Annotated in this window: 87 protein-coding genes and 1 tRNA gene (1 of these 88 cut by a window edge); 32 read left to right on the forward strand and 56 right to left on the reverse strand. The window is 32.1% G+C overall.

The window, feature by feature from the left end; all coding sequences use genetic code 11:
* Positions 1-521: 521 nt before the first annotated feature.
* The 3 genes from OS191_RS11735 to metG all read right to left on the reverse strand — a co-directional run bounded on the left by OS191_RS11735 (position 522) and on the right by metG (position 3,832).
* Positions 522-1,037 carry a ferritin gene (locus tag OS191_RS11735; protein ID WP_267155902.1) on the reverse strand — a complete coding sequence of 172 codons (516 nt, stop codon included), beginning with the start codon at positions 1,035-1,037 and terminating at the stop codon, positions 522-524.
* A gap of 98 nt (positions 1,038-1,135) precedes the next feature.
* On the reverse strand, positions 1,136-1,768 hold the full coding sequence (locus OS191_RS11740) for a methyltransferase domain-containing protein (RefSeq protein WP_267155903.1): 633 nt from the start codon (positions 1,766-1,768) through the stop codon (positions 1,136-1,138).
* Positions 1,769-1,771: 3 nt separating this feature from the next.
* A complete protein-coding gene (gene metG / locus OS191_RS11745; protein WP_267155904.1) occupies positions 1,772-3,832 on the reverse strand; it encodes a methionine--tRNA ligase in 2,061 nt (686 codons plus the stop codon).
* A gap of 72 nt (positions 3,833-3,904) precedes the next feature.
* Between metG and OS191_RS11750 the strand changes: the two genes are divergently transcribed.
* Positions 3,905-4,921, forward strand: a complete 1,017-nt coding sequence (locus OS191_RS11750) for a S66 peptidase family protein (protein ID WP_267155905.1) — start codon at positions 3,905-3,907, stop codon at positions 4,919-4,921.
* Between the two features lie 10 nt (positions 4,922-4,931).
* On the opposite strand, the gene OS191_RS11755 is transcribed toward OS191_RS11750, so the two are convergent.
* Complete coding sequence (locus tag OS191_RS11755; protein ID WP_267155906.1) at positions 4,932-5,285, reverse strand: hypothetical protein; 354 nt, start codon at positions 5,283-5,285, stop codon at positions 4,932-4,934.
* Positions 5,282-5,578: a TFIIB-type zinc ribbon-containing protein gene (locus tag OS191_RS11760; protein WP_267155907.1), complete on the reverse strand. Its 297-nt coding sequence runs from the start codon at positions 5,576-5,578 to the stop codon at positions 5,282-5,284. Before OS191_RS11760 ends, OS191_RS11755 begins: the two co-directional genes overlap by 4 nt.
* Before the next feature lie 226 nt (positions 5,579-5,804).
* Between OS191_RS11760 and OS191_RS11765 the strand changes: the two genes are divergently transcribed.
* Positions 5,805-6,170 (forward strand): YraN family protein, encoded by a 366-nt coding sequence (locus OS191_RS11765; protein ID WP_267155908.1) that lies wholly within the window; start codon positions 5,805-5,807, stop codon positions 6,168-6,170.
* On the opposite strand, the gene mfd is transcribed toward OS191_RS11765, so the two are convergent.
* Complete coding sequence (gene mfd / locus OS191_RS11770; protein ID WP_267155909.1) at positions 6,167-9,505, reverse strand: transcription-repair coupling factor; 3,339 nt, start codon at positions 9,503-9,505, stop codon at positions 6,167-6,169. The genes OS191_RS11765 and mfd overlap by 4 nt on opposite strands.
* A 179-nt stretch (positions 9,506-9,684) precedes the next feature.
* Between mfd and OS191_RS11775 the strand changes: the two genes are divergently transcribed.
* Positions 9,685-10,116: a TerB family tellurite resistance protein gene (locus OS191_RS11775; RefSeq protein ID WP_267155910.1), complete on the forward strand. Its 432-nt coding sequence runs from the start codon at positions 9,685-9,687 to the stop codon at positions 10,114-10,116.
* 75 nt (positions 10,117-10,191) lie between these two features.
* Here the strand turns inward: OS191_RS11775 and fbp are convergent, their stop codons facing one another.
* A complete protein-coding gene (fbp, locus tag OS191_RS11780; RefSeq protein WP_267155911.1) occupies positions 10,192-11,199 on the reverse strand; it encodes a class 1 fructose-bisphosphatase in 1,008 nt (335 codons plus the stop codon).
* A 122-nt stretch (positions 11,200-11,321) separates the two neighbouring features.
* Between fbp and OS191_RS11785 the strand changes: the two genes are divergently transcribed.
* Genes OS191_RS11785 through OS191_RS11800 form a run of 4 tightly spaced genes read left to right on the forward strand, consistent with a single transcriptional unit; the run spans position 11,322 to position 16,029 of the window.
* On the forward strand, positions 11,322-11,801 hold the full coding sequence (locus OS191_RS11785; protein ID WP_267155912.1) for a GNAT family N-acetyltransferase: 480 nt from the start codon (positions 11,322-11,324) through the stop codon (positions 11,799-11,801).
* Complete coding sequence (locus OS191_RS11790; RefSeq protein WP_267155913.1) at positions 11,801-13,051, forward strand: aspartate kinase; 1,251 nt, start codon at positions 11,801-11,803, stop codon at positions 13,049-13,051. The genes OS191_RS11785 and OS191_RS11790 overlap by 1 nt, the downstream gene beginning before the upstream one ends.
* 23 nt (positions 13,052-13,074) lie before the next feature.
* The gene (locus tag OS191_RS11795; protein WP_267155914.1) at positions 13,075-14,904 is read left to right on the forward strand and encodes a lysophospholipid acyltransferase family protein; all 1,830 of its coding nucleotides are present in this window, start codon (positions 13,075-13,077) and stop codon (positions 14,902-14,904) included.
* A 24-nt stretch (positions 14,905-14,928) separates the two neighbouring features.
* A complete protein-coding gene (locus tag OS191_RS11800) occupies positions 14,929-16,029 on the forward strand; it encodes a carboxypeptidase-like regulatory domain-containing protein (RefSeq protein ID WP_267155915.1) in 1,101 nt (366 codons plus the stop codon).
* A gap of 4 nt (positions 16,030-16,033) precedes the next feature.
* Here OS191_RS11800 and OS191_RS11805 read toward each other — a convergent pair whose 3' ends face one another.
* The 15 genes from OS191_RS11805 to OS191_RS11875 form a co-directional block, all read right to left on the reverse strand.
* Entirely contained in the window at positions 16,034-16,396 is a 363-nt protein-coding gene (locus OS191_RS11805) for a hypothetical protein (protein ID WP_267155916.1), read from the reverse strand.
* Between the two features lie 100 nt (positions 16,397-16,496).
* The gene (locus OS191_RS11810) at positions 16,497-16,883 is read right to left on the reverse strand and encodes a VOC family protein (protein WP_267155917.1); all 387 of its coding nucleotides are present in this window, start codon (positions 16,881-16,883) and stop codon (positions 16,497-16,499) included.
* 37 nt (positions 16,884-16,920) lie between these two features.
* Positions 16,921-17,379, reverse strand: coding sequence for a DUF1801 domain-containing protein (locus tag OS191_RS11815; protein WP_267155918.1), 459 nt, complete (start codon positions 17,377-17,379; stop codon positions 16,921-16,923).
* A 26-nt stretch (positions 17,380-17,405) separates the two neighbouring features.
* Entirely contained in the window at positions 17,406-18,341 is a 936-nt protein-coding gene (locus OS191_RS11820; RefSeq protein ID WP_267155919.1) for a 2-hydroxyacid dehydrogenase, read from the reverse strand.
* A 2-nt stretch (positions 18,342-18,343) separates the two neighbouring features.
* Positions 18,344-19,717 carry a magnesium transporter gene (gene mgtE, locus OS191_RS11825; RefSeq protein WP_267155920.1) on the reverse strand — a complete coding sequence of 458 codons (1,374 nt, stop codon included), beginning with the start codon at positions 19,715-19,717 and terminating at the stop codon, positions 18,344-18,346.
* Positions 19,718-19,758: 41 nt separating this feature from the next.
* The gene (gene rsmA, locus OS191_RS11830; protein ID WP_267155921.1) at positions 19,759-20,550 is read right to left on the reverse strand and encodes a 16S rRNA (adenine(1518)-N(6)/adenine(1519)-N(6))-dimethyltransferase RsmA; all 792 of its coding nucleotides are present in this window, start codon (positions 20,548-20,550) and stop codon (positions 19,759-19,761) included.
* A gap of 17 nt (positions 20,551-20,567) precedes the next feature.
* Positions 20,568-20,891 (reverse strand): DUF4286 family protein, encoded by a 324-nt coding sequence (locus OS191_RS11835; RefSeq protein ID WP_267155922.1) that lies wholly within the window; start codon positions 20,889-20,891, stop codon positions 20,568-20,570.
* A 17-nt stretch (positions 20,892-20,908) separates the two neighbouring features.
* Positions 20,909-21,421, reverse strand: a complete 513-nt coding sequence (locus OS191_RS11840) for a GNAT family N-acetyltransferase (RefSeq protein WP_267155923.1) — start codon at positions 21,419-21,421, stop codon at positions 20,909-20,911.
* 53 nt (positions 21,422-21,474) lie between these two features.
* Entirely contained in the window at positions 21,475-23,250 is a 1,776-nt protein-coding gene (locus OS191_RS11845; RefSeq protein WP_267155924.1) for a tetratricopeptide repeat protein, read from the reverse strand.
* A gap of 237 nt (positions 23,251-23,487) precedes the next feature.
* Positions 23,488-23,613 (reverse strand): hypothetical protein, encoded by a 126-nt coding sequence (locus OS191_RS11850; protein WP_267155925.1) that lies wholly within the window; start codon positions 23,611-23,613, stop codon positions 23,488-23,490.
* Between the two features lie 134 nt (positions 23,614-23,747).
* On the reverse strand, positions 23,748-25,019 hold the full coding sequence (gene serS / locus OS191_RS11855) for a serine--tRNA ligase (protein WP_267155926.1): 1,272 nt from the start codon (positions 25,017-25,019) through the stop codon (positions 23,748-23,750).
* A gap of 123 nt (positions 25,020-25,142) precedes the next feature.
* A complete protein-coding gene (locus tag OS191_RS11860) occupies positions 25,143-26,456 on the reverse strand; it encodes an HTTM domain-containing protein (protein ID WP_267155927.1) in 1,314 nt (437 codons plus the stop codon).
* Positions 26,446-27,384, reverse strand: coding sequence for a bifunctional riboflavin kinase/FAD synthetase (locus OS191_RS11865; RefSeq protein ID WP_267155928.1), 939 nt, complete (start codon positions 27,382-27,384; stop codon positions 26,446-26,448). Before OS191_RS11865 ends, OS191_RS11860 begins: the two co-directional genes overlap by 11 nt.
* A 79-nt stretch (positions 27,385-27,463) precedes the next feature.
* Complete coding sequence (locus OS191_RS11870; RefSeq protein WP_267155929.1) at positions 27,464-29,377, reverse strand: M43 family zinc metalloprotease; 1,914 nt, start codon at positions 29,375-29,377, stop codon at positions 27,464-27,466.
* Positions 29,378-29,669: 292 nt separating this feature from the next.
* The gene (locus OS191_RS11875) at positions 29,670-32,519 is read right to left on the reverse strand and encodes a T9SS-dependent choice-of-anchor J family protein (RefSeq protein WP_267155930.1); all 2,850 of its coding nucleotides are present in this window, start codon (positions 32,517-32,519) and stop codon (positions 29,670-29,672) included.
* 216 nt (positions 32,520-32,735) lie between these two features.
* Here OS191_RS11875 and OS191_RS11880 point away from each other — a divergent pair, with 216 nt between their 5' ends.
* Entirely contained in the window at positions 32,736-35,486 is a 2,751-nt protein-coding gene (locus tag OS191_RS11880) for a T9SS type A sorting domain-containing protein (RefSeq protein ID WP_267155931.1), read from the forward strand.
* A 48-nt stretch (positions 35,487-35,534) separates the two neighbouring features.
* Here OS191_RS11880 and pth read toward each other — a convergent pair whose 3' ends face one another.
* The 3 genes from pth to OS191_RS11895 all read right to left on the reverse strand — a co-directional run bounded on the left by pth (position 35,535) and on the right by OS191_RS11895 (position 37,933).
* Positions 35,535-36,170, reverse strand: a complete 636-nt coding sequence (pth, locus tag OS191_RS11885; RefSeq protein ID WP_267155932.1) for an aminoacyl-tRNA hydrolase — start codon at positions 36,168-36,170, stop codon at positions 35,535-35,537.
* 91 nt (positions 36,171-36,261) lie between these two features.
* Positions 36,262-36,909, reverse strand: a complete 648-nt coding sequence (locus OS191_RS11890; RefSeq protein ID WP_267155933.1) for a 50S ribosomal protein L25/general stress protein Ctc — start codon at positions 36,907-36,909, stop codon at positions 36,262-36,264.
* 82 nt (positions 36,910-36,991) lie between these two features.
* Entirely contained in the window at positions 36,992-37,933 is a 942-nt protein-coding gene (locus tag OS191_RS11895; RefSeq protein WP_267155934.1) for a ribose-phosphate pyrophosphokinase, read from the reverse strand.
* Between the two features lie 144 nt (positions 37,934-38,077).
* Here OS191_RS11895 and OS191_RS11900 point away from each other — a divergent pair.
* The 3 genes from OS191_RS11900 (at position 38,078) to OS191_RS11910 (ending at position 42,120) form a co-directional block, all read left to right on the forward strand.
* A tRNA-Leu gene (locus OS191_RS11900) sits at positions 38,078-38,157 on the forward strand.
* Positions 38,158-38,359: 202 nt separating this feature from the next.
* Complete coding sequence (locus OS191_RS11905; RefSeq protein ID WP_267155935.1) at positions 38,360-41,482, forward strand: Eco57I restriction-modification methylase domain-containing protein; 3,123 nt, start codon at positions 38,360-38,362, stop codon at positions 41,480-41,482.
* Between the two features lie 35 nt (positions 41,483-41,517).
* A complete protein-coding gene (locus tag OS191_RS11910; RefSeq protein ID WP_267155936.1) occupies positions 41,518-42,120 on the forward strand; it encodes a hypothetical protein in 603 nt (200 codons plus the stop codon).
* Between the two features lie 219 nt (positions 42,121-42,339).
* Here OS191_RS11910 and OS191_RS11915 read toward each other — a convergent pair whose 3' ends face one another.
* The 7 genes from OS191_RS11915 to OS191_RS11945 form a co-directional block, all read right to left on the reverse strand.
* Positions 42,340-46,146 (reverse strand): NACHT domain-containing protein, encoded by a 3,807-nt coding sequence (locus OS191_RS11915; protein ID WP_267155937.1) that lies wholly within the window; start codon positions 46,144-46,146, stop codon positions 42,340-42,342.
* Positions 46,147-46,428, reverse strand: a complete 282-nt coding sequence (locus OS191_RS11920) for a hypothetical protein (RefSeq protein WP_267155938.1) — start codon at positions 46,426-46,428, stop codon at positions 46,147-46,149.
* Between the two features lie 355 nt (positions 46,429-46,783).
* Complete coding sequence (locus tag OS191_RS11925; protein WP_267155939.1) at positions 46,784-47,698, reverse strand: DUF6371 domain-containing protein; 915 nt, start codon at positions 47,696-47,698, stop codon at positions 46,784-46,786.
* A 60-nt stretch (positions 47,699-47,758) separates the two neighbouring features.
* Positions 47,759-48,811, reverse strand: a complete 1,053-nt coding sequence (locus tag OS191_RS11930) for an AAA family ATPase (RefSeq protein ID WP_267155940.1) — start codon at positions 48,809-48,811, stop codon at positions 47,759-47,761.
* Positions 48,812-48,919: 108 nt separating this feature from the next.
* Positions 48,920-49,207: a helix-turn-helix domain-containing protein gene (locus tag OS191_RS11935; RefSeq protein ID WP_267155941.1), complete on the reverse strand. Its 288-nt coding sequence runs from the start codon at positions 49,205-49,207 to the stop codon at positions 48,920-48,922.
* A gap of 88 nt (positions 49,208-49,295) precedes the next feature.
* On the reverse strand, positions 49,296-50,420 hold the full coding sequence (locus OS191_RS11940; RefSeq protein WP_267155942.1) for a hypothetical protein: 1,125 nt from the start codon (positions 50,418-50,420) through the stop codon (positions 49,296-49,298).
* Between the two features lie 5 nt (positions 50,421-50,425).
* Complete coding sequence (locus OS191_RS11945) at positions 50,426-51,577, reverse strand: tyrosine-type recombinase/integrase (RefSeq protein WP_267155943.1); 1,152 nt, start codon at positions 51,575-51,577, stop codon at positions 50,426-50,428.
* Between the two features lie 474 nt (positions 51,578-52,051).
* On the opposite strand from OS191_RS11945, the gene OS191_RS11950 reads away from it, so the two are divergent.
* The 4 genes from OS191_RS11950 (at position 52,052) to OS191_RS11965 (ending at position 55,867) form a co-directional block, all read left to right on the forward strand.
* A complete protein-coding gene (locus OS191_RS11950) occupies positions 52,052-52,954 on the forward strand; it encodes a mechanosensitive ion channel family protein (protein WP_267155944.1) in 903 nt (300 codons plus the stop codon).
* Positions 52,955-53,041: 87 nt separating this feature from the next.
* Positions 53,042-53,632: a HupE/UreJ family protein gene (locus OS191_RS11955; protein WP_267155945.1), complete on the forward strand. Its 591-nt coding sequence runs from the start codon at positions 53,042-53,044 to the stop codon at positions 53,630-53,632.
* A 121-nt stretch (positions 53,633-53,753) separates the two neighbouring features.
* Positions 53,754-54,185 (forward strand): deoxycytidylate deaminase, encoded by a 432-nt coding sequence (locus OS191_RS11960; protein WP_267155946.1) that lies wholly within the window; start codon positions 53,754-53,756, stop codon positions 54,183-54,185.
* Positions 54,186-54,274: 89 nt separating this feature from the next.
* Positions 54,275-55,867 carry a S41 family peptidase gene (locus tag OS191_RS11965; protein WP_267155947.1) on the forward strand — a complete coding sequence of 531 codons (1,593 nt, stop codon included), beginning with the start codon at positions 54,275-54,277 and terminating at the stop codon, positions 55,865-55,867.
* On the opposite strand, the gene OS191_RS11970 is transcribed toward OS191_RS11965, so the two are convergent.
* On the reverse strand, positions 55,868-56,470 hold the full coding sequence (locus OS191_RS11970) for an FAD-dependent oxidoreductase (protein ID WP_267155948.1): 603 nt from the start codon (positions 56,468-56,470) through the stop codon (positions 55,868-55,870).
* Positions 56,470-56,673: a hypothetical protein gene (locus OS191_RS11975; protein WP_267155949.1), complete on the reverse strand. Its 204-nt coding sequence runs from the start codon at positions 56,671-56,673 to the stop codon at positions 56,470-56,472. The genes OS191_RS11970 and OS191_RS11975 overlap by 1 nt, the downstream gene beginning before the upstream one ends.
* A 122-nt stretch (positions 56,674-56,795) precedes the next feature.
* On the opposite strand from OS191_RS11975, the gene OS191_RS11980 reads away from it, so the two are divergent.
* Positions 56,796-57,365, forward strand: a complete 570-nt coding sequence (locus OS191_RS11980; RefSeq protein WP_267155950.1) for a DUF3109 family protein — start codon at positions 56,796-56,798, stop codon at positions 57,363-57,365.
* 10 nt (positions 57,366-57,375) lie between these two features.
* The gene (locus OS191_RS11985; protein WP_267155951.1) at positions 57,376-60,498 is read left to right on the forward strand and encodes a CHAT domain-containing protein; all 3,123 of its coding nucleotides are present in this window, start codon (positions 57,376-57,378) and stop codon (positions 60,496-60,498) included.
* On the opposite strand, the gene OS191_RS11990 is transcribed toward OS191_RS11985, so the two are convergent.
* Positions 60,478-61,191 carry a tetratricopeptide repeat protein gene (locus OS191_RS11990; protein WP_267155952.1) on the reverse strand — a complete coding sequence of 238 codons (714 nt, stop codon included), beginning with the start codon at positions 61,189-61,191 and terminating at the stop codon, positions 60,478-60,480. The two genes, OS191_RS11985 and OS191_RS11990, sit on opposite strands and share 21 nt — an antisense overlap.
* On the reverse strand, positions 61,191-61,739 hold the full coding sequence (locus tag OS191_RS11995; protein ID WP_267155953.1) for an RNA polymerase sigma factor: 549 nt from the start codon (positions 61,737-61,739) through the stop codon (positions 61,191-61,193). The genes OS191_RS11990 and OS191_RS11995 overlap by 1 nt, the downstream gene beginning before the upstream one ends.
* A gap of 119 nt (positions 61,740-61,858) precedes the next feature.
* On the opposite strand from OS191_RS11995, the gene OS191_RS12000 reads away from it, so the two are divergent.
* From OS191_RS12000 to OS191_RS12015, 4 genes are all read left to right on the forward strand, one after another.
* A complete protein-coding gene (locus OS191_RS12000) occupies positions 61,859-62,809 on the forward strand; it encodes a PPC domain-containing protein (protein WP_267155954.1) in 951 nt (316 codons plus the stop codon).
* 222 nt (positions 62,810-63,031) lie between these two features.
* On the forward strand, positions 63,032-66,064 hold the full coding sequence (locus OS191_RS12005; RefSeq protein ID WP_267155955.1) for a CHAT domain-containing protein: 3,033 nt from the start codon (positions 63,032-63,034) through the stop codon (positions 66,062-66,064).
* 476 nt (positions 66,065-66,540) lie between these two features.
* The gene (locus tag OS191_RS12010; protein WP_267155956.1) at positions 66,541-67,023 is read left to right on the forward strand and encodes a T9SS type A sorting domain-containing protein; all 483 of its coding nucleotides are present in this window, start codon (positions 66,541-66,543) and stop codon (positions 67,021-67,023) included.
* A gap of 4 nt (positions 67,024-67,027) precedes the next feature.
* Positions 67,028-68,116: a DUF8740 domain-containing protein gene (locus tag OS191_RS12015; RefSeq protein ID WP_267155957.1), complete on the forward strand. Its 1,089-nt coding sequence runs from the start codon at positions 67,028-67,030 to the stop codon at positions 68,114-68,116.
* Between the two features lie 212 nt (positions 68,117-68,328).
* Here the strand turns inward: OS191_RS12015 and OS191_RS12020 are convergent, their stop codons facing one another.
* From OS191_RS12020 to OS191_RS12035, 4 genes are all read right to left on the reverse strand, one after another.
* On the reverse strand, positions 68,329-70,317 hold the full coding sequence (locus tag OS191_RS12020) for a tetratricopeptide repeat protein (RefSeq protein ID WP_267155958.1): 1,989 nt from the start codon (positions 70,315-70,317) through the stop codon (positions 68,329-68,331).
* 3 nt (positions 70,318-70,320) lie between these two features.
* Positions 70,321-71,055 carry a LytR/AlgR family response regulator transcription factor gene (locus OS191_RS12025; RefSeq protein ID WP_267155959.1) on the reverse strand — a complete coding sequence of 245 codons (735 nt, stop codon included), beginning with the start codon at positions 71,053-71,055 and terminating at the stop codon, positions 70,321-70,323.
* A 517-nt stretch (positions 71,056-71,572) separates the two neighbouring features.
* Positions 71,573-73,879, reverse strand: coding sequence for an inorganic phosphate transporter (locus OS191_RS12030; protein WP_267155960.1), 2,307 nt, complete (start codon positions 73,877-73,879; stop codon positions 71,573-71,575).
* Between the two features lie 72 nt (positions 73,880-73,951).
* Positions 73,952-75,151 carry a porin gene (locus OS191_RS12035; protein ID WP_267155961.1) on the reverse strand — a complete coding sequence of 400 codons (1,200 nt, stop codon included), beginning with the start codon at positions 75,149-75,151 and terminating at the stop codon, positions 73,952-73,954.
* 383 nt (positions 75,152-75,534) lie between these two features.
* Between OS191_RS12035 and OS191_RS12040 the strand changes: the two genes are divergently transcribed.
* A complete protein-coding gene (locus OS191_RS12040; protein WP_267155962.1) occupies positions 75,535-75,888 on the forward strand; it encodes a toxin-antitoxin system YwqK family antitoxin in 354 nt (117 codons plus the stop codon).
* Between the two features lie 75 nt (positions 75,889-75,963).
* On the opposite strand, the gene OS191_RS12045 is transcribed toward OS191_RS12040, so the two are convergent.
* Positions 75,964-77,130 carry a beta-helix domain-containing protein gene (locus tag OS191_RS12045; protein WP_267148870.1) on the reverse strand — a complete coding sequence of 389 codons (1,167 nt, stop codon included), beginning with the start codon at positions 77,128-77,130 and terminating at the stop codon, positions 75,964-75,966.
* Between the two features lie 39 nt (positions 77,131-77,169).
* Positions 77,170-79,983, reverse strand: coding sequence for a TonB-dependent receptor (locus OS191_RS12050; RefSeq protein ID WP_267155963.1), 2,814 nt, complete (start codon positions 79,981-79,983; stop codon positions 77,170-77,172).
* Positions 79,984-80,218: 235 nt separating this feature from the next.
* Here OS191_RS12050 and dgt point away from each other — a divergent pair, with 235 nt between their 5' ends.
* The 3 genes from dgt to OS191_RS12065 all read left to right on the forward strand — a co-directional run bounded on the left by dgt (position 80,219) and on the right by OS191_RS12065 (position 85,159).
* The gene (gene dgt, locus OS191_RS12055) at positions 80,219-81,562 is read left to right on the forward strand and encodes a dGTP triphosphohydrolase (protein WP_267155964.1); all 1,344 of its coding nucleotides are present in this window, start codon (positions 80,219-80,221) and stop codon (positions 81,560-81,562) included.
* 90 nt (positions 81,563-81,652) lie between these two features.
* Entirely contained in the window at positions 81,653-81,784 is a 132-nt protein-coding gene (locus OS191_RS12060) for a hypothetical protein (RefSeq protein ID WP_267155965.1), read from the forward strand.
* A 162-nt stretch (positions 81,785-81,946) separates the two neighbouring features.
* Positions 81,947-85,159 (forward strand): PA domain-containing protein, encoded by a 3,213-nt coding sequence (locus tag OS191_RS12065; RefSeq protein WP_267155966.1) that lies wholly within the window; start codon positions 81,947-81,949, stop codon positions 85,157-85,159.
* A gap of 75 nt (positions 85,160-85,234) precedes the next feature.
* Here the strand turns inward: OS191_RS12065 and dxs are convergent, their stop codons facing one another.
* On the reverse strand, positions 85,235-87,001 hold the full coding sequence (dxs, locus tag OS191_RS12070; protein WP_267155967.1) for a 1-deoxy-D-xylulose-5-phosphate synthase: 1,767 nt from the start codon (positions 86,999-87,001) through the stop codon (positions 85,235-85,237).
* Between the two features lie 142 nt (positions 87,002-87,143).
* On the opposite strand from dxs, the gene OS191_RS12075 reads away from it, so the two are divergent.
* Positions 87,144-89,801: a T9SS-dependent M36 family metallopeptidase gene (locus tag OS191_RS12075; RefSeq protein ID WP_267155968.1), complete on the forward strand. Its 2,658-nt coding sequence runs from the start codon at positions 87,144-87,146 to the stop codon at positions 89,799-89,801.
* A 68-nt stretch (positions 89,802-89,869) separates the two neighbouring features.
* A complete protein-coding gene (locus OS191_RS12080) occupies positions 89,870-90,319 on the forward strand; it encodes a nucleoside deaminase (protein ID WP_267155969.1) in 450 nt (149 codons plus the stop codon).
* Here the strand turns inward: OS191_RS12080 and OS191_RS12085 are convergent.
* From OS191_RS12085 to OS191_RS12115, 7 genes are all read right to left on the reverse strand, one after another.
* A complete protein-coding gene (locus OS191_RS12085; RefSeq protein ID WP_267155970.1) occupies positions 90,316-90,567 on the reverse strand; it encodes a hypothetical protein in 252 nt (83 codons plus the stop codon). The genes OS191_RS12080 and OS191_RS12085 overlap by 4 nt on opposite strands.
* Entirely contained in the window at positions 90,567-92,366 is a 1,800-nt protein-coding gene (locus OS191_RS12090) for a chloride channel protein (RefSeq protein ID WP_267155971.1), read from the reverse strand. Before OS191_RS12090 ends, OS191_RS12085 begins: the two co-directional genes overlap by 1 nt.
* A 177-nt stretch (positions 92,367-92,543) precedes the next feature.
* On the reverse strand, positions 92,544-94,298 hold the full coding sequence (gene aspS / locus OS191_RS12095; protein WP_267155972.1) for an aspartate--tRNA ligase: 1,755 nt from the start codon (positions 94,296-94,298) through the stop codon (positions 92,544-92,546).
* Between the two features lie 166 nt (positions 94,299-94,464).
* A complete protein-coding gene (locus OS191_RS12100; RefSeq protein WP_267155973.1) occupies positions 94,465-97,968 on the reverse strand; it encodes an efflux RND transporter permease subunit in 3,504 nt (1,167 codons plus the stop codon).
* A gap of 6 nt (positions 97,969-97,974) precedes the next feature.
* Positions 97,975-99,192, reverse strand: a complete 1,218-nt coding sequence (locus tag OS191_RS12105) for an efflux RND transporter periplasmic adaptor subunit (RefSeq protein WP_267155974.1) — start codon at positions 99,190-99,192, stop codon at positions 97,975-97,977.
* A gap of 22 nt (positions 99,193-99,214) precedes the next feature.
* Complete coding sequence (locus OS191_RS12110) at positions 99,215-100,558, reverse strand: TolC family protein (protein WP_267155975.1); 1,344 nt, start codon at positions 100,556-100,558, stop codon at positions 99,215-99,217.
* Positions 100,559-100,586: 28 nt separating this feature from the next.
* Positions 100,587-101,186: a TetR/AcrR family transcriptional regulator gene (locus OS191_RS12115; RefSeq protein WP_267155976.1), complete on the reverse strand. Its 600-nt coding sequence runs from the start codon at positions 101,184-101,186 to the stop codon at positions 100,587-100,589.
* A 122-nt stretch (positions 101,187-101,308) separates the two neighbouring features.
* Here OS191_RS12115 and OS191_RS12120 point away from each other — a divergent pair, with 122 nt between their 5' ends.
* Together OS191_RS12120 and OS191_RS12125 are read left to right on the forward strand one after the other, a co-directional pair.
* Complete coding sequence (locus OS191_RS12120) at positions 101,309-102,283, forward strand: polyprenyl synthetase family protein (RefSeq protein ID WP_267155977.1); 975 nt, start codon at positions 101,309-101,311, stop codon at positions 102,281-102,283.
* Between the two features lie 31 nt (positions 102,284-102,314).
* Positions 102,315-102,665: a hypothetical protein gene (locus tag OS191_RS12125; RefSeq protein ID WP_267155978.1), complete on the forward strand. Its 351-nt coding sequence runs from the start codon at positions 102,315-102,317 to the stop codon at positions 102,663-102,665.
* Here the strand turns inward: OS191_RS12125 and OS191_RS12130 are convergent.
* Positions 102,662-103,207, reverse strand: a complete 546-nt coding sequence (locus tag OS191_RS12130) for an alpha-ketoglutarate decarboxylase (protein ID WP_267155979.1) — start codon at positions 103,205-103,207, stop codon at positions 102,662-102,664. The genes OS191_RS12125 and OS191_RS12130 overlap by 4 nt on opposite strands.
* Before the next feature lie 114 nt (positions 103,208-103,321).
* Between OS191_RS12130 and OS191_RS12135 the strand changes: the two genes are divergently transcribed.
* The 3 genes from OS191_RS12135 to odhB all read left to right on the forward strand — a co-directional run bounded on the left by OS191_RS12135 (position 103,322) and on the right by odhB (position 108,389).
* Entirely contained in the window at positions 103,322-106,081 is a 2,760-nt protein-coding gene (locus tag OS191_RS12135; RefSeq protein WP_267155980.1) for a 2-oxoglutarate dehydrogenase E1 component, read from the forward strand.
* Entirely contained in the window at positions 106,082-107,044 is a 963-nt protein-coding gene (locus OS191_RS12140) for a M23 family metallopeptidase (protein WP_267155981.1), read from the forward strand.
* 130 nt (positions 107,045-107,174) lie between these two features.
* Positions 107,175-108,389: a 2-oxoglutarate dehydrogenase complex dihydrolipoyllysine-residue succinyltransferase gene (gene odhB / locus OS191_RS12145; RefSeq protein ID WP_267155982.1), complete on the forward strand. Its 1,215-nt coding sequence runs from the start codon at positions 107,175-107,177 to the stop codon at positions 108,387-108,389.
* A gap of 688 nt (positions 108,390-109,077) precedes the next feature.
* Here the strand turns inward: odhB and OS191_RS12150 are convergent.
* The 5 genes from OS191_RS12150 to OS191_RS12170 form a co-directional block, all read right to left on the reverse strand.
* Positions 109,078-109,704 carry a response regulator transcription factor gene (locus OS191_RS12150; protein WP_267155983.1) on the reverse strand — a complete coding sequence of 209 codons (627 nt, stop codon included), beginning with the start codon at positions 109,702-109,704 and terminating at the stop codon, positions 109,078-109,080.
* A gap of 64 nt (positions 109,705-109,768) precedes the next feature.
* Positions 109,769-110,224 carry a retropepsin-like aspartic protease gene (locus OS191_RS12155; protein WP_267155984.1) on the reverse strand — a complete coding sequence of 152 codons (456 nt, stop codon included), beginning with the start codon at positions 110,222-110,224 and terminating at the stop codon, positions 109,769-109,771.
* Positions 110,217-112,790 (reverse strand): CHAT domain-containing protein, encoded by a 2,574-nt coding sequence (locus tag OS191_RS12160; protein WP_267155985.1) that lies wholly within the window; start codon positions 112,788-112,790, stop codon positions 110,217-110,219. The genes OS191_RS12155 and OS191_RS12160 overlap by 8 nt, the downstream gene beginning before the upstream one ends.
* A 31-nt stretch (positions 112,791-112,821) precedes the next feature.
* On the reverse strand, positions 112,822-114,777 hold the full coding sequence (locus OS191_RS12165) for a PKD domain-containing protein (protein ID WP_267155986.1): 1,956 nt from the start codon (positions 114,775-114,777) through the stop codon (positions 112,822-112,824).
* 78 nt (positions 114,778-114,855) lie between these two features.
* On the reverse strand, positions 114,856-115,343 hold the 3' end of the coding sequence (locus OS191_RS12170) for a hypothetical protein (protein WP_267155987.1). 556 nt of this gene lie beyond the right edge of the window; the window shows 488 of its 1,044 coding nt (coding positions 557-1,044); the start codon falls outside the window, past its right edge; its stop codon occupies positions 114,856-114,858.

The raw sequence follows: 115,343 nt of genomic DNA on the forward strand, positions 1-115,343 counted from the left end.
TTGATGCAAAAGCATAAAAAACTAATCTGTTTGCATTTATTTACGGAAAGGAATTAAATTTAGATGTTTGAAATTTCTAGCAAAGGTAGCCAAAACACATATTTTTATGTCTAAAATGTACAAAGATAAATATGATGTTTAAGATTGAAATAAGAGTGAAAAAATTTAAGTTTTATATGATTGAAAGAATTTTCTATTTTTTAAATATAAATTAAAAAATAAAGGTGTCTTTATTTAAAGACACCTTTATTAAGAATATATTTTTATGAATTAAGCCACGTCTTTTAAAAGGTCGAAGCAAGGACATTTTTTACAACGTTTGCTTTCCTTTTTCTTGTATTTTTCGCAGCAACTACTTTTAACTTTATCGGCAATAATAATGCCTGATGCTTGCAGTTTTTTTAGAGCTTTTTTCTTCTCTTTTTTTTGTTTCTTTTTTCCCAAAACAAATACTAGGTGTTAAGTAATGAGGCAAAAGTAATTATTTTTAATGAATCTAAATAAACTAAAATGTTAAAAATTTAAACGCTATCGTTTGAAGCAGAGCTTATAGTAAGTTGTTGAATGTCTCTGTCAAATAAATAAAGACCTCCTTTATCATCTCCAATTAGGTTTATTTTATCCAGAATAGTTCTTGCCATTGCTTCTTCTTCAATCTGCTCGGCCACGTACCACTGTAAGAAATTATGAGTGGCATAATCCTTTTCTTGTAAACTAATATCTACTAAATTGTTAATGGATTCTGAAACGAAAATTTCATGTTCAAGGAGTTTTTCAAACATTTCTTTAAAAGACTTAAACTTAACATTTGGCTCGTTTAATTCCGAAATATGCGCATGACCACCACGTTCGTTTACAAATTTTACAAATTTAAGCATATGATCTCTTTCTTCATCAGACTGTGCGTACATAAATCCAGCAATTCCTTCCAAACCTTTAACCTCTGCCCAACAAGCCATTGCTAAATATATTTGAGAAGATTCTGATTCAATCCTTATTTGATCGTTTAATACTTTTTCTATTGTTTTTGATAGCATAATTTTAATGTTTAATCAAAGCTAAGAAATCTTCCCAACATTTGAGTAGTAAAGGGTGCTTATCCCTTAGTGGAATTGTAATTTAGAATGTTTTAAGATTATATCTTTTGGAATAAAGTATAAACATAAGGACGCTCGCCACCAAAAGGATTTATAAACGTATGATTAAAAGAATCTATTAATTTAAAATCTGTGCCTAAGGCGTCTTTTAGCGTATCAAGATTATAGCGTTTTAAGTCTAGGCCACAACATTTTTCTGCACCATCCAGAGAAAAAACAGCAATCAAGACAAAACCATCTTTATTTACTATTTTTTTAATCAAATTAAAATATGCAGTTTGTTCTTCTTCTTTTAAAAAGAAATGTAGTACGGCTCTATCAATCCATAGATTGACGTTTTTAAGGTCTTGTAATTCAGATGGGTTTGTTAAATCGTCAGTAATTATTTTTAAGTCGTAATTATGCGATTGTTTTATGCGGTTTTTTAGCTTTTGTAAGGCAAAATCGCTTAAATCGTTTGCAATAAGGTTTGTATAACCTTCGTCTAAAAGAGTATCGATGAGGTTGGTAGTTCCAACTCCAACATTTAAAATTATAGCATCTTTTTCAAGCTGACATGTTTCTATAAGTTGCATGGTTGGCGCTGGGTTTTCTTCAAACCAACCCAACTGATTATCTTCTTTATCGTAAGCTTTGTTCCAATGAGATTTTAAGTCTTGAGTGTGTTCCATTTATTAGCTTATTTGCAAGCCATTAGTAATATTCTCATTATCAGGATTTACAAAAACTAATTTTCCTTCAGGAGTTTCTGTCATTAAAATCATGCCTTGGCTTTCTACACTGCGAAGCTTTCTTGGAGCTAAATTTACTAAAACAGTTACTTTTTTTCCAATAACTTCTTCTGGAGTAAAGCTTTCAGCAATTCCAGAAACAATGGTCCTTATATCGATTCCTGTATCTACTTTTAAGACTAAAAGCTTTTTAGTTTTTGGCATTTTTTCAGCTTCTAAAATAGTTCCAACTCTTAAATCTAATTTTGTGAAATCCTCAAAACTAATGGTATCCTTTTCAGGATCAACTTTTTTATTAGCAGCTTCGTTTGCTTTCTTGGTAGCTAATAATTTATCAACTTGAGCTTGAACGGTTTCGTCTTCAATTTTTGAGAATAATAATTCAGCTTTTCCAATTTGGTGCCCTATAGGAAGTAAAATATCTTTTGTAGAAACATCGTTCCAAGAAGTTTCAATAGTGTTTGATGTTGTTTTTAGAATAGCTTTTAATTTATTTGAAGTAAAAGGTAAAAACGGTTCGCTTAAAGTGGCTAAAGCCGACGCAATTTGAAGTGCCACAAACATAATGGTTTGGGTTCTGGCTTCGTCTTCTTTAACTACCTTCCAAGGTTCTTCGTCTGCTAAATACTTATTTCCCAGTCTAGCTAAATTCATTAATTCTTGCCCAGCTTCTCTAAATCTATAACGCTCAATAGAACTAGAAATAACAGCTGGATAGGCTTTAACTGCAGCTAGGGTTTCATTATCCACTTGAGAAAAGTTGGATGGTTCCGGAACTATTCCGTTGTAATACTTATTCGTTAAGACTACCACACGGTTAATGAAATTTCCGAAAATAGCAACCAATTCGTTGTTGTTTCTTGCCTGAAAATCTTTCCATGTAAAGTCGTTATCTTTTGTTTCTGGAGCATTTGCTGTTAAGGCATAGCGCAAAACATCTTGCTGATTCGGAAAATCTTCTAAATATTCTGGTAACCAAACCGCCCAGTTTTTAGAGGTTGAAAGTTTATTGCCTTCTAAGTTTAAAAACTCGTTTGCAGGAACGTTATCTGGTAAAATATAAGAGCCTTCGGCTTTTAACATAGCTGGAAAAATAATACAATGGAATACAATATTATCTTTTCCTATAAAGTGAACTAGTTTGGTGTTTTTATCCTTCCAGTATGGTTCCCAATCTTTTCCTTCGCGTTCTGCCCATTCTTTGGTAGCAGAAATATAACCAATTGGCGCATCGAACCATACATAAAGCACTTTGCCTTCGGCATCAGGAAGAGGAACGGGAATTCCCCAATCTAAATCTCTTGTTACGGCTCTTGGTCGTAAACCATCGTCAATCCAAGATTTTACTTGTCCGTAAACATTAGGTTTCCAGTCTTTTTTATGACCTTTTAAAATCCATTCTTTTAAAAAGTCTTCGTGTTTATCTAAAGGTAAAAACCAGTGTTTTGTTTGTTTTAAGGTTGGAGTATTTCCGGTAATGGCCGATTTCGGGTTGATTAAATCCGTGGCATTATGACTTGTGCCACAAGCCTCACATTGGTCGCCATAACTTTCCTCGTTGCCACATTTAGGACAAGTACCAACTACAAAACGATCTGCTAAAAACTGATTGGCTTCTTCGTCGAATAATTGTTCGGTAACTTCTTCAATAAATTCTCCTTTATCGTATAAAGTTGTAAAAAATTCTGAGGCAGTATCATGATGAATTTTCGCAGTAGTTCTTGAATAATTATCTAAAGAAATACCAAAATCTTCAAAAGATTTTTTTATTATAGCATGATATTTATCCACGACATCTTGAGGAGAAACCCCTTCTTTTTTCGCTTTAATGGTAATAGGAACGCCATGTTCATCACTTCCACAAATAAAAGCAACATCGTTACCAGTTAAACGTAAATAGCGGGCATAAATATCTGCTGGCACATAAACACCTGCTAGATGACCAATGTGAATGGGTCCATTTGTGTATGGTAAAGCAGCTGTTATGGTATATCTTTTTGACATTATTTAATTTTTAAAAGTGTACAAAAGTACGCATTTTAGAGGCAATTTAGAAAAAAAATGTACATTTACATTATGACAAAAATCACCTTTATATTACCCTTGTTATGCTTGGTTTTTTTCTTCGGAAAACATAGGCTTTCGGCACAAGAACTTCAAACGCAAAAAATACACACATTGATACAACCTCCATTTTTACAAGCTGGCGATACAGTTGCCATTGTAGCACCTTCAGGAATTTTAAAAGGTAGAACTGACGAGATACAACAAGCTAAAAGCCTACTTAAAAGTTGGGGCTTGAACGTGGTGCTTGGAAAGCATGTTTTTAATCAAAACAATCATTTTGCAGGAACAGATGCTGAACGTTGTGAAGATTTTCAAAATGCGATGGACGACCCTACAATTAGTGCTATTTGGTGTGCTAGAGGAGGTTATGGAACCGTTAGGATTTTAGATAAATTGGATTATACAAAAATAAAGGAGGACCCAAAGTGGCTGATAGGTTACAGCGATATTACAGCTTTACATAATCAGTTTCACAACGAAGGATTTGAGACTATTCATGCACTCATGTGCACAAGTTTATCGGATAATCCGAAAGATACAATTGAAAGCATTGGTACTTTTAAAAAGGCCATTTTTGGAGATTCTTTAAGTTATACATTAAAGGGATCTAATTATAATAAAGTTGGAATTGTTTCGGCTCCTTTAGTGGGTGGAAATCTTACAATATTACATACCATGTTAGGCTCTAAAACAAGTATAGATACTAGTGGAAAAATTTTATTTATTGAAGAAATTGGAGAATATAAATATCATATAGATCGTATGCTGCAAAGTCTAAAACGTGCTGGGTATTTTGATAATTGTGCTGGACTTCTAGTTGGAGATATGAGTAAAATTAGAAAAAACACAACGGTCTGGGGAACTTCTATCGAGCAACTTATTCTAGATGCACTTTCTGAATATGATTTTCCAATTGCCTTTAATATGCCAGCTGGACATGAAAAAGATAATCGTGCAATGATTCTGGGAGATACAGTTAAAATGAGTGTAGGAAAGGATCAATCAACTGTTGTTTTTGAAGATTAAAAACTCTTGCTTAAAACAACCTCTTTTGAAATAAATAAAACAAAACAGCTCCCATAAAATAGAGAAATACGTCTATTACATCTCCAGTATATCTCATGTTGAGTTGCGGCATAAGCCATTCAAAGTAAAAGGCGTAATAGGTTGTCATAATTAGTATAATACTTAAAGGCACGTAAATATTATCAGTTTTTTTAAAAAAACGAAGGACAGCCAAACTGATACTTAAAACAATGGGCATGCATAGAAAATCGTTAACATAAAAGTAAATCCAATTAGGAAGGGGTAAGGCTAATCTATTTGCTCCATAAATAAACAAAGCGATTAAGCAGAAAGTGATAAGAATTGGGTTTTTAAGAATTTTCATGCAACTACAGCTGAAATTAACCAAGCAATAAACATCCCAATAGCCATAAATACAAGCCAAATAGAACGGATTATTTTTACTAAAATACGTACTAAAAGAAATCGGTGATTACTATATTTTTCAAAGAAAGATTCTTTTTTTTCTTTGGAGGCCATCTCTCTTTGACGTTGTTCTTCCTCTTTCTTTAAAGCAATTTCACGTCTAATTTTATAGGAAAGAACAGTGTTGCATTTTTCGCAATAATCTCTATCTGTATTATAAACACCACAATTGGGACATTTAATAGTAGCCATTTTATACCTGCTTTATTTAAAATGTAAAAGTACTACTTATTGTAGGATTTACTTTTTCAATTTGAAATAATCATTTGGCTGTTGTAAAATGGAGGGGAGTTGGTTATCTTTAGCCTGAAAATGAGATATTTAAAATGAATTTTTATTTCATAAATAGGTTAATTAGAAAGTAAGGATGAGATTCTCGCTTTCTTAAAAAAAACTCACACTTTCGTGGGAAGTAAACATGGCATATCATAACGAACTTGGAGAATGGGGCGAAGAATTTGCAACCAATTATCTTTTAACAAAAGGATATGAGATTTTAGAGCGTAACTATTTTTACGATCGTGCCGAAGTGGATATCATTGCCAAAACTAAAACAGGGGATTTTATTGTTTGTGTAGAGGTGAAAACCAGAAATTCTGATATATTTGGTGATCCTCAGAGCTTTGTTAGTCAAGGAAAAATCAAGCTTCTTGTTAAAGCCATGGACGCCTATTTAGTAGAAAACGACATTACATTAGAAACTCGTTTTGATATTATTGCCATTATAAAAAACAAGTCCACCGAAGAGCTTACGCATTATGAAAATGCATTTTATCATTTTTAATTTACAATAGGTTTCAAAACAGACAAAGCCTGTTTTACGGTTTTAATGTTTTCGAAAGTTAGTAATAAACGCAACCCATTTCTAGTTTGTTTTTCTTTCATTTTACAAGCACCAGGATGAGATTGCACATATTGTAAAACTCTTGTAAAACTACCACTTTGATAATATGGACTTTTTTGATCGGTTATAAAGTACCCAATAAGTTTGCCTTGTTTCATTATAACTTTTTCAACTCCCATTTTAGTGGCAATCCATTTAATTCTAACACTATTAAATAGATCAACTACCTGGGTTGGTAACTCTCCAAAACGGTCCACAATCTCTGATTCGAATTTTTGAAGTTCTTCTTCGGTTTTAATATTATTAAGCTGTGTGTAAAGATTTAAACGTTCAGAAATATTATTGACATAATCGTCTGGGAAAAGCATTTCTAAATCGGAATCTATGGTTACATCTTTTACGTATTCTTTTTCTTTGCCATCATCTTCATATAAATCTTTAAACTCATTTTCTTTAAGTTCTTCTATAGCTTCATTTAGTATTTTCTGATAGGTATCAAATCCAATATCATTAATAAATCCACTTTGCTCTCCACCTAATAAATCTCCGGCACCACGAATTTCTAAATCCTTCATGGCAATGTTTAAGCCACTTCCAAGCTCTGAAAATTGCTCTAAAGCTGTAATTCGTTTTCTAGCATCTTCGGTCATAGCAGAATACTCTGGAGTTATAAAATAACAAAAGGCTTTTTTGTTACTTCGTCCTACACGACCTCGCATTTGGTGTAAATCGCTTAAACCAAAATTATTGGCATTATTGATAAAAATGGTGTTCGCATTTGGAACATCTAAGCCACTCTCTACAATAGTTGTACTGATTAAAACATCAAATTCCCCATTAATAAAAGCCAACATAAGTTGTTCTAATTTTTTCCCATCCATTTGCCCATGACCTATTCCAATTTTGGCATCTGGTACCAAGCGCTGAATCATTCCAGCCACTTCCTTAATATTCTCTATGCGATTATGAATAAAGAAAATTTGTCCGCCACGTTGAATTTCATAAGTAATAGCATCTCTAATAGTTTCTTCGCTAAAGCGAACCACATGACTTTCTATAGGATACCGGTTTGGTGGAGGTGTGGTAATAACCGACAAATCTCTGGCCGCCATTAAGCTAAACTGAAGGGTTCTTGGAATTGGTGTAGCGGTTAAAGTTAAAACATCTACATGTTCCTTGAGAGTTCTTAGTTTTTCTTTTACAGCCACTCCAAATTTTTGCTCTTCGTCAACAATTAATAAGCCTAAATCCTTGAACTTGACATTTTTATTTACTAACTGATGGGTTCCAATGATAATATCTACAGTTCCCTTTTCTAACCCTTCGAGAGTGGCCTTTTTTTCCTTAGCAGTTCTAAAACGATTGACGTATTCTACCGTCACCGGAAAATCTTTTAATCGCTCTTTAAACGTTCTAGAATGTTGGTAAGCTAATATGGTTGTTGGCACTAAAACAGCTACTTGCTTGCCGTTATCTACAGCTTTAAAAGCAGCTCGAATGGCAACTTCCGTTTTACCAAAACCAACATCGCCACAGACCAGTCTGTCCATAGGTCTTTCACTCTCCATGTCGGTTTTAATATCTGCTGTAGCAGTGGATTGATCAGGTGTGTCTTCATAAATAAATGAAGATTCTAGTTCTAGTTGCATGGTGCTATCTGGATGATATTGATAGCCTTTTTCTAACTTGCGTTTGGCATATATTTGAATCAGGTTAAAGGCAATTTCCTTAACTCTGGTTTTGGTCTTTTGCTTCAAGTTTTTCCAAGCTGCAGATCCTAATTTATAAACTTTTGGAGGTTTGCCATCTTTTCCGTTAAACTTGGTAATTTTATGAAGTGAGTGAATGCTTAAATATAAAATATCACGCTCGCCATAAACCAATTTTATAGCCTCTTGCTTTTTACCTTCAACATCAATTTTCTGCAACCCTCCAAAACGACCAATTCCATGATCTATATGAGTTACATAATCGCCAATTTCAAGATTTGTAAGCTCTTTTAAGGTAATAGCTTGCTTTTTGGCATAGCCATTTTTTAAATGAAATTTATGGTAGCGTTCAAAAATCTGATGATCTGTATAACAGCATATTTTATTATCCTTATCTACAAAGCCCTGGTAAAGAGATAGAACTATAGTTTTATAATGAACTTCCTCTTCAGCATCTTCAAAAATATCATGAAAACGTTTGGCTTGTTGCTCACTCACACAAGCAATATAATTGGTATAACCTTTCTCGTGATTGTTGTTTAGGTTTTCAATTAATAGATTGAACTGTTTATTAAAAGCTGGTTGAGGTGTAGTGTTAAAAGTAATTGTACTGTCGTTATTAAAAATGTTTTGAGTTCCAAATTCGACTAAAGTAAAATCTAGTAATTGCTTTTTTAATAAAGTTGCATTACAGAACAATTCTTCTGGTTCGGCATGTTTTATCTCGGAAGTTAGGTTTTTAAAGGCTTCTTCAGCTTTTTCGAAAAAATCGTCGATTCTGGAAAACATCAAATCGCTATTTTTAGTAAAAACAACTGTTTTTGAAGCTATATAATCTAAAAAACTCTGTCTGCGTTCTTCAATAAGCTTATTAGCAACATTAGGAATAATACTTATTTTCTTTATTTGCTCTGTTGAAAGTTGCGTTTCTACATCGAAGGTTCTGATACTATCTACTTCATCTCCAAAAAACTCGATTCTATAAGGCTCGTCGTGACTGAAAGAGAACACATCTACAATACCACCTCTAACTGAAAATTCGCCAGGCTCTGTAACAAAATCCACACGTTTAAATTTGTATTCAAACAAGACTTCGTTAACAAAATCGATGGATAAATTATCGCTAACCGAAACTTTAAGAGTGTTGCGTTCTAGCTCTTTTCTTGTAACTACTTTTTCAAATAAAGCATCTGGATAAGTAACTATGATAGCTGGTTTTTTTCGAGAGTTTATTCGGTTTAAAACTTCAGCTCTTAAAAGTACATTGGCATTGTCTGTTTCTTCTATTTGATAAGGCCTTCTATAGCTTCCAGGATAAAAAAGTACGTCTTTGTCATTCAGCATAACTTCTAAATCGTTTAGATAGAAAGCAGCTTCTTCTTTATCGTTAAAAACAAGCAAAAAAGGTTTGTCTGTTTGTTTAAATGTTTCAGTTAAAACAAAAGATAAGGAAGAGCCTACAAGACCTTTTAAATGTGTTTTATTTTGGTTTTTGGCAATAGCAGTTTGCAGATTTTGCGTTTGCAGAGCCTGTGCATATGTTTGCGAGAGAAGAGTTTTACTCAAGACAATGTATTTTTATGAATCAAAGATTCTAAGAATTGCAAATATAAAGGTTAGTATTTAATAATAGTTTAATTTATTTCCTGAATTGAGCAATGTTTTGTCCATTAAAAAAACGAAGTTTATATTTTAATAGGTAGTATCTTTGATTATATTTGTAGCACTTTAAAAAACAAGATTATATGTCATTTTCAGATTTATTTGATAGCGGATTTAAACAACGCAACGCAGACCATTTTGCATCCATAGTTAGAGTAGCCATGGATGATGGAATTATAACAGCTGATGAGAAAGCGTTTTTAGATCGTTTGGCTCGAAGTTTAGATATTAGTGATGATGAATATAAAATTATCTTAAAAGATTATCAGTCTCACCCAATTAACCCACCAACATCTTATGATAGACGTTTAGAACGTTTATACGATTTATCTAGAATGGTTTATGTAGATCATATTAAAGGAGATAGTGAAGAGGTTGTTCTTAAAAAGATAGCTGTGGGCTTAGGTTTTAGACCAGACAATGTTAAGTATGTTGTGGATAAAGCGTTAACGCTGGTAAGTAATGGTGTTGATTTAGATACCTTTTCCGAAGAAATTAAAAACATGAATAGATAATTAATTTATCTGAAATAAAAAAAGCGAATTATTTTTAAAATAATTCGCTTTTTTTTTATGTTTTATAGTTGGCTGTTATTTGGCATTTCGCATAAATTCTTCAGCTTTATCTACCATGTTTTTACTGCCACAAATAAAAGGAACACGTTGATGTAATTCGGTAGGTTTAATATCCATAATTCTATTAAAACCATCGCTTGCTTTTCCATTTGCTTGCTCAGCTAAAAATGCCATTGGGTTACATTCGTACAATAAACGTAATTTTCCATTTGAAATCTTAGAGCTTTTCGGGTACAAATAAATACCACCCTTTATCATGTTTCTATGAAAATCTGAAACCAAAGAACCAATATATCTACTGGTATAAGGTCTGTCCTCTTCTTCCATCTGGCAATATTTAATATAATCTTTTATACCTTGTGGAAAATGAATATAGTTTCCTTCATTTACAGAATAAATATGACCATTTTCTGGGAATTCCATTTTAGGGTGTGAAAGGTAGAATGTTCCAATAGCTGGGTTTAGAGTAAACCCGTTAACACCATCTCCAGTAGTATAAACTAACATGGTAGACGTACCATACACGACGTAACCTGCAGCAACTTGTTTGCTACCTTCTTGAAGAAAATCTTCGATAGTTACAGGAGTCCCAACAGGGGTTACACGTCTGTAAATAGAAAAAATAGTTCCAACAGATACATTCACATCAATATTAGATGAACCATCTAAAGGATCAATTAAAACAATATATTTATTTTGATTGTTTTCATCTTGGCTATTAATAGTTATAAAGCTGTCTTCCTCTTCACTAGCAATCCCACAGACAATGTTTCTGTTTTTTAAAGTTTGAATAAACTTCTCGTTGGCATATACATCCAGTTTTTGCTGGTCTTCACCTTGAATGTTCGTGTCTCCTGCTGCTCCAATAATATCAACTAAACCTGCTTTGTTTACTTCGTGGTTTACTACTTTTGCTGCCAGACGTATGGAGTTGATTAGTCGAGATAATTCTCCAGAAGTATATTTAAAAGACGATTGATTTTCAATGATAAACTCTCCTAAAGTTTGATTTTTTCTTGACATGAAGTTTCAATGTGTTGATTGTCCTGCAAATATCGTATTTTTTAACAAACTACAAGGCTTTCAAAAGATATTAATAACAGATAATAAGCAACTTTAAACTATCTTTAACCCAAATTTTTTATATGAAAATCGCTATTCGGAAAGCTAAAAAGGATGATATGACTGCTGTTCTTAATTTAATAAAAGAATTAGCAGTATTCGAAAATGAGCCAGATGCCGTAGAAATTTCTGTTACAGATTTAGAACATGATGGGTTTAAAGAGTCTCCTAGTTTTGAGTGTTTTGTTGCCGAAGTAGAAAATAAGATTGTAGGAATTGCATTGGTTTATATGCGTTATTCTACATGGAAAGGACCCGTTTTACATTTAGAAGATTTAATTGTAAGCCAAAACATGAGAGGCAAGAATATAGGAACATTATTATTGGATGAAGTTGTAAAACATGGCAATCAATTAGGGGTTAAAAGAATTGGATGGGACGTATTAGACTGGAACGAAGAAGCCATAGCTTTTTATGAAAAGAAAGGAGCACATGTTATGAGAGATTGGGATATTGTTCAACTAGATGAAAAAGGAATTAAAGCATATTTATCAAAACTATAATGCAAGTATTTAAATTTGGAGGTGCATCGGTTAAAGATGCTAAAGGCGTAAAAAACTTAATAAACGTTTTAAATAAGACAGGTTATAAAAATACCTTGGTAGTAGTTTCGGCTATGGGGAAAACCACCAATGCCTTAGAAGTTGTTATTACTGATTATTTTAATAATAAAAGCGCATTACAAAGTTCTGTTCAAGCAGTTATAAAATTCCATAATGCCATTTTATTAGACTTATTTGATGATGAAAAACACAAGGCATATAAAAAAGTAACAGTTTTATTCAATGAGTTAAAATCGTTTTTAGATACAAATAAATCGCCAGATTATAATTTTGTTTACGACCAGGTTATTGGTTTTGGAGAATTAGTTTCTTCAGTTATTATTAGCGAATATTTAAATGATGTGGGCTTAAAAAACCATTGGATAGATGTTAGAGAGTTTATAAAAACAGATAATTATTATAGAAGTGCTAAAGTTCATTGGGAAGAAACTCAAGAGCGCATTACAAACAATTTTAACAGAACCCAATTAAACATTACTCAAGGGTTTATAGGAAGCGATTCTAATAATTTCACAACCACTTTAGGTCGTGAAGGAAGTGATTATACAGCAGCTATTTTTGCTTATTGCTTAAATGCTCAAAGTGTAACCATTTGGAAAGATGTTCCAGGCGTTTTAAATGCCGATCCACGTTACTTTGAAAACTCACAGCTCCTACATAGAATTTCTTATCGCGAAGCTATTGAGTTGGCTTTTTATGGCGCATCTGTAATTCATCCAAAAACGTTACAACCATTACAAAGAAAGGAAATCCCATTGTTTGTAAAATCGTTTTTAAAGCCAGAGAATGCAGGTACAAAAGTGTGTAAAGAAGCTGGACTTGACCCTCAAATCCCTTGTTTTATAGTAAAGAAAAACCAAGTGTTAATTTCCTTGTCATCTTTAGATTTTTCATATATCGTTGAAGATAATCTTAGTGAGATATTTAAACTTCTTCATCTCTATAAGATGAAAGTTGATGTGATTCAAAACTCAGCCATTAGTTTTTCGGTATGTGTAGATAATATGTATCAGAATTTAGATAAGTTATTACAACATCTAAAAGCTAAATTTAAAGTAACTTGTAACGAAAACGTCTCATTATATACCATTAGACATTATAATAATGAAGCCATAGGCCAGTTAGAGAAGGATAAAGAGGTGCTACTTAAACAATTAACGCACGAAACTATGCAAATAGTTACTAAATAAACATTTTCATTACATTTGTATTCATGACCAAGCAACAAGATACAGGGTTAGTGTCGGCCAAAGAAGTGGCTAAAGCCATAAAATTAGATTCCTACGGTTTTGTTGGGACTTTTGCTGGATGGATACTTATGAAAGTATTAAAAATATCCACACTTAATAATATTTATAATCGAAATAAACATTTAGAAAAAGTTGATTTTTTAAATGGTATTTTACACGATTTTCAAATAAAATTTGAAATTCCCGAAGAGGATTTAAAGCGTTTGCCTAAGGAAGGTGCTTATATAACTGTTTCAAATCATCCTCTTGGAGGAATTGATGGCATTTTACTTTTAAAATTAATGCTCGAACAGCGAGATGACTTTAAAATAATAGCCAACTTTCTATTAAATAGAATAGAACCTCTAAAACCATATATCATGCCGGTGAATCCTTTTGAAGACAGAAAGGATTTAAAATCAAGTATTACAGGTTTTAAGAATGCTATTAAACATTTGCAAGATGGTCATCCCTTAGGAGTGTTTCCGGCAGGTGAAGTGTCTACTTATAAAGATGGGAAACTACTGGTTGATAAACCCTGGGAGGCATCTGCCATGAAACTTATTCAAAAAGCTGATGTGCCAGTAGTTCCAATATATTTTCATGCAAAAAACAGTCCGCTTTTTTATAAGTTATCTAAAATTAGTGACACCTTTAGAACGGCAAAGCTACCTTCGGAATTATTAACTCAAAAACGAAGAATAATTAAAGTTCGAATAGGTAGGCCTATTTCGGTAGCAGACCAAAATGAACATAAGGGCCTTAAAGAATTTTCCGAGTTTTTAAGGAAGAAAACTTATATGCTTTCTAATTCCTTTGACGAGAAAGGTAATTTATTAAGTAATATTTCCACCTCGTTAAAAGTGCCAAAACCACCAAAACGAATTGTAACTCCAATTTCTAAAGAGATAATGAATCAAGAGGTTGAGGCTCTAAGAAAAGGAGATTGCAGATTGTTACAAAGTAAGAATTACGAAGTCTTTTTAGCTACTTCAAAAGAAATTCCAAACATCTTAAGAGAAATTGGAAGACTGCGTGAAATAACCTTTAGAGAAGTAGGAGAAGGAACAAACGAAGCCATAGATTTAGATACTTTCGATACCTATTACCACCACATGTTTCTTTGGGATAGTGAGAAGGAGCTTGTAGCTGGAGCTTATAGAATGGGCTTAGGTTCTAAGATATATGCACAATATGGAATTGATGGGTTTTATCTTCAAGATTTATTTAGATTCGAGCCAGAACTATTTAAAATGATGAGCGAATCCATAGAAATGGGTCGTGCTTTTATTATTAAAGAATATCAGCAAAAACCTATGCCATTATTTTTGCTTTGGAAAGGAATTGTGCATACTACCTTACGTTATCCGGAACATAAATTTTTAATTGGTGGAGTAAGTATTAGCAACCAGTTTTCAAATTTCTCAAAATCGTTAATGATTGAGTTTATGAAATCTCATTATTACGATCCATACATTGCGCAATATGTACATCCTAAAAAAGAGTTTAAAGTAAAATTAAAAGATGCTGATAAGGATTTTGTATTTGACGAAACAGAAGCCGATTTAAACAAATTTGATAAAATTATTGATGAGGTAGAACCAGGTGCTTTGCGGTTACCTGTTTTACTTAAAAAGTATATTAAGCAAAATGCCAAATTGGTAGCTTTTAATGTGGATCCCTTGTTTAATAACTCGGTTGATGGTTTGATGTATATTAAAATTGCCGATTTACCAGAAAGTACTGTAAAACCTGTAATGGAAGAGTTTCAAGCGGAATTAGAGCAGAAACTTTCTGAACAAAACGAGTCATAAAACGTCCTTAATTTATTCATCTCTATGGAAAACAATAACTTTAAAATAGTTATCTCTCTTTTTCTGTTTTTAGGAATTTTTAGTTTAAAAGCTCAGCAAGTTTCTGGTATTGTTTATAATAAAGCAACCCAAGAACCTATGGAAGGGGTTACAGTTTATTTTAATAATACAACTAGAGGAACGATTACAAATAGTCAAGGTCTTTTTAAAATTGATCTAAACGAAGATATTCGCACATCTTTAGTGGTTTCATTTTTAGGGTTTAAAAAAATAGTACAGAATAATTATGTTGAAGATATAGTTTATAAATTTTATTTAGAGGAAGAACTAAGTGTTTTAAACGAAGTGTTTTTAAGCTCCAAAGACAAAAAGTCAAGAAAAAAAGAACGTTCTGAAGACGACAAAGAAGCTTGGTCTCAAAAGCGAAAATTGAATGAATTTAAAAAGCACTTCTTAGGAGAGTCTAAACAAGCCAAGTCGTGTGAGATTTTGAACGAAGACGATATTATATTAGAGTATGATATAAAAGTAAAAAAATTATCAGCATCTTCAAAAACCCCAATTCGTATTTTAAACAAGTATTTAGATTATGAAATTACATACGATTTACAGGAATTTGAAATTGATTATATTAAAGATACTTTGGTAAATACCATAAGAAATACCACAAGTGTTGTTTATAAACCTGGTACAGTATATTATAAAGGCACGTCATTTTATAAAGACCTCAATGAAAATTCTATCGAGAAAAACAAAAAAAGACGTAGTATGGCTTATCAAGGTTCTGTACTACATTTTATGAGAGCTATTTATTCAGATAATTTACTTGAACAAGGATTTAAATTTTTTTACAAAAACGAAGAAGTGGCTCCAAGATATTCTTTAAATGTTAATGATACCGAAGATTCAAATTCAAAAGAAGTCTGCTTACATAGACCAATTCTTATATCGGATGTATTTGGAAGTTTTTCAAAACTTACCCCAAATGAAGATATTGAATGCTTTTATATTGATGGTTTTGGTAACCATTCTCCTGTAAAAGCGATAACATTTTTTGGGAATATGGGAAATCAACGAATAGGAGATGCACTTCCATTGGATTATCAACCTACAATAGAAAATTAAATGTTTAAAAGGAATGAAACCACTCCTGGAATCTGTTACCAATAAAAGGGATATGTTTTAATTCGCCACTTAAAGAGCCAATTAGGCTAATAATCCATAATATAAAGAACCCAACATTTATAAGCCAACCAATTACAGGAACAAAGCTAAAGATTAAGATACCTAGCATGATTCCCAGAGATTGTCTAATATAAAATGAAGCATAGGCATTTTTGGCATTATTGTTCATAACAAACGCAATAATCCATCCAATAATGGTCATGTGTGCAATAATAGCTATGGTTTTACCATCTTTTAAAACCTCATTCGAATATTTGGGACCATTTTGATAGGTGCCATCTTCAAAGTTTTTATTTTCTTCAGACATGATTTCTAAATTTAGAATTCGCCTATTAAAGATAGTGAAAATCAGGGAGTTTTTTTGTTTGTTTTTAATGAAGATTCAAAGAAAACACGAAAAGCATTATTTACAAGAAAGCTTTGTCTATAGGCTCCCAAAGTTCTATTTTGTTTCCGTCGTTATCCAGTATCCAACCAAACTTGCCATAATCGTATTCTTCTATATCTCCAACTATAGTAACTCCTTCTTCTTTTAAAGCAGCCATTAACTCGTGTAAATTTTCTACACGATAATTAAACATGAAGTCTTTTTTAGAGGGTTCGTAGTACTTAGTGTCTTCAGCAAAAGGACTCCATTGCGTGGAACACTCATTGCCATCTTTATCTTTCCACCAAAACGTACAGCCATAATCGTCTGTATTAAATCCCAGGTGTTTTTTGTACCAGTCTTTTGAGGCTTTCGGATCTTTAGTTTTAAAAAATAATCCTCCTATTCCTGTAACGCGTTTTTTCATATTTATTTCCTGTGATGACAGGAGTCTTATTTAGTTATTATTTCTTTTTAATATTAGTCTCGTAGATATCAATCCATTCGTCAACGGTTAATTTTTCACATAATTCGGCAATTAAGTTAAATGGAATTTCGTTTATTTTTTTAAATCGGATACAACTTTTCCCCATATCCAACTTGCGTTTGCTGTGTTTAGGATATTCATTTACAAACCAATCGTGTATTTCTGGATTGGCATAAATTCCAGAATGGTATAGGTTGATGGAGTTTTTTTGAGATGCAAAACTCATAAAAGGCAAAGGTGTTTTTGGGTCGCAATGATACCCATCTGGATACATACTATGAGGTACATAATATCCTATCATTCCATATTGAATACCTTCTTCAAAGCCTTTTGGAAGCTTGTCTTTAATGGTTTTTCTAAGTGTTTTTAACGCTTCCTTTCGTTCTTCAGGAACCTGTTTGATATACTCATCAGGAGATGATGCTTTGTATTGCATGGTTTTGTTTTCTTTAAGTTATAAAGTTAACAAAATTTCGCTTTAATTTTATCTACAATGGTTTCCGCTAATTTTTCTTTGCTTTCAATAGTCCAACCAGCAACATGAGGTGTTAAAATCACGTTTTCAGCTTGAATTAAATATTGGAAAGGCTCTGGCATCGTAGAGGTAAACATATCTTCAAAGGAGGCTTTTTCATATTCCAAAACATCTAATCCAGCACCTAAAATTTTTCCAGTTTTTAATGCGGTGACTAAGTCCTCTGTTACAATACTTTTTCCACGAGCCGTGTTAATAACCCAAAATGATTTTTTAAAAGCATGAATAAAACCATTATTAACCATATTGAGTGTTAATGAGGTTTGTGGTGTGTGTAAGCTAAGCACATCTGCTTTGTTTTGTAATTCCGCTAAAGATACTTGTATGGCATGTTTATCTCCCACATTATCTTTAATATCATAACACAAAACCGTTACATCAAAGCCTGAGAGTTTTTTGGCAAAAGCTTTTCCCATATTTCCGTAACCAATCAAGCCAATGGTTTTTCCATCTAATTCAATGCCTCTGTTGTCTTCGCGTAACCATTTGCCTTCTCGAACCTCTTGGTTGGCTTTATTAAGTTTATTGAATAACGATAGAAGCATGGCTAAGCTATGTTCGCCAACGGCATTTCTATTACCTTCAGGAGCAGAGATTAAATAGATGTTTTTACTTTCGGCATAGGAACAATCTATATTTTCTAAACCAGCTCCAACTCGTCCAATAAACTTCAAGTTTTTTGCAGCATCTAAAAACGATTTGTCTATAGAAAACCGACTTCTAATTATGAGACCGTCATATTGAGCGATTTTAGCTTCAATTTCAGGTTTTGATGAGGTGTAATCTTCATCGTTTTGAAACCCTAAATTGGTTAATTGCTTTATTAATAATGGATGATTTGTGTCTAGATGGAGGACTTTCATAATTAAAACCCTAAGATCAGTTTTGCTATTAAAAAGTATGTTAGTATGCCAAAAACATCGTTGCTTGTGGTGATAAACGGGCCAGTAGCAACGGCAGGATCAATACCTCTTTTATCTAAGAAGATTGGAATAAATGTTCCAATTAAAGCAGCCATAATAATAACAGCTATCAATGCAATTGCTATGGTTATTGAGATAGTATAAGGGGTGCCAAATACAAAATGAGTAATAATTATCCCAATTAAAGCAATGGCAAAACCATTAACTAATCCCAATAAAAATTCTTTAAAAAGGCGTTTTATTATATTCCCATCTACATTGTCGTTAGCTAAACCTTGAACTACAATGGCTGAAGATTGTACACCTACATTTCCGGCAGTGGCCTGTATTAAAGGCACAAAACTTAAAAGCACGATAAAACTTCCCATACTTTCATTAAAATACTCAATAATACTTGCAGCACCTAAACCTCCAAACATTCCAATTAACAGCCAAGGCAATCTTGCCATAGTTAATTTCCAGATGCTATCATCTGCTTCTACACCTTTGGAAATACCTGCTGCCATTTGATAATCTTTGTCGGCTTCTTCTCTAATAACATCTACAATATCATCGATAGTAATTCTACCTAGAAGTACCATGTTTTCATCAACCACTGGAATGGCTTCCAAATCATATTTTTGCATAATTCTAGCGACTTCCTCGGAGTCTTCATCTACTTTTACATAGTCGACGCTAGTAATATAAATATCTGAAATTTTTTGATCGCTTTTAGCAACAATTAAATCTTTTAAAGATAAGCGACCAATTAGTTTGTTTTGTTTGTTTACCACATAAATGGAGTGGACTCTTCTAACATCTTTAGCCTGACCTCTAATTCTACGTAAACAACCAGCAACGGTCCATGTTTCATAAACCTTTACGAGTTCTTTAGCCATAAGTCCACCTGCAGTGTCTTCGTCGTAGGCTAAAAGTTCTGTGATTTCTGCTTTGTGTTCTTGATCTTCAATTTGAGAGATAACTTCTGCTTGACGTTCTTCAGGAAGTTCGGCAATAATGTCTGCAGCATCATCAGTGTCCAGTTCTTCAATTTCTTCTGCAATTTCTTTAGCCGATAGGTTTCTAAGAACTTTTTCTCGATTGTCTTCATCGAGTTCCATTAATACGTACGAAGTAGTTTCAGAATCTAAAAGTTTGATAACATACATGGCCTCTTCTAGGTTGACTTCATCTAAAATTTCGGCAATATCAGCGTAATGAAACTCATTTAATAACAGGTGGAGCTCCTTATCGTTTTTTGTTTCGATAAGTTGTTCTACTTGTTCTATAAGTTCATCCGTTAATTCAAATTGTATGTTTTCTTTTTCTTCAGACATGAGATTTATCGTCTTTTGACTCTGTCGAAACGACAAAGGTTTTATTCGTTAATATCATTCTCAATCAATTGTGTAAGTTCTATAAACTCTTGTACAGCTAATTGTTCTGGACGTTTGTCAAAGATACTGTTTGCTTTTAGAATATCGGATAAATTGAAAGATTTTAAGCTGTTACGCAGTGTTTTTCTGCGTTGTTGAAATCCAGTTTTTACCACTTTAAAAAGTAAGGCTTCATTGCATGCAAGCGTATAGTTTTCTTTTCGTTTTAACAATAGTACTCCAGAATCTACTTTTGGTGGCGGGTTAAAAACGTTAGGTGGAACTGTAAATAAATATTCAGCATCGTAAAAAGCTTGTGTTAATACAGATAGAATTCCATATACTTTACTGCCTTCTTTCGAACAAATACGTTGTGCAACTTCTTTTTGAAACATCCCTGAAAATTCTGGGATTTGATCTCGCATCTCTAAAGTTTTAAATAGAATTTGTGTAGAGATGTTATAAGGGAAGTTACCAATTATAGCAAAGGGTTGGTTGTTGAAAACCAGATTTAAATCGTATTTTAAAAAGTCTTGCTCTATAACCCGATCGGCTAAATTTAAATAGTTGTTTTTAAGATAGGCTACAGACTCTGAGTCTATCTCTATAACATGTGTTATTGTGTCTTTTTTAAGGAGGTATTTTGTTAAAACGCCCATTCCTGGTCCAATTTCTAGCACGTGTTTATAACCTTTAAACGATAAAGTGTTTGCTATTTTTTCGGCAATGGATTCATCATTTAAAAAATGCTGTCCTAAATATTTTTTTGCTTTTACTTGATGGTCTTTAGACACAATAATTTTTTTTATAATTAGTTAAAAGTAACTGAATATTCGTCAACAATCTCCAATTCAGTTCTAAAAGCCAGCATTTTATCAGAAAAACGCTTTAAACCATCTTGTCTTAAAATATCTGCATGATGCATATAATAAGCTTCTAAATGGTCTCTAGATTTAGCTCTGTATTGAATGGAATAGGTAAATCCTTCAATTTTATCTTCTACTAAAACACGGGTTAATTTTGCTTCAGTAAATTTTCCAGTGGCTAATACTTGCGGTATGTGTTCTTTAATCCAAGTAAGCCATTCGTCATGAATGCTTTCTTCTAAGTTAACTGTAACGTTGTATATAATCATGTCTTAAGTTATAAATATCATAAATCCTTTGCAAATAACAGAAGTTCTTCTTCATCTTCAAAAGGTTTTACCGTTTTTTCAAAAGATAAACCTAACTTCTCCAATAGTTTTATTGAATTTGTATTGGATGGTAAGGTTATAGCTAAAACTTTATCTAAATTAAATATCTCTTTGGCTAGTTTTAAAATCGCTTCAGAGGCTTCAAAGCCGAAGCCTTTGCCTTCGTATTCTGGCAACATGGCAAACCCAATATCTACGTTGTCCAGTCGCTCTCTTTTTACTAAACCACAGGTTCCAATTGGTTTACCTTTTTCTTCTTTAAGCTGAAGTTTATAAAAGCCAAAACCAAACTCTTCGTAGCTTTTAATTGTACCTTCTTTTAAATATGTTTTGGCGTCATCAACTGTTTTTAAATTCCTATCACCTATGTATTTAATCCAATTTGGAGAATTTGACAATTCTAAGAAAAACGGAGCATCATATAATGTCAATTTTGAAATAATTAATCTGTTGGTTTCAGCTACCATCATATGATGTTTTTAGATGAATGTTAAGAATAACTAACTTATAGTCCTAAATGAAATTAATTAATAGCATCGCCACGAAGCGACCTAAATCTATTTCTGGCTTCTACAAAATAGATGCTATCTTGGTAATTAAAGATGATTTTCTCGTAAAGTTCTTTGGCTTTTTCAGGCTGATTTAATTGGTATTTATATAATTCAGCCAAATGGAAATAGGCATCGTCTGCCAGAATTTCATCACTAAAATGAGTGATAATGGATTGATAATTTGCTTCAGCTTTATGGTATTCCTGTTTTTTTTCGAATAATTGCGCTTGTTTGAATAATGCTTGATCTTCGATAGTTTTACCTTTGTGCTCTTTTAGAATTTTATCTAAAAGAGAAATGGCAGCATCTGGCTTATTTTGAAAATCCATTAAATCTGCTTTGGCATATAATTTTAAAGCTGATTGTGTAGAGTCTTCATATTTATTGTCTGTAATAAGCAACATGAGATCTAACGCATCATTAGCAATTAATTGCGAGGTAGAAGATTTTAAGATTTTAAGCTGCGATTCTGCCCATTTAAAATCGCCTTTGTAATAACTGGTTTTTGCAACTTTAAAACGTGCTTCTTGAGCCAAAGTGCTATTTTTTAAATTGCGTTGTATTTGTGTATAATAAATTAGGGCTTCATTAAATTTCTCTTGTAAAACTAGTATGTCGCCTAATTCCATTTTTACTCCTGCTTCTTGAAAGGAATTGAGAGGCAATTCTAAACTTTGTTTTAAAAAAGTGACTGCATCTGTTGGGTTGTGCTTATAAAAAGCTAAAAAATGTGCATAAGAAATTTGTATAGACAGGGTTTGCGTGTGTTTACCATAGGTGTTAAAAATGATGTCATATTCATTTAAAATATCTTTGTATTCGGCTTTGGTAGCTATTCGCGTTTTTATGTTTATTAAGTGGTAATAGGCTTTAAGTTTGGTGTCTAAATCCTGAGCTGTTTCTGTGAGATATGCAAAAATATTTAAAGCTGTTTGATATTCCTTGTCTGCAGAAGCAATAAGTGCCAACTCTTCAATTCTGTCTAAGGATTCTGGTTGTCTAAAGAAAATAGCCTTTTCTTGAGTAAAAGCTCTGTTGTAATCTTTTTGCTGAACAAAAAGCCAACTTAACATTTCGTTCCAAAGTAAATTTTGATCTGTTTGAATTTTCTTAAGAAGAATGCGTTTTAGTAATATATTGTTTTCGTTATCGCTATTTTCGCTTATAAATTCGCTAAAAGCACGTTTAATCGTGTTGATATATGTATCGTTAAGCTCTACAAAATTTAAATAACTTTCAAACATTTTTTCCACATTGCCCTGTTCTCCATAAATACGTGCTAATTGCACATTGAAATTTAAATCTGGTTTTAAAAGCATGGCCTTCTCGTATGCCGTAATAGCTTGATCCAACAGAGATCTGTCTTCAAATGTTTTTCCTATTATAAAAACAAAATTCGGATTTTGATCTATGGTTGCTAAAGCATTTTCGTATTGTTTTTCAGCTTCAATAATATTGTTTTGTAACTGATAGTTGTAACCCAATTCAATAAGTAATGGAGGATAATTTAGTTTTGAAATCTGATTTAATAATAAGGATTCAGCATCTTGGTATTTTTCTAATTGCTGAAGAGATTTTACTAACTGAAGAAGATAAGAGTTGTTATTTGGAGATTTATCATACAATCTCTGATAAGACAATGAAGCTTTCTCGAAATCACCATTTTTATAGTACTCGGCTGCAACAATATCTTCTTGCGAAAACATGTTAATACAGCATAAAAAACTTAAAATGAATAGAAACCTCATGGCATTACTTTGTGTAAATATAACAAATGTGATTTTTAGATTTTGTATGAATCTTGATTTTTAAGAATGATTTAGGATAGATTGAAGAAAGTTTCCGGTTTTCACTAAATATATAACATAAAAAAATGCCTGAAGAATCTCCAGGCATTTAACCAACCAAAATAAATGTGCTATTAATCTTGTATACTTTACATGATTCAATTACTCGATTGGGGCAATTATTAATTACCAAATCAATTATTTAGTGGCAGCAGCAGTTAATGTGTTATTTTCGGATTTTGGAATATGAAAATCTGAAAACAAAACTTTACTTGCTAAAACAACTAAGGCAATGAGTAGAAAAATACGAACAACATTTTTCATTATAAGTAGGTTTTTTTATTTGGGACTACTAACATGAAAAAAAATAATTAATAAACAAAGAAAAACGCTAAAAAATCGTTGAATAACGTTATTTTTTAGCGTTTTATCGATAAAAAAAGAATAATCCTACAATATTAATCAATTATTTTAAAGCCAGTATAGGGTACTAAAACGTCAGGAATTTCAATACCATCTTTGGTTTGGTAATTTTCTAAAATACCTGCAAGAACTCTTGGCAAGGCTAGAGAACTTCCATTTAAAGTATGAGCCAATTCGTTTTTACCTTCATTATTTTTAAATCGAAGCTTGAGTCTGTTAGCTTGAAAAGTTTCAAAATTAGAAACAGATGAAATTTCCAACCATCTGTCTTGTGCTGTTGAAAACACTTCGAAATCGAAGGTTAGGGCAGAAGTAAAACCTACATCTCCACCACAAAGTCTTAAAATTCTGTATGGTAATTTTAATTCTTTTAATATGGTTTTTACATGTTCTACCATGTCATCTAAAGCTTCATAAGAACGGTCTGGATGTTCCACACGTAAAATTTCAACCTTATCAAATTGGTGCAATCTGTTTAAACCTCTTACATGAGCGCCATAACTTCCAGCTTCACGTCTAAAACAAGGGGTGTAACCAGTAATTCCTATTGGTAAATCGGATTCATTTAAAATAACATCTCTAAAAATATTCGTTCCTGGAACTTCAGCCGTTGGAATCAAGTATAAGTTATCTTCAGTAACATGATACATTTGGCCTTCCTTGTCAGGAAGTTGCCCAGTACCAAAGCCAGAAGCTTCGTTTACTAAAAGAGGTAATTGATACTCTGTATAACCTGCAGCTGTATTTTTATCAAGAAAATATGCAATTAAAGCTCGTTGTAACTTGGCTCCTTTACCTTTGTAAACAGGAAATCCTGCTCCAGTTATTTTGTTACCAAGTTCAAAATCTATGATGTCGTATTTTTTAGCCAATTCCCAATGTGGAAGTGCCTCTTTGTGTAGTGTAGGGATAGTCCCTTCACTAAAAACAATTTCATTGTCGTCTTCTGTACTTCCTTTTGGAACAGAAGCATGTGGCACATTTGGAATCTTATATAGCAACTGGTTTAAAGCTTCAACTTTTTCGTTAAGTGTTTCAGTTAAGGTTTTAGTTGCTTCTTTAAGTTCAATAGTTTTTTCTTTTAAAACATTGGCTTCAGCAGCTTTTCCGGATTTAAACAAGTTGCCAATCTCTTTAGATAAGGTATTGGATTCTGCCAATGTGTTGTCTAAAAGTGTTTGTGTTTGACGTCTGTCTTCATCTAAAGAAATAACCTCATCAATCATTTTTGTAGCATCTAGATTTCTAACAGCTAATCTTTTGATAACGTCTTCCTTGTTTTCTCTAATAAAAGGTACTTGTAACATGTTTTATGAAATTTAAGCAACAAATTTAAGGAATTGCCAAGAGATTTAATCCTACTTAGTAAGTTTAATTGCTAGATGTTTTTGTGGGAAGAATTATAAACACTTTTGTAATATTTTGTGTGTTTATTTAGAGGGTAAAATCCAATCGCAGTGTTTAAAAGTATTCCATTTTACTTTAGTTAAATCTATATCTGGATCTATAAGTTGTTTATAAGGAGAACCATTGATACTAATTTTACAATCCACATAAACAGAAATATCGTCTTCTCCTTTTTTTGCATAGATATCTTTTAAGCGTTGCGAAAACTGCCAAATAACATCTGGCTTAGTGGAAACTAAATGAATCTGCTTATTGCTTAAATAATCGGTTAATTTAATATTGGTAGGTTTTTGAGTTCTGTTATTAACAACTCTAAAGACAGAAAAACCTTGTTTGGAGCGCAGCATCATTCGCCAGGACAGCCTATGGCCTTCTTCGGTCCAAAGTACATGGTCTTTTATAAAATGTTGTCTTAAAGGAAGTGCAATTTGGATAGTAAAATAAATGGCACCTACGGTTATTAATAGATTTCTATATGAAGGAATTATAATTTTATTTTCACTGTAAAAAGGTTTCTTTTTTAAAAAGAGCTGATGAATAGTTTTTGGTTCGAAAAAGAAAAGTGCAAATGCCAAGGATAGATATGGAAAGATGCCCACCTGAAACACAAAAGAATTAAATAAATGAAAAAATATAGATGCAAAAAACGCCCATTTTCTAGTAGGTTTATAAAGTAACAATGGAATAATTAATCCATCGAATAAAATACCACCATAGGCCAAAAAGTAATGCATCCATTTTTGTTGAAGTAAGTCGCCTACAAGAAAGTAATGTTGTTTGCTTTTCATTAAAATTTCAATGAAGGTGGTGTCTAACCAATCTGGGTATATCTTGGCAATGGCTCCATAGGAGTAGACAATAAGCATTTGAAAAATAAAAACGAGACGACACCAATTTGGCATGGATATGTTTTTGATGTCTGGGTTGTTTCTAGCGTCTAAAGAATAATACCTATTTGCTGGTTGAAAAACCATAATGGCACTAAGCAAAATCAATAAATAATAATGATTATTATAAGATGCTTTTTGCATAAAGTAGGTGCCAGCCCACAGAATGGTAAACATGATGGTACTAAAGCGATATTTATACCCAACCATGATGAACAAACCAAAAATCCCCATGACCAAGTAATAAAGGTACATCAGGTTACCTGGTAGAGGCTGCAACCACTCAAAACCTATAAACGAAAACGTAAATTCTGGATCGATAAGGGTTCTTTTAATCCAACCCGTAAAAATAGCTCCAACAGATTCTAAAAAACATAAGAGACCAAAAATAATTCTGAAAACTATTAAAGAACTATTGTCTATATGTTTAAAGAGAAAGTTATTTAGCATGGAGCTTAGCGATGTGTTTTAAAGAGGTTTCCTTGTCTTTTAGGAGTTGTTCTTTTAGTTCGGAAACCGAATTAAATTTTTGTTCGTCTCTAATTCTATCCAGTAATTCAATAACCAAGGATTCACTATAAATAGACTGATTAAAATTGAAAAAATGTATTTCTATGGATTGCTCGTTATTGGAATCAATGGTTGGATTGAAGCCAATATTCATCATCCCAAAAACGGTTTGGTCTTGTATGCTTGCTTTAACAATATACACACCTTGTTTTGGAATGAGCTTGTAGGTTTCTGTAATGTTTAAATTGGCTGTTGGAAACCCGATGGTATTTCCTAAACCTTTTCCTTTTACAACATGTCCACTAAGCATAAAATTGGAGCCTAAATACTTATTGGCAATTTTTATATTGCCTTCACTTAAAGCTTTTCTAATTTTTGTGGAACTTACTGAAACATCATTAATATCTTGAGCTGAAATTTCTTCAACTTCAAAATTGTATTGTTTTCCAAAGACTTTTAAGTCGTCTATATTGGCTGCTCTATTTCTTCCAAATTGGTGGTCGTAACCAATAATAATTTTTTTAACCCGAAGTTGCTTTACTAAAACTTCAATAACAAATTCTTCAGCCGTTAAACGCGAGAATTCTTTAGTAAATTCTTTCACAACCAAGACATCCAATCCAAGTTGTTCAAGAATATAGCTTCTTTCGTCAATGGTATTAATGAGTTTGATGTTGGCATCTTTTTGTAATACCATTCTGGGATGAGGAAAAAATGTTAAGACAACAGATTTTAAATGACTCTTTTTGGCAGCCTGTACTAAGCGTTCAATAATTTTTTGATGTCCAATATGGACCCCATCAAAAGTGCCAATGGTTACAACGGTGTTGAAATCAAAATCGAGCTTAAGTGACTTGTAAATTTTCAAGATTGAATTATTTCTCCAAAAATAAATAAAGAGGACTGATAAACATCAATCCTCTTTCAAATTTATTTGGTATTAAGATTTATTTCTTAATGAAAGGTAAAGAAACTTGATTAGATTCTTTAGCTATTTTAATAAAATACATCCCATTGCTTAAGCTAGACGTATTGATTGACAAATCAGCTTTGTTAGCAATGTGCTTGCTAAGAACAACTTGCCCTAGCATGTTGTAAACTGCATAGCTGTCTGGCACATTGGAATTAGTCGTTTTAATGTGCAATATATTTTTAGTTGGGTTAGGGTAAATACTTATGGTACTGCTTAATTCAAATTCAGAAGTACTTAAAGACGATACAATAATAGATGTGTCTTCTGAACTTCCATATTGTCCACCACTAAAAATTAAAGTATCATCAGCAGTTCTTAATTCGTAAGAGCCATTACCATAATTACAACACATGCCATCTCCATAGGAGTCATTTATGGTAAAGGTATAACATCCAGTTGCAGTTAAAGTGAAAATTTCATCAATTGGAGTTGTGTTGCCATTTGTGTATGGTCCACCAGAATATAGAACACTGCCTGATGCATCACTAAAAGTCCAGCTAGTTTCAGAACCATAATTATCAGGAACAAGATGTAGTTTCACCTCATTTGTTGTGAAAGACCCTGAGCTTGAAAAAACTTGGGAATCTACATTGTTACAGGCTCGTGCATCTGTAGTGCTATTAACATTTATAATGCTTGCATTTAGGGTTTGAGTACCACCACTTGCAGAAATTGTTGGAAGAGTTGCTGTTGCATATTCCCCATAAGCTAAAGAACCCGTCCAATTGTAGTTAGTAGCATCAGCTCCATCTACATCATAGCTAATGGTTGCAGCCGTTAAGGTGGAAGTTCCCCAATTTATAATCTTTATATTAGCGTTAACATCTGTTGTACAAGGTACGGTACTTAAACATTCAATAGCTATCTCAGCATCATTTGGTACTGCAGTAATTGGGTCTGCACCATTTGATGAAACTAAACCTAATCTTGAAGACGCTAATACGGCTTGTACTCTAACTTTCTGTCCTGCAGTATAGGTATTCATACAGGTGTCGTCTGTGTAATCCATATAATTCTCAATCATATCTAAAGTCCCACATGAAACATGACCAACTGGGCACCCATAATTAGGTGAATCTACAGCAGGAGTATCGGCAACTTCATCTCCAGTTCCCCCACAACCTCCTTGGAAGGTGTGATATAATCCTAAATAATGACCAACTTCGTGAGTCATCGTACGTCCTTTATCATATGGAGCACTTAATTGGAATGTGCCATCATCGTAATCAGAACTTCCAAAATAGGTATGACCAGCACTAACGCCATCTGTATTTGCTGGACCACCAGGAAATTGGGCAAATCCTAAATAACCATCCATGCCACCTACATATTTAGAAGACCACATATTCATATATAAATCACGATTCCAAATGGTTTGTGTTTTCCAATAATCAATGTCTTCAAAACTCGGTGTTCCGTCTTGACAAATGTTTACACGATTAATTCCATTGGTTGGACATCCATCTGGCGTTCTTTGAGCCATGACAAATTCCACTTCTACATCTACACCTCCAGCAGTACTTTCACCAGGAGTTCCTACTATCATTCTAAAATCTTGATTCATAACTGTAACCTGCGATAGTACTTGTGCGTCCGAAATGTTTGCTCCAGTACCAATAGGCTCGCCATTATGTAAGACATGAACAACAAGAGGAATAGAAACCACAGCTCTACGTTGTGGAGATTGACATATTTCTTGAATTTTTGCTTCTAATTGCTGTTTAAATGTCTCGCTACCCATCATGCTTGGGTTATTTGCAATCAATCCAGCATTGTAAAGGTCTGTTAAACACTTGGTGTTTTCTTGTGTATTTTTTTCTTGTGCCATTAAAAAACCAGGCATACATAATAGTATAAAAACTAGTTTGGCTAAAGTAATTTTTTTCATAAAGCAGTGATTTATTGGTTATAGTGTTTTTAAAGTTTCTCTCTTTGTTATACGTTGTAAAAGACCATATTCAAAACATATTGAAAATTGAGCATGAAGAATTTTTTAATATGCTATTTTATAAAAAAATGGAATATTCAATAAAAGTATAAAAAAATGTTAAAAAAACACCTCAATAGTTTATTTAGTGTGAATTAGATATGAAAATTTAACATAAGGCAAAAAAATAGCTATAAAAAAAAAGAGGATTGATAAACATCAATCCTCTTTTAGATTTATTTAATATTAAGATTTATTTCTTAATAAAAGGTAAAGAAACTTGATTAGATTCTTTAGCTATTTTAATAAAATACATGCCGTTACTTAAGCTAGACGTATTGATAGATAAATCAGCCTCGTTAGCGATACGCTTACTAAGTACAACTTGTCCTAACATGTTGTAAATAGAATAGCTATCAGGCAATTCGTTTACATTAGCTACAGAAATGTTTAGAGTATTAGTAGTTGGATTAGGATATAATCCAATGTTGTTATCTAGAGCATAGTTTTCTACACTTAAATAAGCATTTAGAGGGCCAAAATAGAAATCTCCATCAGCACCAGTAAAGCTTCCTTCAAGAGTTACACCTGTTGATCCATAACTACCAAGAGTTGCAGGAACAATATCTTCAACACTTCCACTTACTTCTCTAATAATATATAAGTCTGCTCTTACTTGTCCTGTAGCACTTTCCCAACCTGAGATTTCAGCTTCAGTAAAATAAAAGGAAGTCATAACATCACCAGTTGTGTTAGCAGCATCAGTATCAATATTAAATGCTTTGTCCATTACAAATTCACCTGAATCTGGATTCTCATACATTTGAGCTCCATTACCAGCACGCGTTACAGCAATATTAGCACAACCGTAATCAAAACTATCATTGTTTTGTATGTTAGCCATAATGTTGCCAGAAGCACTATCATAAGCATAAGCAGAACCCATGCCTATTAAATCTATTTGAGCAGCTGTACCTCCTGTGTTAATAGCCGTTTGAACAGAGTTTTGTGAATAAGATGTAACACTAAAATCATCTACCATAAACATATATCTATCTGCAGAAATACAGTGTATTCCAATTCTAATTTCTTGGTTGTTATAAGCTGATAAGTCGTATGTGTCTTCAGTCCATGTTCCATAAGGAGCTGTTAATGATGCAGGAGATATTAAAGTGAAATCTGCTCCAGAAGTAGGTGAACCGGAGCCAACATATACGCCTACATTATAATTTTCTGGACCATAAGAATTAGACATGGCTTTTACCCAAAAAGATACAGAGTTCCCAGAAGCTCCCAAAGAAAGGACTGGAGATACTAACCAATCGTCATTTGCTGGGTTTGCACCTGGAACTGCTGCCCAAGCTGCTGCATATTTTGCACCACTTCGTGGATCAAAATCTCTTGTTTCTGTACCAGAGGCTGCATTGGTAACTCCTGCTGCTGCTGGATTAAAAATTTGATAAGCCATGGCAGCATTAGCGTTTGGCCAAGTAGGAGTAGCTGTTCCACCTGTATAGGTGTCTAAGCCATCATCATCAATAGTAATCCAATCTCCTATACCATCAATTATAAAATCAGTATAGCTTTCAAAATCATCACTAAATAAAGTAGTAACAGCACCTGGATTTGGAGCAATATCATCATCTAAAATGGTAAGTGTTAATGTCTCATTACCGTTAGTTGCTAATTCTGCATCACCACCACCAGCATTTAATGACATGTTTATAATAACTGTTTCATCAGTTTCAATATAAGCATCTTCATAAATTCTGATTATTAGGTTTTGAGCTGCATTAGATCCAGCTGGAAAAATAACACTAGGTGTTAAAATTTCATAATCAGACATATTTGTAGCAGTTCCACTGGCAGAAAAAGTAACAGTAGCATTTGCTGATGCACCTAAACCAATAACTACAGGAACGCTTATGTCTCGAGAAGTACAGCTTGTCCCTTCAACTTCATTCATATTAGGAGTGCTAAAAGAAATTATTGGTGAAGAACTACCAGTTGTTGAATTCGGTAAGTTTGAAATACCATCAGCATTATCAAGAACCGTTAACATTCTATTTACTTGATCGAAAGTAAAGATGTTCATACAAGCATCGTTGGTATAATCCATATAGTTTTCAACCATATCAGGACCTAAACCATCACTTGGACATCTGTCTATAGTTGGACATCCTCCATTAGATGTTGTAGAGTCAGGAGTATCTGCACAATAATCATCGTTTGTACAAGAGGAAGTATCTCCCCAAATATGTCTTAAACCTATCCAGTGTCCCACTTCATGTGTTAATGTACGTCCTAAGTTGTAAGGAGCAGCTGTTCCTGGATTAGAAACAGAACCAACACTTCCTGCTAATACTACAACACCGTCGGTTAAAGCAGAGCCACCATCAGCAGGCATCCCTGGTAAGGTAGAATTAGAAGGAAACTGTGCATACCCTAATAAACCACCACTAAGATTTGCAGTCCAAATATTTGCATATAAAGAACGATCCCAAACTGTCGCTTGTTTAATACCGCCATTCATGGTTGCTTGTGATTGTGCACCTGCGTACCCATAAACTCTATCGATACCTGGTTCTGGTAAAGGGTTTCCGGATGGATCTACCATAGCAGGAATAAAATTAATTTCTGCATCTGCGGCAGAAGGATGTGTACTCCCTGCTAAGTTTCTAAAATCAATATTTAATTGATTTATTTGAGCTTGAATTATTGAAGCAGGCAAATCGTTAGCATCTCCTGCAGTATTTGTAATTACGTGGAAAATAATAGGAATATTAACAACAGCTCTTCTGTAAGTGCCATCAGCTATTTCTTGTGCTACACGTTGTTTACGAGCTTCTACTAAAGGTGCTAACCAATTTTCGAATTCTTCTGTCGATTGAATGTTAGGATTGTTTTGCTTACGTAGTGCTTCCACTTCTACGGTAGCACATCTTATAAATCCTGTTTCGTTAAAATGTCTTTGATTATCCTCTGTTAATTGTAGAGGCTCATGCGAAATGGCTTTTGTAGATGATTTTTGTTGTGCATGCAAACTAAAAACCATTAAAAACACAAATAAACCAATAGCATTTTTTAAGTTGTTTTGTTTCATAATTTAATAATTAAAAAAGTTGTTTTAAGAGTAAGTTGTAAATTTAAATAAAAATAACAAGATATTTATAGATAGCCAGTCCTAATTATACAATTAGTATGGATTTATGCAACATTTTAACATATTTAGATGTTGCATATTGATTTTCAATACTTAAAAAACAAATTAACCAGTATTTTTTTTACTTTTAAAATCTAAACAAATAAATAACAAACTATGCAATTTAAAATTACTAAAGTCTTATTGAACAAAATGAACTTGCTATTACTTATAGCTTTATTGTTCAGTATGAATCTAATGGCCCAAAAGCCAATGCCTGTAAGAGATTTTGAAATTAGTCTTGAAGCAGATGAAAAAGTGACCTCTGAGATTAAAAGCAATATGCGTCTTAATCTAGAAACTGGACTACCCATAGCGCTTTATGGATTAAATTACGAAGTACCTCAGGGAACGCCAGAAACAATGGCTATGTACTATATTACTAATGAATCTGAAAGATTTGGAATTAAGAAAAATGAAATTGTAAATCTACATCATCATGCTACTAGAACTACAAATGCAGGTTCGGTAGTGCGTTATCGTCAGTATTCAGGAGTTTATCCTGTTAATAAGGCAGAATTAACGATTACCATTTCACCACAAAATAAAGTGGTTTATGTTATGAATAGCTATGAACCAAATGTAAATATGGCAAACGTAGAACCATCTGTGACCGAAGAAGGAGCTTACCAAATGGCATTAGATTATTTAGATGTTAAGAATGCTGTAACTTACAATGATAGCCGTTTAATGGTTTATAAAAACACCAAAATAGCGCGCCTAGCATATGAGATAACTATTTTAACAAGTAATCCTCTAGGTGAATGGCATGTGTTTGTGGATGCTCGTACCGGAGAAATATTTAAAGTGGCAGATATGGCACATTATAATTGCGACCATAAAAAAGGAAATCATAATACAGATTGCAATCAAAAAGAAGATCATGGCACAACTGAAGTATATAGAAGAGCAGTTGGAACAGGAATGGTTTTTAATCCAGATCCATTATCCTCTAACACCGTTGTTTATGGAACAAGTGGTTATGTAGATGGTAATGATGCGAATACCCCAGAACTTGAAGCTGCAAGAGTTAGTGTTGTTTTAAATGATATTACTCAAACTGGAAGCACCTATTCTTTAGTTGGTCCTCGTGCAGAAATAATTGATTTTGATGCTCCTAATACAGGCTTGTTTACTCAAAATTCTTCAGATTTCAATTTTACAAGAGATCAGCAAGGTTTTGAAGCTGTTAATGTTTATTATCATATTGATTATCTAATGGATTATATTAACAATACCTTAGGCAGCAATATTATGCCTTACCAATATGCAGGTGGTGTTCAATTTGATCCACATGGCGCAAATGGTGCAGATAATTCTTATTATACTAGTGGTGCTGGACGTTTGGCTTTTGGTGAAGGTTGTGTAGATGATGCTGAAGATTCTGATGTTATTCATCATGAGCTAGGTCATGGACTTCATGATTGGGTTACTTCTGGTGGTTTATCACAGGTGAATGGTTTGAGCGAAGGCTCAGGAGATTATGTCGCTCAATCTTATAATAGAGGTGTAAGTATTGCAAATGGTTATTGGACTTCAGCCGATGCTGCATGGAATTATGTCTTTAATTGGGATGGCCATAACACGTGTTGGAATGGAAGAATTACCAATTATTCAGCTGTTTATCCTGGAGGCTTAACGGGTTCTATCCATACAGATGGACAAATTTGGGCAAGTTGCTTAATGACCGTTTGGGATGAAATTGGGCAACAACGAATGGATAAGATTTTCTACGAAGGATTAGGGATGACAAATAGTTCTTCAAATCAGAATGATGCTGCAGTAGCAGTTTACCAAGCTGCTATAAACTTAAATTATACGACTACTGAAATAAATGACATTCATGCAGGCTTATCAGCCTGTGGTTATACCTTGCCGGCATTAGATGGGCCACCTGTTGCTGCTTTTAGTGCAGATAATGAAAGTATTTGTTTGGATTTGAACAACACTGTAAATTTTATGGATGAAACATCTCCCAATGGAACTTCATGGGCATGGACATTTGAAGGAGGTACACCAGCAACTTCAACAGCTCAAAATCCAACGGTTACTTACGCGGCAGATGGATCCTACGATGTAACTTTAGTTGTTACTAACGCTTTTGGATCAGACACGCTTACTTTAACAGATTATATTTCTGTGGTTTCTGGAGCAGCTTGCCCTTCTTGTAATACAGCAACAGTTAACCCAAATACCACTATTTCTACTACTGGAGGCATTTCATACACCTCTACTATTGTTATTGCTGAAGATGCTCCTATTACAGATGTAAATGTTACAATTAATATAACACATACATGGGATGCAGATTTGGATATTTTTATAACAAGTCCTTTAGGAACAATTGTGGAGCTTACATCAGATAATGGAGGTAGTGGAGATAATTATATTAATACTGTTTTTGACATGGATGGAGTAAATGGATTAATAACTGCAGGAACACCACCCTTTACAGGAAGTTATATACCTGAAGGAAACTTAAATGATTTAAATGGCGAGTTATCTGCCGGAAACTGGGTTTTAACTGTTGTTGATGATGCAGGTGGTGATGGAGGAACTTGGAATTCATGGTCTTTGGAGCTCTGCACAAGCCCAACGGTTTCTATTGCTGAAAATACGTTTGAAGTGTTTTCTATCTTTCCAAACCCTAATAATGGAGAGTTTACGATACACTTAAACTCGACTTCCAATAAGGATATTCATGTTCAAGTTTATGATTTAAGAGGGCGTACTGTATTTAATAAGACGTATTTAAATTCTACCGATTTTAATCAAGTTATCAATATGAACAAGGTTCAGTCCGGATTGTATTTAGTAAAAGTTAATGATGGCGAAAGACAAACTATCCAAAAAATAATTGTTGAATAATAAGCTTTAAATTAATACCAAAAAGGGAAGCTAAGTAGCTTCCCTTTTTTATTTTCCATTAAAGGTATTCATGGTATTGTTTATGCCTGCAGTTCCAAAAGATTTAATGAGCTCAAAAGATTTGTCTAGACGTTCTGGAAGATTTTTGTTTTCTTCTTCGTTCCATTCTCCTAGTACATAATCCACTTGAGATCCTTTGTGAAATTCGTCGCTAATTCCAAACCTAAATCGGTTGTAGTTGGTGGTATTTAATTTTTCTTGTATATCTTTTAATCCGTTGTGTCCACCATCGCTGCCTTTTGTTTTTAAACGAATACTGCCAAAGGGTAAGTTTAGGTCGTCTGTAATTATTAGTAGATTTTCTAAAGCTATTTTTTCTTTTGTAAGCCAATAAAGCACGGCTTTCCCACTTAAATTCATATAGGTGCTTGGCTTTAGTAAGATAAAGGTTCTTCCTTTAAATTTATAGCTTGCTATGTCTCCTAGTTTTTGAGTCTCGAATGTTAAGGCTTCTTTATGTGCAAGATGGTCTAATATTTTAAAGCCGATATTATGTCTGGTGTTTGCGTATTTTTCACCGATATTTCCAAGACCAACAATTAAAAATTTTTTCATGGAGTCTGTATCTTCAGTAGGTACCAAAGAATTTTGTTTATTGAATATTTTTTTAAAGAAGTGAAACATTTTATTGTTTAAACAAAAATAAAAAAAGCATTCTGAATCCCGATGACTATCGAGGCAGAATGCTTTTATATAATTTAAAACTTGTTAAAGTCTATTCTTGAGTTTCAGTAGCAGCTTCTGGAGTTTCTCCTCCTTCTGCTCCTTCTGTACCTTCAGTATCTTCGTCATCATCTTCAGTAGCAATTGCCATAGCAGCTCTTGCACGTTTAATTTGACAAACCACTGTGTTTTCAGGATGCATAATGTTGTAAGCTTCGTTTTCTAAAGCAGTTACATATAATTTGTTTCCAATTTTTAAAGGAGTAATATCTACTTCAATAAAATCTGGTAAGTTTTTTGGTAATGCTTTTACTCTTAATCTACGAGAGTTTTTACGTAATACACCACCAGCTTTTACACCTACAGAATTTCCAACAAAGTGAACTGGAATTTCCATCATGATTGGTTTGTCTTCGAATAACTGATAGAAATCGATATGTAAGATTTTATCTGTTACCGGGTGAAATTGAATGTCTTGCATAATGGCACTGAATGTATCGCCATTTTCTAGCTTAATCACAACTGTATGCGCATTAGGCGTATATACCAGTTTTGAGAATGCTAATTCTTCAGCAGTAAAATGCACTGGTTTATCTCCTCCGTATAATACGCAAGGAACCTGGCCAGCATTACGTAAGGCTTTTGTTGCTTTTTTGCCTACGCTTTCTCTTGGAGATCCGTTAATTGTAATTGATTTCATTGTTTAAAATATATAGTTATTATTAATATTCTTTTTTAATTGTCAAAAAACCTAATTTATAGTAGTTGAACTTAACTGAAAACTACATGATAAATTTAGAGCTAATCGACTTATTATAATGCACATTTTGCATTACTCCAGCAAAAAGTTCTGCGCAGCTTAATACGCGAATTTTGTTGCTTTTTTGTTTAAGAGGAATAGAATCTGTAACGATTAATTCTTCTAGTTTTGAATTTTCTATTCTTTCGTAAGCATTTCCAGACAAAATAGGATGTGTACAAATGGCTCTAACACTTAAAGCGCCTCGTTCCATCATTAAGTCGGCTGCTTTTGTCAAGGTTCCTGCTGTATCTACCATATCGTCCACTAAAACAACGTTTTTACCAGTAACATCTCCAATAAGTTCCATATGAGAAATAATATTGGCTTTAGCTCTTTGCTTGTAGCAAATTACCACATCACTTTCTAAAGCTTTAGAGTACGCATAAGCTCTTTTCGATCCTCCCATATCTGGAGAGGCAATGGTTATGTCGTTTAAATTTAAGCTTTGTAAATAAGGTAAAAATATGGTGGATGCAAATAAATGATCTACAGGTTTTTCAAAAAAACCTTGTATTTGATCGGCATGTAAATCCATGGTAATAATTCGTGTAGCTCCAGCAACTTCCAGCATTTTTGCTACTAATTTAGCAGCAATAGGGACCCTTGGCTTATCTTTACGGTCTTGTCTTGCCCATCCAAAATAAGGCAAAACAGCTGTAATATGTCTAGCCGATGCACGCTTAGCAGCATCGAGCATTAATAACATTTCCATTAAGTTTTCTGGACCAGGATGTGTCGAACCTATTATAAATACACGGGTACCTCTAATAGATTCTTCATAAGATGGTTGAAATTCACCATCACTGTAGGTTGAAGTGATTACATTACCTAAATCCACACCATAAGCTTTAGCAATATGTATTGCTAGATCTTTACTCTGTGTACACGAAAAAATTTTAGCTTCTGTGTTTGTGTTTGGCATTGGTAATCTGTTGTATAATAACGAATTAATCCGTTTTTGTTTAACGAGGTGCAAATTTAGGAATTTATTTCAACTCCAAATGCATAAAAGAGAGTATTTTTAATTGTTTGTCGTAATTTATTTTCTAATTTTGTAACCTACTTAGCTCAAGTGGTGGAATTGGTAGACACGTCGGATTCAAAATCCGATTCTTCGGAGTGTGGGTTCGATTCCCACCTTGAGTACTTGAATTAGCTGTAAAGCGTTGTAAAACAATGATTTACAGCTTTTTTATTTAATTTTCTGCCGAAATTTTGCCGAAATATTATTTGTTTTACCAAATGAATTTGCTTTAATTTTATTTAATTTGGATTAATCTAAATTACTAGTTTTCTTAATACATTTATGTTTTTATTGCTATTTTTAGTCAATAATTTAAACTAGCCAATGCCAATATTCCAAAATACAGTAGTTACAAAATATCTACAAACACAAAACATTAAATCTATTACCACTAAATGGGAACTGTTCCAAGCCTATTTTCATAACCTAGAGATACAAGACAATATTAGAAATAGTAAAGAAGAGCAGTTTCAAGAAGGCTTTTTAAGAGAACTATTTGTAAAGGTTTTAGGCTACACATTAAACCCAGAACCTAACTTTAATCTAACTACAGAACTCAAGAATGTAAAGGACAGTAAAAAAGCTGATGGAGCTATTATTATCAATGATGATGTTAAAGCTGTAATAGAGCTTAAAGGAATGAACACAACTGACTTAGGCAAAATAGAAACACAAGCCTTTGGGTACAAGAATAACCAATCTAAATGTACTTATGTTATTACTTCAAATTTTGAGAAAATAAGGTTTTACATTGATAATGCTATTGAACATATAGAATTCAACTTATTTACACTTACTGAAAAGGATTTTGAATTACTGTACTTATGTTTAGCCTTTGAAAACATAAGTAAAGACATACCCTCTAAAGTCAAGAAGGACTCATTAAGTGAGGAAGATGTGATTACTAAAAGCCTGTATAAAGACTACTCGGTATTTAAAAGAGAATTATACCAGAATCTAGTTAGCTTAAATCCACAATTTGATAGCCTAACATTATTTAAACAATCTCAAACTTTACTAGATAGGTTTTTGTTTTTATTCTTTGCTGAGGACAGACATCTATTACCCCCAAACTCTGTTAGATTGGTATTAAGCCAATGGAAAAAACTACAGGATTTAGATGCTTACACACCACTTTTTGATAGGTTTAAAAAATACTTTGGCTATTTAAACACAGGTTTTAAAGGTAAGAATTATGATGTCTATGCCTATAATGGTGGCTTATTTAAGCCTAATGAAGTATTAGATAACATCGTTATAGATGATGACTTATTATACAAGCATACTTTAAAGTTGTCTGATTATGATTTTGATAGTGAAGTTGATGTCAACATTCTAGGACACATTTTTGAAAACTCACTCAATGAAATAGATGAAGTTAAAGCTGAATTAGAAGGACAAGCAGTAGATAAATCTAAATCTAAAAGAAAAAAAGATGGTGTGTTTTACACACCTAAATACATCACCAAATACATTGTTGAAAATACTGTAGGCAAGTTATGTGAAGACAAGAAGGCTGAACTTGAAATAGTAGAAGCAGACTATATCACTGACAAGAAAAGACAAAAGAAAACCATTAAAGGTTTAATGGATAAATTGACCACTTATAGAGATTGGCTTTTACAATTAACCATTTGTGACCCAGCTTGTGGCTCTGGGGCATTTTTAAACCAAGCACTAGATTTCTTAATTGCAGAACATGGTTATATAGATGAGCTACAAGCCAAGCTCTTTGGTGATGCTATGGTGTTAAGTGATGTGGAGAAAAGCATACTAGAAAACAACTTGTTTGGTGTTGATTTAAATGAAGAAAGTGTTGAAATTGCTAAACTTTCTTTATGGTTAAGAACAGCTCAACCTAACAGGAAATTAAATGATTTAAGCAACAATATAAAATGTGGTAATAGTCTAATTGATGACCATGAAATAGCTGGAGACAAAGCATTTAATTGGAAAAAAGAATTTCCTAATATTTTTGCTAAAGGTGGTTTTGATGTGATTATTGGGAATCCTCCTTATGTGCAAATACAAAGTATGGGAGAAATAGCTAATGACCTAAAAAAGCAAAACTTTAAAACTTTTGAAAGAACAGGAGATTTATATTGTTTGTTTTATGAATTAGGCAATATTATACTAAGAAATAATGGATTACTAGGCTTTATAACATCTAACAAATGGATGAAAGCAAATTATGGGAAATCTTTAAGGAATTATTTTATTGATAATACCCAACCAATAGAAATTATAGATTTAGGCTCTGGCATTTTTGAAAGTGCAACTGTAGATTCTAACCTTTTTATATTTAAAAAAGATTTAAATACACTCAGAAACTCCTTTAAAGCTATGGATTTAACTAAAGAAAAAAGCTTTTTAGATTTTACTATTTATGAAGATAAAAAAGTAATTATTTCCTTTAAACATGATGATGTTTGGACAGTTTCAAGCCCACTAGAGCTACAAATAAAACAAAAAATTGAATCCTTTGGCAAGCCATTAAAAGATTGGGATATTAAAATAAATTATGGTATAAAGACTGGTTTAAATGAAGCATTTATAATTAGTGAAGAGGTAAAAAATAAATTGATTAAAGAAGATGCAAAAAACTCAGAAATTATTAAACCTATTTTAAGAGGTAGAGATGTACATAGATATTGTATTGATTATGCCAATTTATATTTAATAAATAGTCATAATGGTTATAAAAATGTGCCAAGAATTAAAATAGAAGATTATCCTTCAATTAAAAGTCATTTAGAGCAATTTGAACCTCAATTATCTAATAGAGGTGATAAAGGTGATACTCCTTATAATCTTAGAAGCTGTGCATATTTAGATGAATTTAATAATGAAAAGGTATATTATAATGAAATTGGTAATTCTATTGAATTCTTTAGTACAAATGATATTATATATTGTAACAATAAACTTTTCTTTTTAACTAGTATTAATACAAGCCTAAAATTTTTAACTAGTTTTTTTAATTCAAGATTATATCAGTTTTATTTTTCTTTAATATTTAATTTTGGAGGAGGAAAAGGTAGAGAACTATTTAGTAAAATTCCTATTCCAAAAATCTCACTTTCAAACCAAAAGCCATTCATAGAAAAAGCAGACCAAATGCTAACTTTAAACAAAGATTTGCAAGAAGTATCTAGTAAATTTCAAAGAACACTACAAAGAAAATTTGAAGGTTTAGAAAAGCTACCTAAAAAACTAGAAAACTGGTATGAGCTTACCTATGCAGATTTTATAAAAGAACTTAAAAAGAAGAAAATAGTTTTGTCTTTAGGTGAAGAAGCAGAATGGGAAGATTACTTTATAGCAGAACAACAAAAAGCAGTTGCTTTAAAAACCCAAATTAACCAAACTGATAAAGAAATAGACCAAATGGTTTATGAGTTATATGGTTTAACAGAAGATGAAATTAAGATTGTAGAGAATAGTTAAAGCACAAATACAATAATTAATTATAATTAAATAATATGAAAAGAATTACAATAATTATTCTAATGTTTACTACAACATTATCTTTTTCTCAGATTACAAAAGATGGTTTTGTACTTGTAAAAGGATGGAATCAAAAAGGTGATTTTGCAATTACAAATGAATGGAAACAAGAAAATTCATTAACTAGAGCTAAAAGTTTTCTATTAAAAAATGTTTTAGGGACAAATAATAATGTTCTAAAATTTAGCTTATCACCTTTAGAAGATTCAAAATCAGGAGAATTAACAACTTTAATTTATAAATGTGAAGAGTTAAATAAATCTGGGATGATATTGAGTTTTTGGGGTGACTACTGGAATGAATATGGAGTTATTTATAAAGGGTATGATTTTAAAAATCTTGAAAAAGAACAGGCTATTTTATTTTTAAATAAAATACAGAGTATAATTGATGAAAATTTAGAATATTTAAGGGAAGATTCTAATAATAACAATATTTCTTTTGAATTTGATGATATGCAAATTGTAATTACGAGCTATGTAGGTTATAAAATTAGAGTTTTTTGGAATGGATTTGATTCAACTTGGGATTGGAAAGCTTTTGAAAATACTAAAGAAAAGTTTGATGAAAAAATTTAATATAGATACTACTATTGATAAATGGTTTATGAGCTTTATGGTTTAACTGATGAGGAAATTGAAATTGTAGAAAATAGTTGAATATAAATGAAAGACTATATTAAAAATTTAGTTATTAGGTTGTCTGAATTTAGCAAGAAGAGGACAATTTAGGTTTGTTTGTTGGAACACTCTTTTAACAAAACGACAATAGAAGAATAGTGGAATATGTGTAATGAATTATAAAGCAAGTAACTTATCTGCTTCTAATAAGGCTTCTTCAAATAAATAAGGTTTTGAATTTGAATTTATATAACTATTTTCAGATTTATCAATTAATAAATTGATATAAAATAAATCTTCACCTTTATTTGCTAATTTTTCTTTTCTTTTATTTAGGATTAAATTTACATTATCAAACCCATCTTTTGACCTAGAAATATTTGATATGTAATTCATTATAAATTCTCTATAACGACTAGATTCAAAATCATCTAAAATCTTATCATCATAAATTAATTTAAAAAGAGTTTCTAAAATACTGAAATCACTAATAGAACTGTAATTTAAGAGCTTAACATTCATTAAAGATACAATGGTATTATCTTCTAGGAAACTAATTAAGTATTTAATCGCAATGGGATCATTTAATTCAAATAAAACATTCAATGCGTCTAAGCGATGAGTATCATCTCCTGTTTCTAAATAATCTAATGAGGTTTTTTTACAATATTCTGGGAATAATTCCATATCAATCATAATTCTAATTATAGACCAAAATTTATGACCTTCAAAAGCTTTACAGCTATCAAGCAATAAATCCTTGTCTCCAGTTATTTCAATATATTTTTCTATTTTTCTACTATCATTATAAATCGATTCATGATTCATGAATAAATTTCGTATTTGAGGAAAAGCATCTTCTAGATTATTATTTAATGCGTATTCCATATGTTTCGATATTGCTAAACCTACTAACGTTTCATTATTGATATTATGAATTATTCTTTCATTAAATAAAGTTTCATTGTTTATTAAATCTTTTAGTCTCAAGAAACTTTCATCAACTTCAGAACTTCTATCAAATTCATAGTATTGAATACAATTGACAAGGAAATTTTGAGGTAAACTAAACTCAAACTCCTTTTGAAAGAAAAAGATTAATTCAAATATTTTATAATTTTGATTATATCTAAATGTATTTGGTTGAGGAATTGTTACAATATTATCAAAATCAATTTGTGAACATTTTAATAAACACCATTCTTCTATAGTTTTTATTTGTTTTTTTGAAACTTTGAAAGGTCTATTACTCTTTTTATATTCCTCTAGAATGGTTTTAATTTTATTATAAATTAAGTAATCATTCTCAAGGTATTTCTTTACAATGTCATATGAAATTGGTCCATTTGTATATTGATATAAAAGAGTTTGAATAAGGCTTAAAGATGTTTCCATTACATTACCATGTCCGTTTTCTTTGTACCAATCCATTGTAATATCATGCAACTCATTTTGTTTAATTTCAGCTTTGTTTTTTCTAAAAAACTTCTTTATTCTTTTTAGTAATCTTCTTTTACTAAAAAGTATGTTTAAATTATCTTGAAGTCCTTTTTCATATTTTCTTTTGTTTCTTTTTGCTTTTGTTTCTGTAAGTAAAGGTTCTTTAAATTTAATCCCTTTTCGTTTCATCAATCTCTCAAATTTCATACCTAATCTTCTTATGTTCAAATTCGCAATGAAATTTCTAAAACGTTCAATTCTTTCAACTGAGATTTCTTTTTCAATTAATATATTTACAACAGCATTTAATTCTGATTCAGAAATAATACCAGCTATAAAATAATCTACTTTCTCAAAGTCTTGATTTTTTAATAAGTGAATTATAGCCCTATCTCTAGAGTTACTCTTAACTATTAATTCAGATAATAGTTTATCGTGGATATGATAGCTGACATCATCAATTACACTATCTAATATTTTATCTATAAATTCAGGGTCTTGTTTGATGAAATCTAACAATTTTGAAGTCAATTTATTCAGATAATCATCATATTTATAAAGAGAAGAATTATCATTAAAAAAATATTTAGCTAATTCTAAAAAATTGTCCGCTGATGTTAGGTTTAAAATTAAACTATTGATAAGAATTTCATTCCCTCTTATTGTCTCATCAGGAATAAGTCTCTCCTTTAGTTTATGTGCTCTTAAAAATTCTTCTTTTATATAAGCGAAGAAGGAATCAATATCGTCTTTCTCACTTAATAATAGTAATAGATTATTGTTTAATGCTTTATGAGTTTCATTTTTAAAAACTTCAAAAATAGATTTTAAATATGCCTCGTCGTCATTAGTTAAATTCTGATTTTTAATTAAATATAATAGCTCGGATTTTATAGAAATATGTAAATCCTCGTCATTTAACTTTTCGAATAATAACTCTTTTAAATTTGATAAAGAATCTTCAGGAATATCAAAAAATGAAAGTATACTTATTGCAGAATTTGTTGTTCTTATGTGGTAATCAGAACTCTTCGAAAGTATATTTAGTAAGTACTCATAATTCTCGGAACAATTAGCGAATTGTGCAATTTCTTTTATTTCAAATGTTCTATTTGTATTTATCCATAAGGTTTTTTCGACGCACTCATTGTTAAAATGAGTTTGAAAAACTTTAATTTTTGTTTCTAAATCAATTCTATTATAGTCTGCTTTAAATAATAATTCAGGTTCATTATCAATTAACCAATTTACTAACCCTTTGTAAGTGTCTGAATTATTATCTAGTAAATTGATTAGAAAAGTAATAGTGTTAAAGAGTGAAGGATGTGTTTTACCCAATTCATTAATTTGAATAAACTCTAATATCTCATGAATATCTCTTCCAGAAATAGCTGTTGCTGCAAAATACTCTTGAATGTTTCTATGTTCAAAAAACCATTCATTTGATTCCTTGTTTTTATCAATTAAAGGATTGTTTTTAAAGTCTTTAAAGTCAGAAGAATTCGAACTTGCAACCTCATATAATTCATCATTTGAAATTGTATTTCTTTGCATTAATTCATTTACTAAAGAGGTTTTTATCGAAAGCCTTTTAATAAGTGGTACATTTAAATCTTTCTTTACTAGTTTATGATTATCGTCATGCGTTAATCTTATACTTATATAACTCTCCCATAATTCAGAAGAATTTGAAGGTAATTTTTTGTTTTCTTTTATATAATCAGCTAATATATTTACCTGAAAAGGATTTTTTAAAAATTCTGTAATTGTACTATCAAATGTAAGGCTGTCAATAATGGCAGTTCCACATTTTAATTTTAATAGATTAATACTTTCATTGTAATACAAGTCTCGTAGATAATAAACCTTGAAATCTGAAATGTTTTTAATTAAGCTTTCATAAACATTTGTTCTACAACTCAAAATGAATTTAAACTCAACTTCGTTTGTGTTTAAATAATAAATAAAAGTTTCAAGTTTTGAATTGAAATATTGAATATTTTGAATTTCATCAATTCCGTCAAAAATAAATAATAGATTTTTATAAGATTTCCAATTTTGGAATAATAAAGATTCGATATTATCACTTGAAGTAAAGTTTTTTAAATTTCTATAAATTGGAATTAGTTTATTATCTGAATCATTTAAAATATTTATAGCTAATCTCTTTAATTCAGTTGTTTTTCCAAGACCAGGGTTACCTAATAAAATTATTTTATTTTCAATTTTTACACATTTTTCCAATGTGTCATCAAGTACTGTATTTCCAAGAAATGCACTAATTAGGTTGTTTTGACTTTTATCGGAACTGAAAATTTCTCTCTGAATTATTCCTTTTTCATTTTTAATATCTCCAATAAGTTTTTGAAAATCCTTTGCAGTTAAATCTATTTTTTCAATTTCACTTTGAGAATGGAGAATCTGAAGATCTTCTTTAGACTTTAGATTAACATTTTCAAAATTAAAAACCGTTACATTAGAGTTTTTTACATTTTGAACATTAATTTTCTTAGTCGAAAATAAATTAGTAATAAAATTAGGCATTTATTTTCTTTTTACTTTAATATTTGACCTATCCTTAATGTCAGAAATGATAATACTACTATCGTCATTAGCCTTAACTTCTACATCAACTTTTGATTTTGCTACTTTTGAAATTCCAATATTTGATATTTTTGATTCAAAAATTAATGTTATTAGTACTAAAAATTGGCTAATTATGACAATTAATGGTTCTGGACTTTGATCGGCGTTAAACCAATATATTGCGATTCCTAGTGCTATTATATTAAAAACGTATAATATGATTTTTACTAGTTTGTTCATTTTTTAGTTGATTTTTGTAATACTTATAAATGTAAGTTAAAATGTTGATATATGTAAGTAATTATATGAAGAGCTCATAAATTATTGGTAAAACAAAAGGAAAGTGGAACGACCATATTTTGTGTTTAGATTTTATGATGAGTTCCCAAAATGAACGAATTTTACTCTTTCAGTTACCTAAAGGCTGATTTAGTTGCAATAATGATTCTGTTGAATAGCAACAACAATGATTTATTCTTTGTTGTTGCTGTTTATTTTATTCTTTTAGTTGTTTAAAAGGTTGATTCTAGTTGCAATAATGATTCTGTAGAACAACAACAATAATTTTGTTGTTGTTGTTGCAGTATTGTTGCATTTATATTTTTAAGTTTATTAAATAGTCTGCAATATCTAAACCTAGTTCTTTTTCTTTTTCTGTTGCTTTTTCTTGCAATAAAGTAGATGTTCTAAAAGTTGCTAATTTTGTGAGAACTGTAATTTTTTTGTTCCAAATATCATAGCAATTTAGATCTGGAAACAAAACAACATTTCTACCCTTTAAAACTTTTGTTTTTGATTCATTTAGATTATTGACACTTCCACACGCTAACCAAATAAACTCAGGCAAATACACACTTGAAATAATAGCTGTTTTTTCTGATTCAACAATTGCAACGGGTTTGTTTTTATCTTCATTTAATAAATGTTCTCCAAAGTAACATTGTTCTAAATGGAAGTTCTCTATTTTTAAAATATTATGCACCCAATTAATATGATTGTAAGGCTTTTTTATTCTCTTACCACTTGAAGCATTGTAAAGCATTATTTTACCACTTCGAATATTGTTATTTATATCAACTTGCCAAAATACATTTGCACCTTGCCAATTGTTTGAAGTACCAATATTATATTTTTCTGCTAACTCAAAAGCAACTTCTTTATTCCAATGATTAGTTAAAAAATCAATAAAGTAATTAGGATTTTTACTGTTCTTGCTTTTAGTCATATAATCAGAATCAATAAAACTAGGATTTGGTTTTTGTTTAATCTCGGTTTTTATGAAATAATTGCTTTTAATCAATGAAATATTATTGTTTTCGAAATATTGTTTAGGTGTGTAATGATAACCACACTTTATTTTTCTGTTGCAACAACCAACATAATCATGTAAATATTCGTTTGTATGTAAATCAACATATTTAGTAAACTTGTTTTTTTTGTGGCATTTCGGGCAAACAAAACGTGTTTTTATTCCATTATATGGTTCTAATATGAATCTGTAATTTTTCATAGGACTATATTGATGTAACAGTAGTAACATATGTAACTTATGTTACGATTGTTACACATGTTACAGCTTATTATGTTTATCTAATGTTCTTTTTACTTTCATTTGATTAGTTCCTAACTGATTTGCAATTTCCCTCAAACTCAAATTTGGCTTAGAACTTTTCAACTCAATAATGTTATTTTCTAATTGTTCCCTATCTTCTTTTGAGATCTGTTTTAAGTGTTCAATTTCACTACTATAATCAATAAATTCAAACTGTAAAAAATTGTGAGGTTTATCTATTTGACAAACAACAACATTTTCAGTGTCATAAATTATTTCTGTGTTACGAGCTTTTATCTGCTTTATATATCTTAATTGTTTGTCATTGTGGCTTTCTCCAATAGAAAAACAACTATCAACAAAATTTATTAGCATTTTACTGCCAGCTAAGTCATTTCGAGTGATAGGTTTTGACAAATCTCGTTTTGGTGTGTGAGCTAGTGCTAATATTGAAAGTCCATATTTGCTTTTTAAAGTCTTTAAATGTTTCATTAAAGGCAATGCATCTTTTGATTTTTCTGTTTCGTTTTTTAAATAGGTAAGATTATCAATAATTAGTATTTTAGAATTGGTTTCTATTATACTTTGTTCCAAAGAAGAATTTAAAAAACTTTCAAATGTTTCTTTTGTAGGGATATTTGCATCAGGATTAATTTCTACTCGAATAAAATCGTTTCCAAATCTATAGTGCTGATCAAAGTCTTTAGAATAACGGTTTTCAAACTGTTTGTCTGAAAGTTCAAAATCGAAATATAAAATAGATTGTTTTTTTGCTTCTAACTTAAATCCTCTTATATATTCCCCTTTGCTTATACTATTACCTATTTGAACGGCTAATATTGACTTACCTAAATTAGTGTCTGCAAATAATATACATAATTCATTTTCAAACCATAATTCACCAAACAACATCTTTGGTATTGGTCTTGTCTTTGCTTTTTCAATCCATTTGTTTGCAGATCTTACTTTAAAAAGTCCTTTATTTTCATTTTCATCTTCAATAGAGATTAAAAGATTATTTGTTTCATTTAGAATTTCATCAATTCCAATATTCGTTTCGCTTTTTATCATATTATTATGGTGTTATCGATGATAATATGTATTTTTACATTGTCTGTATAATTTGGCGATAATACTAAAGACATTAAAAACACACAATTCATCTTAGGATTGTGTGTTTTATTTTTCAAATTGGTTCATTTGTTGAAGAGCTTGTAATACGTCAGATTTTTTATAACGTACTTTAGTCCCTATTCTAAAGGCTGGAAGAATATCTTCTTTGGTGTATTTCCAAAGAGTAACTAAAGAAATAGATAACATTTTAGCTGTTTCCTCTCTAGTTAGAAGTTTGTCATGTTTGTTTTCCTGTTTAGAAAAATCTAAAAGGATGTTTTTTACACCACCTAAAATTTCATTTTTGAAATCTTCATTATTGGTGTTTTCAATTTGTAGAACTTGTTTAACCATCGCTTGTATTTTTATTATTTATACAAGCAAACTTAATGGCGATTAATCTTCTTTAAAAATTGGGTATGCGCAGAGTATACGCAATACATTAAAAAAAATATTGCTCTATTTTGGTGGTGGCTATACTTATCTTTTTTTGAGCTGTGTTGTATTTATCTAAATCCTTTTTATAAATATCTGGATCTAGTTTGTTCACAGAAGGCTTAGGCAGGAGAAAGAGACTGATTTTCTTTCTTATATTTGATAGTGAGCTATTGGCGATTTTTTTCAATCTGCGAGCATATTCGGAATGATTCTCTAATAAACAATCATTAAAGACACTTGGATCCATATCGACCAACTCTATCAAAGTTTCTAATTGCAATTTTTCATCATAAATTCTTCCACCCGTTATATTATTTAAATGTTTCAATTGGTACTTATAATCCAAAGAAGAAAATCGATTCCTTAAACACCTTGATCTTAACTTATCAACATAGCATAATTGTTGTAAAGGGGGTAATCTTTTTTTGCTGAAATTATTTTTTTCTCTTTTCCTGGATACTTCCTTTAATCTTGAAATTTCATTTTCACAAAAACTTTGTAATTCCACAATAAAAAACCATTCCTCCCAATAAGTAACAAAATCAAAATAAGCATATTCCTCAAAAAGTTTCTTTAAAACTTCAACTGAAGTGTCATTATACTCTCCATTAGAAATATAGTGACAAATAATAATGTGGTTTTCCTGGATGCAATCAAACACATATTCTTTCCATTTTTCTGTCCCTGTTTTTTCTTTACATAGACCAAAAAAAACATCTCCATGATCATCTAAATCACAATCCTGTGATATTATGTTTTTGAAAATTTCGAATTGATTTTTATAGGTTTTATTTATAAAATTTATTTTATCTTTTTTTAACAAAAAATTGCTCAATTCTATACTTAAAGAATTAAAATAATCTTCTATAAATTCTTTCCTTTCTGTGTAAGCCTTTAATGCTTCGTAAATTTCAAAAACAACTTTTTTATTTAATGAATAAGTCACACAATCAAAAACCAAACGAGCACCACACCATCCATCATCTGAAAATGCCGATACTATATCATTATTAAGATTCATTTTTCCTGTAGCTGAAATAATATTTTTTTTCAGTAGTTGTTTTACAACATCAGAAGTTAAATTATCCCAATCAAAGGGGGTAATAATACCTTTAAAATCAGTTTTCATAATTACTACTTGTTTTTACTCTCCCAATATTTACTAAGTTTTTTGATATGCTCATCCTGTGATGCTTTTATGTATTGCAAAAATTGTTTAATACTTTTATGGCCAGTTGCCATCATTATTACCGAAGCCTCAAAACCTTCCAAAAACAAGTTTGTTGCAAAACTCCTGCGACATGTATGACTGCTTATTAATTTATATTTTGGGTATATATCCAGCTCCTTTTTATTTGAACCTTCTTTAATTGCGGCTCCATAGGTAGGGGTGTTTATTTCTGCTACTTGGCAAACCTCTTTTATATACTTGTTGAATTTTTGATCTGATATTTTCTTTGGGAATTCACCATTTCTTTTTTCCAAAATCTTTTGAAATTGTGGGTGAATTGGAATTGTAAGGTTCTGTTCCGTTTTTAAGGTTGTAATATTAATTACATTTCCAATTATGTTTCCCTTATCAATTCTCAAAAAATCTGATATTCTAAGTCCAGTTCTTAAACCAATAACAAATAAATCTCTTGCATTATCTAACCTAATATTATCACTAAAGTCATGGTTAAAGATTTTGTTTATCTCTTCCTCGTTTAGATAAGTATCAAACGTTTCGTTTTTAGGAGCATTAAAATTGCTGCTTTTATACTGAGGGTTTACATTATATCCCTCAAATTCAATTTCCCTACAAAACGTCTTTATTCTTGAAATTAAATTGCCTATTGAGTTGTTATTAAGATTCTCTACATCCCTACAAAAGTGAATAAACTCCTGGTGAAAGGTAAGGTCTATATCTTCAAAACGATAACGCTTTTTAGTATGCTCTTCAAAAGCTTTTAGTTTGTTTAAAGCTCCATTGTAGTTTTTAACAGACCTAGGCTTTATCAGCTTCCCTCTATATAAACGATTTGGTGCATCTTTAACAAATTTTTCGACCCAAGAAACTAAGTATGCTTTATATTCATCGTTTTTGTCAACTCTTCCAAAAAAATCAAAAACACTGTTCTTTAGCCATGCTTTTGATATATGCTTTTTGTTGTTATAATCGTTATTGTATTTATCAAAAAGAAATAACTCCAGGTTATTTAGTTTGTCATTAATAAAATCAACATTTGTTGTTGTTGCTTTTATTTTTAACCGTTGTTTTTTTTCAGACCAATCATTAAATAACACACTGAAGCCAGTTCTTGTTTTTTGGTCAATTCTATTACTGTCCCAAAAACGAACATAGATACTTAAATACTTTTTCTTACCTTTAACAATAAAGTATTTTACATTCACTTCAATTTATTTTGCCGAATTTTTGCCGAAAGTTAATTAATTTTGATTAATTTAGCTTAATCTTTTTTAATTATGTTTTAACACAAAAACTAAACAAACCCTTAATTATAAAAGATATACAACGGTTTTATTGAGTTAGAGTAAAAATAAAATTAAGACAGGTGATTTCCACCTTGAGTACTATATAAATCGTAAAACGCTTAATTATAGCGCTTTGCGATTTTTTTATTCCATTAACTGCAAACATCTTGCTTTGGTTTTTATTGTTTTTTTATAACTTCGAGTCAACAATATTTTTAAATGGAATAAGAGAATTCTCTTTTATCTTGTATTTTAAGCCTCTACTAACTTTTAATACAAATAATCATGATAGACTCCATCCAAGTTTTCGAGCAATCCTTAGAAGCCTATTGGAATGCTTTTGTTGCCAGCATTCCAAAAATCATCTTAGCTATTCTACTTATTATTGTTGGGTTTTTATTGGCAAATGTTATTTCCAGACTTTTTAAAAAAACCATTCTGCTAAGAACCCAAGACCCATTAATGATTAACTTTTTATCCAAAACGGTAAAATTGGGTGTTGTTATATCCATCTTGATGTTGGCCTTAAATGTTGCAGGACTTGGAGGAGTTGCTGCTGGGATGTTAACAGCTGCAGGGGCAGGGGCAGTTATTATTGGATTTGCCTTTAAAGATGTGGGAGAAAATTTTATTTCAGGAATTATTCTGTCTTTTAGTAGACCTTTTGATGTAAATGATACGGTAATGGTGGATACTATTTTTGGAAAAATTACAGCCCTAGAATTTAGGTATACCAAACTAAAAACCTTCGATGGTCGCGACGTGTATATCCCCAATAGCGATATTATTAAAAAAGCGGTTTACAATTATACCGAAGATGGTTATTTTAGGCTAGATTTTATGGTAGGAATAGATTACGAAGACAATATTGAACTTGCTAAAAAAGTTATTTTGGAAGCTGTTAGAAATTCCGAAGGCGTTATTGAAAATCAAGATCACGAATGTTTTGTTGTGGTAGATTCTTTAGGTGTGAGTACGGTGAATTTAAAAATTCTATTTTGGACTAAAACCAAGGAATACCGAAAAAGAGCCATGGAAGTAAAAAGTGGGGTTGTAAAAAATGTTAAACAAGTTATCATGGAAAATGGTCTTAACATGCCTGCGGATATTACAGAAATAAAACTTTACGGCTCTCAAACAAGCATTCCGGTTACGGTTGATTATCCTGAAAAAAATCATAAAAATTAGAAATTATGCAACCGATTACACGCTAAGGGTATTGCCATTTCATTATAAATTGTATCTTTGAAACCACCCTAAAAACTACGATAAATAATGTTCGATAATTTCTGGTTTCACGTAGAGTATGGTATGAATCATGTGTTGGATATCAATGGCTACGATCATGTTCTTTTTTTAATAGTTTTAGCAGTTCCTTATTTGTTTAAAGATTGGAAACGAGTGTTACTGCTGGTTACTGTCTTTACTTTAGGCCATACCTTATCTCTAATTTTAGCAGCCTATAATGTGGTGAGCGTTAATGGCGAGTTGGTTGAGTTTTTAATTCCAATTACCATTTTAATTGTGGCACTCTTTAATGTCTTTACAGCTGGTAAAGGCGCACAAAAAGAAAAGGTTGGCGTGCTCTTTTTTTCAACTCTATTTTTTGGACTAGTTCATGGGTTAGGTTTTGCTAGAGAGTTTAGAATGTTGGTAGGACAGTCTGATAATAAATTTATAACGCTGTTAGAATTTGCTTTAGGAATAGAACTAGCTCAAATAATTATTGTGTTTGTGGTGCTGTTTTTAGGCTATATTATTCAAACTGTGTTTAGATTTTCAAAACGCGATTGGGTAATGGTCCTTTCGGCAATTGTGGTAGGATTGGTAATTCCTATGATTATTGGGAGCGACTTTTTAGCTTAAACCAAACGGTCATATTTACCTAAAGTTTTCATAAATCTTTAATTCTCTGGTTGTAATTAAAATACGAACAGCCTATCTTCGTTGTATATTATTAAATGAAATTTTCACTTTGTGAAAAAATATGAAAGAACACAAACAACTTAAATACGATAAAGCATATTTAAGAATAGCCAAAGAATGGGGAAAATTATCCTATTGCGAACGCAGACAAGTGGGCGCCATTATTGTAAAAGATAGAATGATTATTTCCGACGGATTTAATGGCACCCCAACAGGTTTTGAAAATTTTTGTGAAGACGACGACGGCTATACCAAATGGTATGTGTTGCATGCCGAAGCCAATGCCATTTTAAAAGTAGCTTCTTCTACCCAATCTTGTAAAGGTGCTACCTTGTATATAACCATGTCTCCGTGCAAAGAATGTAGTAAATTAATACACCAAGCTGGCATTGTAAGAGTGGTTTATAAGGAAGCGTATAAAGACGATTCTGGTTTGCAATTTCTAAAAAAAGCAGGGATTGAACTTGTTTTAATTGAAGATTTAAAAGCTTAAAGAAACAAACTTATTTGGTTTTTAAATACTTAGAAAAAAAGTAATTGTTTTCATGATATGTCTTTCATAAAACAATAATAAATATCAACATGAAACTCAAAAAAAAATACTTACCACTTATAATTGGAGTTGCTATTGCAGCTGGTATTTTTATTGGTGGGAAATTAAATTTTTCTGATACCTCAGATAGATTATTCACTAAAAACAGTAAAAAAGATAAACTTAATAGACTTATTGACTATATAGATTACGAGTATATAGAAGATGTAAATACAGATAGCATTGTAGACGTTACTGTAAACGGAATTCTTAATACGCTCGATCCACATTCTGTGTATATTCCTAAAGAAGACATGGAGCGTGTGGCAGATAATATGAAAGGCGATTTTGTGGGGATTGGTATTAATTTCTATACCTATAAAGACACCATTACGGTTATTAGAACCATTGACGATGGCCCAAGCCAAAAAGCAGGTATTATTGGAGGTGACCGAATTATTATGGCCAATGGCGACTCTATTTTTGGAAAAGACCTAAGCAATAACGAAATTATAAAAAAACTTAAAGGGCCAATAAATACGCTTGTAGATTTAAAGGTGTATAGAAGAGGTGAAAAAAGCCTTTTAGATTTTACTGTAAAGAGAAATCACATTCCCATTAAATCTGTCGATGCTGCTTATAAATTAACAGATAAATTGGGTTATATAAAAATTAACCGATTTGCCGAATCCACTTATAAAGAATTTAAAAAAGAACTTACCAAACTGCAAAAAGCTGGAATTACAGAACTAGCAGTCGATTTACGAAATAATCCTGGAGGTTTTTTAGGAGTTGCAGAACAGATTATAGATGAATTTTTAGAAGACGATAAACTCATTTTGTTTACTAAAAATAAACGTGGGGATATAGACAAGAGTTTTGCTACCAAAAAAGGGGATTTTGAAAACGGAAAAGTCTATGTTTTAATTGACGAAAACTCAGCTTCGGCTAGCGAAATAGTGGCAGGTGCTTTGCAAGATAATGACAAAGGAACTATTATAGGACGTAGGTCTTATGGGAAAGGCCTGGTGCAACGCGAAATGGAATTAGGAGATGGATCTGCTGTTAGATTAACGGTTTCCAGATATTACACCCCAACGGGTCGCTCCATACAACGGTCTTACCAAAATGGAAATAAGGATTATTATGATGATTACTTCGCTCGCTTACAAAGTGGCGAACTCTTAGATCCTGAAAAAATAGAAGTAGCAGATTCTTTAAAATTTACCACTCCAAAAGGGAAAGTGGTTTATGGAGGTGGAGGTATTATCCCAGATGTGTTTGTGCCCTTAGATTTAAGCATGCATAACGAAACTTTAACGTTTTTAGATAGACGTGGGTTCATCAACAATTTTGTGTTTGAAGAATTAGAAAAAGACCGCCATGCTTACGATAGTATTTCTAGAGCAGAATTTATAGAATACTTCCAGTTTGACGACGATATGGTTTTGAATTTTCAAGATTACTTAAACGAAAAAACAAAGGCTAACATCACTTTTGTAGCCTATAACCAAGAGGTGAAGCAATATATTAAAGCCACTTTGGCCGACCAACTTTTTGGTAATGGCGCTTTTGAGGAAGTAATCAATCAAACAGACATTATGATTGAAGAGGTTATTGAATTGAGTAATAGAGAGAATTAACTAAATCTTATCATGAATCTTCGTGTGTTCTCCATCATTCCACAGCGTTAAAATATCGGTTGCTACTTGAGCTCCACTGCCACTTGCTATAGCAAACTGACTTCGCCAACCAGCTAAGGTGCCAGCAACATAAAGCCCTTCTGCTATTTTATGATCTGTGTTTTTTAACCAAATTCTATTTTTATCGGCTTTTGCTCTTGGATGAGGTTCTATAAAATCATCCAGACCACTAATGGTCATTAAATCCGTATAGCCAACGGCTACTACAACTAGTTTGGATCTATACTCGGCTTTATTAGTTTTTACTATAAACCCGGTTTCTGTTTTAATAATGTTTGTTGCTTTTTCGAGAGTTATCTGTTGTACATGTGGATATAAAGCAGTCAGTTGTTGTGTACCACTTTCAAGAATGGATGCTCCAGTAGTTCCAGGGTTTAATCCTAATACATTATTAAACAAGGCTGTTTGTAGATGAGAGGTTTTTTGATGAGCAATAATACCAATCTCTTTACCCTTAGCAAATTCTTTGTCTTTTGCTGAACCTAGAACCAAAGCACAAGATAGCCCAGAGGCGCCACCACCAATTATTAATGCATCGAACATTAGTTTCGGACTTTAGATTGTTTTTCAATTTTTTTCGAAATTCTTAAAATTTGCAATAAAGTTAAAGCACACAAGGAAGCAAGAACGGTTATAAATGCGATGATGCTGTCTCCTTCAAAAGGCGCGTTAAAATCCACTTGAGTTAAGTTGTAAATTATTAATCCCATTGCGATTAATGATAATATAATTTTAAAAATCTTCATCTTATTAAAATTTAAAGCTGTTGCAAATTTCGATAATTTGGAATGATTATTCCTTGTTTTATGGGTTTAATTTTTCTTTTTATAATGTATCTTTGCAGTTACTTTATTTATCATTGCTTTTTATGTTTCAACTAGGAAAAACCATCGTTTCAGAAGATATAATTGAAAAAGATTTTGTCTGTAATCTTTCAGCTTGTAAAGGTGCTTGTTGTATTGATGGAGATGCTGGTGCACCATTAGAAGAAAATGAAACGGAAATTCTTAAGGATATCTATCCTAAAATAAAACATCTTTTAAGACCGGAAGGTATTGAAGCTATTGAACAACAAGGTACTTTTATTGTTACAGAATTCGATGAGTTTGAAACACCCTTAATTGATGGAGCTGATTGTGCTTATGTTATTTTCGATAAAAAAGGCACTGCTCTTTGTGCTATTGAAGAAGCCAATAATCAAAAAATTATCGACTGGAAAAAACCGGTTTCTTGTCACCTTTATCCAGTTAGAGTAAAAGATTATACCGAATTTTCGGCTGTAAACTACGATAAATGGGAAATTTGTGATGATGCTTGTACATTAGGAAAAGAATTACAAGTACCTATTTATAAATTTGTTAAAGAAGCCCTTATTAGAAAGTTTGGGGAAGATTGGTATATGGAACTGGAAAAAGTAGCTGCTACACATAATAAGTAAATAATAACTTATGAAGTTAAGTGTTTTACTATATACAATCTGCTTCATAAGTGTTCATTCTATATTTTCTCAAAACCCAACAGAGGTTTCTAATTTAGAAGCTCTTGCCGATTCTATTTATTACAATAAATCAGAATACTACACTGAAAAAGATTATAAGAGACTACAAAAAATTAGAAAACAGATTGCTTCTAGTTATTTAGATACAACACAAACAGAATATCATGTAGCAAAACTTAAAAAAATGGCTGCAGATGCTTTAGTTAGTCAATTTCATTCAGACTTTCCTCTTGCCATAACTCAATCAAATCAGGCTCTAGCTCTTTATGAGAAATACCACATTAAAGACCTTTATTTTAAAGGACATATCCATAAATATTTATACGAGCAGTATTATAATAATAAAAATTGGGAAAAATCTATAGAAGAAGCTCAGAGAGCTAAAAAGGTCTTTGGAGATACATTGGCATATAACCATAGATTACTTGCTGAAGCCGAGTTTAATATTGGGTTTGTGTTGGGAAAATTTGGAGACTATTCTAAAGTTACCGAACGCTATAAAAAAGCCATTGAACTAAATGTTTCAAATCAAGGAGAAATGAATGTGGATGTTGCTATTCAGAAACATCATTTAGCTATTGTTTATGGGTTTGTAGGTTATTATAAAAAGGAATTAGACACCTATTTAGAGGTGGTTAATATTTGGGAAAATATATCTTATCATGATAAGAGTTTTTTAAATATTGCTTACGGTTCGTTAAACACATGGTATTTACAGCATGGCGATTATGATACAGCCGAAAAGTATTTAATAAAGTCTGAAAACCTTATAAACGATAAAGAAACCAATATAGATAACTGGTCTAATGAAGTCTTTAAAGGAAGAACGCAATTAGAATTATGGCGATATTACGCAAAACTTAACTTAAAAAAAGGAGATACACTTAATGCCTTTGCTTATAATAAAAAGGCAATGGATTTTATTGACAACTACAGGATAGACGATCCGGAAAACAACCCTCATAACGTACCTTACTACAAGCATTTTTTATTATTAAATAAAATGGGACTTCTTAGGTTTGAAGCAAACATCTTGAAAGAGAAAGATGCTAATCGGGCCATAAAAATCTACGAGCAGGTGTTAAGCCTAGAGAGCAAAGATGAGGTTCCAGTGTTTACATTAAGTGATAAGTTGAATCTGATACAATTATATATAAACAATGAAAATTATGCTAAGGTTAAGTCAAGAATAAAGCATTGGATAGAAAGCGCAAAAGAGAAAAATGACCCATATTTATTAATGCAATTATACGCACAAGAGGCTAACCTGGAAGGGCGTTTAGAAAGTTTTGAGTCCATGGACGCATTTTATAAAAAAGCGTTTAAATATTTGCTAAAAGACCCATTGGAAGATATAGAAATAAAAGACTTAACTTATTTAAATTCCAAGCCATATAGCCACTTATACTATATTAATTTGTTATTAGATGCCAGCAGAAATTATGAACTTGCTTACAGAGAAACTCATAAAAAATTATACTTAGAAATAGCTCACAATCTGAGTAAAATGGTCTCTGATATTTTTTCTAAAAATTATGTATTCACATCCTTCAACGATAAAGTATATGCTATCGCTATTCAAATTAACGAACAACTTTTGCAAACTTCTTTATTAATAAACAACGAACGTATTTTAGATGGTGTTTTAGAGAAAATAGAAGAGTCGAATTCTAAAATTAGTTGGAAACGGTTTTTAAATAGTTCTGAAAGAAAAAACATTAATATTCCAGAGGTTGTTTTAAATAAAGAAAGTGATTTGAAAAATGCACTTCATTTTTATAAAAAGCAACTGTTTATAAGCGATAATAACGGTCTGGAATATCAAAAAACATTAAAATCCAAAATTTTTGATACAGAGAAAGAAATTGATTCTTTAAATCAATGGTATAGAGAAAACTACTTTTCATACTTTAATCAAACACAGAATAAATTTCAAATAAGCGATTTAAAGTCTAAGCTTCAATCTGATCAAAAAATTATAAAATACTGTTTTACAGAAAATTACATTTTTGTTTTTACTATTACAAAAGATGCCACACAACTTCATAAACTTCCAAAAAATAATAAGCTTAATGAGTTTTTAAATGAGTTTGCACATTCTTTAAAAGAATCAAATACAGACACCTATAAAATATTAGCCAAAGAAGCTTATGAAAAGCTTTTTCCAAACAGTTTATTGGATAATTCAAGCCATACTAATCTAATCTTTATTTTAGACGATGTGCTACATTATCTTCCTTTTGAGTCTATAATCGATGGAGATAACAAATATTTAGTAGAAAGTAAAAGTATTAGTTATGCTTCGTCCTTACTGCTTTTTAACGAGCAGATTAACTCAATTAAATCGAAACAAAATAGTTTAGGCATTTATGCGCCAACTTATAATAGTAGTTTTCAGTTGGAGGAAAATAAAGATGAAGCCGCCCAGTTAAAAGGAGCAACTTTAGAAGCCATGCAAATTGGCGAGTTATTTGGAGCAGATGTTTTTTTAGGTGAAGAAGCTAATAAAGAAGCTTTTCTTAAAACAGCAAAAAATTACAGTATCTTACATTTGGCCATGCACGCAGAAATCAATAAATCTAATCCCGAATTTTCTCATTTAAGTTTTTCTTCATCAGGTAAGGATAGTAAGTTGTTTTTATCAGAACTTTATAACATTTCTTTAAATGCCGATTTAGCTGTTTTAAGTGCTTGCGAAACCGGAGCTGGAAAGCTAAAAAAAGGAGAAGGTCTTGTTAATGTATCTCAAGCATTTACTTATGCTGGTGTTTCTAGCTTAGTAACCAGTTTATGGAAAGTGCCCGATAAGGAAACAGCTCAAATAATGCTATATTTTTACACGTATTTAGAAAAAGGATTTCCCAAAAACAAGGCCCTGCAATTAGCGAAATTAGATTACTTAAAAAATGAAGACGATGTGTTATTAAAACGCCCATTCTATTGGGCAGGGTTTGTAATATCGGGAGATGTAACCCCTATTGAAACTAAAACCAATACGTATTGGTTTTGGCTTATAATTCCAGGTTTAGGTTTGGTGTTTTTTAGAAAAAAATTATTCCAGCTTTTCAAGTAAAATCTTGGCTTCTTCCGATTTGTAGTCAGATAATGCTACCAATTCATTTAAGGTTTTTGTAGCTTCCTCTAGATGGTTTTCTTTTACATAAGCTAAGGCCAAATACCATAAGTTTTTATCTTGTAAAGATTCTGACGACTTGATGTTTTCTTTAAAAATAGATATGGCTTCCGTTGTTTGGTTCTTTTGTAATAAAGCATTCGCTTTATAAAAAGCTATCACCGTATTGCTGCTGTCCTTTTTTAAAATATTATTAAAAAGTGTAATTGATTTATCGAAATCTTTTTCCTCATAAGCTTCAAAAGCTTTTGTTTGTACATCAGAACTACTTTCTCCTCTAACTATGGGATGAACAATATTTCGATATGGTTCGAAATAAGCAATAAATAGTTCTTCGTTACTTTGTTTTTCTTGCGTTAAAAACCATGTAAAAGAGATGCTTAAGAGCAAAAGTAATCCTGCCGCAACTGCCCAATACTTAAATGGTTTATTGCTGGATTCTAAATCCCAGTCTTGTAACTGTTTTTTTGTTTGCTCTCTATCATTTAAAATTAAAGATTCTTGTATTTCCTTTTGAAATTCAAACTCTGTTTTAAAATCATTATCGCTTAGTAGTAATTTGTTAAATTCTTTTAACTCGTCTTTCAAAAGCGTTCCTTCAAAGTATTTATTTATCAAGTCTATTTTTTCCATTATTTGCTATTAAGAATTATGTCTTTTATTTTTTGTAAACATCTTGATTTCTGACTTTTAGCTACGTTGTAATTGTTGTATTTTAGTTCGTCTACAATTTCTTCCAAAGTAAATCCCCGAACATAAAATAGGTTTAGTATGGTTTGACATTGCTTCCCTAATTTATTAAAAGCCTCTTGAATTTGTTTTTGTTTGGAATTAAAACTGTAATCAATTTCATTAAAATGATCGTCATTTAAATTGCTAGATTCAACAACTCTATCTATTAAATGTAATTTTTGCTTTTCTTTTAAACGTTTGTAAATCATATATTTTCCTATACTAAATAGATATGTTTTTAGTTCACTTTTCATATTGTCCAGATGTCCTTTCATACAGTTTTCTCGTAAAGAAATTATAACATCTTGATATATGTCTAAGCTATCGTCTTCGCTGATGTTAAACTTTTTGGCAAAGTTTAAAAAAGGAAGCTTGTATTCTAAATAAATAGATTTTAAAGCAAATTTATCATCGTTCTTTAGGGCTATTAACAATTTGTTTTCTGTCATTTAGTACAAAAATTGAATTAATGTAAACATAAAGTAAAGATAAAGTTTTTAACAAGCTATGTTTACCTTTTAATAAAAATGATACAAAAGGGTAATATTAACAATAAAAAAACATAAAAATGATGGATAAAAAATCTATGAACACAAAACCCTATTTATTTTTAGGCCTGCTATTTTTAGGCTTCGCTATGGTTTCTTGTAGTAGCGACGATGACAGCCCTATAACACCTCCGCCAATAATTGAGGTAAATGATTGCGAACCCTATACTGCAACACCAGCTTTTGGAACTATAAATAGCGAATGGACTGCGCCAAATGAAGAAGATAGATACGATGGTGTAATTACAATTCCATCAGACCCTGGAGGTGGATACGTACGCGTTTTATTAACTCAAGACCATCCTGATTTGAGACCTTGGTTGACCATATCTAACGATCTTGATGCAGGTGGCGCTATAGTTTCAGGATCTTCTGCAAACACGAATAATGAGTTAAATAGAGAAGCTTATTTTTCGGTTCATCCCGGAACCACTTTTTCATTAGAAGTATTTCCGTTTTTTAATGCACCAGTAGACGACTATCCTGTATCTTATACCATTGAGTGGGAATTTTTTAGTCGTGTAGATTGTTTTGAAAGCAATGATACACAAGCAACTGCTAAAAAAATACTTTTTGACGAAACTATCGAGGCTTATGCCATAGCAGGACATATAGGTTATGGTGTTGGTTCTTTTGACGAGCAAACATACGATTGGTATAAAGTTAATTTAACTGAGCCAGGTTTTATTGAGTCAGAGGTTTTAGACATGCCGAGTGATATGACCATTCAGATGCGTTTATTTAAAACAGATGGCTCTACCGTATCTATCATTCATGAATGGTTAGATCCAGACTCTCCAAATTCCAATGGTAGACGTTCTCGAATAAAATCGAGTCAATCCTTAGCACCTGGAACATACTATATAGAGCTGCATCCAGACTTTGTTAAATCAAGAAAGTCTTCATTCGATACAGAACCCATACCAGAACACTTTAATAAAACATATAAAATAAAAACAATCTCATATTAATAGCAAATTATATTTGATTGACGGAATAGCTCGGTTCTCTAGAGCTGTTCCTTTTTTTTGTTTAAACATACATCATATAAGAGGCTATGGGAGAGGTGTTTAGGGTGTGTATTTGGAAAAGAACATTCAAAGAAATGAGAAAAAGTAGGAAAAAACAACGGTTTTTTCAGTAAAAGCTGTATATTAGGAGTTATTGCTAATCCCAAATTAGTCCTATAACTTATGCGAAAATTGAGTATTCTACTCATCTGTTTTTGTAGCTTTCATTCGGTATTTAGTCAAGCCACCTGGCAATCCTATACTGAAAAAGCAGATTCTCTTCAACTTAAATTTAAATTTAAAGAGGCTATAGAACCAAGAGAAAAAGCCATTGAATTTGCACAAACGCAACAAAAAGACACCTTGGCATTTCTAAATTTATTATTAGAAATGAGTAAAAACGAACTTGCAACTTCAAATGCAGAGCTCAAATCTGATGCCTATAAGAATCTTAAAAAACAAGTTTTAGAACTTGAAGCTTCTGGTGCAAAACCAGAAAGACTTTATCAAGCATATAGACGCATGTATATTTTTGCACATAACTACATGAGAAGTATGACCGATACTGACAAGTATGTAGCAAAATCTATAGAGCAACACTATAAATGTCAAGAAATAGACTCTATTGTTTTGATGAAAACCTTGCATACTTCTGGGGTTGTATCTCGTGTGGTTGGCAGACTTAATAAATCTGTAAGTGTTTTAAAACAGGCTGAAGCTTTGTACCCTCAAATAGAATTTGGAAATGCCAATAATATGGCAAGTATTTACTTGGATTTAGCTTTAGTTTATAGTTATGAGTTTTTAAACATTCCATCTAAACGCTTAGAATATCTTAAAAAGTCTGAAGCGATGTTTAAGAGTATAGAAGATCCTAATATGGATTACTTTATAGGGGTTTATACCAATCTTTCAGATTATGAGGAATTAGAGGGGAATTATAAAAAAGCTGAGAATTACTTAAAAAAAGCCATGCAGTTGTACAAAGACAATGCAGATTTGGCGCAGCAATCTCGCAGAGGAAAAATTGGTTTTAAAAGAGATTTGCAATTTCGAGCTTCTTTAATAAAGATATATCGGGAAACAAATCAAGAAGATTTCATGTTAGCTCTTTTTGATGAGATGAAAACAATTAATTCTGAAAACACCTTAGACGATATAGAAACAGACTTTATTGCAACAGCCTATTTAAATGTGGCTTCATTTTACAGAACTAAAAACAATGATAAAGCTTTAGCCTACCTTAATAAAGGGTTGGAATTTCATAAAAAATTAAGTTTTAAGAATCTTGAAGATCAATTTATAATAGAAAAAATAAAAATCTATATTGATGAAAAACAAGATGCAGAAGCCGAAAAACTTTTAGCAAAAATTGAAACTCAAGATAATTTAGGACCATCTCTTGAAAAAGAAATTTTGGTTAGTCATATCGCATTAAGTTATAATAACAATAAAAAGAAAGTTTATACGGATATTAATAAGCTGCTTGAAGCATTTTCGGAAGACAATAAAGATTTCGATATAAAAACGATGACTTATCAAGATTTTACGCCAAGTCTGGTTTTAAATGATGTTAAATTCCTATTAGATATTATCGAAAACCAGGAAGCATCCTCATTCAAAGATGATGGGTTAAAACACACAATATACCAAATTGCTTTAAAACAATTTGAGTCTAACTTTAATCATGAGTTTTTAAATGAAAAGCTAGAAAAAATATATGATAAAATAAGCGTTTACTTCTTCGACAAAGCTTCAAACAACCAACTTTCACAAGCGGAAGAAAGTTTGTTTTTAAATTTCACTGAAACTATTGAAGCTAAATACTTATTAAATACATTTATCGCAAATAGATCTCAATCTAATAAAACGGAAACAGATAAGCTTATCCATGACGAGCAACGCATAAGATCTAATATTACCTATTTGAAAAAGAAAAATATTCTAAAAAAGTCAGATAGTATTCAAAAACTTGTTTTCGAAGAAAATTTAAAATTAGAAGCTGTACAAAACCAAATAAAACAGCAAGATTTTTACATCTCTAAGGTTATAAACACATCACATTCTCGCAATCAAAAGGAACTAACTAATAATCGATATATTATTAAGTTTAGAATAGTAGATGAAGATATATTCAGAATTATCTATGATAATAATATTTTACAAATTACAAAACTAGGTAACTATGCCAGTTTAAAACCTCAAGTAACCAATTTACTTTCAAAAGTTAAAGATATTCAAGCCCCGGTAGCAGATATTAAAAAACAATCAGAAGCTTTATATAATAGGTTACTTCAAGATGCTGAGGTGGGAAGTAAAAACAATATCTACATAATACCAGATGGTATTTTGCATTATTTACCTTTTGAGCTTTTAGTCTCAAACAACGACTACTTGTTAAATCAGACAAAAATAAGTTATGCTTCGGTATTGAGCTTTATAGATTCGCCCATAGAGGTTAAGAATAAAAATGATAAGATTGCATTATTTGCTCCTTCGTACAATTTATATGCTCCAACAGAGACGCAATTAGCAGTAAGAGGGGAACCTTATTATTTAGCGGGCGCAATTAAAGAAGTGCAATCTATTTCAAAACTATTTGAAAATAGCGTTGTATATACTCATAATGAGGCGTCTAAAGCTGCTTTTCAAGAGCTATCTAACAATTACTCTATTTTACATTTGTCTATGCATTCTTTTTTAAATGACGAAGATTCTGAATTGAGTAGTTTAGTGTTTTCAGATACAGATAAAGACTACGAATTATATATTTCCGAATTATATGGCTTAAACCTAAATGCCAATATGGTTGTTTTAAGTGCTTGTAATACTGGTGTTGGCGAGTTAAAAACAGGAAAAGGCATTGTGTCGATGAATACAGCTTTTACGGCTGCCGGTGTGCCATCTGTTTTATCTAGTTTGTGGAGTGTGCCAGATAATGCGACTCAGCAAATTATGGTGTCATTCTATAAGCATCTAAAGGATGGAAATGATAAAGCAGAAGCCTTAAAAAAAGCAAAACAAGATTTTTTAAATACCTCTAAAGAGGTGATGTCTTTAAAGCATCCTTATTATTGGGCAGGATTTGTGGTTTCGGGTGATATTTCGCCAATTGTTGACCAGAAAGATCATACGGTTTGGTACGTGGTTAGTAGTATAGGCATACTCTTAATACTTGTGGTTTTATATAGAAAACGCAAAAAACTTGCTGCCTAAGTTTTAATTTAATTGGTATTTTTATTTTCTTTACTCCTAATTGCATATAATTTTTCTTAATTCTAAGGCTGTAGTTTCTTTAAACTTGGTATTTGTATTGTTTATTTTATATGGAGTTTTCTGCACTTCTTCAGAAAATAGTTAAAAAGACTTTATTTCATTTTCTTTATTCATGTTGATATCCATATTTGTTTATATGGTTTCATTATTCTGTGTATTTGGGTGTTTTTGTAAAATTAAACGCTTTGTCTTTATATATTGATTATCAACATCCAAGATGCTTTTTTCTTTAAAAAAACATTTTAAGTGACTAAAATGTAAAAAATATCCCACTTTATGTTAACCTTTTATCAATTATAACATTAAAAGGTGTCGCTGTCCAATTTTTTAAGCTTCCTACATGAGGGATCATGAATTGAAGTCTATAAAATAGAACGACAATTTTATAAAATATTAACCATTAAACTATCATCAGTATGAAAACACAAACAACATTTATTTTATTATTTGGCTTTGTGCTTGGCACTTTTGCTCAAAATATAGACAAGCAAGTGGTGGCCAGTGCAGGTAGCACTAATAGTAACTCCAATTACCAGTTAACCAGTACAGTTGGCGAACCCGTTATTGGTTTAAAAGCGGCAACAGTTAATATTAACCAAGGGTTTTTGGCTGGAGTCAATAGTAATGCCACACTAACTGTAGAAGAGTTAATAGAAAGTAAAACTATTAAAATTTATCCCAATCCAGTTACAGATATTGTAAACATTAGCATACCGGATAATAATGAGAATGTTCGTGTTGTAATTTATAATGCCATAGGAAAACAGGTTGGGAAATATACTATTAATAAAGCTTTACAAAATTTAAATTTAAGTCACTTGTCCGGCGGAATGTATTTGGTACAACTACACTTTACGGACACCACAAATTCAAAATCATTTAAAATCATAAAACAATAACATAATGAGAACATTTTTACAAACTTTCGTATTCCTTTTGTGTGTTAGCTTAACAGGTTATGCACAAAACACACAACAAGATTTTATTAATTACCAAGGTGTTGCTAGCGATTCGTCTGGCGATCCTATAACAAATTCAAATATAGCCATACAAATTGCTTTAAAATTTGGAAGTCCTACAGCTACAGCAAGCTATATAGAAAACCACAGTGTAGCAACAGATGCTAATGGTTTATTTAATTTGCAAATAGGTAATGGTAGTGCCATTTCCGGAACATATAATACTTTAAATTGGGGTGAAGACGCCAATTATCTTACTGTTTCCTTAAACGGAACTGAGGTAGGTACTACAGAAATGACGGCTGTTCCTTATGCTTTGTATGCAAAAAGAGCAGACGAAAGTCAAAATTTAGCAAATGTTATGGCCTTTGGAAATTCTGCCAATGAACAAATTAAAGATGTGGTAAATCCAACGGATGATCAAGACGCAGCTACTAAAATTTATGTAGATGATGAAATTGCTTTAAATATAGCAAGTTTTGATGCAAGATTAACAGGTATCGAATCCGTATTGGCAGAATTAGACGCCAGAATATCGGCTATTGAACCTCCTGCTATAGGTCAATATAGAGAAGGTGGTATTGTGTTTTGGATAGACGCATCTGGACAGCATGGTTTAGTTTGTGCTGTTGAAGACCAAAGTGCTGGTATACAATGGTATAACGGTGCCGCTGTTACAACTGGGGCAACTAGCTATTTGGATGGAAGTTCTAATACAGACGCTATAATAGCAGTACAAGGGCCAGTAGAAACAGATTACGCAGCAGGTTTGGCTAGAGCCTACACAGGTGGTGGTTATAACGATTGGTTTTTACCTAGTCAATATCAAATGGAATATATGGATGATAATATGGCTATTATTAATTCTAAATCTTTACTTCATAATGGCACAGAGTTAGATACAACCAATGTATATTTCACCTCTAGAGAGACAGGTCCTGCACACGCAGCAGTTTGGAGTTTTGATGATAATATTGCATACAACGGTGGTAAGGGCCAGTCTCGTAGGGTACGCGCCATTAGAGCATTTTAAAGTTCATAAAAAAAATGAAGTAAATTAAATAGCACTGTAACGGTCTATTAAATGTTTTATAGAGCGCTCTGAAAAAACTCATAGCGCTCTATTTTTTTATCTGAGAGATTGTAGTTTAGAGACTCAGAGTAAACAATTAATTTACTTAATACAAAAAAAGCAGGTGGTTTTTAAGTTTTAATCATCATTCTTTATTTTTTATAAAAAGTGTTTTAAGCTGTTTTTAAAACAACCGATTTTATAGGAATATGAACCATAACTTTGGTTCCAGAAGCCTTCCCATTGGTATATAAATCTTTAATTTCTATTTTATAATCGTTTACAAAACCTTTAGAGAAATTGGCTAAACGTGCTTTGGTGATTTTTATTCCAACAGATTTTCGTTTTAACTTTTTCTTTTCTTTGATTTGTTGTGAAACAGATCTGCCAACTCCATCGTCTATAATGTTTATGGAAACATAATCTGGAGTGTTTTGGTAGACTTCCATCAGGATATTTTTAGTTCCAGATTTAGAAGATAGTCCATGCCAAAGAGCATTTTCTAAAAAAGGTTGAAGGATTAAAGAGGGCACTTTAATAACAGATGTATTTACTGTATTGTCTATTTTAACTTGATAATTTATTTCGTTTGAAAAGCGCATATTCTCTATATTCATATATAAAGACATGGTGTCTAATTCGTCTTGAAGAGAAATTTCTTTTTCGGTAGAAGCAATAAGTATTTTTCTAATAAGCTTAGAGAATTTATTTAGATAATAAACAGCGTTTTCTTTTTCGTTGTTAATTATATAAAGTTTAATAGAGTTTAAAGAGTTGAAAATAAAATGAGGATTCATTTGGTTTCTTAACATCTCTTGCTCGAGAGTAACAATTTTTTTCTCGTTTTTTAATTGTCTTTGTCTTTGTAGAATTATAAAAAAACCAATGACTAAAAAAGCTCCTAGAAGGCTTAATAATAAAATTTTTCTGTTTTGAACTAACTTTAGTTTTACAATTTCGTTTTCGCTAGCAAGGGCTTTAATCTGGTTATTTTTCTTTTCACTTTCATATTTTAAAATTAAATCGTTTACATATTGAAAGTTTTTTTCATTGGTAATAGATTTATCTAAATCAACAGATTGCTTATAATAAGTGAGAGACGTTTTATAATTACCTAATTCTTCCTCTAGTTGCGAAAGATGGTTGTAAGTTTCAGATTCCTGAGATTTTAAATTATATTTTTTTGCCATTCTTAAAGCTTCGTTTAAGTTGGCTTCAGAAGCTTTAAAGTTTTTAGTCTTTAAATAAATAAAACCTAAATTGGAGTATGACGTAGAAATATAATACTTGTCGTTAATTATTTTTGCTTTTTCTAGAGCGCTTTCAATAAAGGGTAAAGCAGTTTTATAATCCCCTTTTAAAATGTCCAGTTTACCTATACTATTATAACAAATAACACGCCCTATATCTGAATCTATTAGGTTATTATATTCTAATGATGTTTTATAATTTGCTAAAGCTTTATCTAGAAAGCCTTGTGCCTCTTGGGCATAACCAATATTATGATAGTTAATAGCAAGACCTAAGTTGTTGTTTAACTCTTCTTCAATAAGTAAAGATTTATTAAACAAGCGCAAAGCCATGTCGTATTGCTTTAAGACTAAATAGATATTGCCCATACTGTTTTGAGAAATAGCAATACTGTGTTTAAGATCTTTAGAAGCCGGTTTTACAGTCTCGGCTAAATCCAGAGCTTCTTTATGGTAATCCAATGCTGTTCTAATTACATCTTGTCTTCTGTAAACAACACCTAGCATATTTAAACTAATAACTTGTAAATCTATGTTTTTTGATTTTTTGGCTTTTTCTAATGCTTGTTCATGAGTTTCAATAGCTTTTTCATAAAAAGATAGATTTCTATATGTTTCGCCAAGCATGTTTAAAGAATAACTTTCCCCTTCTAAAAATGCTATTTTTTTAGATTCCTTCATTAAAAATTGCATCTTTAGCGTGTCTTTTGAAAAATCTTTAAATACAGAATCTAAATAATGATAGTTCTTTGTTTTTTTTTCTAAAACGTTGCTTACAATTTTTTTATAGTTAATGTCAATATCATTTTGGGCATAATTTGTTGTAGAAACAGAAACTATTACCAAGAGAAATAAAAAGGCTTTATAATGCGGTTTAAAATTTAAAACAAGACTGTTAAAGAGCCAATTCATATGTTATAATTTATTTAGAAAGTCTGATTTTCTTTGTCTGGCAACTGGAATTTTCTCGTCCGTATCCATAACCACATAAGCTTCGTTTTTTACAAACTCTTTAATTTTATTCAGGTTTATGATGTATGAATTATGAATTCTAAAAAAATAATTTTCTGGTAAGATAGCATCAATTTCTTTGATTTTTTTAGTAACAACCATTTTTTGATTGTTAATCATAAAAAAGGTGCTGTAGTTTCCGTCGGATTCTACATATAAAATATCGTCAATATTTAAAAACACGAGTTTTCCATCGGTATTTAAGATTATTTTTTGATGCTTTAAGTTGGCATTAAAATTTAAAAGCACTTCCTCTACTTTAGCAATAGATAAGTTGCTGGTATAAAACTTTTTAATTTTAGCAATAGTCTCTTTTAAATCGTCGGAATCTATAGGTTTTAACAAATAATCAATGGCTTCGTTTTTTAGAGCCTTTAGGGCATATTCATTATATGCAGTGGTAATAATAACGGCATAATCTTTATGATTAATACCATCTAAAAACTGAAACCCATCCATGGTAGGCATGTTTATATCCAAAAACAAACAATCTGGGGTGTACGTTTTTAAATAAGTAATAGCTTTCTCAGGACTTGTAAAAGTCTCAACAATCTCAATTTCATTGCTAAAATTTTCTAATTCCCAAGTTAAGCTTTTAATAGCTTTTGGCTCGTCGTCAACAATTACTGCTTTTATCATATATTCAAATATAATAATATATTGTATGGTTTATTATCATAGATGTATGATTGGTGCTAATTTCTGTATAATAGGTTATAATTTTCACATATTTTGTACAATAAGTACATAAAACTACCAACTATACAGTTTTTTCTACCAACTATACAATATCTAGTTTATGAGCTATTTTTTTTCTGATATTTGTCTTGCTATTAATTAAGGGATTAGCATTTCATTTTATAGATGGTTGCTATTAATCAATTTTAAAAAACCAGTGAAAGCTGGTTTTTTTTTATGCCTTTATTTTTCGTAAAAAACTTTCTTGGTTGCTGTAAACTGTAAAACAGTTATTAATATGGGTGAGGGAATTGAGATTTTAAACGACAGTTTGTTAAAATAAATGATAGCTGTTACTTATTCATAAGAGATGAAAGACTAAGACTCTTTAGTAATATAATAAACTTAAATAAGTGTTATAAAAAAAAAGCACCCCTTTCGAGACGCTTTTTTTTGTTTTAGTGTTTATTTAATTGTTTTAATCTGTTGTATTCTCTTCCGAAATTTTAGCAGGTTTTATCGTGCTATCGAACGCTCCATGGTATTCTTCCAGAAGATTCATTATGGCTGCTAATAAATCTTTTGTTTCCAAAAGTAAGCTAAAATACAAGGTGGTGTTTTTAGGACTAGATTCTTCGTTTCTAGTACGTTCAACTTGTTTTTGAATTTTATCTGTAACCAAAGATACAATTTCTTTTTTTCTGTTTAGAATAAGACCAATTTCTTCAAAAGAACGAGACTCAAAAGCATTTCTTGTATTGTTAAACAGTCTTTCAAAACGTTCGTCTACTTCCTTTAACTCTTTTATCTGACTAAATTTAAGTTTCTTATGGTTGTTGTTTACGTGTTTGTGGCTCACTTTTGTAATATATTCCAAAGATTGGGTAATATCTTGAAGATATCCTAATACATTAATATAGAAGCTACTTGCGCCAACACTAGATTCATCTAAGTTTTTAATGAAATAAAAGATATGATCTCTTAATTCATCTACTTCATCAGATAGTTTTACAATCTGTTTTTTATTCTTTTTAAGTAAAGTTAAATCCTGTTTTGCTAAGCCGTTAATAGCATTGGTATAGATTTTATTACCACGTCTAATAACATGAGCAATATTGTCTGCACTTTCATGGATGACTCCTTGAATGGAACTGCTCTCTGCACGAGTTAAGCTGTCTTCCGTTTTTGAATTATCCGATTTCTTTTTATGTGAAATATAACTTCTAACCAATAATAAAGTTGCTATTAATAAGAAGATAGGCACCATCACCTGAACGTTCCAATTTAAGAAGTAAGCAATGATTGCTGCTGAAATAAAGGCTATAAAAGCTGTAAAAAACCAGCCTCCAATAACATTTAGTACTCCGGCTACTCTATAAACAGCACTTTCGGCTCCCCAAGCTCTATCTGCTAAAGAGGTTCCCATAGCGACCATAAATGTGACATAAGTAGTAGATAAAGGTAACTTCATTGAGGTTGCAATAGATATTAGTACAGCAGCAACCATTAAGTTTATGGCAGCTCGAACTAAATCGAATGCAGGTAATTCGTATGTTTTATCCTTTTTTAATGAAATAACAGGTTTTTCAAATTGTTTCTCAATTTTAGCTTGCCATGATTCTGGTAAAATATAAGATGACATTTGAGATCCTAAAATGGCAAACCTTACAAAACCTCTTGATAAGAAATTTGGTTGAAATCGCTCCTTGGTTTCTTCCTGACTTGATAAGTCTAAAGACGTTTTAACCACGGCTTTTGCTTTGCTAGAAAACCATAAGGTTACAACCATAATTAATCCAGCTCCAATTAATAAGAAAGTAGGAGTAGGAACTTTATCTGCAAGAAAGCCCATACTGAAAGCTTCTGCTGCAACTCCAGAATCTACCCATGTAGAGTAAGATATCCACCCAGCAATTGGAACACCTATAAAATTTACTAAATCGTTTCCTGCAAAAGCTAGGGCTAAAGCAAATGTACCTACCAAAATAATTAATTTGTAAATATTAATTTTTGCCAAAGTAATAAGCAGAAAGGATAAAAGAGACCAGAAGAGTAAACTTATGGTTAGAATAAGAAATACCTCATGTTCTAAATAATTGTTTATGGTTTCACCATTTAAAAAACTGATGGATTGTTTGGTAAATGCCATCCCTTTTAGGCCTTTCATAAAGATAAAATACGTTATGGATGTTAGGGCTAATCCACCAAATAAAGCACCAACCCAATTGGCTTTCTTTTCAAAATTATAAGAAAGTAACAATCTGGCAACCCATTGTACCATGGCTCCTATGGTAAATGCGACGACTACAGAGAGGAGGATTCCAAAGATGATTTCCGTGGCTTTAGACGTGTTAATGTAGTTAATAGCATCTGATAAGCCACCTCCATCATGAGCCACTTTAATTAAAGCCATAGCTACTGAGGCTCCTAAAAGTTCAAAAACTATAGAAACTGTTGTAGATGTAGGCATTCCAACAGTATTGAAAAAGTCTAAGAGCAGGATGTCTGTTATCATGACTGCCATGAAAATAATCATGATCTCATTAAACATAAACTCATGTGGATTAAAAATCCCTTTTCTGGCCACTTCCATCATACCACTAGAGAAAACAGCACCAACAGCTACCCCAATACTAGCTACAATCATGATGGTTCTAAATGAAATGGCTTTAGAACCAATTGCCGAATTTAAAAAGTTTACGGCATCATTACTTACTCCCACAACCAAATCTGCAATAGCTAAAACAGCTAGAGCAACAATCATTAATAGGTATATATTTTCCATAAATTAATTTCTAATAAGAATGTGCAAATATCTATTGTGTTTTTAATAGATATGTTATCTAAATGTTATGATTTAAAAATGAATTTCAAACTGAAGCCTGTATGCCAATCGGCTATTAATATTTTCTGTATCTATATAAGTAACATCTGATTGGACTTTTAATTTATGTCCAACAATATATTTAGAAATACCTAAAGTATATTCGTCAACCTGAGTTGGTCCAACCGTACTATTGCTTAAATCTACCGTGGAGAATCTACTTCCTATTTCCCAATTATTTTTAAATAAGTAGCCACCCTGAAGATTTATAGCTTTTCCAACTTGTACAATTTGTCCTGTAGGAACACCTTCTTCATCTTTTGCAATTGGGTCTGAGGCATTTCGGTCTGCATATTCTCCCATAAAAGAAAAGCCTTTATATTTGAACATAGCATCTATAAAGAATGTAGAAATATTTGTTTCATAAAAACCTGAATCTGTTTCCATAAATACACCTTGATTACTTCTGGTTTTAACGGCATCATGGTTAAAATCGTAAGTAGCACCAATGGCTATTTTGGGTGTTTCGGGTCTGTAAATAGAGCCTCCAATATAGTCTCCTTTATTAGGAAACAAGCCTAAGGGTAGCAATTCTATACGTCCTGTGTACTGAAAACCCCCAGCATTTCCGGTGGTTATATTTCTGCCTTCACCTTGAGAAATAGCTAATGCCTCTCTAATAACAAAGGTGTCTGTTAGGTTGAAATAATGCCTAAGTTGGATTCCTAAATCTCTATCTATATTAAACTCTGCACTTAAAATGGATCTATCTACAAACTGAAGGTTTGCAGAAGAAATAATACCATCTCTATTTCCAGGAAGTTTTGCTTGTCCAAACCACAATTCGAAATTTTTGTAAAAATTCCACATCATGAATGCGTCTAAAATAAATCTTGGTGTATTACTGGTGTAAATTGAGGTTCCAGCCATATCTCTATTGGTAAACCCCAATTGTAATTTATATGTTAATTTTGGAGTTAAAGCAAAACCATCAAATTTTAATCTAGCTCTTCTTACTAAAAAGGCTGTTTTACCATTCATAAGTTCTCCATCATTGTTTTCCCAGCTAGCCAGAGCTAAAAATTGCATTCTAGCACCAACTTTCATAGACCAAGTGCTGTCTTGTCCAACAATATTTAAGATGCCTTTTCCAAATTTTGAAGAAGATGTTTCTTGTCCGGTTACAAATTGGAAGGAAACTAATAAAATAATTAAAGTTACTTTAAATTTCATTTTAGGCTTTAGTTTTTGTCGCTACAAAGAACTAACTTTAATATTAAATTAATGTTTCCTAAATATTAAATTTAAGGTATGCTAAAAAGGCTGCCTTGGCCAAAAGCAGCCATATAATTCATGATAATATAGTCGACAAAAACTAATAGATTATATGAAATTACTTATTTAATTGTCTTAAGACAGTCCAAAGATCAGCATTATTAATGACCTTATTGTAACTGGAACATTAAGTAATTATTAAAATAATAATAATTATAGTTGTTTTTACTTCATTTAAAATCAAATATTTAAGCTTCTAATGTAAATTTAATGTTAATAAAACGTTTCCTTAATGTTTCCAAATAGTTATATTTGAAATAGAACATATAAACCCAATAATTATGAAGAACATGATCATGCTTTTCACCTTCTTAATTTCTGTGGGCTCTTTTGCACAAGGGAGAGAATTAAAATTCAACAAGAACACCAACTTAATTGAAGTGATTTATTATCACGACAATGGACTAATAACCCAAACTGGGACTTATTCTCTAGATGGGAAACTTCAAGGTGAGTGGTTGAGTTTTAACACAGCAGGTGAAAAAGCAATTTCTGCAAATTATGATAATGGGAAGAAAGTCGGCAAATGGTTTTATTGGAATGATAAAACTTTAAAAGAAGTAGATTATAATAACAATGCAATCGCAAGTGTTAGTGAATGGACTAAGAAGTCCGCGAGCATGCATCTCAATTAAATTGTATGATACTTAAAAAGTAAAAGCATCCCAAATTGGGGATGCTTTTTACTTTTTAGACTAATTTATTATTGTTTATTCAACAGTCCAGGATGCTCCCCAAGAAGCATAATCTGTTCCTGTTCCATTTTCTTCTCCAGAAATAAAATCTGCTTCCGTAAAAGTTTCGGCAGTATCATTTTTCATTTTTAAAGTCACATCTATAAATGTGATATCGGTAACAGATAGGTTACCATTAAGTACTCCTGCGCCAGTTGGATTATCTCCTGCATCTCCATCAATATCGAAAGCTTCTTCAAAACCTTCAATTAAAACATTATTAAAGATGCCTTGGGTTCCAGCTCTTAATCTTATGGCTTCGTTTGCTGTTGAAGAACCCTGACCTATAATAGTTAAGTTAGTAACTGTTGGTTTAGAATAGTACCCTCCTGCATTGCTAAAATCGGTGTTATAACCATCTGCTTCAATACCTTTATCATGAATGTCTCCATGTTTTACATAAGCATTAGTAATGGTTCCGGTGTAACCTTCTGTCCAGTCAATAGAATCGTCTTGAGCATTGATAACCGAAACGTAGCTTGCATTTACTGTTCCTCCAAAAAATTCAACACCATCATCTTTTCCTTCAAAAGCCTGGATATATTCAACGGTAGTTCCGTTTCCAACCCCATAGAAGGAGAAACCGTTGTTTTCTGATTGTCCATCTGCCGAACCTCCAGAATATTCTACACGTACATAACGTAGACTTCCGGAATTGTCAGTAGGATTAGTTCCACCAAATGGTAAGCTGGCAATTTCTGAAGTTGAGGTAGCCGTTCCTGTAACAGAGTTAATTGGCGCTTTTCCTAAGAGAATTAAGCCTCCCCAATCTCCAGCAGAAGGCGAAGAAGCATCCGATGTAAATACAATTGGATTACTTGCTGTTCCGTTAGCAATTATTTTTGCACCTTGAGAAATAGCTACATAAACATTAGCACCAGAAGCTAAAGCTTTAATAGTCATTCCAGCTGGAATTTCTAGTGTAGTTCCGCTAGCCATGATTAAAGAGCCATTTACTTTATATGTATTGTTGGCGTCTAGAATAAGATCTTCGTTATAAGTGCCCGAGAGAAAAATAGTTTCTGAATCAGGGGTTTCATTGCCTGAATTATTATCAGGTAAGTTAATGTCTGATGTGTCGTCTGTGGAGCAAGAGAAAAGCATGCTTACTATTGCTAATCCAAAAATTAAGTTGTTTTTCATTTTTTTTCTAGTTTGATTTTGATTGTTTATTAATTGTGTTTAAAATTTATATTTAAGTTGTAGTCCTAAGTCCATACCTTTTTTATAATCTGTAATTCCTTTACCATTGGCCGAGTTTACGGCAATATCTCCTAAGGTTGTTTCTCTAAAATATTCTATGGTTGGATTTAACAGGTTTTTAATGCTAAGGTTTATTTCTAACTTATTATTAAAGTTATTTCTCCATATAAAATCTAGAGCTGGAACACCTTTTTCTACAACATTTCCTAATTGTCCAGAGCCTAAGGCGTCTATTCTGTCAGAGAAGTAAGAGAATACTAAATTAGCTATGGGTTTGTAGTTTCTAAAAGTTGGAGAGTAGTTGATATCAGCATTTAATATTAATGGAGAAGCACCTTGAAGTTGGTCTTCAGATTTATTAAAACTCACATCGTAATAATTTCCATCTTTAGTACTATATAAATTCTGTTTAGTTTTCATATAGGTAGCGTTAAAACCTAGAGATAACTTTGGGTTTTTATTTTCATCGCTTATTAAGTTTTTTCTTAATTCTACTTCAATTCCGTATACATTTGCCTTATCTCCTGTTCTAAAATAACGCTGTGTACCTGTAGCATCTGCACCAACAACTAGGTTTACAGGATCGTTAATTTCTTTGGTAAATACCCCTAGTGATATAATTTCGCTTTTAGTATAAAACCACTCGTATTTTAAATCGAGGTTAATAATTTTTGAATATCCTTTGTCTAGTAAATCTGGGTTTCCACCAATTTTTGTAGAAATATCTTCGTAAACAAAAGGTGCCACTTCTTTGAATTCTGGGATAGAAACCGTCTGACTTGCAGAAAAGCGAAGGTTCTGCTCTTCGGTTAAGGCATATTTTACATTTAAACTTGGTAGGAAGAAGTTCTCATTAGAAGTGATTTTATTTTTACCTTGATTTCCTAAGTTAATAACATCGAATGCAATATCTTGTTTAATAGATTCCATTCTTATGCCAGGAACAAATAGCCATTTTTCACCTGCTGTAATTTCAGCGTCTACATAACCGGCAAAAACATCTAATGTACCTATATAAGTGTTTTCTGGTAATCCAGGTCTATTGGTATTTGAAAGAGTTGGAATATTATTGATGACTTTTATTTCATAAACACCGTTATCCTCAGGGTTGAGATTTAAGTTTTCTAAAGTAAAAATGCTATTAAAATTGTTTACATCAAATATCTGGTAGCCATTTTCTACAATGTCATAACCATAACGAATATTTTCAAAATTTCTCTGTTTACTTCTTCCGTTAAGTCCAAAGTTCAATTTTAGTTTTTCGTTGATATTATAGGCCAGATTTATTCTTCCGTTCAATTCTTCATCTTGAATATCTTGAAAGTAACGTTGGTTGTCAAATACCACATTGCTATAAAAAATAGGATTTGTATCAATGTCGTTATCTAAGGCATATTGGTAGTTTTCAATGCTAATACGTTTTCTGTCTGGTTGTTTAGAGAATACAGAGTTATAACCAAAAGCCCAATCTATATCAAATTTCCCTGAAGTATGAGTTCCTAATAATTGATTGACAAACATTTGAGTTTGGTCGAATTGTACATTCATTTGATAAAAACCTTCGTCAGAATTGGCTTGAGCATCTCTGTTTCTTCCTTTTCCATCTATTCCAAAATAGCCTACAACATCTGAAGAATTATTTATAAATAAGAAATTGTATTTAATAGCATTGTTATCATCCAGACGATAATTCACATTCGCCATGGCAGTTATTGTGGTATCGTATTCATATTCTTCAGCATTATCTATAAAGGCCTTTTTTTCGGTAAGCGTATAATCTACGGCAGACCCTTTTCTGTATTCGTAATTATTTTTAAACGAAGCTGTAGCGAATACACTGATACGAGATCCATTTTTAAAGTCGAAAGATTTTCCTGCCGAAGCGCCATAACCCACATTAATAGGGGAGCCTGCATTTACTGGATCCACTCCATGAGATAAAATAACTGCAAATGGATTTTGGTCGTATCTTCCATAATATCCAAAATAACCTGTTCCTTCACTTCTAACAAAATTCTTGTCAATGGCATTGGTATTAAAGCCAGTAGAAGTAAAAACATCTAAAAAACCATTTCCATTATAATCTTTTGAAGAAATATCTATATTCCCTGCAGAAAAGTCACCATAAAATTTTGAGGTATAAGCTTTGCTTATTGATACGTTTTGAATAATATCTGAAGAGAAGATGTCCAGGTCGATGTTCTTTTTATTAACATCTGTAGAAGGGATTGAAAGCCCGTTCAGAGTTGTATTTAAATATCTGTCTCCTAAACCACGAACATAAACATTACTGGAACCCTCTTGTTTGGAAACGCCAGAGATTTTTGTAACAGCTCCTGCAGCATCACTAATTCCTTTTCTAGATAATTCGTCCGCCCCAATATGTTGCTTTATTTCAACAGCTTTTTTTTGATCTAATAGTAAAACAGCTTCACTTTCTCTACTAGTTGTTGTTTGAATGATAATTTCATCTAAAGAAGCCGCGCTGGCTTTCATAGAAACATGCATTTCTGTTTCTTTATTTGCTATAATCTCAACTTCAATTTCTTGCGTTTCATAACCAATAAAACTATAGATAACAGTGTGAGTTCCTGGTTCAAGATCATTCATTTTATATAAACCATCGAAATCTGATGTGGTTCCTTTTATGGTTCCTTTTAGTAATATGTTGGCAAAAACTAATGGTTCGTTGTTATAATCTAAGTCGATTAATTTTCCGGTTAAAGAACCCGTGTTTTGGGCATAAGTAGTTAATGAAATAAATAGTAAAAAAAAGAGAAAAATATGTTTCATTATTAATTTTAGTTCTTTAGTGTTTTTGTTGATGCAAAGAAACCCCAACAATGTAAAGTGGCTGTTAATCCTAGATTATGCCTTTGTAATAAAACGGTTAGCTTAATGTTATTGAGTTTACATAAGACGCTGATTTTAGAAATGATATCTTAACACCAAGTTCATTTGAATTGTTTATTTATGAAGATGTATTAAAACGTTAAAAAATGTATCTTGCAGCAGATAAATAGGAACTATGAACTGGGAACAATTACTCTCCTTAAAACGTTATGGAGATACAAATAAGCGCTTAAGAAAAGAACAAGACGAAACACGTTTGGGCTTTGAAGTAGATTACGATAGAATTATATTCTCATCAGAGTTTAGAAGTCTTCAAGATAAAACTCAAGTAATTCCTTTGTCTCAAACAGATTTTGTTCATACCAGATTAACCCATAGTTTGGAAGTAAGTGTTGTTGGAAGAACCTTAGGGAGGAGAGTTGGAGCAAAGCTAATTGAGAAATATCCCCATTTACAAACCATCCATGGCTATCAGGCAAACGATTTTGGCGCTATTGTAGCAGCAGCAGCATTGGCTCACGATATTGGAAATCCGCCTTTTGGACATTCTGGAGAAAAAGCTATTGGCCAATTCTTTATATCTGGAGCAGGAAAAGAGTATAAAAAGGAATTAACCTTAAAAGAATATCAAGATTTATGCGATTTTGAAGGGAATGCCAACGGATTTAAAATTGCTACCCAAAGCAGAATAGGAAGAGAAGGAGGCCTGCGTTTAAGTTATGCTACGCTTGGCGCTTTTACAAAATATCCAAAAGAGTCATTGCCAAAAAAACCGACAAATCATATTGCTGATAAAAAATACGGGTTTTTTCAAAGTGAAAAAGAGCTGTTTGTTGATGTTGCAAAGGAGTTGGGCTTGATAAAAAGAGGTGCCGATGAAGATTTCAGTTTTTCTAGACATCCTTTAACCTATTTGGTAGAAGCTGCAGACGATATTTGCTATACTATTATAGATTTTGAAGATGGAATTAACTTAGGGCTTATCCAAGAGGAGTATGCCTTAGAATATCTTATTAATCTGGTAAAGAATACAATTAATTCAGAAAAGTATCATCAGCTTTCTAATACCCAGGACCGCATAAGCTATTTGCGGGCCTTAGCTATTAATACTTTAATTAATGAAGCGGTTGATGTGTTTCTAACCAACGAAGAAGCTATTTTAAACGATAATTTTTCTACTGGCTTGTTAGATAAAAGTCAGTATGAAGCTCAAATTAATGACATTATTAAAATAAGTGTAAAAAAGGTCTATCAGTCCGAAGAAGTAATCGATAAAGAAATTGTTGGTTTTGAAGTTATACAAACACTTTTAGGTGTCTATACAAAAGCGCTTGTAAATAAGACTCAAGAAAAAGCCTCTCATTACGATTTGTTGATTCTAAAGAGTATCCCAGATCTTTATTTTGAAGAAGAAAGCTCAACTTACACCAAGCTTTTAAGTGTATGTCATTATGTGTCTTTATTGTCCGATAGTCAGGCTATATTAAAATACAAGAAGATAAAAGCGATTGCTTTGTAGATGATATTAAATAAACGTCTTGTCGATAAATATTGCTTTTTATCGATTTTATCTATATATTTATCAAATCAAATACATAAATTAACTAAAATGAGAAAAAATATTTTTGGAGCAATTGTCATCATATTTGTTGTTTTTGCTTGTTTTTTAGTCTTAAATGAAATGAATGGATCAACGACTTCTGAGGTTGATACTCAACAATTTTATGCAGAAATTGAATAATTACTGAGTCAATTTCTATTGCTATTTTAAATTTACAGTTAAAATGCCTTAATAGGTTTATTTTAAGAATATGAAATATAGACCTTTAACTGTTAAATTCTGCTCATGTTTTTTGTTATCTATGATAATTCACTTATTTTAGCAACTCTAAAAAAAATAAACATGAAGAAAATTTCCCTATTAATTTTTAGCGTTTTACTTATTGGATTAGCTGTATTTGCTATCATGAAAAGTGATGATGCTACAAAAAATGAAGAGGCTTTAGTTTCAGTAGATGAATTGAAGGAAAAGCACAAAGAACACTTAGATAATAATCCTTTTAAAGAAGTTTTATTATTATCTAAAAAAGAAAGAAAAGAACATAGGTTAACGCCTAACAAGTATAACGAAGAACAGTGGATTTTAACCATGAATCCAGAATTAGGAAGACCAACACCTTATAAGGTTGCAGAACTTCAAAAGGAGCTTTTAGAGCAAAGAGAAAACGATTTAATAAATGGAAGAGTACCTGGAGATGCCATGGACAACGGTTGGCTTGAAAGAGGTCCAAACAATGTAGGAGGTAGAACTAGGGCTGTCATGTTTGATCCTAATGATGCTTCAGATAATACTGTTTTTGCTGGTGGTGTAAGTGGTGGTTTATGGAAAAACACTAATATTTCTAGTGTAAATAGTGTATGGACAAGAGTTGATATTCCAGAGAATTTAGCAGTTTCAGTAATTACTTACGATCCTAATGATATAAATACCTTTTATGTAGGTACAGGAGAATCATACGTAGGTCATACAGATGGTTCTGTTAATGGAGATGGGTTATGGAAGTCTACTGATGGTGGAGACACTTGGACCAATATTTTTGGAGGAAACACTGGAACTAGTTATTTTGTTTCAGCTTCTACAATAACAGTAAATTCACCTGCTGGAGTTGCTGGAAACTATCAATCTTTTCCAACAACTGCTTTTGGACCAGAAATTACATCAACTATCACTGGAGATTTTATCATGGCAAACGATCCTTCGGGAGTTCCTACTCAAGGATGTACTTCTTTTGGACCTAGCGCAACGGGAAAAATTGCAGTAATAAGAAGAGGAGAATGTGCTTTTGTTGATAAAGTAAAGAATGCTCAAAATGCTGGCGCAATTGGTGCTATTGTATTAAATAATGTGCCAGGAGAGCCTGTACCAATGGGTGGAACAGATGCAACTATTACTATCCCATCGGTTATGATTAGCATGACAGATGGAGATATCTTAGAGGCTGCAATGGCCTCAGGTACTGTAAATGGATCCTTAAATCCGGCTTCTGGAGATTTTACCGCTATGGTAGTGCCAGGAGTTCAGCAAATTAACGATGTTAAAGTAAGAAATAATGCTGGTAATTCTGAAATCTATGTAGCAGCTAGTGATGCTGTATATGGTTCTTCAAATGCAGCTACAACTATTGGAGGACTAACTTATGGTTTATATAAGTCGGTAGATGGAGGTGCAAACTGGAGTGAAGTTAGTTTACCTTTAACAGCAGATGGACATAAATATGCTCCAAACGATTTAGAAATAGGACCTAACGGTAAAATTTGGATGTCCACTACCAATAGCAAACTATATGGAGATGGTGGAGGAACAATTTTTTCTTCTACGGATGGAAACACCTTTAATCTGGTTTATGAAGTTGCAGGAGGAATAAGAACTCAAATTGCAGTATCTTCAACTGTTCCGGATAAAGTTTATGTTTTAGCTGAAACAACCTCTGGTGTAACTATCAAGAAAACAACAACAGCTTTTGTACCAACTTTTTTAGTACAAACAAAAGCTCTTCCAAACGATGCGGATACAGGGATTTCTGCAGCTGATTTTACTAGAGGTCAAGCTTTTTTCGATTTATTGTTAGAAGTAGATCCAATAAATGATGAAATCGTATACACTGGTGGAATAGACATGTTCAAATCAACAAATGGAGCAACAACGTGGAATCAGTTCTCTCACTGGTATGGTGGTTTCGGGTTTCAGGAAGTACATGCAGATCAACATATATTAGCATTTGGACATAATAATTCTAATAAAATAGCTATTGGAAATGATGGAGGTGTTTATTATTCTTCAAATGGAGGGACAACGACACAATCTAGAAATACAGGTTATAATACATCCCAGTTTTATACGGTTGGTGTAGCTCCAACAACTGCACTTTCAGGAGATTACTTTGCTGGAGGTTTACAAGATAATGGGACGCAGTTATTACAAAATGCAAATCCAAATGGTGTGGACGATGCTGTAGAACCTTACGGAGGAGATGGAGGATATACATTCTTCGATCAAGATGGTACAGATAGATATTTTATTAGAAACTATGTGTATAATGCTGGTATAAACTTAAGATTTTTAAACGCAGATGGATCTCTTGGATCTAACGTTACAATTAGTTCAAATGATAACAATGGATCATTTATTAACCCACAAGCGTTAGATTCTAATTTAGATATCCTATATTCTAATTATCAGTCTGGTGCTGATCCAGGGATTAGAAGATATTCTGGTATTAAATCATCAGGAACTTTATCGGCAACAACCTTAGTAAATGCTGAATTAGTAACAATTGTTACAGCTTTAACCGTATCTCCTTATACAACAAGTTCTTCTAAACTGCTTGTAGGTGATCGTTTAGGAAATATAATATTAATTGAGAATGCGAATACTGCAAGTCCAACCTGGACAGAATTAGCGAATAGATCAATTGTTGGAAGTGTTTCTGATGTTGAGTTTGGACAAACTGAAGACGACATATTTGTAACAGTACATAATTATGGAGTTAATAATGTTTGGTACACTAGTGATGGAGGTGCAAATTGGGAAGCTAAAGATGGTAACCTACCAGATTTACCTGTAAAAACTATTTTACAAAACCCATTAAATTTAGAACAAGTAATTATTGGAACCGAACTTGGTGTTTGGTTTACAGAAAACTTCTCTAATTCTAGTCCTACGTGGAATCAAGCTTATAATGGTATGAGTAATGTTAAGGTGTTAGATTTAGACCTTAGAAACGATAATATGGTTTTTGCTGCTACGCATGGTAGAGGTGTATTCTCTGGAATGTTTACAGCAGACTTTTTAAGTGTTGAAGAAAATGTTCTTGCTTCAGATTTAAGCTTATACCCAACAGTTTCTAATGGAGAAATAACTATTTCAGCTAAATCTAATCTAGGAAAAATGGATTTATCTATTTTTAACTTAAATGGTCAAAAGGTATATAATACTTCTTTAGATATGAATTCTAATGGGAAGAAGCAATTGTCTTTAAATTTAAGTTCAGGATTATATCTTGCCAACTTCTCTAAAGATGGTTATACTGAAACTAAAAAGTTTATTATAAAATAATTTTTTAAGTTGTTATAAAAAAAGGATGGCTCAATTTGACCATCCTTTTTTTATTTCTAATGACTACATACATATTTACAAATATTTAGAGATGTTTTTTGAAATTGTAAGAGAGTCAATACCACATATTTTTTGTAACTCTTCAGTTGTCCCATGTTCAATAAATTGATCTGGAACACCAAGCAATTTAAATGTATTTTTATAATTATATTTTGAAGCGAACTCTAATATAGCACTACCAAATCCGCCTGTTAAACATCCATCTTCAACAGTAATAATAGTATGATACGTATTACAAATATCATGTAAGAGTTTTTCATCTAAAGGTTTAACAAAACGCATATCATAATGAGAAACCAAATGGTACTCGTTTAATAAATCTAATGCTTCAGTGCAGTTTTTAGAAATAGCACCTATACTTAAAATTGCTACTTTATCCCCTTTTTTTAATTGAATACCAGTTCCAATTTCTATTTCTGAAAAATCTTTTTGCCAATTTGTAGTTGTGCCTTTGCCTCTAGGATATCTTATGGCTATTGGTTGGCTTAACTTTCCTAATTGTGCTGTAAACATCATGTTACGTAGCTCTATCTCATTTCTAGGTGAAAAAATAATGAGATTTGGAATGCAGCGTAAATAGGCTAAATCGAATACACCATGATGTGTAGCGCCATCTTGTCCAACCAAACCAGCACGATCTAAACAAAAAATAACAGGTAGGCTTTGCAAAGCCACATCATGAATTACTTGATCGTAAGCGCGTTGTAAAAATGTGGAATAGATATTACAAAAAGGAATAAGACCTTGGGTAGCCATTCCAGCAGCAAGTGTTACGGCGTGTTGTTCAGCAATACCAACGTCGAAAGCACGTTCAGGAATTTCTTCCATCATAAACTTTAAAGAACTCCCAGTAGGCATGGCAGGTGTTATGCCTATAATTTGTTTGTTTTTCTTAGCTAACTCTACAAGGGTAAAACCAAAAACATCTTGATATTTTGGAGGTTCGTTTAAGCCTGTTTTTGGAACCAACTCCCCCGTATCTGCATCAAATTTACCTGGGGCATGATACGTAACTTGGTTATCTTCGGCTTGTTTTAACCCTTTTCCTTTAGTGGTTATTATATGTAAAAATTTTGGTCCTTTTACTGTTTTAAGTCGTTCTAGTTCAGAGATTATCTTAAAAATATTATGACCATCTATTGGACCAGAATAATCGAAATTTAAAGCTTCAAAAATGTTATCTTGTTTTTGAGTGCCTTTTTTTACGTTAGTCAAATATTGTTTAAGCGCACCAACAGAAGGGTCTATTCCAATGGCATTGTCGTTTAAAATGACTAATAGGTTGGCATCGGTAACTCCAGCATGATTTAAACCTTCGAAAGCCATACCACTGGCTATAGATGCATCTCCAATAATGGCAATATGTTGCTTTTTTAAATCACCTTTTAATTGAGATGCTATGGCCATTCCTAAAGCAGCAGAGATAGATGTAGAAGAATGTCCAACTCCAAAGGAGTCAAATTCACTTTCATCTCTTTTTGGGAACCCACTTATTCCATGAAGCTGCCTGTTGGTATGAAAACAATCTTTTCTTCCAGTTAATATTTTATGTCCATAGGCTTGATGTCCTACGTCCCAAATTAGTAGATCCTCAGGTGTATTAAAAACATAATGTAAAGCAATAGTTAATTCTATTACTCCCAAACTTGCACCTAAATGGCCTTCTTTTGTAGCAATAACTTGTATAATAAACTGTCTTAGTTCTTTAGCTAAGATTGGAAGTTTATTAATTTGTAGTTTTCGTAATTCCTCAGGAGAATTAACAGTGTTCAAAATTTCCATTGATGTTGTTGTGAAATATTCAGTAAAATTATTAAAATAGAAGTTAATTTGATGACTTTGAGAAGTATTTTCATATTTATTATCATAATAAGCAGAAGCAAGTTATATTTGTGAAATTCAAAAAACAAATAACTCTAAAAGAATGAGAAATAATTACTTCCAAAAACTATTATTAGTTGGCATGTTATTATTTGGATTTGTAGGTTTTGCACAACATAACTTAACTAATTCTGAATATAATAATGTTATTAAAAACTATTTAAATCTTAATCAAGCTAAATATCATTTAACAGCAAATGATATTCAAGATTTGTATGTAAACAATGAGTACTTTTCTAAGAGTACAAAAATAAACCATGTTTATATCAATCAACGTTTTCAAGGTATTGAAATTTACAATGCTATTTCGAGTGTTGCCATAAAAGACGATGCTGTTTTTTATTATGCCAATAGCTTAATAAGTAACATTAGTGAGAAAATAAATACAATCACTCCACAAATTAATGCACAACGCGCTATTGAAAATGCTGTTTCACAATTAAATTTAGGAACTATTCAAGGCTTGGAATTACTATCTGAAAAAGATAAAGTGTACCTATACAATACTGGAGGTGTATCTCAGGTTAACATCCCGGTTAAATTGGTCTATACTTTAACAGAGCAAGGGGAATTAAAACTTTCTTGGGATTTAAGTATTCATACTTTAAATGGCAAAAACTGGTGGAGTTTAAGAGTTGATGCTGTAACAGGAAATATTATTGATACTAATGATTGGGTTGTGTCTTGTAGTTTTGGAGATGGAGACCATTCAAATCATGATTTTCATGCTAATGTAAAAGATGATTTTAGTTTGTTTAAAACCAATTCTTTTTTAGCCGATGGCTCGCAATATAATGTGTTTGCTTTTCCTGTTGAAGCACCAAGTTTTGGAGGAAGAACTTTGCTAAGTTCTCCAGCAGACGATAACGCCTCTCCTTACGGATGGCATGATATTAATGGAGCTGCAGGTGCAGAATATACCATTACAAGAGGTAACAATGTACATGCTTATGAAGATACGAGTGCTACTGACACGCCAGGTGATTCACCTGATGGAACAGCATCTTTAAATTTTGATTTTCCATTAAACATTAGTCAAGATCCTTCAGGATACCAAGATGTTTCTTTAACGAACTTGTTTTATGTAAATAACATCATGCATGATATTTGGTATCAATATGGTTTTGATGAAGCCTCAGGAAATTTTCAAGAAAACAATTACGGTAGTGGTGGTTTAGGAAGTGATTATGTTAATGCCCAAGGACAAGATGGTGGAGGTACAGATAACGCTAATTTTGGAACACCACCAGATGGACAAAATCCACAAATGCAAATGTACCTATGGTCTATTCCAGGAGGGATTCAAAATTTAGTAACTGTTAATAACAGTACGGTTGCTGGGGCTTATCCAGCTGTTAATCCTGCAACTACACCTCCTAATAATATTACAGGAATAGGTAGTACACCAGTTACAGCAGATCTAGTATTAGTGGACGATGGTACAGCTTTGCCAAATGAAGGGTGTAATCCAATATCAAGTGTAGCTGGTAAAATTGCAGTTGTTATAAGAGGTACTTGCCCATTTGTAGATAAAATTCAAAATGCACAAGATGCTGGAGCTGTTGCTGTTATTGTTGTAAATCACAATAACCCAGATGGCGATCCTGCTTATGTGCCTTATGTAAATATGGCTGGAGAAGTAGATCCATTATTTATAATTCCTTCTGTGTTTATGAATTATGAGAATGGTCAAATATTAATTTCAGCTATGCAAACACAAACATTAAATGTGACTTTACAAGGTCCGGATGCTTTTATGTTGGATGGTAGTTTCGATAATGGAATTGTTGCTCATGAATATGGTCATGGTATATCAAATAGGTTAGCTGGGGGTCCAGCTGCTGCAGGATGTTTAAGTAATCCAGAACAAATGGGAGAAGGTTGGTCCGATTGGTTTGGTTTAATGCTAACAATGAAACCAGGTGATCAGCCGGAAGACGCAAGAGGTATTGGAACTTATGCAATAGGACAACCTACAAATGGTCTTGGAATTAGATTAGCACCATACAGTACAGATTTTGCTATAAACGATTATACATATATTGATACCAACGATTCAGCAAATGTAGCAGCCCCACACGGAATTGGGTTTATATGGGGGACTATTCTATGGGATTTAACTTGGGCCTATGTAGATAAATATGGTTTTGATACCGACTTATATAATGGAACAGGTGGAAACAATAAGGTAATGCAACTAGTTCTTGATGGGTTGAAATTACAAAACTGTAGTCCTGGATTTGTTGCAGGTAGAGATGGGCTTTTAGCTGCAGATTTAGCTTTAACTGGAGGAGAAGACCAATGTTTAATTTGGGAAGTGTTTGCTAATAGAGGTGTTGGTTTAAACGCATCTCAAGGGCTAGGGTTTACTAGAACAGATCAAGTGGAAGATTTTACAATGCCTCCATCTGATGATCCTTCTTTAGCAAACTGTACAAGTTTAAGTGTGAGTGAATTTAATTCAAACAACTATAAAGTGTATCCAAACCCTACAAATGGAAGTTTGTTTATTAAAACAGCTAAAAATTATGGTCAAGTAACACTTACTATAACAGATATTAATGGAAGACAAGTGCTTTCTGAAAAAGCAGAGTTGTTTAATCAAGTGGAATTGAATATCAATAAATTACAAACAGGTATTTATATTTTAAATATTCATGGAGAATCTTTTAGTGCTAATCATAAGATTATCAAAAACTAAATAGTTTTTTAACTGAAAAATTTTAAGACAGCTATAATTTTATAGCTGTCTTTTTTTATTTTTATCCTATGGAAAACATGTTTGACGACAACTATTTTATGAAAAAAGCTTTACAGGAAGCCGAAATTGCTTTTGATACAGGTGAAATTCCAGTTGGAGCTGTAATAGTAATTGATAATCGTATTATTGCAAGAGCACATAATTTAACCGAGCTTTTAAACGATGTAACAGCTCATGCCGAAATGCAAGCCATTACTGCTGCAGCTAACTTCTTAGGAGGAAAGTATCTTCAAAATTGCACACTCTATGTGACCTTAGAGCCTTGTCAGATGTGTGCAGGAGCTTTGTATTGGAGCCAAATAAGTAAAATTGTTTATGGTGCTAGAGACAAAGAAAGAGGCTGCATAGCTTTGGAAGCAAAATTACACCCTAAAACCATTATGATTGGTGGAGTTTTAGAAGAAGAAGCTTCGCAATTATTAAAACGCTTTTTTATACAAAAAAGAAATTTAAATTAAGAGTTCTTCTTTTCCCTATACTCACGCATTTTATCTAAATTCTCTTTGTTTATCATATAATCTTTAAGATTTCTATCTTTCCATCTGTAATATGAAAATAGAGGAAATACAAAAATAAAAAGCCCTACAACGCCTAAACCTATTAGTTTTTCAGAGTTATCTGCTTCTAAAAAATAGCCAGCTAAAATGCTACCTACAGAAAGAATAAAAAGAATGAATATGGTAATTTTTAAAATAGAATTTGTCATTAAGTAAAGTTAATTAATTCGTTCCTATAGGCTGTTAATAATTTTGATTTTGACACAAAGCCATAATATTTCCCATTTTTAATGACAGGCAAATTCCAGGCATTTGTATCTTGAAATTTTTTCATGACTACTCTCATGCTATCTTTTTCATATTCAATTCGTCCTGGAGGTAATTGCATGAATGTTTCAACCGAAGTCGTATTGTATAAAGATTGGTCGAACATGATATTCCTGATGTCATCTAAAAGAATAATTCCAACAAGAATCTGGTTTTCATTAATAACAGGAAAAAGATTCCTATTCGATTTTGAAACGCCTACATGAAGCATGTCTCCTAAAGACATTTCTGGATGTAATGTGATGAAATTTTTCTCAATCACACTATCTAAATTCATGGTGGTTAAAACATTTTGATCTCTATCATGAGTTAATAAATCTCCTCTCTCAGCTAATTCCTTAGTATAGATGGTGTGTTCCATATAGTTTTTGGTAATTAAATAGGAAATAGCTACTGTTATCATAAGAGGTAAAAACAACTCATAACCTCCAGTAATTTCAGCAATTAAAAAAATGGCTGTTAATGGGGCGTGTATCACACCGGCTATAAGTCCAGCCATTCCAACTAAAGTAAAGTTAGACTCTGATACTTGATGTCCAAAACCTATGTTGTTTACAATTTTAGCGACCACATTTCCTAAAGCACTTCCCATAACCATAGTAGGAACAATAACCCCTCCAACACCTCCTGCAGCAAAAGTGGTTGTCATAGCAATAGCTTTAAAAATTGTAAAGCCTATTAAAAGGACAATTACAACCCATATATTATCTAAGTATTCATCGAATATGGTAGATCCTAAGGCGTGTAAATAATTCCCATCAAAAAGATCTTTTGTAAAACTTAAACCCTCCCCATAAAGAGGTGGAATAAAATAGAGCATGACGCCTATTCCAAAACCTCCTACCAAGAGTTTTGTAAACTTGGTTTTAAACCTATCAAAGAAGGCATAAATTGCAAAGTAAATTTTAGTGAAATATATGGAGGCAATTCCAGTGCCTAAACCTAAAATGATATAAAAAACAGTATCCCTAATGGTAAACTTATCGGTAAGCTCGAAGTTGAAAAGGACTTCATCTCCCAAAAAAAAGTAAGAGGTTAATACCGAAGAAATAGATGCAATTAATAATGGTAATAAGGAAGCAAAGGTTAAATCTAAACTAAAGACTTCCACAGCAAAAACAATGGCTGCAATAGGCGATTTAAACATGGAAGCAACAGCTCCAGCGGTAGCACAAGCAATAAGCAAGGTTCTGGTTTTCTTGTCGATGTGCATTAACCTACTTAAATTAGAACTTATAGCAGAACCTGAGGTAATTGCCGGACCTAATAACCCAACAGAACCACCAAATCCAACAGTTAATGGCGCCATGATAATAGGATGGTAAATAAGCTTATAAGAAAGTAACCCTTTTTGTCTTAAAAGCGAATATAAAAGTGAAGGAACAGCACGTTTAATAAAAGGAGGCACCGATGGGATCATCTCTTTTTTAAACAGGTATTTTTTTAAGACATATACAAAAAACAATCCTACAAAAGGTAGAATGAAATACAACTGATTTTCAGAAAAAACAATTCCTTTTTCTAAGAATACCTGAATGGAGTAAGTAATGTTTTTAAGAATTAAAGCAGCCAAACCGGTAGATAAACCTACAAAAATACTCAATAGTAAAACAAAGTTTTTCTGAGAGATATGTTTATACCTCCAAATTATAAATTGTTTTATTAAATTTTTTACTTCCATTTAAAGGTTTTGGGTCGTTTTAAACTATAATTAATCTTTCATTACAAAATAAGCATAGGTATATAATGCAAACAGAATTACTGTAAAAATTAATACCAGATATAAGATAATTTGGATAATCTTCTTTCTCATAATTTAAAACTACTAAAAAATCCTGCAATTGCAGGATTTTTTTATTTATGATTTCAAGTTGAGTTTTAGACTTAATTCCTCAAGTTGCTTATTATCGAGAGGCGCTGGAGCATCAATCATAACATCACGACCAGAATTATTTTTCGGGAAGGCAATAAAGTCTCTAATAGTTTCCTGACCTCCAAGAATAGCAACTAATCTATCCAAGCCAAAAGCCAAACCACCATGTGGAGGTGCACCATATTCGAAGGCATTCATTAAGAATCCAAATTGTTCTTTAGCTTCCTCTTCAGTAAAGCCCAGGTAATCGAACATTAAAGCTTGTGTTTTTTTATCGTGAATTCTAATTGAACCTCCACCAATTTCATTTCCATTCAACACCAAATCGTAGGCATTAGCTTTTACGGCTCCCGGGTTTGTAGCCAATAATTCTAACTGTCCTGGTTTTGGCGAAGTAAAAGGGTGGTGCATAGCGTGGTAACGCTCTGTATCCTCATCCCATTCTAATAATGGAAAGTCCAGTACCCAAAGTGGTGCAAACTCGTTAGGTTTACGTAAGCCTAAACGTTCTGCTAATTCCATACGTAAGGCACTTAATTGCGCTCTTACTTTATTTTTATCTCCAGAAAGTACACAAACTAAATCGCCAGGTTTAGCGCCAGTTTTTTCAGCCCATTTAGCTAAATCTTCTTGATCGTAGAACTTATCTACAGAAGATTTATAGCTTCCATCGTCATTACAACGAGAATAAACCATACCTAAAGCACCAACTTGAGGACGTTTTACCCAGTCAATTAATTTGTCGATTTCTTTTCTTGTGTAGCTATTTCCTCCTGGAACAGCAATTCCAACAACTAATTCGGCAGAATTAAATACACCAAAATCTTTGTGTTGTGCCACATCGTTTAATTCGCCAAATTCCATCCCAAAACGGATGTCTGGTTTATCGTTTCCATATAAACGCATAGCATCGTCGTAAAGCATTCTTGGGAATTCATTTATTTCAACCCCATTCACTTCTTTTAAAAGATGTCTGGTTAAACCTTCAAAAGCATTTAAGATATCTTCTTGCTCCACAAAAGCCATTTCGCAGTCAATTTGTGTAAATTCCGGCTGCCTGTCTGCGCGTAAATCTTCGTCTCTAAAACATTTTACAATTTGAAAATATTTATCCATGCCACCAACCATCAATAGTTGTTTGAAGGTCTGTGGACTTTGAGGAAGAGCATAAAACTCACCTTCGTTCATTCTAGAAGGTACTACAAAATCTCTTGCACCTTCTGGAGTGGATTTAATTAAATACGGTGTTTCAACTTCAATAAAACCATCATTAGATAAATAATTTCTAACTTCTTGAGTGACTTTATGTCTAAAAATTAAGCTGTTTTTTACCGGATTTCTACGAATATCTAAATAGCGATATTTCATTCGAATATCTTCGCCACCATCCGTTTTATTTTCAATGGTAAAGGGGGGTAATATAGATTCGTTTAAAATATCCATTTTAGAAACCAATATCTCTACATCACCAGTAGGAATGTTTGGATTTTTAGAAGCACGTTCAATAACAGTTCCAGTCACTTGAATTACAAATTCACGACCAAGATTTTGAGCTTTTTCCATCATGGCTTTTGGTGTGCGTTCTTCATCAAAAACCAATTGTGTAATACCGTATCGATCGCGTAAATCTACCCAAACAATAAACCCTTTATCACGAGATTTTTGTATCCAACCAGAAAGAGTGACCTCCGTATCGATGTGTGATGCTCTTAATTCACCACAAGTATGACTTCTATACATAAAAATTAAAATTTGAACTTGCCTGCTTTTAACTCAAGTTATTAAATAGGTTGCAAATTTAAGGAAGTTAACCGATTATTAAATAAAAAAAGCCGCAACATTTGTTGAGGCCTTTTCCGCTATTAATTATTGCTTAGGGAAAGCAATAATTTAAATGATAATAATTTTAGTTTTGTTCTTCTAGGGTTTCAACTCTAGCTTCTTTTCTTATTTTGCTTCGTAACCACATTTTAAATTTAGTTATTAAATAGAAAAGCACAGGTACAATTATTAACGTTAAAAATGTAGCTACTAATAATCCGTAAATTACTGTCCACGCCAATGGTCCCCAAAACACAACGTTATCCCCACCCATATAAATATCGGCATCAAACTCTTTAAAAAACGAAAAGAAATTAATATTTAATCCAATAGCTAAGGGAATTAAACCAAGAATGGTTGTAATAGCCGTTAGTAATACGGGACGTAAACGTGCTTTTCCTGCTCTTACAATAGTTTCGAATAAATCTTTTCCTTCTAAATACTCATCATCGTCTAAATCTAATTCCTGTTTTTTCCGGTCAATTAATAATTGGGCATAATCGAGGAGAACCACCCCGTTATTTACTACAATTCCTGCCAGCGAAATAATTCCAACCATAGTCATCATAATAACAAAAGAACTTCCTGTAATTACAATACCACCAAAAACTCCAATAAAGCTCAAAAAGATGGCCAACATAATAATTGCTGGTTTTGAAATGGAATTAAACTGAAATATTAAGATAAAGAATATCAATCCTAAACCAGTTAATAAGGCGCCATTTAAAAAGTCTTGTTGTTTTTGTTGTTCTTCAATTTGTCCGGTATAATCTACTTTTATATTTTTAGAAATACCTTTATAGCTTTTCATTTCTTTTTGAATTTGCGCTATAATGGCACCTGCATCAATAAATCCAGGAGATAATGCCGAATAAACAGTCACAATACGTCTTGTGTTTTTGTGTTTAATAGCACTAAATCCAGACGTGTTTTCGTGCTTAGTAACGGCTGATACTGGAACACTTTTTATTTGTCCTGTATTATCTCTAAAAGTGATGTTCTGATTAAAAAGTGCACTGGTATTATAACGATTTTCTTCATTAAAACGCACATATATATCAAAATCGTCTCCATCTTCTTTATAAATTCCAGCTTTAGATCCGAAAATAGAATTCCTTAATTGTTGTCCCACTTGTGCAGCACTAATCCCCAATTCTCCAGCTTTCTCCCTGTCAACAACCACTCTCATGGATGGTTTGTCTTTGTTGACATCAATTTTAAGTTCATCAATGCCAGGAATATTCTTGTTATTAATGAATTCACGCATGTTTTCAGCAGTTCGAATTAACTCGTCGTAATCGTCTCCTTCAATTTCAATATTAATGGGAGATCCGGCTGGGGGGCCATTTTCGTCTTTTTCCACGGAAATAAGAACTCCAGGGAAAATACCAACGAGGGATTGTTGAACTTTTTGACGTAAAAGTTCACTGTCTTCTCCACGACGAAATTTATATTCACGCATGGAAGCCGTTATTTTTGCTTTGTGTGGCATCTCGGCCGAAGAACCACTATCTGCTCTAGGGTTTCCAGCGCCTTCACCTACCTGTGAAACAGCACTCTCTACCATAAAGTTGTAATCCCCATCTTTATACTGATTATCGTCTATTACGTTATAAACAATTTTCTCAATTTCTTTGGTGATGGCATTGGTTTTCTCAATGGCAGTACCTTGTGGGTATTCTATATAAACAATTATCTGATTGGGTTTATTGTCTGGGAAAAACTCTACTTGAGTTCGTTGTGTGGATAGTGAAATTCCAAAGGCAACAAAAGCTAGAATCAACAAACCAAAAGTTCCAATGGTTAATCCATAAGGTCTCCATCCCGATAAGGCCCAACGTAATTGCTTTTCATACCAACGCTCTAGTTTTACAAGTGTTTTTGTTTGAAAGCTATTGGCCCATTTACGTAAAAAGAGTCTATAAACCCAAAGCATAATAGCTGTAAAAACCATTAAAGATCCTAGAGCACGGTACTCTCCCCCAAAAATAAATATTAAAATACCGATGACCGCTATAATGATTGTGGTTCTAATAATTTTATTTAATGGCATGTCTTTGTCTTCAGTTTCCATAAACTGGGATACTAATACCGAGTTAAAGAAAACGGCGACAAACAAAGAGGAACCTAGAACTATGGATAAGGTAATAGGTAAAACCATCATGAATTCTCCCATAATTCCTGGCCATAGACCTAATGGAATAAAAGCGGCAACCGTAGTGGCTGTTGAAATTATAATAGGAAAAGCAATTTCACCAATTCCTAATTTGGCTGCTTCAATTCTGCTCATGCCTTCTTCGTCCATAAGTCGATAGACGTTTTCTACAACTACAATTCCGTTGTCTACCAGCATACCTAGACCCATGATTAAACCAAAAAGTACCATGGTATTTAAACTTTGACCTAAGGCGTTTAAAATCATTAGCGACATGAACATCGACATAGGGATGGCAAACCCAACAAAGATGGCGTTTTTAAATCCTAAAAAGAACATTAAAACGGTTACAACAAGAATAACTCCAAAAATAATATTGTTTACTAAATCGTCTACCTGTGCAATGGTTACAGAAGATTGGTCGTTAGCAATTGTGACTTTTAAATCTTGAGGAAACACATTATCAATGGCTTCTTGTACAATAATTTGTGTCTGCTCTGCAGCAGCAACCATGTTTTTTCCAGCACGTTTCTTTACATCTAACATGACTACTGGTTCACCAAATTCGCGAGCAAAAGTGGTTTTGTCTTCTTCATGAAAAGTAACTGTTGCCACATCTTTTAGATAAATGGCATGGCCTTTTTCAGCTTTTACTACAAAGTTTTTAAGTTGTTCTGGTGTTTCTATTTCACCTAAAATTCTAATGGTTCTACGTTGTCCACTTGCTATTAAGTTTCCGGCAGACATGGTAACGTTTCCGTTGTTTATGGCGTTTATAATATCGCTAAAAGTTACTTCAGCAGCCATCATTTTAAAGATATCTACGGCAACTTCTACTTCCTTGTCTTGAGCACCTCGAATATCTACTTTTTTAATTTCTAATAAATCTTCAATTTCATCTTGAAGATATTCGCCATATTCTTTAAGTTTTTCAACGGGATAATCTCCAGAAATATTAATGTTTAGAATGGGCATTTCTTCCGAAAGGCTCAACTCGAACACATCTGGTTTTACTTTAGCACCATTAGACATAGGCCAATCTTCCCCAGCTGTTTTGGTGTCTATTTCATCTTTTACTTTCTGTTTGGCTTGCTCAACTGTAAGATGCTCGTCGAATTCCACAATAATCATAGAAAAATCTTCTTGAGAGGTTGAGGTTATTTCTACAACGTTACTTACTGTTTTTAGTTCGTCTTCTAAAGGGTCTGTAATAAGTTTTTCAACATCTTCTGCAGTGTTTCCTGGATAGATGGAACTTACATATATTTTGGTTTCGTTTACCTCTGGAAAACTTTCACGAGGCATGTCGAAAAATGCAGCTACTCCTAAGTAAAACATTACCAGAATAAGCACATACATGGTGGTTTTATTATTAATAGCCCATGATGCTAAGCCAAATTCTTTATCGACTTGTTTTTTCTTTTTCTTAGTCATTATTGGCTAGTTTTTGGCGTTAGAGTTTTCGTTTTTTTCGCTATTGTTGCCATTAGGTAATTCAATAACTTTCACGGTTTGTCCGTCTTTAACACTTCTAGCGCCTTCTTGTACAATTTCTGCACCATCCTCTATGCCTTCAAGCACTTCTATAATGTCTCCTTGAGTTTTTCCAGTTTTAATTATAACACGTTTTACTTCTCCTTCATCTTGTGCGTTTTTATTAGTTATTATATATATGTATTGCTCACCTTGTGCATTTTCTGAAATAATACTGAGAGGAATCAATATGGCCTTTTCGTTGGTATAATCGTTAATTTTAAGTCTGGCTGTTAAGTTGGGTTTTATGGATTTGTCCTTATTAGGAACGCTTACTTCTACCTTGAAGGTTCTGTTGGCCGGATTGATAACATCTCCTACTTGTCGAATTTTGGTTTCTAAGGTTTTTCCTAGAATTGGAAATTCTACTACTACGTGTTTTCCAATAGTAATATCTGAAATATATTTTTCAGGAACATCCGTTTCAATATACATGTTTTCTAAATTGACTATTCTTAGAATTTGCGATTGACCTGCAACTACAACACTTCCCTGTTCTGTAATGACATTATCTATGGTTCCAGAAAATGGGGCAGTAATATTGGTTTTAGCCATTTGCTGTTTTAATTGATTTACGGCTTCAGATTGAGATTCGAATGCCGATTTGGCTTGTAAATATTGGATTTCACTTCCAATGTTTTGATCCCATAAACGTTTTTGACGCTCAAACGTTGTTTTAGCCAAATTTGTCTGTATTTCCAATTGTGCTAATTGTTGACTTAAACCTCCATCATCAATTTTTGCCAAAAGTTGACCTTTATTAACTTTTTGACCCTCTTTTACATAGACATGGGTTAAAATCCCATTATATTCTGGTGTAATAGTAAGTAAGCTTTTGGTTGTAACATTTCCTTGAATTTCAAGTTGATGCATAAACACTTCCTGCTTGGCACTAAATGTTGTTATTAATGGAATCTTTTTAATAGTATCTAATTGCGCAATTTTCTCATTAAGCAAAGCTATTTGCTCATTAAGTTTTTGCTGCTCTGTATCAATTTCGCTACGTTTTTCTTTTAATTCTGTTAAATTATTAGATGCTATCACAGCATCAAAAGACTTGACTTTTTTATCTCCACAAGATGAGATAATGAGTGCTAATATGATGAGGAGTTTTATGTTTTTCATGAGTGATTAGTGATTAATTGGCTTAATAGTTTACAGTGTTTAATATGGTTTCTAATTCTGCTTTATTGGCTATAACATCGAACATGGCTTGTAAATATTCTTGTTGCGCAGTATATAGTTGTGTTTGTGCTTGTCTTAAATCGAAACTCGAAGCAATACCTTCAAAAAATTTGGTTTGATTTTTTTGTTCAATACGTTCAGAGAGATTTAAATTTTGGCGTTTGTTTTCGTATTCTTCTAAAGCAAAACGATAATTACTTTTTGCATTTGCTATTTGAAACTTTAATTGTTGTTCGGTTTCTGTTAAATCTTCTTTAGCAATTTCTAAATCTATTTGTGCGCGTTGGGTTGCTGCACTTCTCATGCCTGAACTGAAGATAGGAATAGACATACTAACACCTAAAAGAGAAGAACCATACCATTCTTGATTGTTGTTTGCAAAGTTAAATTTCTCACCATAACCACTATATCCTGCATTTACAAAAGCATTTAGACTTGGTAAAAAGTTGCTTTTCTCCAATTTTAAAAGTAATTCTTTTGATACTTCTTGATTCTTAGCAATTTGATAATCGATGCTGTTTTCAATATTTTCATCTGCTTCAAGAAGTTCTAATGAAATGTTTTGAAGCGTTAACGTTTCAAGATTATCTGTTAAAACAAGAGATTCATTTAAATCGATTCCTAAAGTTATATTAAACATTTTATAAGATAAATCTTTTAAACGCTCCACATTGTTTAGGTAGCTTTCTAAGCCGGTTAAAGTAATTTGTAACTGTTCTACGCTTTCCTCTTCGGCTAATCCGTTTTCGAAAATTTTGGTTGTCTCGTTGAGGTTTTTTTCAAGAACTTCAATATTCTTATTTACAATTTGTAAATTTTCTTCTGCCAATAGTACATTTCCATAAGCGTTTATGACTGCTTGTCTAACTTCTAAATCTGTTTTTGTTTTTGCATTTTCAGAAATTTCTAAATACACCTTGGCCGATTGCAACCCAACAATATACGAGCCATCAAATAATAACTGATTAAGAGTCGCTATGGCATTCACACTTTGTTTGGGGCTAAAGGTTACTGGAACAAAGGTGCCTGGTGTGCCTCCAGCAATTTCTGCCGGAAGCAAAGAAACTTGCTGTTTTAGCCAATTTTGATAATCTACAGCCCCATTAATTTGAGGTAATCCAGAAGCTGTAGTTTCCCATTTTTGCTTTTCGGCTGCTTCAATATCTCTAACAGCATTTTTGGCTGCTCGATTGTTTTCTAGTGCAAAATCTATAGCTTCTTGTAGAGAGAAATTGTTTGGAGTTTCTTGCGAAAACAGCCAAGAGGTGAAGCATAAAGTTAATAATAATGAAAGAGGATGTTTCATGTTTGTTAGTTGTCTGTGTTTAGCGTTTTTATTTCGTGTTTATGAGTTTGTTTAATTTATCAATACCCTTTTGAGTACTAATACCTCGAATATGATACTCTAAAAAATTATCCATAAGTGTTTTCATGGAAAAATCATTTAAAGGGAATAATTCAGGATCTTTTAAACACATCATAGTATTAAAATATAACCTTGAAATAAATTCGATATTTATGGTGTCTCGATAATAGCCTTCTTTGACACCACGAGTTAAATTATTTGTAACGCAGTCTTGCATGATGCAAAATTGATTGGTTTTTAATTTGTCGAAAATCTTAGGGTAATACTTTTGAAGTTGATGTTGAGGTGATGATTTTTCGTCCTTTAAATGCTCCATGGTGAATTTTTTAATTTCAAAAATTTCATCAATTGGACTTTTATTTAAGGCACAAATACAATCTATACCATGAGATATAAGTTCAAACATATAGAGTGTGGTTGCTTCAACCAACTTGGTTTTATTGTCAAAATGCTGGTAAATAGTTTTTTTAGATATGCCTATGCTGCTGGCAATATCGTCCATAGTGACGCTCTTAAACCCATAGTTTAAAAACATATCTGAAGCGCTAATAAGGATTTTGTCTCTCATAATAGAGTGCAAATGTACAATAGGAAACTTTAAAAACCTAAAAAGTTTCCATGGTTTTGGATATTTGTTAATATTGATGAAACTTGTTGTATAAATACCTCTAATTACACTATTTTTGTTCGATGCAACAAGTATCATTTTATCAAGAAGCATTTGTTTCTTATTTAAATCGTTTTACAGGAAAGAGAGAACCTGAATCTTTATATAATCCCATTAACTATATTTTAAAACTAGGAGGTAAACGATTGCGTCCTGTTTTAACTTTAATGACATCTGAAATTTTTGATTGTGATTATAAAGAAGCTCTAGATGCAGCCTTGAGTATTGAAATATTTCATAATTTTTCCTTAGTTCATGATGATATTATGGACGATGCTCCTTTGCGAAGAGGGAAGGAAACAGTCCATGAAAAGTGGGATTTAAATACAGGTATTCTTTCTGGAGACGCTATGTTAATAATGGCATATCAATTATTTGAAAACTATAATCCTGAAACATTTCAAGCATTAGCAAAATTATTTAGTAAAACAGCTTTAGAAGTTTGCGAAGGTCAGCAATTTGATATCGATTTTGAAACTAGAGACGATGTTACAGTTCTAGAATATCTAAAAATGATTGAATACAAAACAGCGGTTTTGGTTGGTGCCGCCATGAAAATGGGAGCTATTGTAGCAAAAGCTGGTGAAAAAGATCAAAATATAATATACGAATTTGGTAAAAACTTAGGGATTGCATTTCAACTGCAAGACGATTATTTAGACGTGTTTGGAGATCCGGAAACTTTTGGAAAGCAGGTTGGAGGAGATATTATCGAAAACAAAAAAACCTATCTGTATTTAAAAGCTGTAGAGTTTTCTGCTTCAAACAAAAAAACAGAATTACAACACCTTTATAGTTTAAATACCACCGACCATTCTGAAAAAATTAAGACTGCCAAACATATTTTTGTTTCCAGTGGAGCTGCTGAAGCCACACAAAAAAAGATTGAAAGTTATACTGAAAAGGCATTTTTAGAATTAGAGAAATTAGATATTTCAAAAGAAAATAAATTAAAGCTCATGGCTTTTGGAAAGCAATTGATGAGTAGGAATGTATAGAACATGTCTAAATTTTACTTCAATTAAATAAATGCAACAATTAAAAACCATCCAAGATATTCTGGACACATCCATCCAATTGAATTTATTTAAAAAATTGGTGCAGCAGTTAAATAAAGATTTTTTATATGCCAATATTGATTTGAGTTTTGATGAAGATGTTCTACCTACAAGTTTAAAGCTCATGCTCCATGAAACCATCTATAAATTAATCCAAGAAAAATTTATGGATTATTTAAATCTCCTATATATTATTGATGTGCCAGAATACAAAGTTAAGCAATTAGATGGCAGCGATGTATTATTACTTTCTGAGCAAGTAACTTATTTATTACTTCAAAGAGAGTGGCAAAAAGTTTGGTTTAAACAACAATACTCCTAAAAGTAAACACGTACAAAAGGCATCCATGGATCTGCATAGGTGCTTTTGTATTTGTCGTATAACACATCAAACCTAATTCCAATGGTTACATTTCTTGCACGATACCCAGCTCCAAGGAATAATGATGGATACCAATAATTTTCGTTAGCAAATCCTGTTCTATTGTCCCAATTAATATTTACATTGTTTTCTTCAAACTCTGCAGAAATTTGAATTTCATCAATAGGATTAAAAAGCCCAATAATACTTCCACCTAAAACAGTAGATTTATAATAATATTTTTGAGAGTTATAGGTACCACTAAGTCCAACACCTAAGGCAAATTGTCTGTTAAATTGATAAATTGCACTTGGCGCCAAAGTACCACTAAAAAATTCGTTCCCAAAACTTAAACCAATCCCACCACCAAAACGCACATGATTCCAAAAATCACTTTTTTGGGAATTATTACTTTCTTGTGCAAAAAGTGGGGTAGTAAACAAACAAATTAAAAGCAGAATAAAAACATGAGATTTTTGTTTAAACAGAGATTGTTTTTTCATAACGTAGATTTTGGTTAAAATTGTAGTGTATAAAAATAATAAAAGCATATCTAATTTTACTAAATGTTGTACTTTTGTATAAATTTAGTTTAAACGTTTTAGTTTTCATTTTATATGGACAAATATTCTTTCTTAAATGCAGCACATACAGCATATTTTGCTGAATTATACGATCAATATTTAAAAAACCCAGATTCTGTAGAGCCAAGTTGGAGAGCTTTTTTCCAAGGTTTCGATTTTGGTAGCGAAACCGTTGGCATGGTGGATGCGCCTTCAGAAGCAATTTCTTGCGAACATGTTTCAGAAAGCCTTACAAAAGAGTTTCAGGTTATAAAATTAATAGATGGGTATCGAACTAGAGGGCATTTGTTTACTAAAACGAATCCAGTTAGAGATCGTAGAAAATATACTCCAACCCTAGAGATTGAAAATTTTGGTTTATCAAAATCAGACTTAAATACGGTTTTTAGCGCAGGAGATGCTATTGGAATTGGCCCTAAGACACTCCAGGAAATAATTAATCATTTAGAAAAAATCTACTGTAGTTCTATTGGTGTTGAGTATATGTATATTAGAAAACCTGAGGAAATACAGTGGATTCAGGAAAAACTAAATATCAGCGACAATCAGCCAAACTTTACTAATGATGAGAAGAAATACTTTCTTAAGAAATTAAATCAAGCTGTATCTTTTGAAACGTTCTTACATACTAAATATGTGGGTCAGAAACGTTTTTCGTTAGAAGGTGGAGAATCTTTAATACCAGGTTTAGATGCATTAATAGAAACTGCTGCCAAATACGATGTTAAAGAATTTGTTATGGGAATGGCTCATCGTGGTCGTTTAAGTACCTTAACTAATATCTTTGGGAAATCGGCTAAAGATATCTTTAGTGAGTTTGATGGAAAAGATTACGAACAAGAGGTTTTTGACGGAGACGTTAAATATCACTTAGGTTGGACTAGCGACCGAGTTACAAATTCTGGTAAAAAAATTAATTTAAATATTGCGCCTAATCCATCTCACTTAGAAACCGTTGGTGCTTTGGTAGAAGGAATAACAAGAGCAAAACAAGATGATAAATACGCTGATAATCCATCTCAGGTACTGCCAATAATAGTACATGGAGATGCAGCGATCGCAGGACAAGGTTTGGTTTATGAGATTATTCAGATGGCAGATTTGGACGGATACAAAACCAATGGAACCATTCATGTAGTAGTAAATAACCAAATAGGTTTTACAACCAATTATCTAGATGCAAGATCTAGTACCTATTGTACAGACATTGCTAAAGTAACACTTTCACCCGTTTTGCATGTTAATGCAGACGATGTCGAAGCTGTAGTGCACGCCATGCTATTTGCACTTCATTTTAGAATGAAATTTAAACGAGATGTGTTTATAGACTTATTAGGTTATAGAAAATATGGACATAATGAAGGTGATGAACCTCGTTTTACCCAACCAAAACTCTATAGGGCTATTTCAAAACACGACAACCCTAGAGATATCTATGCGAATAAATTATTAGATGAAGGTGTAATTACTAAAGGATATGTTGAAAAGTTAGAAAAAGATTATAAAGATAAACTAGAAGAAAATTTAGAAGATTCTAGAAAAGAAGAAAAAACAGAAATTACACCATTCATGCAAAACGAATGGGTAGATTATATTACGGTTGATGAAGATAAGATGATAAAGTCTGTGGACACCACTTATCCTAAAGAAAATTTAGCAAATATAACCAAAGTACTATCTTCATTACCAAAAGACAAAAAGTTTATTCGTAAAATTTCTCGTTTAGTAGAATCTAGACAAGATATGTTTAACGAGGATAAGTTAGATTGGGCTATGGCAGAACACTTAGCTTATGGGTCTATTTTAGAAGAAGGATTCGATGTTAGAATTTCTGGACAAGATGTTGAGAGAGGAACATTTTCTCACAGGCATGCTGTTGTAAAAGTAGAAGATAGCGAAGAAGAAATTGTTTTACATAATTCAATTAGTGAGGATCAAGGAAAATTCTATATTTATAACTCCTTACTTTCAGAGTATGGCGTTGTAGGTTTCGATTATGGTTATGCTATGGCAAGCCCTAGAACTTTAACTATTTGGGAAGCACAATTTGGAGACTTTAGTAATGGTGCCCAAATTATGATAGATCAATATATATCGGCTGCTGAAGATAAGTGGAAACTTCAAAACGGTTTGGTTATGTTATTGCCACATGGTTACGAAGGTCAAGGAGCAGAGCACTCTTCAGGTAGAATGGAACGTTACTTACAACTTTGTGCGAAAGACAATATGTTTGTTGCCGACTGTACAACTCCGGCAAATATGTTCCATTTATTAAGAAGACAAGTTAAAGCTAAGTTTAGAAAACCTTTAATTGTGTTTACACCTAAAAGTTTGTTGCGTCATCCTTTGGTTGTTTCTACCGTAGATGAATTTGTAAATGGCGAATTTAAAATGCTAATTGACGATGAAAAAGCAGAGGTGGCTAAAATTAAAACTTTAGTACTTCTTACTGGAAAATTCTATTACGATTTACTAGAAGAGCAAGAGAAACTAGAGAGAGATGATGTAGCTTTAGTAAGAATTGAGCAACTATTCCCATTGCCTATAGAAGATATAAAAGCCATTTTAAAGAAATATAAGAATGCTACAGATATTGTTTGGGCTCAAGAAGAACCTAGAAACATGGGAGCTTATAGTCATATGTTAATGCATCTAGATGAAGCTAAAACGTTTAGAGTCGTTTCACGTAGACCATATGGTGCACCAGCAGCAGGAAGTTCGGTACGTTCTAAAAAGCGTCATAAAGAAGTGATAGATTTTGTATTCGATAAAACCAAAAACAATCAACGTTAAATGAAGAAAGGATTGTTCGTATTATTATTGCTTGTCTCTATAGTGTCCTTTTCACAAGAAAAGGAAAACTATAAAAAGGTGGTGTCAGAATTTGAATCGTTTTATAATGATGAAAATTATGATGCTATATATAATATGTATAATTACGATATGAAAAAAGCTTTGCCTTTAGTAAAGACCAAAGCCTTTTTTACAGATTTGAATAAAAATTTAGGACATATTTCTAAAGTTGAATTCAACAAACTGAAAGATTTAGCACATATTTATAAAATAACTTTTGCTTCGGAAGTAAGAGATTTATCGGTTTATTTAGACAATAATAACAGAATAGGTGGTTTGATGGTAACCTATCATAAACCTGATAACTTAAAGCTTCTAGAAAGAAATAGCACCAAACTGAAACTGCCTTTTAATGACGAATGGGATGTGTTTTGGGGAGGAACGGAAGAAGCTGAAAATTATCATGTGGCTTATGAAAATCAGAAATTTGCCTATGATATTTTAATAATGAAAGATGGCGTGTCCTTTCATGGAGATGCTAAGGTAAACGAAAATTATTTTGCTTTTGGAAAAGAAATTATTGCTCCATGCGATGCTAAAGTAGTAAAAGTTATAACTGGAGTTGAAGACAATATCCCAGGAGAATTAAATCCGGAACAACTTACAGGAAATACAATCGTGTTGGAAACGAGTAATAAAGAGTATATTTTGTTTGCACATTTAAAATATCAATCTATAGTTGTAAGAGAGGGCCAGTTTATAAGACAAGGAGGTTTGTTAGGTCAATGTGGAAATTCAGGAAATTCAACCGAACCACATCTACATGTTAGTTTGCAGAACACAGTGGATATGAATATTGCCACAGGAGGAAAAATGTACTTTGACAAGATTTTAGTCAATGACGAATTAAAACGAGATTATCTTCCTGTAAAAGGAGATGTTATAAAAAATATAGGTAGATAATGCCTGTATTGGTATAAAAATAAATTAGATTAAAGACCTGTCCTAAGCTTTAAATCATCTATTAAAAAGGACAAAAAAGAAATAGAACAAAAACAACGTAAGCAAATAGGTTACAAATAAAATTATAATTATGATTTTAGAAATGAAAGTTCCTTCACCAGGAGAGTCAATTACAGAAGTAGAAATAGCAACTTGGTTAGTTCAAGATGGAGATTATGTAGAAAAAGACCAAGCCATTGCTGAGGTAGATAGCGACAAGGCTACATTAGAATTACCCGCTGAAGCAAGTGGAATCATTACACTTAAAGCAGAAGAAGGTGATGCTGTTGCTGTAGGAGCTGTTGTTTGTTTAATAGATACAAGTGCATCTAAACCAGAGGGGGATTCTGCCCCAGAAAAAGAGGAAGCTCCTAAAAAGGAAGAGGCTCCTAAAAAAGAAGAAAAACCAGCTGCAGAAACTAAAACTTATGCAACTGGAACTGCAAGTCCTGCTGCTAAAAAGATTTTAGCTGAAAAAGGTATCGAAGCTTCAAGTATTTCTGGAACTGGAAAAGACGGTCGTGTTACTAAAGAAGATGCTGTGCAAGCCGTACCTTCTATGGGAACGCCTACAGGAGGGAACAGAGGGTCTTCCAGAAGTAGAATGTCTATGTTACGTCGTAAAGTGGCAGAACGTTTAGTTGAAGCTAAAAATACAACTGCTATGTTAACTACGTTTAACGAAGTTGATATGTCGCCAATCTTTGCTTTGCGTAACGAGTATAAAGAAACTTTTAAAAACAAGCACGGCGTAGGTTTAGGATTTATGTCTTTCTTTACTTTAGCTGTTGTTAGAGCTTTAAAAATGTATCCTGCAGTAAACTCAATGATAGATGGAAACGAAATGATTTCTTACGATTTTGTAGATATTTCAATTGCGGTTTCTGGACCAAAAGGATTAATGGTACCAGTAATGAGAAATACTGAAAACTTAAGCTTTAGAGGAGTTGAGTCTGAAGTTAAACGTTTAGCTATTCGCGCAAGAGACGGTCAAATTACTGTAGATGAAATGACCGGTGGAACCTTTACTATTTCTAATGGGGGAGTTTTTGGAAGTATGTTATCTACTCCAATTATTAACCCGCCACAAAGTGGTATTTTAGGAATGCATAATATTGTGGAGCGCCCTGTTGCTGTAAATGGAAAAGTTGAAATTAGACCAATTATGTATGTAGCCTTATCTTACGACCATAGAATAATAGATGGAAAAGAATCTGTAGGATTTTTAGTAGCTGTAAAAGAAGCTTTAGAAAATCCAACAGAATTATTAATGAATAATGAAGTGAAAAAAGCTTTAGAATTATAAGTAAAGTTAAAATAGTATTAAATAAGAAAGCGCAATCTAATAATTAGGTTGCGCTTTTTTCTTGAAAATAACTAACTAAAAAAAATTCACAAGAATATTGATTGAAATAACAGTTACAACAACAATAACTAATCCAATTATAAAAAATTTATTGACAGAATCCGACTCGTTTTCCATGATTTTAAAAATTTTAGATTTAGGGTGTTCCATAACTTTTAAAAGAAAATAAAACTCTGTGTCTTTTACCACACAGAGCTTTATAATATATCCCTTAAAGGTAATTGATTAATAGCACTGTAAATATCTTAATAAACTGAATGCCAAACAATACGTAGTACTACGTATTTTTTAGGAAATAGTTTTTAGAAGAGTTTTTCGCTATTCTTAAAGAAGCCTGATTACTATAAAAAAACCGCCATATCTGCAGTGCTTTCCTGGATGTTTTTTATAAATTTTTAGCCTATAAAAACGACCTATAAGAATATTATAAAAAATTGAAAACTGAGGCAAATTATAAGGTAAAGTCTTTATCTATTTAAATCATGAAGATGTAAATGTTATAAATGAAGAAAGCTCTAAACAAAATGAATCATTTAGAGCTTTCATAATTCTCCCTAAGAACTAATTAATAGCAAGACAAATATCGGTATTATAAACACACCAAACAATACGTAGTACTACGTATATTTCACCCTAAATGGGTCTTATTTTCTTTTGCCCAAAACAGTAAGCTGTATTTTGTAGGCGTAATATTTAATTTTTTATGAATATTACTTTTATGTTTTTCAACTGTACGAAACGATATAAACATCAGTTCTCCAATCTCTTTAGCTGTTTTGTTTTCTGCAATATGTTTTAAAACGTCAATTTCTGTTGGAGTTAAAGTGTTAAACTCTTCTGGTGCTTCTTCCGCTTCCAAATAAGAAAGTAACTCTTGACTAAAATATGGAATGTCTTTAGATACGGCATCTATACAATGTTCAATTTCTACAAGAGCAAACTCCTTTAGTACATAACCATAAATGCTTAAAGATTTGGCCTGTTTGTATATGGCTTCATCTTTTTCGAATGTAATAAGGATTATTTTAGTCTCGTAATTTAATTCCTGGCATTTTTTAGCAATTTCTAAACCTGTTAAAAAAGGCATTTGTATATCCAAGATGGCTATTTCAGGTTTATGGGTTTCAATAAGTTCAAAAGCTTCTTTACCATTTACAGCACTTGCTAATACGTTATATTTTTTTTCTAATAGAAAATCGTTTAAACCTTTTAGGATTAGTGGGTGGTCATCAGCAATAATAATGGAAGTTTGCATAGTTACTGTTGGTTAGTAGGTTTCGTCCATAAAGGTAAGATTATTTTAATTTATAAGTTATTACTTACAGTTTTAAGTATAAATATTTTTTTTCATAATCTATAATGCCTTTTCCTTTTTTTAAGATATCTGCACCAATTATGCCATCTACAGGTTGAGAATTATGGCTAACTAAAGCTGTATTTACATGGCTTAAATTAAATAAAATTAAGGCTACTTTGTCTTTTTTCCATTTGCCAATTTTTAATTTATTTTTTTTAGAAATTTGGGTAAGCATATCTATGGCTCCAGCTCCTGCAGCTTTAATCTCAGAGTCTTTTGCTTTCAGTTTAAAAGTTTCTATAGCATCAAAACCTACACAAGAACTGGAAGCTCCCGTGTCTAAAATAAATAAACCCTTAACACCATTTATGGTCGCTTTAATTTCAAAATGATTGGTTTTGGTTAGCTTTAATTTAATTTTTGTGTAGCCTTTTTCTAAAAGAAAATCTTTCAGGTTTAGATTAGTAATCTCAGTCATGGTGTTTTTGTTTTCTAAAGAATAAAAATACAATAATTAAAACAACTAAAACTCCAAGGATATAATACATTATTTGGTTTGAATCCTTTTTAGGAACTAGATCTCCATAGTAAACAAACGCGCTCCAATAATATGGAGACTTCTTTATATTGCTTATAGATTTATCATTTAAATAATCTAGTTTAGATTGTCTGTTAGCCACGAAAGCTGAATTTATACTTTGATAATTTTTATAAAACAAAGTCATTAGCTTAGCTGTAGAGGCATCGTTTATTTGCCATAAGGAATACAAAATATTTTTTGCACCAGCATATTGAAATCCTCTTGCAATACTCATTGCTCCTTCACCTTTTTGAAGTTTGCCAATCCCTGTTTCACATGCGCTTAAAACTACAAGTTCTGGGTTAATGTTTAAACTGTATAATTCATTTAATAGCATGGGTTCATCATAAAAAGCCATACTTGCCGGATTGGTGAAATCGCCACCAGTAGCATGTGTAGAAAGATGTAAAACACCATATTTTACAGCTAAATCCATAAAGTTTTGCTTGGTGGCTTCAGCATGCATTAAGATGGTTCCATTGGTTTCTTCTTTGATGGCTAGAGCTTCATCAACCGAATAGCCTAGCATTTGATTGCTGTTCTCAAATACAGGAAAAACACCTAAAAGATTTGTGTTTTTTGAAGGGATTTTAGGTTGTAAATAAAATTCGAGACTTGAATTATAACCCACAGCGTGTTGTGATACCAAAAACGACATTTCCGAAAAATTGCTGCTTTCCGTTTTTTTAGTTAGTAAAGCTTCAAAAGGTATAAAGTTTAATAAACCATCTGGAATAATAATAAGGTTTTTAGAATTTGAGATGTCTTCCAAATGTAGCAGTTGGTATAAATTATAGGCTTGATTTGAAAAATTCTTAATATTATTATTGATTGCTGAAGGGCTATCAAACAAATGAATAAAGTTGGTTAAACTATTTTTTACGGCATCCGTTAAATCTATTTTTAAGAAAGATGTATTTTTTTCTGAAATGATAAACTGATAAATAGCCTGCTTTCCATAAAAATAGATTATCAGATTAGTTTTGTCCACCTGAAGCTGTTTTTGAATTCCGGTAACATCTATATTATTTTCCGTTTGAGGATACTTGAGTTCAATATCTGAATGAAGATTTTTTAAGTCAATACTAAGGTTTAAAAGTTGTTTGTTCAGGCTATCGTTTGTTGATGTTTGATAACCTAATTGTGTTTTTATTAGTAAATCTGTTAACTGCTCTTGTTGCTGAAGTAGCTTTTGTTCTTTAATTAATAAACCGTCGTTTGGATGTAGTTCTAATAATGATTTTTTCTGAAAAACTCCTTTTAAAACGGATGCTTTATATGTCTCTGTATACGCTAAAGCTCGAGTAAAAATTTTTGTATCTGAGTTTTTTTGATAGGTTTGAAAAAGCAATTCTATACAATGTTCAGATCTATTTCTATTGCTTACTTGATTCGCAATTTTCGACTCTTGGGAGGTTAGATTCTCAGTTAATAAATTGGATACATAAAAACTTAAATCGTAATAAATAAGTGCTGTTTCTGGATGGATTTGTAGCCTAGCTAATAAATCAAAGATATCTATAAACGTGTTTTCTGCATACAACGTCGATTTTTCCGGAATGGTCTTTTCCTCTAAGTTAGGAAGAAACATATGTAAAGCTGATTGTAAACTTTGATTGGCTTTATCAAAATTGTTGAGTAAGTATTCTAATTGTCCTTTTTTCAGATAATTTTTAGCAATTTCTCTCTTTGTAAGAGAATCTTTTTCCTGAATTAATGTAGACATATTAAAATGCTCTAAAGCCGACGTATAATCGCCGTTTTTTAGAGCCAATTCATATTGCAATAGGTGTTTGTTGTACTGCCCATCTGAAACTGAAAAAATAATATCATTTTCTAAATTGTAATTCTTGGATGTATTTAAGGCTATTAAACTAGAAGCTTTAAGCGTGTTTAATTTGTCTTTTTGCTTAGAGTCAATTTTTAGAACTTCAAGGCTCTGATTTATTAAATCCACAACCAATTGGTGCATCCCACGAGTTTGATACAGCACAGAAAGATTGATTATACCTGCTACATATTGTACCTTATCTTTCTTCTTTTCAGCTATAGATAAATATTGTTTTATAGTGTTTTCAGCATCAGTATAATTGTTGGTTTTAGTGTATAAATTCCCAAGAGGTTTTAAGCAATATTCTATAATGTCATAATCTGAAATGTTGACAAGTTGGTTCTCATTATAATATGTCCAAGCCGTTTCATAGGATGTTATTGCTGGATTAAACCTATTTAAGTCTTTTAAATAATAGGCTTTGTTACACAACAGGAAAATAAAAGCTAATTGTTCGTCTTTGGTGGAAATTTTATTTTTAAAATTGATTTCCTGTTCACTTAATTCTTCAAGAGATTCTAAGCTTTTATTTGCTATAAATTTTTCGGTAGCTAAATAAATAGTATCCTCTAAATTCTGCGAAAAGGCAAAATTTCCAATACAAAAAAGCAAAAGAAATAGATTTCTTTTCATAAGAAGCTGCTACAAAATAGATGTTTAGAGTTTAAAATTTCCAAATGGCATAGAGTTGCAGATAATTAAAATTGTCTTTAAAATTTAGCACATAACGGGCGCCCACACTTGGACCAATTCGGGCAAAACCTGCTGTAACTTCAAACAATAAGCCAGTTCTAAAATTGCTAAAAGCATCTTTGCTTTCACTGCTGATTTCTGAGCTATTCATTAAAAAATCGTCTGAATTACCTTCAAATTGTTCAATTAAAATATCTTGTGTTTGTTTTTCGCTTAGGGTTATCATGCCTTGCAAGCCAGCACCCAATCCTATATAATTGTTAACGTTGTAGCGCATAAGCACAGGAATTTCCCAATCTACATTTTTATAACTTGAATTAGTGGTAGTGCGTTGTAAAAACTCAATTCCTGCAGCTCCTCTTACAAATTCATCTTTAATAAGTGTATTGTCATTGTAGGTATGAAAACTGTTTAATAATTCTATTTGCCAATACCAACGATAGGATTTGTAAGGTGAAATAGTGGCGCCTAAAAAATAACTTTCAGAATTGTTTAAGTCTGAAAACATGTTATAACCCACTTTGGCACCAATGGAAATACCTGGAACAAATCTTGTCGTGGCATAATTGGTAATAATGGGCTCGTTCTTATCAAAAATAATGGCTGTCTGACTCTTAGTTTTTTGTTTGTGAAAATCCTTAGCAAACTTAATATTGTACTTTACAAAGCCCTTAGTAGAATCGTAGACTTTTACATTTTTTTGTTCACTGCCAGGTAAATAAATGTTTTTAAAAGTAAAAATGGCTTGAGTATCTGTAAAGGTGGTATCCAAGCAGCTATATTGAACTTCTTCTTTTGGACAGATTTCACATTTAGGATACATATCTGTAACCTCAATAGTCGATTTGTCCAACATCTCTGGAATATCCGTTTCTAAACGAATGGTTCGTGCTGGACCTTCGCCATTATTTTGAAATTTAATTTTATATTTCAAGGTTTTAAAACGTACTAGTCTATAATTCATAAATGTTGCATTACTAGCCATTTTATTAGGGTCATGGGAGGTTACAATTTCCATTTCCATGTCTTTCACTTTGTGGTTGTCAAAATTTGCATCTGGTACATAAACTCCTCTAACAGAAATTATGGCGCTCGTATCTTTTAGCATTTCTGGTGGTGTTTTTAAGGTGAAAAATAAATTTCTTTCCTCGTTAGGTTCCATATTATTAAACTCAAATTGCTCATAATTCCTATAATAGGCTTTTGAAGTTTCTAGGGTTAAAGGCAAATTGGTTTTTATAGTAGAATCTTGGGGTTTGACTTTTAAATCTAAATATTCTTTTTCTGCCGAAGCCAATAAGGTATAATCAGAATTGTCAATTTTATTAGTGTAAACAAAATCCGTTTTAGGTATATGTATTTCGTTGTGATAGGCTCTTATATCTTCAACATTAAAGTTGTTTGCCTTGTATTTCTGTTCATTATAAAACAGATATAATTTCCCGTTTGTCGTATAATTTAAATAGTTTTTATAGCTTACAATTAATACCATATCTTCCTCTGGCATGGGTTCTCTATTGCGCTGAAGAGTGAAATCTTCAGTCATGGAAGCTTCGTCTTTTAATGAAGCATCTGTTTTACTTACCCTAATTTTTTTTGGTCTGGAATTAGGAGGTTTGCCAGTGTCGTAATGATTGGTTGCCCAAAGTTTTACTTCGTAATTCCCAGGAGTTTTATAGTTGTGTTTTGGGTTTTCTTCTTTGCTAAAGCTACCATCATCAAATTCCCAATAATAAGAGTAAAAGGCTTTTGGTGCTCCGGCAATTTGTTCTAAGGCTGGGGTTTCAGGAAAAAACTGGATTACTGATCCTTCCTCTTGATGTTTAATAGTTGCAATACGAGAAATTGAATCTTGAGAAGGTGTGTTTTGTGCAAAAAGCCATTGAAAGCAACAGCATAAAAGTATAAAAGTAAACTTGGTTCTCATGATTTTTTGAATAATTAGGTCCTTGCTAAAATACAAAAAGCGATGGTTATTACAACCACCGCTTTTCTCAAGGTTAAATTAAGGCAGATTATTAATTTGTAATATAAGTTCGTTCTCTGTAGCTATAGAAGTCTCAGATAAACTAAAAACTGTAGATCCGTCTGCAGCTATAGTCACTGGTTTTACGGCATATCTCCAGTTTCCATCCTCTTCTGTTACAAAAATTAAGTGACATTCTAAACCAATTGGGATTTGTCCGTAGTGTTCACTAAATTTCCCTGAAATCGGATCATAAGCATCCAGTTGTGCAAGTCCAGAATCTTCACCATCATATGATAAATATACGCCACTATTGGTGTTGTTAAAACCTATTGGAACTGTTACATTAATAGTTGTTTTTGGCCTTGGGTCGTTGTAAAATCTGTCAATATTAGTCCAGCCAAATTGATTAAACATCACGTAATAGTTTGTAGGGTCTGTAAAAACAGTATTTTCTCCATCTGTACCAGGCTCGGCTTCAGCTTCTTCCCATGCCAGATTTCCATCCTCATCTATGTTGCCATACC

This window comes from Xanthomarina sp. F2636L (genome assembly GCF_026410195.1).
GTDB lineage: Bacteria > Bacteroidota > Bacteroidia > Flavobacteriales > Flavobacteriaceae > Xanthomarina.

What these genes read in the sequence shown, in the direction of transcription:
- OS191_RS11735 (WP_267155902.1), bottom strand. Translation starts at nt 1,037, where the DNA reads ATGCTATCAAAAACAATAGAAAAAGTATTAAACGATCAAATAAGGATT.
- OS191_RS11740 (WP_267155903.1), bottom strand. Translation starts at nt 1,768, where the DNA reads ATGGAACACACTCAAGACTTAAAATCTCATTGGAACAAAGCTTACGAT.
- metG (WP_267155904.1), bottom strand. Translation starts at nt 3,832, where the DNA reads ATGTCAAAAAGATATACCATAACAGCTGCTTTACCATACACAAATGGA.
- OS191_RS11750 (WP_267155905.1), top strand. Translation starts at nt 3,905, where the DNA reads ATGACAAAAATCACCTTTATATTACCCTTGTTATGCTTGGTTTTTTTC.
- OS191_RS11755 (WP_267155906.1), bottom strand. Translation starts at nt 5,285, where the DNA reads ATGAAAATTCTTAAAAACCCAATTCTTATCACTTTCTGCTTAATCGCT.
- OS191_RS11760 (WP_267155907.1), bottom strand. Translation starts at nt 5,578, where the DNA reads ATGGCTACTATTAAATGTCCCAATTGTGGTGTTTATAATACAGATAGA.
- OS191_RS11765 (WP_267155908.1), top strand. Translation starts at nt 5,805, where the DNA reads ATGGCATATCATAACGAACTTGGAGAATGGGGCGAAGAATTTGCAACC.
- OS191_RS11775 (WP_267155910.1), top strand. Translation starts at nt 9,685, where the DNA reads ATGTCATTTTCAGATTTATTTGATAGCGGATTTAAACAACGCAACGCA.
- fbp (WP_267155911.1), bottom strand. Translation starts at nt 11,199, where the DNA reads ATGTCAAGAAAAAATCAAACTTTAGGAGAGTTTATCATTGAAAATCAA.
- OS191_RS11785 (WP_267155912.1), top strand. Translation starts at nt 11,322, where the DNA reads ATGAAAATCGCTATTCGGAAAGCTAAAAAGGATGATATGACTGCTGTT.
- OS191_RS11790 (WP_267155913.1), top strand. Translation starts at nt 11,801, where the DNA reads ATGCAAGTATTTAAATTTGGAGGTGCATCGGTTAAAGATGCTAAAGGC.
- OS191_RS11795 (WP_267155914.1), top strand. Translation starts at nt 13,075, where the DNA reads ATGACCAAGCAACAAGATACAGGGTTAGTGTCGGCCAAAGAAGTGGCT.
- OS191_RS11800 (WP_267155915.1), top strand. Translation starts at nt 14,929, where the DNA reads ATGGAAAACAATAACTTTAAAATAGTTATCTCTCTTTTTCTGTTTTTA.
- OS191_RS11805 (WP_267155916.1), bottom strand. Translation starts at nt 16,396, where the DNA reads ATGTCTGAAGAAAATAAAAACTTTGAAGATGGCACCTATCAAAATGGT.
- OS191_RS11810 (WP_267155917.1), bottom strand. Translation starts at nt 16,883, where the DNA reads ATGAAAAAACGCGTTACAGGAATAGGAGGATTATTTTTTAAAACTAAA.
- OS191_RS11815 (WP_267155918.1), bottom strand. Translation starts at nt 17,379, where the DNA reads ATGCAATACAAAGCATCATCTCCTGATGAGTATATCAAACAGGTTCCT.
- OS191_RS11820 (WP_267155919.1), bottom strand. Translation starts at nt 18,341, where the DNA reads ATGAAAGTCCTCCATCTAGACACAAATCATCCATTATTAATAAAGCAA.
- mgtE (WP_267155920.1), bottom strand. Translation starts at nt 19,717, where the DNA reads ATGTCTGAAGAAAAAGAAAACATACAATTTGAATTAACGGATGAACTT.
- OS191_RS11835 (WP_267155922.1), bottom strand. Translation starts at nt 20,891, where the DNA reads ATGATTATATACAACGTTACAGTTAACTTAGAAGAAAGCATTCATGAC.
- OS191_RS11840 (WP_267155923.1), bottom strand. Translation starts at nt 21,421, where the DNA reads ATGATGGTAGCTGAAACCAACAGATTAATTATTTCAAAATTGACATTA.
- OS191_RS11845 (WP_267155924.1), bottom strand. Translation starts at nt 23,250, where the DNA reads ATGAGGTTTCTATTCATTTTAAGTTTTTTATGCTGTATTAACATGTTT.
- OS191_RS11850 (WP_267155925.1), bottom strand. Translation starts at nt 23,613, where the DNA reads ATGAAAAATGTTGTTCGTATTTTTCTACTCATTGCCTTAGTTGTTTTA.
- serS (WP_267155926.1), bottom strand. Translation starts at nt 25,019, where the DNA reads ATGTTACAAGTACCTTTTATTAGAGAAAACAAGGAAGACGTTATCAAA.
- OS191_RS11860 (WP_267155927.1), bottom strand. Translation starts at nt 26,456, where the DNA reads ATGCTAAATAACTTTCTCTTTAAACATATAGACAATAGTTCTTTAATA.
- OS191_RS11870 (WP_267155929.1), bottom strand. Translation starts at nt 29,377, where the DNA reads ATGAAAAAAATTACTTTAGCCAAACTAGTTTTTATACTATTATGTATG.
- OS191_RS11875 (WP_267155930.1), bottom strand. Translation starts at nt 32,519, where the DNA reads ATGAAACAAAACAACTTAAAAAATGCTATTGGTTTATTTGTGTTTTTA.
- OS191_RS11880 (WP_267155931.1), top strand. Translation starts at nt 32,736, where the DNA reads ATGCAATTTAAAATTACTAAAGTCTTATTGAACAAAATGAACTTGCTA.
- pth (WP_267155932.1), bottom strand. Translation starts at nt 36,170, where the DNA reads ATGTTTCACTTCTTTAAAAAAATATTCAATAAACAAAATTCTTTGGTA.
- OS191_RS11890 (WP_267155933.1), bottom strand. Translation starts at nt 36,909, where the DNA reads ATGAAATCAATTACAATTAACGGATCTCCAAGAGAAAGCGTAGGCAAA.
- OS191_RS11895 (WP_267155934.1), bottom strand. Translation starts at nt 37,933, where the DNA reads ATGCCAAACACAAACACAGAAGCTAAAATTTTTTCGTGTACACAGAGT.
- OS191_RS11905 (WP_267155935.1), top strand. Translation starts at nt 38,360, where the DNA reads ATGCCAATATTCCAAAATACAGTAGTTACAAAATATCTACAAACACAA.
- OS191_RS11910 (WP_267155936.1), top strand. Translation starts at nt 41,518, where the DNA reads ATGAAAAGAATTACAATAATTATTCTAATGTTTACTACAACATTATCT.
- OS191_RS11915 (WP_267155937.1), bottom strand. Translation starts at nt 46,146, where the DNA reads ATGCCTAATTTTATTACTAATTTATTTTCGACTAAGAAAATTAATGTT.
- OS191_RS11920 (WP_267155938.1), bottom strand. Translation starts at nt 46,428, where the DNA reads ATGAACAAACTAGTAAAAATCATATTATACGTTTTTAATATAATAGCA.
- OS191_RS11925 (WP_267155939.1), bottom strand. Translation starts at nt 47,698, where the DNA reads ATGAAAAATTACAGATTCATATTAGAACCATATAATGGAATAAAAACA.
- OS191_RS11930 (WP_267155940.1), bottom strand. Translation starts at nt 48,811, where the DNA reads ATGATAAAAAGCGAAACGAATATTGGAATTGATGAAATTCTAAATGAA.
- OS191_RS11935 (WP_267155941.1), bottom strand. Translation starts at nt 49,207, where the DNA reads ATGGTTAAACAAGTTCTACAAATTGAAAACACCAATAATGAAGATTTC.
- OS191_RS11940 (WP_267155942.1), bottom strand. Translation starts at nt 50,420, where the DNA reads ATGAAAACTGATTTTAAAGGTATTATTACCCCCTTTGATTGGGATAAT.
- OS191_RS11950 (WP_267155944.1), top strand. Translation starts at nt 52,052, where the DNA reads ATGATAGACTCCATCCAAGTTTTCGAGCAATCCTTAGAAGCCTATTGG.
- OS191_RS11955 (WP_267155945.1), top strand. Translation starts at nt 53,042, where the DNA reads ATGTTCGATAATTTCTGGTTTCACGTAGAGTATGGTATGAATCATGTG.
- OS191_RS11960 (WP_267155946.1), top strand. Translation starts at nt 53,754, where the DNA reads ATGAAAGAACACAAACAACTTAAATACGATAAAGCATATTTAAGAATA.
- OS191_RS11965 (WP_267155947.1), top strand. Translation starts at nt 54,275, where the DNA reads ATGAAACTCAAAAAAAAATACTTACCACTTATAATTGGAGTTGCTATT.
- OS191_RS11970 (WP_267155948.1), bottom strand. Translation starts at nt 56,470, where the DNA reads ATGTTCGATGCATTAATAATTGGTGGTGGCGCCTCTGGGCTATCTTGT.
- OS191_RS11975 (WP_267155949.1), bottom strand. Translation starts at nt 56,673, where the DNA reads ATGAAGATTTTTAAAATTATATTATCATTAATCGCAATGGGATTAATA.
- OS191_RS11980 (WP_267155950.1), top strand. Translation starts at nt 56,796, where the DNA reads ATGTTTCAACTAGGAAAAACCATCGTTTCAGAAGATATAATTGAAAAA.
- OS191_RS11985 (WP_267155951.1), top strand. Translation starts at nt 57,376, where the DNA reads ATGAAGTTAAGTGTTTTACTATATACAATCTGCTTCATAAGTGTTCAT.
- OS191_RS11990 (WP_267155952.1), bottom strand. Translation starts at nt 61,191, where the DNA reads ATGGAAAAAATAGACTTGATAAATAAATACTTTGAAGGAACGCTTTTG.
- OS191_RS11995 (WP_267155953.1), bottom strand. Translation starts at nt 61,739, where the DNA reads ATGACAGAAAACAAATTGTTAATAGCCCTAAAGAACGATGATAAATTT.
- OS191_RS12000 (WP_267155954.1), top strand. Translation starts at nt 61,859, where the DNA reads ATGATGGATAAAAAATCTATGAACACAAAACCCTATTTATTTTTAGGC.
- OS191_RS12005 (WP_267155955.1), top strand. Translation starts at nt 63,032, where the DNA reads ATGCGAAAATTGAGTATTCTACTCATCTGTTTTTGTAGCTTTCATTCG.
- OS191_RS12010 (WP_267155956.1), top strand. Translation starts at nt 66,541, where the DNA reads ATGAAAACACAAACAACATTTATTTTATTATTTGGCTTTGTGCTTGGC.
- OS191_RS12015 (WP_267155957.1), top strand. Translation starts at nt 67,028, where the DNA reads ATGAGAACATTTTTACAAACTTTCGTATTCCTTTTGTGTGTTAGCTTA.
- OS191_RS12020 (WP_267155958.1), bottom strand. Translation starts at nt 70,317, where the DNA reads ATGAATTGGCTCTTTAACAGTCTTGTTTTAAATTTTAAACCGCATTAT.
- OS191_RS12025 (WP_267155959.1), bottom strand. Translation starts at nt 71,055, where the DNA reads ATGATAAAAGCAGTAATTGTTGACGACGAGCCAAAAGCTATTAAAAGC.
- OS191_RS12030 (WP_267155960.1), bottom strand. Translation starts at nt 73,879, where the DNA reads ATGGAAAATATATACCTATTAATGATTGTTGCTCTAGCTGTTTTAGCT.
- OS191_RS12035 (WP_267155961.1), bottom strand. Translation starts at nt 75,151, where the DNA reads ATGAAATTTAAAGTAACTTTAATTATTTTATTAGTTTCCTTCCAATTT.
- OS191_RS12040 (WP_267155962.1), top strand. Translation starts at nt 75,535, where the DNA reads ATGAAGAACATGATCATGCTTTTCACCTTCTTAATTTCTGTGGGCTCT.
- OS191_RS12045 (WP_267148870.1), bottom strand. Translation starts at nt 77,130, where the DNA reads ATGAAAAACAACTTAATTTTTGGATTAGCAATAGTAAGCATGCTTTTC.
- OS191_RS12050 (WP_267155963.1), bottom strand. Translation starts at nt 79,983, where the DNA reads ATGAAACATATTTTTCTCTTTTTTTTACTATTTATTTCATTAACTACT.
- dgt (WP_267155964.1), top strand. Translation starts at nt 80,219, where the DNA reads ATGAACTGGGAACAATTACTCTCCTTAAAACGTTATGGAGATACAAAT.
- OS191_RS12060 (WP_267155965.1), top strand. Translation starts at nt 81,653, where the DNA reads ATGAGAAAAAATATTTTTGGAGCAATTGTCATCATATTTGTTGTTTTT.
- OS191_RS12065 (WP_267155966.1), top strand. Translation starts at nt 81,947, where the DNA reads ATGAAGAAAATTTCCCTATTAATTTTTAGCGTTTTACTTATTGGATTA.
- dxs (WP_267155967.1), bottom strand. Translation starts at nt 87,001, where the DNA reads ATGGAAATTTTGAACACTGTTAATTCTCCTGAGGAATTACGAAAACTA.
- OS191_RS12075 (WP_267155968.1), top strand. Translation starts at nt 87,144, where the DNA reads ATGAGAAATAATTACTTCCAAAAACTATTATTAGTTGGCATGTTATTA.
- OS191_RS12080 (WP_267155969.1), top strand. Translation starts at nt 89,870, where the DNA reads ATGGAAAACATGTTTGACGACAACTATTTTATGAAAAAAGCTTTACAG.
- OS191_RS12085 (WP_267155970.1), bottom strand. Translation starts at nt 90,567, where the DNA reads ATGACAAATTCTATTTTAAAAATTACCATATTCATTCTTTTTATTCTT.
- OS191_RS12090 (WP_267155971.1), bottom strand. Translation starts at nt 92,366, where the DNA reads ATGGAAGTAAAAAATTTAATAAAACAATTTATAATTTGGAGGTATAAA.
- aspS (WP_267155972.1), bottom strand. Translation starts at nt 94,298, where the DNA reads ATGTATAGAAGTCATACTTGTGGTGAATTAAGAGCATCACACATCGAT.
- OS191_RS12100 (WP_267155973.1), bottom strand. Translation starts at nt 97,968, where the DNA reads ATGACTAAGAAAAAGAAAAAACAAGTCGATAAAGAATTTGGCTTAGCA.
- OS191_RS12105 (WP_267155974.1), bottom strand. Translation starts at nt 99,192, where the DNA reads ATGAAAAACATAAAACTCCTCATCATATTAGCACTCATTATCTCATCT.
- OS191_RS12110 (WP_267155975.1), bottom strand. Translation starts at nt 100,558, where the DNA reads ATGAAACATCCTCTTTCATTATTATTAACTTTATGCTTCACCTCTTGG.
- OS191_RS12115 (WP_267155976.1), bottom strand. Translation starts at nt 101,186, where the DNA reads ATGAGAGACAAAATCCTTATTAGCGCTTCAGATATGTTTTTAAACTAT.
- OS191_RS12120 (WP_267155977.1), top strand. Translation starts at nt 101,309, where the DNA reads ATGCAACAAGTATCATTTTATCAAGAAGCATTTGTTTCTTATTTAAAT.
- OS191_RS12125 (WP_267155978.1), top strand. Translation starts at nt 102,315, where the DNA reads ATGCAACAATTAAAAACCATCCAAGATATTCTGGACACATCCATCCAA.
- OS191_RS12130 (WP_267155979.1), bottom strand. Translation starts at nt 103,207, where the DNA reads ATGAAAAAACAATCTCTGTTTAAACAAAAATCTCATGTTTTTATTCTG.
- OS191_RS12135 (WP_267155980.1), top strand. Translation starts at nt 103,322, where the DNA reads ATGGACAAATATTCTTTCTTAAATGCAGCACATACAGCATATTTTGCT.
- OS191_RS12140 (WP_267155981.1), top strand. Translation starts at nt 106,082, where the DNA reads ATGAAGAAAGGATTGTTCGTATTATTATTGCTTGTCTCTATAGTGTCC.
- odhB (WP_267155982.1), top strand. Translation starts at nt 107,175, where the DNA reads ATGATTTTAGAAATGAAAGTTCCTTCACCAGGAGAGTCAATTACAGAA.
- OS191_RS12150 (WP_267155983.1), bottom strand. Translation starts at nt 109,704, where the DNA reads ATGCAAACTTCCATTATTATTGCTGATGACCACCCACTAATCCTAAAA.
- OS191_RS12155 (WP_267155984.1), bottom strand. Translation starts at nt 110,224, where the DNA reads ATGACTGAGATTACTAATCTAAACCTGAAAGATTTTCTTTTAGAAAAA.
- OS191_RS12160 (WP_267155985.1), bottom strand. Translation starts at nt 112,790, where the DNA reads ATGAAAAGAAATCTATTTCTTTTGCTTTTTTGTATTGGAAATTTTGCC.
- OS191_RS12165 (WP_267155986.1), bottom strand. Translation starts at nt 114,777, where the DNA reads ATGAGAACCAAGTTTACTTTTATACTTTTATGCTGTTGCTTTCAATGG.